The 115,343-nt window shown below is 61.2% G+C and carries 97 protein-coding genes, 1 tRNA gene and 1 pseudogene (2 of these 99 cut by a window edge); 56 read left to right on the top strand and 43 right to left on the bottom strand.

Features of this window, described 5'->3' with window-relative positions; translation table 11 throughout:
* Positions 1 to 263 carry the end of a DUF885 domain-containing protein gene (locus RRF64_RS11235; RefSeq protein ID WP_323845975.1) on the top strand. The gene continues 1,525 nt to the left of window position 1, outside the view, so 263 of the gene's 1,788 nt are visible here — the last part of the coding sequence; its start codon lies beyond the left edge, outside the window; its stop codon occupies positions 261 to 263.
* Positions 264 to 318: 55 nt separating this feature from the next.
* Here RRF64_RS11235 and RRF64_RS11230 read toward each other — a convergent pair whose 3' ends face one another.
* Entirely contained in the window at positions 319 to 1,581 is a 1,263-nt protein-coding gene (locus RRF64_RS11230; RefSeq protein ID WP_323845974.1) for a type II toxin-antitoxin system HipA family toxin, read from the bottom strand.
* Between the two features lie 26 nt (positions 1,582 to 1,607).
* Positions 1,608 to 1,898: a helix-turn-helix domain-containing protein gene (locus RRF64_RS11225; RefSeq protein WP_323845973.1), complete on the bottom strand. Its 291-nt coding sequence runs from the start codon at positions 1,896 to 1,898 to the stop codon at positions 1,608 to 1,610.
* Between the two features lie 291 nt (positions 1,899 to 2,189).
* On the opposite strand from RRF64_RS11225, the pseudogene RRF64_RS11220 reads away from it, so the two are divergent.
* The 5 genes and pseudogenes from RRF64_RS11220 to RRF64_RS18810 all read left to right on the top strand — a co-directional run.
* Positions 2,190 to 2,606: pseudogene (locus tag RRF64_RS11220) on the top strand (DUF885 domain-containing protein); the annotation flags it as partial.
* Between the two features lie 229 nt (positions 2,607 to 2,835).
* Positions 2,836 to 3,087: a helix-turn-helix domain-containing protein gene (locus tag RRF64_RS18815; RefSeq protein WP_422732628.1), complete on the top strand. Its 252-nt coding sequence runs from the start codon at positions 2,836 to 2,838 to the stop codon at positions 3,085 to 3,087.
* Positions 3,088 to 3,413: 326 nt separating this feature from the next.
* Positions 3,414 to 4,592 carry an HNH endonuclease gene (locus tag RRF64_RS11215; protein ID WP_323845972.1) on the top strand — a complete coding sequence of 393 codons (1,179 nt, stop codon included), beginning with the start codon at positions 3,414 to 3,416 and terminating at the stop codon, positions 4,590 to 4,592.
* A gap of 32 nt (positions 4,593 to 4,624) precedes the next feature.
* Complete coding sequence (locus RRF64_RS11210; RefSeq protein WP_323845971.1) at positions 4,625 to 5,830, top strand: DNA cytosine methyltransferase; 1,206 nt, start codon at positions 4,625 to 4,627, stop codon at positions 5,828 to 5,830.
* A gap of 10 nt (positions 5,831 to 5,840) precedes the next feature.
* The gene (locus RRF64_RS18810; RefSeq protein WP_422732627.1) at positions 5,841 to 6,248 is read left to right on the top strand and encodes a very short patch repair endonuclease; all 408 of its coding nucleotides are present in this window, start codon (positions 5,841 to 5,843) and stop codon (positions 6,246 to 6,248) included.
* A 208-nt stretch (positions 6,249 to 6,456) separates the two neighbouring features.
* Here the strand turns inward: RRF64_RS18810 and RRF64_RS11205 are convergent, their stop codons facing one another.
* Positions 6,457 to 6,897 (bottom strand): GNAT family N-acetyltransferase, encoded by a 441-nt coding sequence (locus tag RRF64_RS11205; RefSeq protein ID WP_323845970.1) that lies wholly within the window; start codon positions 6,895 to 6,897, stop codon positions 6,457 to 6,459.
* 2 nt (positions 6,898 to 6,899) lie between these two features.
* On the opposite strand from RRF64_RS11205, the gene RRF64_RS11200 reads away from it, so the two are divergent.
* Positions 6,900 to 7,493: a tRNA-uridine aminocarboxypropyltransferase gene (locus RRF64_RS11200; protein ID WP_323845969.1), complete on the top strand. Its 594-nt coding sequence runs from the start codon at positions 6,900 to 6,902 to the stop codon at positions 7,491 to 7,493.
* Positions 7,494 to 7,751: 258 nt separating this feature from the next.
* Positions 7,752 to 9,953: an OsmC domain/YcaO domain-containing protein gene (locus tag RRF64_RS11195; protein WP_323845968.1), complete on the top strand. Its 2,202-nt coding sequence runs from the start codon at positions 7,752 to 7,754 to the stop codon at positions 9,951 to 9,953.
* 154 nt (positions 9,954 to 10,107) lie between these two features.
* Here RRF64_RS11195 and RRF64_RS11190 read toward each other — a convergent pair whose 3' ends face one another.
* The 3 genes from RRF64_RS11190 to RRF64_RS11180 all read right to left on the bottom strand — a co-directional run bounded on the left by RRF64_RS11190 (position 10,108) and on the right by RRF64_RS11180 (position 12,718).
* Positions 10,108 to 11,214, bottom strand: a complete 1,107-nt coding sequence (locus RRF64_RS11190) for a MipA/OmpV family protein (protein WP_323845967.1) — start codon at positions 11,212 to 11,214, stop codon at positions 10,108 to 10,110.
* Positions 11,215 to 11,669: 455 nt separating this feature from the next.
* Positions 11,670 to 12,251 carry a PDDEXK nuclease domain-containing protein gene (locus RRF64_RS11185; RefSeq protein ID WP_323845966.1) on the bottom strand — a complete coding sequence of 194 codons (582 nt, stop codon included), beginning with the start codon at positions 12,249 to 12,251 and terminating at the stop codon, positions 11,670 to 11,672.
* Positions 12,164 to 12,718: a DUF1016 N-terminal domain-containing protein gene (locus tag RRF64_RS11180; protein WP_323845965.1), complete on the bottom strand. Its 555-nt coding sequence runs from the start codon at positions 12,716 to 12,718 to the stop codon at positions 12,164 to 12,166. Before RRF64_RS11180 ends, RRF64_RS11185 begins: the two co-directional genes overlap by 88 nt.
* A gap of 441 nt (positions 12,719 to 13,159) precedes the next feature.
* On the opposite strand from RRF64_RS11180, the gene RRF64_RS18805 reads away from it, so the two are divergent.
* The 3 genes from RRF64_RS18805 to RRF64_RS11165 all read left to right on the top strand — a co-directional run bounded on the left by RRF64_RS18805 (position 13,160) and on the right by RRF64_RS11165 (position 15,923).
* Positions 13,160 to 13,318: a transposase gene (locus RRF64_RS18805; protein WP_422732626.1), complete on the top strand. Its 159-nt coding sequence runs from the start codon at positions 13,160 to 13,162 to the stop codon at positions 13,316 to 13,318.
* Between the two features lie 217 nt (positions 13,319 to 13,535).
* A complete protein-coding gene (locus RRF64_RS11170; protein WP_323845964.1) occupies positions 13,536 to 14,501 on the top strand; it encodes a metallophosphoesterase in 966 nt (321 codons plus the stop codon).
* 237 nt (positions 14,502 to 14,738) lie between these two features.
* Positions 14,739 to 15,923 (top strand): MFS transporter, encoded by a 1,185-nt coding sequence (locus tag RRF64_RS11165; RefSeq protein ID WP_323845963.1) that lies wholly within the window; start codon positions 14,739 to 14,741, stop codon positions 15,921 to 15,923.
* Here RRF64_RS11165 and RRF64_RS11160 read toward each other — a convergent pair.
* Entirely contained in the window at positions 15,879 to 16,886 is a 1,008-nt protein-coding gene (locus tag RRF64_RS11160; protein ID WP_323845962.1) for a LacI family DNA-binding transcriptional regulator, read from the bottom strand. The genes RRF64_RS11165 and RRF64_RS11160 overlap by 45 nt on opposite strands.
* A gap of 500 nt (positions 16,887 to 17,386) precedes the next feature.
* Here RRF64_RS11160 and RRF64_RS11155 point away from each other — a divergent pair, with 500 nt between their 5' ends.
* From RRF64_RS11155 to RRF64_RS11120, 8 genes are all read left to right on the top strand, one after another.
* Positions 17,387 to 18,877, top strand: coding sequence for a sulfatase family protein (locus tag RRF64_RS11155; RefSeq protein WP_323846693.1), 1,491 nt, complete (start codon positions 17,387 to 17,389; stop codon positions 18,875 to 18,877).
* A gap of 316 nt (positions 18,878 to 19,193) precedes the next feature.
* Positions 19,194 to 22,115 (top strand): TonB-dependent receptor, encoded by a 2,922-nt coding sequence (locus RRF64_RS11150; RefSeq protein ID WP_323845961.1) that lies wholly within the window; start codon positions 19,194 to 19,196, stop codon positions 22,113 to 22,115.
* A gap of 84 nt (positions 22,116 to 22,199) precedes the next feature.
* Entirely contained in the window at positions 22,200 to 23,783 is a 1,584-nt protein-coding gene (locus RRF64_RS11145) for a glucoamylase family protein (RefSeq protein ID WP_323845960.1), read from the top strand.
* A 46-nt stretch (positions 23,784 to 23,829) separates the two neighbouring features.
* Positions 23,830 to 26,169, top strand: a complete 2,340-nt coding sequence (locus tag RRF64_RS11140; RefSeq protein ID WP_323845959.1) for a glycoside hydrolase family 3 N-terminal domain-containing protein — start codon at positions 23,830 to 23,832, stop codon at positions 26,167 to 26,169.
* A 51-nt stretch (positions 26,170 to 26,220) separates the two neighbouring features.
* Positions 26,221 to 27,867: a sulfatase-like hydrolase/transferase gene (locus RRF64_RS11135; RefSeq protein WP_323845958.1), complete on the top strand. Its 1,647-nt coding sequence runs from the start codon at positions 26,221 to 26,223 to the stop codon at positions 27,865 to 27,867.
* Positions 27,868 to 27,914: 47 nt separating this feature from the next.
* Positions 27,915 to 30,482 (top strand): glycoside hydrolase family 2 TIM barrel-domain containing protein, encoded by a 2,568-nt coding sequence (locus tag RRF64_RS11130; RefSeq protein ID WP_323845957.1) that lies wholly within the window; start codon positions 27,915 to 27,917, stop codon positions 30,480 to 30,482.
* 216 nt (positions 30,483 to 30,698) lie between these two features.
* Complete coding sequence (locus tag RRF64_RS11125) at positions 30,699 to 32,750, top strand: glycoside hydrolase family 97 protein (RefSeq protein WP_323845956.1); 2,052 nt, start codon at positions 30,699 to 30,701, stop codon at positions 32,748 to 32,750.
* 164 nt (positions 32,751 to 32,914) lie between these two features.
* Positions 32,915 to 34,186 carry a sugar MFS transporter gene (locus RRF64_RS11120; protein ID WP_323845955.1) on the top strand — a complete coding sequence of 424 codons (1,272 nt, stop codon included), beginning with the start codon at positions 32,915 to 32,917 and terminating at the stop codon, positions 34,184 to 34,186.
* A gap of 73 nt (positions 34,187 to 34,259) precedes the next feature.
* Here RRF64_RS11120 and RRF64_RS11115 read toward each other — a convergent pair whose 3' ends face one another.
* The 3 genes from RRF64_RS11115 to RRF64_RS11105 all read right to left on the bottom strand — a co-directional run bounded on the left by RRF64_RS11115 (position 34,260) and on the right by RRF64_RS11105 (position 36,757).
* Complete coding sequence (locus RRF64_RS11115) at positions 34,260 to 35,735, bottom strand: C13 family peptidase (protein WP_323845954.1); 1,476 nt, start codon at positions 35,733 to 35,735, stop codon at positions 34,260 to 34,262.
* Positions 35,736 to 35,843: 108 nt separating this feature from the next.
* The gene (locus tag RRF64_RS11110) at positions 35,844 to 36,395 is read right to left on the bottom strand and encodes a hypothetical protein (protein WP_323845953.1); all 552 of its coding nucleotides are present in this window, start codon (positions 36,393 to 36,395) and stop codon (positions 35,844 to 35,846) included.
* Positions 36,392 to 36,757 carry a winged helix-turn-helix domain-containing protein gene (locus RRF64_RS11105; protein ID WP_323845952.1) on the bottom strand — a complete coding sequence of 122 codons (366 nt, stop codon included), beginning with the start codon at positions 36,755 to 36,757 and terminating at the stop codon, positions 36,392 to 36,394. The genes RRF64_RS11110 and RRF64_RS11105 overlap by 4 nt, the downstream gene beginning before the upstream one ends.
* Positions 36,758 to 36,939: 182 nt before the next feature.
* Here RRF64_RS11105 and RRF64_RS11100 point away from each other — a divergent pair, with 182 nt between their 5' ends.
* Positions 36,940 to 38,643 (top strand): alkaline phosphatase D family protein, encoded by a 1,704-nt coding sequence (locus RRF64_RS11100; RefSeq protein ID WP_323845951.1) that lies wholly within the window; start codon positions 36,940 to 36,942, stop codon positions 38,641 to 38,643.
* A 644-nt stretch (positions 38,644 to 39,287) separates the two neighbouring features.
* On the opposite strand, the gene mtgA is transcribed toward RRF64_RS11100, so the two are convergent.
* The 3 genes from mtgA to RRF64_RS11085 form a co-directional block, all read right to left on the bottom strand.
* Positions 39,288 to 39,968, bottom strand: coding sequence for a monofunctional biosynthetic peptidoglycan transglycosylase (mtgA, locus tag RRF64_RS11095; protein ID WP_323845950.1), 681 nt, complete (start codon positions 39,966 to 39,968; stop codon positions 39,288 to 39,290).
* Between the two features lie 250 nt (positions 39,969 to 40,218).
* Positions 40,219 to 41,253 (bottom strand): selenide, water dikinase SelD, encoded by a 1,035-nt coding sequence (gene selD / locus RRF64_RS11090; protein WP_323845949.1) that lies wholly within the window; start codon positions 41,251 to 41,253, stop codon positions 40,219 to 40,221.
* A gap of 330 nt (positions 41,254 to 41,583) precedes the next feature.
* Positions 41,584 to 41,660 (bottom strand) — tRNA-Arg (locus tag RRF64_RS11085).
* Between the two features lie 394 nt (positions 41,661 to 42,054).
* Here RRF64_RS11085 and RRF64_RS11080 point away from each other — a divergent pair.
* Positions 42,055 to 42,474: a c-type cytochrome gene (locus RRF64_RS11080; RefSeq protein ID WP_323845948.1), complete on the top strand. Its 420-nt coding sequence runs from the start codon at positions 42,055 to 42,057 to the stop codon at positions 42,472 to 42,474.
* Between the two features lie 188 nt (positions 42,475 to 42,662).
* Here RRF64_RS11080 and rep read toward each other — a convergent pair whose 3' ends face one another.
* Positions 42,663 to 44,696 (bottom strand): DNA helicase Rep, encoded by a 2,034-nt coding sequence (rep, locus tag RRF64_RS11075; RefSeq protein ID WP_323845947.1) that lies wholly within the window; start codon positions 44,694 to 44,696, stop codon positions 42,663 to 42,665.
* A gap of 308 nt (positions 44,697 to 45,004) precedes the next feature.
* Between rep and RRF64_RS11070 the strand changes: the two genes are divergently transcribed.
* The 7 genes from RRF64_RS11070 (at position 45,005) to RRF64_RS11040 (ending at position 50,254) form a co-directional block, all read left to right on the top strand.
* Positions 45,005 to 45,229 (top strand): DUF3565 domain-containing protein, encoded by a 225-nt coding sequence (locus tag RRF64_RS11070; RefSeq protein WP_323845946.1) that lies wholly within the window; start codon positions 45,005 to 45,007, stop codon positions 45,227 to 45,229.
* Positions 45,226 to 45,684 carry a YaiI/YqxD family protein gene (locus RRF64_RS11065; RefSeq protein WP_323845945.1) on the top strand — a complete coding sequence of 153 codons (459 nt, stop codon included), beginning with the start codon at positions 45,226 to 45,228 and terminating at the stop codon, positions 45,682 to 45,684. The genes RRF64_RS11070 and RRF64_RS11065 overlap by 4 nt, the downstream gene beginning before the upstream one ends.
* 10 nt (positions 45,685 to 45,694) lie before the next feature.
* On the top strand, positions 45,695 to 46,192 hold the full coding sequence (locus RRF64_RS11060) for a GNAT family N-acetyltransferase (protein ID WP_323845944.1): 498 nt from the start codon (positions 45,695 to 45,697) through the stop codon (positions 46,190 to 46,192).
* On the top strand, positions 46,189 to 46,752 hold the full coding sequence (locus RRF64_RS11055) for a GNAT family N-acetyltransferase (RefSeq protein WP_323845943.1): 564 nt from the start codon (positions 46,189 to 46,191) through the stop codon (positions 46,750 to 46,752). The genes RRF64_RS11060 and RRF64_RS11055 overlap by 4 nt, the downstream gene beginning before the upstream one ends.
* 30 nt (positions 46,753 to 46,782) lie before the next feature.
* Complete coding sequence (locus RRF64_RS11050) at positions 46,783 to 47,799, top strand: D-cysteine desulfhydrase family protein (RefSeq protein WP_323845942.1); 1,017 nt, start codon at positions 46,783 to 46,785, stop codon at positions 47,797 to 47,799.
* Positions 47,800 to 47,909: 110 nt separating this feature from the next.
* Positions 47,910 to 48,797: a subclass B3 metallo-beta-lactamase gene (gene bla / locus RRF64_RS11045; protein ID WP_323845941.1), complete on the top strand. Its 888-nt coding sequence runs from the start codon at positions 47,910 to 47,912 to the stop codon at positions 48,795 to 48,797.
* 224 nt (positions 48,798 to 49,021) lie between these two features.
* Positions 49,022 to 50,254 (top strand): amidohydrolase family protein, encoded by a 1,233-nt coding sequence (locus tag RRF64_RS11040; protein ID WP_323845940.1) that lies wholly within the window; start codon positions 49,022 to 49,024, stop codon positions 50,252 to 50,254.
* An 89-nt stretch (positions 50,255 to 50,343) separates the two neighbouring features.
* Here RRF64_RS11040 and RRF64_RS11035 read toward each other — a convergent pair whose 3' ends face one another.
* The 10 genes from RRF64_RS11035 to RRF64_RS10990 form a co-directional block, all read right to left on the bottom strand.
* Positions 50,344 to 51,486 carry a DmpA family aminopeptidase gene (locus RRF64_RS11035; RefSeq protein WP_323845939.1) on the bottom strand — a complete coding sequence of 381 codons (1,143 nt, stop codon included), beginning with the start codon at positions 51,484 to 51,486 and terminating at the stop codon, positions 50,344 to 50,346.
* Positions 51,479 to 52,984 (bottom strand): Na+/H+ antiporter NhaC, encoded by a 1,506-nt coding sequence (nhaC, locus tag RRF64_RS11030; RefSeq protein WP_323845938.1) that lies wholly within the window; start codon positions 52,982 to 52,984, stop codon positions 51,479 to 51,481. Before nhaC ends, RRF64_RS11035 begins: the two co-directional genes overlap by 8 nt.
* 13 nt (positions 52,985 to 52,997) lie before the next feature.
* Entirely contained in the window at positions 52,998 to 53,177 is a 180-nt protein-coding gene (locus tag RRF64_RS11025; RefSeq protein ID WP_323845937.1) for a hypothetical protein, read from the bottom strand.
* 57 nt (positions 53,178 to 53,234) lie between these two features.
* Positions 53,235 to 55,253, bottom strand: coding sequence for a S9 family peptidase (locus tag RRF64_RS11020; protein ID WP_323845936.1), 2,019 nt, complete (start codon positions 55,251 to 55,253; stop codon positions 53,235 to 53,237).
* A 2-nt stretch (positions 55,254 to 55,255) separates the two neighbouring features.
* Entirely contained in the window at positions 55,256 to 57,820 is a 2,565-nt protein-coding gene (locus tag RRF64_RS11015; protein WP_323845935.1) for a CehA/McbA family metallohydrolase, read from the bottom strand.
* Between the two features lie 242 nt (positions 57,821 to 58,062).
* Positions 58,063 to 59,385, bottom strand: coding sequence for an acetyl ornithine aminotransferase family protein (locus tag RRF64_RS11010; RefSeq protein ID WP_323845934.1), 1,323 nt, complete (start codon positions 59,383 to 59,385; stop codon positions 58,063 to 58,065).
* Between the two features lie 22 nt (positions 59,386 to 59,407).
* The gene (locus tag RRF64_RS11005) at positions 59,408 to 60,238 is read right to left on the bottom strand and encodes a CoA-transferase subunit beta (RefSeq protein WP_323845933.1); all 831 of its coding nucleotides are present in this window, start codon (positions 60,236 to 60,238) and stop codon (positions 59,408 to 59,410) included.
* Positions 60,235 to 61,086 carry a CoA transferase subunit A gene (locus tag RRF64_RS11000; RefSeq protein ID WP_323845932.1) on the bottom strand — a complete coding sequence of 284 codons (852 nt, stop codon included), beginning with the start codon at positions 61,084 to 61,086 and terminating at the stop codon, positions 60,235 to 60,237. The genes RRF64_RS11005 and RRF64_RS11000 overlap by 4 nt, the downstream gene beginning before the upstream one ends.
* A 13-nt stretch (positions 61,087 to 61,099) precedes the next feature.
* Positions 61,100 to 62,656: an aldehyde dehydrogenase family protein gene (locus RRF64_RS10995; RefSeq protein ID WP_323845931.1), complete on the bottom strand. Its 1,557-nt coding sequence runs from the start codon at positions 62,654 to 62,656 to the stop codon at positions 61,100 to 61,102.
* Positions 62,657 to 62,694: 38 nt separating this feature from the next.
* Entirely contained in the window at positions 62,695 to 64,032 is a 1,338-nt protein-coding gene (locus tag RRF64_RS10990; RefSeq protein ID WP_323845930.1) for an aminotransferase family protein, read from the bottom strand.
* Between the two features lie 121 nt (positions 64,033 to 64,153).
* On the opposite strand from RRF64_RS10990, the gene RRF64_RS10985 reads away from it, so the two are divergent.
* The 5 genes from RRF64_RS10985 to pcaF all read left to right on the top strand — a co-directional run bounded on the left by RRF64_RS10985 (position 64,154) and on the right by pcaF (position 72,192).
* Entirely contained in the window at positions 64,154 to 64,936 is a 783-nt protein-coding gene (locus RRF64_RS10985) for an IclR family transcriptional regulator domain-containing protein (protein ID WP_323845929.1), read from the top strand.
* A gap of 76 nt (positions 64,937 to 65,012) precedes the next feature.
* Positions 65,013 to 66,362 carry a metal-dependent hydrolase family protein gene (locus RRF64_RS10980; RefSeq protein WP_323845928.1) on the top strand — a complete coding sequence of 450 codons (1,350 nt, stop codon included), beginning with the start codon at positions 65,013 to 65,015 and terminating at the stop codon, positions 66,360 to 66,362.
* A gap of 111 nt (positions 66,363 to 66,473) precedes the next feature.
* Positions 66,474 to 68,480, top strand: a complete 2,007-nt coding sequence (locus tag RRF64_RS10975) for a sulfotransferase (RefSeq protein WP_323845927.1) — start codon at positions 66,474 to 66,476, stop codon at positions 68,478 to 68,480.
* A gap of 51 nt (positions 68,481 to 68,531) precedes the next feature.
* Positions 68,532 to 70,835 carry a TonB-dependent receptor gene (locus RRF64_RS10970; protein WP_323845926.1) on the top strand — a complete coding sequence of 768 codons (2,304 nt, stop codon included), beginning with the start codon at positions 68,532 to 68,534 and terminating at the stop codon, positions 70,833 to 70,835.
* Positions 70,836 to 70,971: 136 nt separating this feature from the next.
* Positions 70,972 to 72,192, top strand: a complete 1,221-nt coding sequence (gene pcaF, locus RRF64_RS10965; RefSeq protein WP_479691295.1) for a 3-oxoadipyl-CoA thiolase — start codon at positions 70,972 to 70,974, stop codon at positions 72,190 to 72,192.
* Positions 72,193 to 72,202: 10 nt separating this feature from the next.
* Here pcaF and RRF64_RS10960 read toward each other — a convergent pair whose 3' ends face one another.
* Complete coding sequence (locus tag RRF64_RS10960) at positions 72,203 to 73,693, bottom strand: YifB family Mg chelatase-like AAA ATPase (RefSeq protein WP_323845925.1); 1,491 nt, start codon at positions 73,691 to 73,693, stop codon at positions 72,203 to 72,205.
* A 31-nt stretch (positions 73,694 to 73,724) separates the two neighbouring features.
* Positions 73,725 to 73,973 carry an accessory factor UbiK family protein gene (locus RRF64_RS10955; RefSeq protein WP_323845924.1) on the bottom strand — a complete coding sequence of 83 codons (249 nt, stop codon included), beginning with the start codon at positions 73,971 to 73,973 and terminating at the stop codon, positions 73,725 to 73,727.
* Between the two features lie 466 nt (positions 73,974 to 74,439).
* Here RRF64_RS10955 and RRF64_RS10950 point away from each other — a divergent pair, with 466 nt between their 5' ends.
* The 5 genes from RRF64_RS10950 (at position 74,440) to RRF64_RS10930 (ending at position 77,924) form a co-directional block, all read left to right on the top strand.
* Complete coding sequence (locus tag RRF64_RS10950; RefSeq protein WP_323845923.1) at positions 74,440 to 75,153, top strand: TorF family putative porin; 714 nt, start codon at positions 74,440 to 74,442, stop codon at positions 75,151 to 75,153.
* Positions 75,154 to 75,206: 53 nt separating this feature from the next.
* Positions 75,207 to 75,545: a P-II family nitrogen regulator gene (locus RRF64_RS10945; RefSeq protein WP_323845922.1), complete on the top strand. Its 339-nt coding sequence runs from the start codon at positions 75,207 to 75,209 to the stop codon at positions 75,543 to 75,545.
* Positions 75,546 to 75,616: 71 nt separating this feature from the next.
* Positions 75,617 to 76,876: an ammonium transporter gene (locus RRF64_RS10940; protein ID WP_323845921.1), complete on the top strand. Its 1,260-nt coding sequence runs from the start codon at positions 75,617 to 75,619 to the stop codon at positions 76,874 to 76,876.
* Between the two features lie 95 nt (positions 76,877 to 76,971).
* The gene (locus RRF64_RS10935) at positions 76,972 to 77,310 is read left to right on the top strand and encodes a P-II family nitrogen regulator (protein WP_043319767.1); all 339 of its coding nucleotides are present in this window, start codon (positions 76,972 to 76,974) and stop codon (positions 77,308 to 77,310) included.
* A 389-nt stretch (positions 77,311 to 77,699) separates the two neighbouring features.
* Complete coding sequence (locus RRF64_RS10930; RefSeq protein WP_323845920.1) at positions 77,700 to 77,924, top strand: hypothetical protein; 225 nt, start codon at positions 77,700 to 77,702, stop codon at positions 77,922 to 77,924.
* 79 nt (positions 77,925 to 78,003) lie between these two features.
* Here the strand turns inward: RRF64_RS10930 and xerC are convergent, their stop codons facing one another.
* The 5 genes from xerC to lptM form a co-directional block, all read right to left on the bottom strand.
* Positions 78,004 to 78,903, bottom strand: a complete 900-nt coding sequence (xerC, locus tag RRF64_RS10925; RefSeq protein WP_323845919.1) for a tyrosine recombinase XerC — start codon at positions 78,901 to 78,903, stop codon at positions 78,004 to 78,006.
* Between the two features lie 16 nt (positions 78,904 to 78,919).
* A complete protein-coding gene (locus tag RRF64_RS10920; RefSeq protein WP_323845918.1) occupies positions 78,920 to 79,678 on the bottom strand; it encodes a DUF484 family protein in 759 nt (252 codons plus the stop codon).
* Between the two features lie 20 nt (positions 79,679 to 79,698).
* Positions 79,699 to 80,529, bottom strand: a complete 831-nt coding sequence (dapF, locus tag RRF64_RS10915; protein ID WP_323845917.1) for a diaminopimelate epimerase — start codon at positions 80,527 to 80,529, stop codon at positions 79,699 to 79,701.
* Between the two features lie 61 nt (positions 80,530 to 80,590).
* Positions 80,591 to 81,847, bottom strand: coding sequence for a diaminopimelate decarboxylase (lysA, locus tag RRF64_RS10910; protein WP_323845916.1), 1,257 nt, complete (start codon positions 81,845 to 81,847; stop codon positions 80,591 to 80,593).
* On the bottom strand, positions 81,844 to 82,125 hold the full coding sequence (gene lptM / locus RRF64_RS10905) for an LPS translocon maturation chaperone LptM (protein ID WP_323845915.1): 282 nt from the start codon (positions 82,123 to 82,125) through the stop codon (positions 81,844 to 81,846). Before lptM ends, lysA begins: the two co-directional genes overlap by 4 nt.
* A 104-nt stretch (positions 82,126 to 82,229) precedes the next feature.
* On the opposite strand from lptM, the gene cyaY reads away from it, so the two are divergent.
* Complete coding sequence (gene cyaY / locus RRF64_RS10900) at positions 82,230 to 82,556, top strand: iron donor protein CyaY (protein ID WP_323845914.1); 327 nt, start codon at positions 82,230 to 82,232, stop codon at positions 82,554 to 82,556.
* A 71-nt stretch (positions 82,557 to 82,627) separates the two neighbouring features.
* Here the strand turns inward: cyaY and argH are convergent, their stop codons facing one another.
* Positions 82,628 to 84,037, bottom strand: coding sequence for an argininosuccinate lyase (gene argH / locus RRF64_RS10895; protein WP_323845913.1), 1,410 nt, complete (start codon positions 84,035 to 84,037; stop codon positions 82,628 to 82,630).
* A gap of 266 nt (positions 84,038 to 84,303) precedes the next feature.
* Between argH and RRF64_RS10890 the strand changes: the two genes are divergently transcribed.
* Together RRF64_RS10890 and RRF64_RS10885 are read left to right on the top strand one after the other, a co-directional pair.
* Positions 84,304 to 85,455, top strand: a complete 1,152-nt coding sequence (locus tag RRF64_RS10890) for a sensor histidine kinase (protein WP_323845912.1) — start codon at positions 84,304 to 84,306, stop codon at positions 85,453 to 85,455.
* On the top strand, positions 85,452 to 86,195 hold the full coding sequence (locus RRF64_RS10885) for a LytR/AlgR family response regulator transcription factor (RefSeq protein ID WP_323845911.1): 744 nt from the start codon (positions 85,452 to 85,454) through the stop codon (positions 86,193 to 86,195). Before RRF64_RS10890 ends, RRF64_RS10885 begins: the two co-directional genes overlap by 4 nt.
* 99 nt (positions 86,196 to 86,294) lie before the next feature.
* On the opposite strand, the gene RRF64_RS10880 is transcribed toward RRF64_RS10885, so the two are convergent.
* The gene (locus RRF64_RS10880) at positions 86,295 to 87,446 is read right to left on the bottom strand and encodes a PilT/PilU family type 4a pilus ATPase (protein ID WP_323845910.1); all 1,152 of its coding nucleotides are present in this window, start codon (positions 87,444 to 87,446) and stop codon (positions 86,295 to 86,297) included.
* Positions 87,447 to 87,651: 205 nt separating this feature from the next.
* On the bottom strand, positions 87,652 to 88,686 hold the full coding sequence (locus RRF64_RS10875; RefSeq protein WP_323845909.1) for a type IV pilus twitching motility protein PilT: 1,035 nt from the start codon (positions 88,684 to 88,686) through the stop codon (positions 87,652 to 87,654).
* A gap of 86 nt (positions 88,687 to 88,772) precedes the next feature.
* Between RRF64_RS10875 and RRF64_RS10870 the strand changes: the two genes are divergently transcribed.
* Complete coding sequence (locus RRF64_RS10870) at positions 88,773 to 89,468, top strand: YggS family pyridoxal phosphate-dependent enzyme (protein ID WP_323845908.1); 696 nt, start codon at positions 88,773 to 88,775, stop codon at positions 89,466 to 89,468.
* Positions 89,469 to 89,641: 173 nt separating this feature from the next.
* On the opposite strand, the gene RRF64_RS10865 is transcribed toward RRF64_RS10870, so the two are convergent.
* Positions 89,642 to 91,687, bottom strand: coding sequence for a S9 family peptidase (locus tag RRF64_RS10865; protein ID WP_323845907.1), 2,046 nt, complete (start codon positions 91,685 to 91,687; stop codon positions 89,642 to 89,644).
* Positions 91,688 to 91,864: 177 nt separating this feature from the next.
* On the opposite strand from RRF64_RS10865, the gene proC reads away from it, so the two are divergent.
* The 13 genes from proC to RRF64_RS10800 all read left to right on the top strand — a co-directional run bounded on the left by proC (position 91,865) and on the right by RRF64_RS10800 (position 105,006).
* A complete protein-coding gene (gene proC, locus RRF64_RS10860) occupies positions 91,865 to 92,692 on the top strand; it encodes a pyrroline-5-carboxylate reductase (RefSeq protein ID WP_323845906.1) in 828 nt (275 codons plus the stop codon).
* 66 nt (positions 92,693 to 92,758) lie between these two features.
* Complete coding sequence (locus tag RRF64_RS10855; RefSeq protein WP_323845905.1) at positions 92,759 to 93,367, top strand: YggT family protein; 609 nt, start codon at positions 92,759 to 92,761, stop codon at positions 93,365 to 93,367.
* Positions 93,368 to 93,498: 131 nt separating this feature from the next.
* Positions 93,499 to 95,463 carry a dynamin family protein gene (locus RRF64_RS10850; protein WP_323845904.1) on the top strand — a complete coding sequence of 655 codons (1,965 nt, stop codon included), beginning with the start codon at positions 93,499 to 93,501 and terminating at the stop codon, positions 95,461 to 95,463.
* 169 nt (positions 95,464 to 95,632) lie between these two features.
* Positions 95,633 to 96,829: a homoserine O-succinyltransferase MetX gene (gene metX, locus RRF64_RS10845; protein ID WP_323846691.1), complete on the top strand. Its 1,197-nt coding sequence runs from the start codon at positions 95,633 to 95,635 to the stop codon at positions 96,827 to 96,829.
* On the top strand, positions 96,829 to 97,419 hold the full coding sequence (gene metW, locus RRF64_RS10840; RefSeq protein ID WP_323845903.1) for a methionine biosynthesis protein MetW: 591 nt from the start codon (positions 96,829 to 96,831) through the stop codon (positions 97,417 to 97,419). Before metX ends, metW begins: the two co-directional genes overlap by 1 nt.
* A 190-nt stretch (positions 97,420 to 97,609) precedes the next feature.
* The gene (locus RRF64_RS10835; RefSeq protein ID WP_323845902.1) at positions 97,610 to 98,062 is read left to right on the top strand and encodes a DUF4426 domain-containing protein; all 453 of its coding nucleotides are present in this window, start codon (positions 97,610 to 97,612) and stop codon (positions 98,060 to 98,062) included.
* Positions 98,063 to 98,148: 86 nt separating this feature from the next.
* Positions 98,149 to 98,769 carry an RdgB/HAM1 family non-canonical purine NTP pyrophosphatase gene (gene rdgB, locus RRF64_RS10830; RefSeq protein ID WP_323845901.1) on the top strand — a complete coding sequence of 207 codons (621 nt, stop codon included), beginning with the start codon at positions 98,149 to 98,151 and terminating at the stop codon, positions 98,767 to 98,769.
* Complete coding sequence (gene hemW, locus RRF64_RS10825; RefSeq protein ID WP_323845900.1) at positions 98,762 to 100,078, top strand: radical SAM family heme chaperone HemW; 1,317 nt, start codon at positions 98,762 to 98,764, stop codon at positions 100,076 to 100,078. The genes rdgB and hemW overlap by 8 nt, the downstream gene beginning before the upstream one ends.
* A 241-nt stretch (positions 100,079 to 100,319) precedes the next feature.
* On the top strand, positions 100,320 to 100,649 hold the full coding sequence (trxA, locus tag RRF64_RS10820; protein WP_323845899.1) for a thioredoxin TrxA: 330 nt from the start codon (positions 100,320 to 100,322) through the stop codon (positions 100,647 to 100,649).
* A gap of 384 nt (positions 100,650 to 101,033) precedes the next feature.
* Positions 101,034 to 102,293, top strand: a complete 1,260-nt coding sequence (gene rho, locus RRF64_RS10815; protein WP_323845898.1) for a transcription termination factor Rho — start codon at positions 101,034 to 101,036, stop codon at positions 102,291 to 102,293.
* A 272-nt stretch (positions 102,294 to 102,565) separates the two neighbouring features.
* The gene (locus tag RRF64_RS10810; RefSeq protein WP_323845897.1) at positions 102,566 to 102,844 is read left to right on the top strand and encodes an RNA recognition motif domain-containing protein; all 279 of its coding nucleotides are present in this window, start codon (positions 102,566 to 102,568) and stop codon (positions 102,842 to 102,844) included.
* Positions 102,845 to 103,006: 162 nt separating this feature from the next.
* A complete protein-coding gene (gene ubiD, locus RRF64_RS10805) occupies positions 103,007 to 104,470 on the top strand; it encodes a 4-hydroxy-3-polyprenylbenzoate decarboxylase (protein WP_323845896.1) in 1,464 nt (487 codons plus the stop codon).
* Between the two features lie 206 nt (positions 104,471 to 104,676).
* Positions 104,677 to 105,006, top strand: coding sequence for a hypothetical protein (locus RRF64_RS10800; protein ID WP_323845895.1), 330 nt, complete (start codon positions 104,677 to 104,679; stop codon positions 105,004 to 105,006).
* 22 nt (positions 105,007 to 105,028) lie between these two features.
* On the opposite strand, the gene RRF64_RS10795 is transcribed toward RRF64_RS10800, so the two are convergent.
* Complete coding sequence (locus RRF64_RS10795; protein WP_323845894.1) at positions 105,029 to 107,092, bottom strand: winged helix-turn-helix domain-containing protein; 2,064 nt, start codon at positions 107,090 to 107,092, stop codon at positions 105,029 to 105,031.
* Positions 107,093 to 107,242: 150 nt separating this feature from the next.
* Between RRF64_RS10795 and RRF64_RS10790 the strand changes: the two genes are divergently transcribed.
* Positions 107,243 to 109,129 carry a serine hydrolase domain-containing protein gene (locus RRF64_RS10790; RefSeq protein WP_323845893.1) on the top strand — a complete coding sequence of 629 codons (1,887 nt, stop codon included), beginning with the start codon at positions 107,243 to 107,245 and terminating at the stop codon, positions 109,127 to 109,129.
* Between the two features lie 94 nt (positions 109,130 to 109,223).
* On the opposite strand, the gene RRF64_RS10785 is transcribed toward RRF64_RS10790, so the two are convergent.
* The 7 genes from RRF64_RS10785 to RRF64_RS10755 form a co-directional block, all read right to left on the bottom strand.
* A complete protein-coding gene (locus RRF64_RS10785) occupies positions 109,224 to 110,474 on the bottom strand; it encodes a heme biosynthesis HemY N-terminal domain-containing protein (protein ID WP_323845892.1) in 1,251 nt (416 codons plus the stop codon).
* Positions 110,471 to 111,790 (bottom strand): uroporphyrinogen-III C-methyltransferase, encoded by a 1,320-nt coding sequence (locus RRF64_RS10780; protein WP_323845891.1) that lies wholly within the window; start codon positions 111,788 to 111,790, stop codon positions 110,471 to 110,473. The genes RRF64_RS10785 and RRF64_RS10780 overlap by 4 nt, the downstream gene beginning before the upstream one ends.
* Before the next feature lie 124 nt (positions 111,791 to 111,914).
* Entirely contained in the window at positions 111,915 to 112,694 is a 780-nt protein-coding gene (locus RRF64_RS10775; protein WP_323845890.1) for a uroporphyrinogen-III synthase, read from the bottom strand.
* An 18-nt stretch (positions 112,695 to 112,712) separates the two neighbouring features.
* On the bottom strand, positions 112,713 to 113,642 hold the full coding sequence (gene hemC / locus RRF64_RS10770) for a hydroxymethylbilane synthase (RefSeq protein WP_323845889.1): 930 nt from the start codon (positions 113,640 to 113,642) through the stop codon (positions 112,713 to 112,715).
* An 80-nt stretch (positions 113,643 to 113,722) separates the two neighbouring features.
* Positions 113,723 to 114,157, bottom strand: a complete 435-nt coding sequence (gene ruvX / locus RRF64_RS10765) for a Holliday junction resolvase RuvX (protein ID WP_323845888.1) — start codon at positions 114,155 to 114,157, stop codon at positions 113,723 to 113,725.
* Positions 114,150 to 114,734, bottom strand: a complete 585-nt coding sequence (locus RRF64_RS10760) for a YqgE/AlgH family protein (RefSeq protein WP_323845887.1) — start codon at positions 114,732 to 114,734, stop codon at positions 114,150 to 114,152. Before RRF64_RS10760 ends, ruvX begins: the two co-directional genes overlap by 8 nt.
* A 39-nt stretch (positions 114,735 to 114,773) precedes the next feature.
* Positions 114,774 to 115,343, bottom strand: partial view of an energy transducer TonB gene (locus tag RRF64_RS10755; RefSeq protein WP_323845886.1) — the 3' portion only. 339 nt of this gene lie beyond the right edge of the window; 570 of the gene's 909 nt are visible here — the last part of the coding sequence; its start codon lies off the right edge, out of view; the stop codon is at positions 114,774 to 114,776.

The following is a 115,343-nucleotide window of genomic DNA, read 5'->3' as shown; positions in this document are numbered from 1 at the left end:
ACTTCCTCTCCGACAACACCTCCCTCTCAGACGCCAACGTGCGCGCCGAGGTAGACCGCTATATTTCCTGGCCGGGCCAAGCGCTTTCTTACAAGATGGGGGAGATCAAGATTCGGGAGTTGCGGGAGAGGGCTGAGAAGGCGCTTGGGGATAAGTTTGAATTGCGGGAATTCCACGATGCGGTGTTGGCGAATGGGGCGCTGCCGATGGAAATGTTGGAAGTGCAAATGGACCGCTTTATCGCCGAGCAAAAGAAGTCTTAATGCCTGACAACAAAGCCCGCCGTATTTTGGCGGGCTTTGTTGAAGACCCATCCGTTTAGACGATTCGAAAGTCTCTCTCCAGTCGCCGCCAGTGATCTACCAGCATCACTTTATGCTCGGGGTTCATCGGCGCCTGTTGGAGAAATTCCGGCCACAGGTTTCGCGCTTTTTTCAGCGTATCTTCCAGATGCGGCTCTATTGCCCGCCAGGGTACGCCAACAGATTCTGACCATGTCTCGAAATGGCCCAGCTGCATTCGGTACCAGTCTTTGTTGTCTGCCAGGTTGAGTGATATCTGGCTTTCATCCGGAATATACGCCTGGGTGTAGACAATGTCGTAGGCGGGGGCGAGCTCGGCGGTAATACGGTCGGGGTAGAGCAGGCTCCAGTTCTTCAGGTGTGCGTCGCCGTTGCCCAGCAAAATATTGACCAGCAGGCGCCGCGCCAGCTGTTGCACATTGGCCAGGCGGCGGCCGGTAAATTGATAGAGGACTCTGCCGATCTGCTCGAAATTTGCTGCACCGTATTTTTCGTGGGCGTATTTAAACAAGACCTGCGCTAAGTCTTCCGTGTGGATTCGCTGCCGTTGGGCATCCCGGTCAAAGCGGCGAATGGCGTAAGCGTGTGTTTCACTGGGGAGGTTGATCGGGGGCAGGTCCTGTAACTGATCCAGTGTTATCAGCCTCACCTCGGGAATATCAACGCCGGCAAGTTCTGCCAGTTTCATCGCCGTATATTCGTTGAGCGGCACATCTCTGTGGCGGGTCGAGGGCGTCTTTACGATCCATTCCCCGAGTCGGTCCGGTTGGGACACATTAAAGTGGCCGTCGGCCTCGAACATCGAGAACTTCATCTGCACGCCGGCCAGGGAAAAATGCGGCCGGCCGTCCAGCACCATACGCGGCACCGGCTCTACGCGCGTGCGGTGATTCAATACCCCTGGGGGAATCTGTTCGGGCGCTACCGGTTCCGCCATCAGGGCGCCGGGCAGGTCGGCGGCGAGCTGGGCAAATAGCGGGAACTCATTGTCTCTATGCATCTTGAGCATCTGCGCAAACCAATCCCGCAGCGCCCCTTCCGGCAGTAAGTTGGACAGCACCGGGTGCAGGCGCTGCTGTTTTATCCAGGGCGTTGCGAACAGGTTCTTGCTCGCAGGATGCCCGGCGCTGCCCGCCAGGGTAAGGGTCGGCCGCCCGGGATTGGCGATATAGTCAGGATCAAAAACCAGCACATTTTTGCCGCCCTGATAGCCGGCCAGATGGCCTACCGTGACGCCGTGCAATGAAAGCTTCAGTACCTCAACGGCTTCTGTCTCCAATTCCCTTTCCCCTGCTTCTCTTGCCGTTAATCCAGAATGTCGGACCAGGGGTCCTCATCCGCTTTAGCGCTTTTCTTGCCGGCTTTGTTATCGGGGCTGCCTGCCCGCAGGAGTTCCCTGACCGCGCGCAGCTTTTCCTTTGGCACCAATACCAGCTCCGCATCCAACCCCTCCGCAACCAGCTCCAGCGTGTCCAGACGGGGGTTCCCCTCCGCCTCTATGCGTTGGTACTGCTGCTGCTTCATGCCGATACGCAGCTTCATATCCTTCTGCTGCAGGCCCAGTGCCAGGCGGCGCTGTTTAATTTGTGAGGTCAATTTCACGATACTTGCCCGGAGAACAATATATAAGTTGTTCGAAGTGTATATACAGCTTTTTAGTTGTTCAACTATTAGAATACAACATATAAATTGTAATTTGGCATTTGGAGGTGTTCTGAAAGCAAAAACAACAAAAATGTTGTATTTCGCCCTGGCTGCCAATTCAGCTGCAGAACGTCCCTCAGCCCACCAGTCACCATTTCTAGGGCGCGCTGAACCTGGAACTGCAAAAACGTCCCCGACTTCCGTCGCAACCTCTACCTCAGCGCCTTCGGCGAGGGCTGGGGCCTCTGCTCGGAGCGCCTCGGCAAGGAGATGGACGATATCTACACCACCCCCTACGAACACTTCGACCGCCTCAGCTACGAAATGTGGCGCGCCGCCCGCCCGGTGCGCGACACCGGCATCCACTCCCAGGGCTGGACCCGCCAGCAGGCCCTGGACTTCCTCTCCGATAACACCTCCCTGTCAGACGCCAACGTGCGGGCGGAGGTGGACCGCTATATCTCCTGGCCGGGGCAGGCGCTGTCTTACAAGATGGGGGAGATTAAGATTCGGGAGTTGCGGGAGAAAGCAGAGAAAGAGCTTGGGGATCAGTTTGATCTGCGCGAGTTCCATGATGCGGTGTTGGCCAACGGTGCATTGCCGCTTTCGACGCTCGAGAGAGAGGTGACTCTTCTCGTTGCCAGAGAAAAGAGTCAATAAACTAGTAAACTTAAATAGCCCGTCGAAACCTTGGGAGGACCTTCACAATAGAAGTCTTAATCCTCCTCCCTGGTGCCGGTCAGAGCAGACCAAAAAAAACCCACATCGATCAGGTTGTAGGCTGTTGCGTGTGGGAGCCAAAATATTTCTAACTCAACCGGCGATCCGTTCAAGTATCTTTTGATGTTTTTATGTATCATCTATGGCTTTCGGCTAACAAAGCATCATCATGCTGAGATTCAAAATTAAAGAGCGTATCGCGGATAAGGAGTTCGCCGAGGGGCGAAGGGTGACCATAGGAGAAGTTGCGGAAGCGACGGGAATTCACCGAATGACCATCTCTAAGATGATTAATCAACGGGGATACAATACGGGAACGGAAAATCTTGACAAGTTATGTGCTTATTTCGAGTGTAGAGTCGAAGACCTGATTCAGCACATGCCTATGCTATTGACAAAAGCTGTTCAGAAAAATAAGTAGAAGAGGTATTACGAAGGTTTAGACTAGAATATATAAAATACTTAGCGTAAATTTTTGAAAAATGCAGCAATGTTTCGAGTGTCTATTGGTGTAGCAGTTTGGCGAAAGCGTGTCGTGCAAAGCACTGCGAATTCTAGACGAGAATGCGAGCTTCGATTGAATTAAAGTTGGCATTAAAAGTAATTTTCTGATGGTTTATGCACTTATCCGATTTTTCTAGAGGCCTAAATTTTATATTGAGGCTAATTTTCTGTGATATCCAATGTGTAAGAATTATTCTTAGTGTTTTTAATTATGTTAGTTAAAGGTATGGGGCAAGAATAATAATGTGGAGATGGGATCAAGGGCGCTTAAATTATTTTTCAGTTGAAAATATAAGAAGAATTGCGGCCGCATTATACGAACTGAATGGAGTTGATTTGCGCCAGGATCCTGATCCTCTTCGGCCGATTCTTCAAGCTGCCACCGGTTTGCCGTTTGCGCCAAGCCATTACAGGGTGTGGCGTAATTATGCGAGAGTGTTCAAAGTTCTTGGCTTGGCAAGTCAGCTCGATAATAAATTGATTGTAACTGAGTTGTGTGAAAAGCTTCTAGCTGGCGGAGAGCAGTTTTTTTCTTACGATGAATACCTTCAGCATGTTGCTAGAACTTTCTATTGTCCATCGCCTGCATTTCAAGGTTATGACACAGATGCGATTCAGGTTTTCCCATTCTGTTCAATTTTGAAATTGTTGATGTCAAAGGCTCTATCTGGAGAGGTGCCATATATTGACTTGGAGGAGGTTTTTGGTCGGCTGATCGGCAATGAAGTGACGGGCCTAGAACCTTTAGAGCGATACACGGTGCTTCCTGATTCGGGGCTTCGCCCTGCTGGCGATTTAGCCAGGCAAGTCAGGGAAATGATAGTTTTTATTAGTCAGCTGAGTTATTTGTCTTGGTTGGATGGAAGATTGATTCTAGATCCAACAGTGCTGCAGGGAGTTAGTAGGAATAAATTAGAAGAATTCGCTAGGCCACTCGTTAGACCGAGAAATATAGATTCAGAACTAGAGATCCAGAAGATTTCAACGGTCGATGAGGAGTTGGAGGGTGCGGTGGACCTTCGGGCGCCATTTGGTATTGATGACATGTTATTTACGGAAGGAAGGAAAATACGTATTAGCCACCTCCGTACTGAAAGAAATAGAAAAGTTGTAGATTACTATTTTGAAAATTGCGCAAATAAGTATCTATGCGACGTTTGCGACGCTGAGGTTAAAGATAGGTACCCATGGGTAAGCAATTTGATAGAGGTTCATCATATCTTGCCGCTTTCTTCACCGCTTCATGTGACGGGTGGCGGGACATCTATTGCCGACTTGGTTGGACTATGTCCGAATTGTCATAGGGCTACACATGCATACTATCGATCGTACCTTGCAGCAGAAAATGTAGAGGATTTTTCGAGCAAAGATGAGGCAATGCTTGTGTATAATCAAGTAAAAGAGTCATATGTAGAAATTTAAAGATCGTTATCTTGTAAGAGTTAATTTGATAGATGAACGCTTTGTTAAAAGAAATTGTGCCAAAAAGCAAGCAGAAACGCATTATCGAACGCGCCTTGGCAGAAGGTGTTAATTTGGATAATGTTTTAATTCGTAAAGGACTTACATACGAAGATCTTCGCTATACAACCAGCGATCCCTTTCTGGAGATTAATGGAGGGTACAAGAATCTTTCAGAATTTAGAATGCCATTTCACGGTGTTCCCGTTGTAAGTTTCTTTTCCGGTTGTGGCGGACTTGATCTTGGTTTTGAAGCGGCAGGTTTTGAACATGCGTTACTTATAGAGCACAATGAAATCTTTTGTCGCACCTTGCGTCATAATAGGGATTGGAAAGTGATTGGCCCTCCTGATCAGCAGGGTGACGTATCTAATAGAGGCGCAATAAGTCGAGTATTGAGAAGTAACGGAATTGATGCGGATTTTCCTGGCGTTTTTATAGGGGGGCCACCTTGCCAGCCGTTTTCTATAGCTGCTAATCAGCGTTTTTCAAAAAATGGCGAAAATTTCAAGAGAACTGGGTTTGACCATGAGGTAAATGGAAATTTATTGTTTGATTTTGTTTGGTATATAAAGAAATTTAGGCCAGCAGCATTTTTGATTGAGAATGTTCCTGGAATAATAGAGTTAGATGGCGGGGCTCAGATATCCCGCGCCTATTCAATATTGCAAGAGCAGGGTTATCAAATAAACGAGCCTCTAAAAATTAATGCGGCTCATTATTCCGTGCCTCAGCAACGAGAGAGAGTTTTTATCGTAGGTTCCAGATTCAACTCAAAATTTGATGCTCCACAAAGAGCAAATCAAATCGTTCCGTGTATTTCTGCATTGCAAGGAATAAATCCAGACTGCCCAAATCATCAAACAAGGAAGCATCAAGCTGGATCTGTATTAAGATATATGGAGTTAGATTTTGGAAAAAGAGATCAATTAGGTCGAGTAGACAGGCTTGATCCATCGCTTCCTTCGAAGACTGTAATAGCCGGTGGCACTTCTGGGGGGGGGAGATCTCATCTTCATCCATATATCCCGAGAACACTAAGTGTTCGAGAGTGTGCAAGATTGCAAACATTTCCGGATGACTATGAGTTTCTCGGTTCATCAGCACGGCAATTTACACAGGTAGGAAACTCAGTACCGCCCGTGCTTGCGGCGCAGATGGCGGCTGCAATTAAGAAAAGCTATTTTCCGAACGGCTAATCGAAAAGTGATGACAGACATCCTATCAAGAAAAGAGAGAAGCCATAGGATGTCTCTAATTAAAGGAAAGAACACTAAGCCTGAGCTGGAAGTGCGCCGGCTTATTCATAGAATGGGCTATCGCTATAGGCTGCATAGAGGCGACCTTCCTGGAAGGCCGGACATTGTATTCGGAAGAAAAAGAAAAGTGATTTTTGTCAACGGATGTTTTTGGCACGGTCATAGAGGCTGCAAAAAAGCGCGTTTCCCGAAGTCACGTTGTGCTTATTGGCGGTCTAAGATCGAAGGAAATAAGTCTAGGGATGCTATTAATAAGCGAAAACTTAAGGCTTTAGGGTGGGATTATCTTGTAATTTGGGAGTGCGAATTAAAATACCTTGATCTTGTACAGAAAAGGATAGTCGCGTTCCTAAAATAGTAGATGAACCGATTTGATAGATGTTGAAAAATAGGGGTTAGAGTAAAGTTTAGTCTCTTATAGACACTTAAGGTCGCTGCGATGAAATATTGCTCTGTTCGTAATTTCTCTTAATTTAATTAGTGAATTCAGCAGTACTAAATGTTCATCTCATTTGGGGGCTAAGCCATCGGCTTAAATGTGGTGCCAAATTCTGTATTGTATTCGATTAATATCGCACCTGATGGTGCATCAACACAATATCCCTTCCCTGCTTCTGGTAGGTGTGAAACCGATCGAGAACTGGAGATGGTAGCCCCTCTCTATCAACCTCTACAAAACCCACTGATAGGTAAAACGGCACCAGATGCGAATAGGGGAAAGTGAAGGTCCATTCGTCAAAAGCCTCCCCCATACTGTTCAGCAGTAGCCGGGCGACGCCCTGACCGCGGTAATCCTCTGCCACGGCCACCCCCGTTAGCAACTGGCACTCCGTTAACTGCCTCAGGCAACCGCAAGCAACAATCTGCTTCTGCTCGTCCCTGATCACCATACAGGGATCATGCCGCCGCGCTTTGCCGCGGAATTTATGGGTGCGGTAAAATTTGTTGGCCAGTGGTATCTCCGCTTCAGAGAGCCAGTGCGCCGAAAACTTCTGATTGTCACTCATCTATGCCGCGCCAAATCTGCCCAACCTGCCACCGCCCGCTGAAGGTCTGTTACTGCAGCGCACTGGTCCATATTTCTAATCGAATCAAGGTGCTGATCATACAGCACCCCCTCGAGCAGAAGCACCCGTTCAACACCGGGCGTATGGCGCACCTGTGCCTGGACAACAGTGAGCTGGTGGTGGCGGAGAATCTGTCCGGGGCGGAGTTGGCGCGGTTGCTGGCGCCGCGTTCGGCGCTGCTCTATCCGTCGCTGGAGTGGCTGCCGGTGGTGGAGCGGGTGGAGGCAGGTACACCGCAGGCGCGGGCGCTGGAGCAGCTGGTGGTGATTGATGCTAGCTGGCGGAAGTCGAAGAAGATGTTGCATCTGCAGCCGGTGTTGCAGCGGTTGCCGCGGGTCAGTTTTGAGGGGGAGTTGCGGTCGAATTATCGGGTTCGGCGGTCCTCGCTGCCGAATAGTCTGTCGACGTTGGAGAGTATTGTGGTGGCTATGGAGGGGTTGGAGCCGGAGGGGGATTTTTCGGGGATGTTGGGGCCGTTTGAGCGGATGGTTTCGTTGCAGAAGGGTAGGGCTGGCGGGGTTGGTTTGGGGGAGTAGGGGGGGCCGGCCGGAGGTACGTGGCATGGCAATGGCGTGAGTGGAGTCTTCGGGGTCTGATCGCGGCCATGGGCCGCTCCTACAGGTGGGTTTCGGGCTGGGGGAACCGTTGGGATTGCGTGGGTTTGTCCATACTCTTTGCGTGGCGCAGCTGGCGCCGGGCGGGCAGACGCGGCGCTGCAAAATCTGGATAATGCCGGCCCTCAGTTCAGTGGCTCGCCACAGCCTCCAGCCCCGCACTAGCGAGACAGCCCCGCAATGGAAATCAACGTCAATTTTCTCGACAACCTGCGCCTCGAAGCCAAGTTTGACGACTTCACCGTCATCACCGACCAGCCGATCCGCTACAAGGGCGACGGTTCGGCGCCGAGTCCGTTCGACTACTTCCTGGCGTCCTCTGCGCTCTGTGCGGCCTATTTTGTTCGCGTCTACTGCCTGTCGCGCGATATTCCGACCCACAATATCCGCCTGTCGCAGAACAATATTGTCGATCCGGACAACCGCTACAACCAGATCTTCAAGATCCAGGTGGAGCTGCCGGAGGATATCTCCGACAAGGACCGGCAGGGCATTCTGCGCTCCATCGACCGCTGCACGGTCAAGAAGGTGATCCAGACCGGCCCCGAGTTCCAGATCGAGACGGTGGAGAACCTGGCCGAGGACGCCCAGGCGCTATTGATGGTTCAGCCGGACGCCGAGCACCGCACCTTTATCGAGGGCAAGGACCTGCCGCTGGAGCAGACCATCGCCAATATGACGAAGATCCTGGCGGATCTCGGCATGAAGATCGAGATCGCCTCCTGGCGCAATATCGTGCCGCATGTGTGGTCGTTGCATATCCGCGATGCCGCCTCCCCGATGTGCTTTACCAACGGCAAGGGCGCCACCAAGGAGGCCGCGCTGTGTTCGGCGTTGGGCGAGTTTATCGAGCGCCTGAACTGCAACTTCTTCTACAACGACCAGTTCTTCGGCGAGGAGATCGCCAACAGCGCGTTCGTGCATCGCCCGGACGAAAAATGGTTTGTACCGGGCCCGGACGACGCGCTGCCGGCGGGCCTGCTGGATGACTATACGCTGGCCATCTACAACCCGGACGGCGAGCTGGCCGGCTCCAACCTGATCGATACCAACTCCGGCCGGGCCGACCGCGGTATCTGCTCGCTGCCGTTCGTGCGCCAGTCCGACGGCGCCGTGGTGTATTTCCCGTCGAACCTGATCGAGAACCTGTTCCTCAGCAACGGCATGAGCGCCGGCAATACGCTGTACGAGGCGCAGGTGCAGTGCCTATCGGAAATCTTCGAGCGGGCGGTGAAGAAGGAGATCATCGAGCAGGAAATTGCGCTGCCCGATGTGCCGCGCGCGGTGCTGGAGCAGTACCCGGATATCTGCGAGGCCATCGCCGAGCTGGAGAAGCAGGGCTTCCCGATCCTGGTCAAGGACGCGTCCCTCGGCGGCCAGTTCCCGGTGATGTGCGTGACGCTGATGAACCCGCGCACCGGCGGTGTCTTCGCCTCCTTCGGTGCGCACCCGAGTTTCCACGTGGCGCTGGAGCGCAGCCTGACCGAACTGATGCAGGGCCGCAGCTTCGAGGGCCTGAACGATGTGCCGCCGCCCACGTTCAATAGCCTGGCGGTGACCGAGCCGCAAAACTTTGTCGAACACTTTATCGATTCGACCGGGGTGGTTTCCTGGCGCTTCTTCTGTGCCAGGTCCGACTACGACTTCGTCGAGTGGGATTTCACCGGCGCGCATACGGAGACCAATGCGGAAGAGGCCACCGATCTGTTCAGGATCCTCAGGGAGATGGGCAAGGAGGTGTACATGGCCGTGTACGAAGACCTGGGCGCGCCGGCCTGCCGCATCCTGGTGCCGGGTTACTCCGAGGTCTACCCGGTCGAGGACCTGATCTGGGACAACACCAACAAGGCGCTGGCTTACCGCGAAGACATCCTCAACCTGCATGCCCTGGACGACGACGAGCTGGAAGGCCTGGCGGAGCGCCTGGAGGAAAGCCAGATCGATAACTACGAGACGATCATCAACCTGATCGGCGTCGAGTTTGACGAGAACACCGTCTGGGGGCAGTTGACGGTGCTGGAACTGAAGCTGCTGATCAGCCTCGCGCTGCAGCGGCACGAGGAGGCGCTGGAGCTGGTGGAGGCATTCCTGCAGTACAACGACAACACCGTCGAGCGCGGTTTGTTCTACCAGGCGGTGAATGCCGTGCTGGAAATCGCCCTCGATGACGAGCTGGAACTGGACGATTACATCGCCAACCTGCGCCGCATGTTCGGTGAGGAGACGATGGATGCGGTGGTCGGTTCGGTAAATGGCACCGTCCGCTTCCACGGCCTGACGCCGACCAATATGCAGCTGCAGGGGCTGGATAAGCACCTGCGCCTGATCGAGAGCTATAAAAAACTGCACGCGGCGCGTGCGGCGAAAGCGGGCCTGCGCTGAATTATTTTTGGTTCGTCACTCCGGCGCAGGCCGGAGTCCAGGGAAGGCCGCGTTGCTGGGTTCCCGCCTGCGCGGGAACGGCGATAGGGCACCGCCAAAAATTCGCTTCTTTTCACCCCCGCGGCTCCGGCGAGTCGCGGGCCTGCCCGTCGCATCAGAAGCTGTAAGTAATGGCCGCAAAACCCTTGAAGACGTAATCGTCATCGACGATCGGGCTGTCGGTGATCTCGCTGTCCAGATTCTCCACCGCCACGCTCAGCACCGCGCGCCAGTTCTCGGATAACTCCAGCAGTCCGCCGACGCCGGCCTCGACGGTGTAGCTGCTGCCGACGGAATAGGCGGGCCTGCCGGGAATCGCGTCAGATTGGGGCACGCCGAAGTCGTAATCCGCCAGGTCGCTGCTCAGCCAGTTGACGCCGAGCTCTGGCACCAGGCGCAGGGTGCCGAACTGGAAGCCCCTGGAAACGCTGGCCTTCGCAGTGCCGCCGCCGATGCGGTCCAGCAGATCGTGTTCGTACTGGAGTTCGAATTCCGTGCCGCCCGGCCCCTCGTAAATCAGGCCGAGGCCGCCCATCAGTGTGGCGTCGCGGTCACCGAGCCCTTCGAGAATTTCGCTGTCATCCTCTTCATAGGCACCCAGGCGATAGGATGCGGTCAGTGCCAGGCGCAGCCCGTCGGTGCCGAGGATGCCGTAGCGCAGCGCCGGGCCGACCCACTGCAGGCGCTCGCCGAAATAGGTGATCGCCGGTATGACCTGCGTGACGGTGGTGTCTGAACCCACATAGGGGCTGCTGCGCCCGATGACGCCGAGGCCGACACCCCACTGGCCGTCTTCGCCGAGTACCTCGTAGAGGTGGATGTCGACATTGTTCGGCTTGCCGGGCTCCACGGAGATGGCGGCGCGCTGAAAGCTGGGCGGCCCTTTCGGCTGGTAGTTGTTGGAGAGCCCCAGGGATTCTCTGGGAATGCCGATAAAATTCTTGTCGAGTGCGCGGTTGTCATTCTCGTCGAGATAGGCCAGCACGGCGACCATGCCGGTGGGCACATCGGAAATCACGTAGCTTTCGCCGGGCTGGATCGCATAGCGCACTTCCCGTGCGGGATTGCGGAAATCCCCGAACGTATCCGCGTCGTCATATACCTGTAGTACGAGCGATCCCTCCGGCGGCAGATTGTGCACGCGGACGGTGATTTCCTCGGCCGCGGCGGTTGAAAATCTGCAGAGAAAAATCAGCAACAGGGCTGTGGTTAGCTTGTTCATGGGATGGCGCGCCTTGAAACAACAGTCCATCGTTATACGCATAGCACCGCCATACGGATGACCGCCGCACCGCACTTATCGTCGCGCTGCTTTTCACGTTTTTGTCGTCTGTTGCTACATTGATGCGCAAGCTTCCACAGAAGATTGGGCTGGAAAAATAGCTGCGCCTGCGCTGAATTATTTTTGCTTCGTCACTCCGGCGCAGGCCTGAGTCCAGGGAAGGGCGTGGCTCAGGGCTCTGGCCCGCGCCGGAATGACAGGATGTAGAGCTGTCACAGAGAACGGGTTAACCGTTTAACTCAAGTCTCGACGTCCGGACATTGTCTGCATGCCGGTGTAGGGTGTGCCGTGCGCACCGGAGAGCAACTGTTGTTGGCTTCAGCCTCCTTGGTGCGCACGGCGCACCCTACCTCGTCCTGGCGTGCAACGTACCATGAACTCCGAAACCTGACCGTTTAAGCACCCACCCGATATTCGCGCATCGCTTCCTCGATTTTCCGCTGAACCAGCGCTCTTTCCCGTTCCAGCTCCCGCTGCAGTTCCTCTTCGCTGGGCAAAATGGTCAGGTACTTGGAGGCGAACAGCTGCTGGCTGTCTTTGAGCACTGAATACTGCGCCACTGTGTGGTTGTGCTCACTGCAAAGGATCAGGCCAATGGTGGGGTTGTCGTCTGCGCCGCGTTTATGTTCTTCGTAAAGCCGCACGTACATGTCCATCTGGCCGACATCCTGGTGCGTGAGCTTGTCCATCTTCAGGTCGACCAGCACGAAGCATTTCAGGACGTAGTTGTAGAAGACCAGGTCGATATAGTAATCGCCGTCCTCGGTGCGGATGCGCTGCTGCCGCTCGACGAACGCGAAGCCCTTGCCCGGCTCCAGCAGAAACCGCCGCAGGTTGCTGATGATGCCCTGCTCGAGATCGCTCTCCCGGTAAGGCCGACTGTCCAGATTCAGGAAATCGAGGATATAGGGGTCGCGCAGATAGTCTCTGGGGTCTTCGGCCAGGGGAGCGGTCTTCGCCCGGGCATCGGCCTCCACCGGCGTCCTTCCTTGCTGGAGAGCAGGCGCTCGTAGTAGAGCACGCCAATCTGACGTTCAAGGGCGCGGGCGCTCCAGTTCTGAGCCGCCGCCTCCCTCGCGTACCAGTCACGGGCAGAGGGGTTTTCCACCCGCAGCAGTGTGCGGTAATGGGTCCAGCTCAATTCGGGACGCACTGCGTCTCGAATTGGGAAGGCGTCGTAGAACCGCCGCATATTGCGCAGGTTGGTGATGTCGAACCCCTTCCCGAACCGGTTGGTCAGCCGTTCGGAAAGTTGTTTGAGCTGTCCCTTTCCATAGGCCGCGCGCCGTTCACCGCGCTGTTCGTGTTCCAGTATCAGCCGCCCTATGTGCCAGTAGGTCTGCACCATGGCCGTGTTGACACTGCGCTGGACCTGGTGGCGGGCTTGCTCGACGAGCTGACTGATTTCTTCAAACAGGTCGTCGGACTGGGGCAGGTTGTTCATGGCTCGGTTCCTTCGAGTGGTTGTACATCCTTATATCGTTGCGGGTACGAATCGGGCGATCTTTTGCAGGCCTGAATTAAATGCAAGCTCCGAACAAGTCTTGTTGTCGCTCCGGCGACTCGTTAGAGCAGCGAAGCTCACGCCGGGGTCCGGTAGTCGCGGGGTTTCTGGATTCTCGCCTAAGCGGGAATGACGATACTAAACGTTTCCTTAAGGTTTCCTTAAGGTTTCCACCAGCGCAAGAACTCCCGCCCCACCATTGGTTCGCCCGCAAGCAGGAACCTGGCCCGGGTTCTGCACGGCTGCAGATACAAGAACGGCGGTAAGCTTTATCATCACTGACGCCCAAGACAGTCCGATAAGAAAATCCGCAGTGGCTGAATGCTATCAGCTGGAATTATGCTCTTCTTCCCTGTCCCGCCACAAAACTTCAACCAATTCGTGGCCCGCCACAAAAAGCTGCCCAAGTGGATTATTCTGGACTTCGACGCCAAGGGTATCCCGGTGCATGGCGAGCAGGAAAAGCGCTTCTTCGTCGTTTACTGCGACGGCTATTGCTTCCTGCCCCCTATGTCTTCTGTGGGCGCCGCCTGCTGGTGAGCTACCTGCGCCACTCCCGGCAGGATGCCCTCCAACATAGTTGGGCCATCCCTGCCTTGCAGTTGGAAACGCCACGCCGGCAATGGCCCAAAGTGGAGATCATCTACCGGCTTCTGTCGCCATCGCGTGTAATCATTGATGGTCATTGACTCAGTGAAGAATAAATGGGAATCTCAGTTTCAATAATATATTCAAGCTGTATAGAGGGGATTTGTTTATGAGATTAAAAATGGCGCTGTTGTTATTGTTGAGTTTTCCCGTTAGCGCGCAAGATAGTTTTGAGTTTGTCGTGCTTCCGGATACGCAAACTTATATCGAGGAATTCCCCAGTATTTACATGAAGCAGTTGGAATGGATTGCCAGTAAGGGAGATCGGTTTTCTTTTGTATTGCATGTGGGTGATATTACCCAGAACAACTCGGAAGAAGAGTGGAAGATTGCCAAAAATGGTCTGATATTGCTGGATGGAAAAGTTCCCTATCATTTGGCCTTGGGGAATCATGACATGGGAAGTCGACCGGGTAAGTTTTCCGATACCAGAAATACCCGATTGGCGAACCTGTTTTTCCCCGTCAGCGAATACGCAAATAATAACAATATTATCGCTTCATTTCCTGAGAACAGCATTGACAATACCTGTGCAGAATATCATTTGGCCGGTGAAAAATGGCTGATATTTTCTTTGGAATTTGGCCCTCGAAACAAGACGATAGATTGGGCAAAAAATATCATAAAAAAATATCCGGAACACAAGGTTATCATCAATACCCATTCATATTTGTATGAAGACAATACCTTGCAAGATGGTGACGATTGGTATTTGCCACAAAAGTACGGGGTTGGCAAGGCAGAAGGCGATGAAGCGGTAAACGATGGTGGTCAGATTTGGGATAAATTAGTTCGGACTACTGAAAATAGTATCTTGGTATTTTCCGGACACATTTTAGGTTATGGCGTCGGACAGTTGGTGCTGGAAAATGACTATGGAAACAAGGTTTATCAAATGCTGGCGAACTATCAGAAAAATGTTAAAGGAGTTGAAAATGGAGATTCAGGGTATTTGAGATTGATTGAGGTCGATACAGGTGCAAAAAGGATATCGGTAAAGACCTATTCCCCTTGGTTGGATGCTTATAAATCAGATCCAGAGCACGAATTTACATTCAGTGATGTTGGTTTTTAAGTTGACATTTGAGTGTAAAGTGAGAGCATTCGCCTGACTGACAGTCGCCTCCTGGGATCTGTGGGTAACTTTGACTGCCGCCGGTGCACTTTTTCTCTCTCTTCCCGACGTAGATAAGCCAGATTTAAATACAGTATATGGTACTCGGCCATTCATCTTGCGAACCGATTAAAAAGTTACCATGTGTCGAGTAAATGCCATCACACCACAAGCCGGTAAACATTTGGTAAACTGGATATGAGTTATATCCCATATTGGCGACTTTCCGGATTCTATTTTTTTAACTGCTTGGTGCTAGGATTTTTGTTGCCATTTTGGGGTCTTTACATGACGTCCCTGAATTACTCGCCGGAAAATGTGGCGGCATTTGGCGCGCTTTTGATGTCCACAAATATTGTTGCTCCCTATTTCTGGGGCTGGTTGTCGGACCATGTCGGGCACCGAATGCGATTGATTCAGGGAGGGGCATTGCTGAGCGTACTGAGCTTTGCCATCCTGTATCAGGATCGCGGTATCGACTTGATGCTTATGGCCGTGGGCCTGTGCAGTTTTTGTTGGCAGGGAATCAATTCCCAGTTCGAGGTGGTCACGCTTGGACATCTAAGAGAGGAAACGCAGAAGTACAGCCGTATTCGCTTATGGGGATCGGTTGGGTTTGCCGTGGCAGTTGTCGGTGGTGGCAGTATATTTGATTTTCTGGATATCGGTTATTTGCCCTACTTTGTCATCGCGTCATTTGCATTGATGTGTGCCTGCACCTTTTCCATAAGGGATGTGGCTGCAGTGCATTCGCGCGATGCCAACGATATACGCAGCATCTGGCCTGTTTTGCGTAAACCATCCATCTGGGGGCCGCTGCTGGTGGCCGCCATGGCCTATTTCAGTCATGGTACCTACTACGGTTTTTACAGTATTTACCTGGAGGGTCGGGGATTCAGTACCGGTTTAATCGGCTGGTTGTGGGGGGTTGCCGTGCTTGCAGAGCTGGCCGTGTTCGCCTTGATCCCACCCATGATTAGGTACCTTTCATTGCGGCGACTGGTTCTGCTCAGCCTGCTGTTTACTAGCATAAGGTGGGCGGGCATTGGTCTGTTTGTGGATAATCTTGCGGTATTGATCATTCTCCAGTTATTGCATGGGTTTTCTTTTGGTGCACTGCATGCCTGTTTGATTGAATTCATCCATAGAAATTTCAGTACGCGCCTCCAGGGGCGCGGGCAGGCAATCTACTATGCGCTATGCGTTGGTTTTGGGCAGGCAGCGGGCACGCTATCCAGCGGCTGGTTATGGGAGTGGAGTGAAATTGGCAGCTTCATGTTCTCATCAGCTGTTGCTGCTCTCGCATTGATGCTGGCGATTTACTTCAATGTGTTCTGGTCAGGTGAAACCAGGTATCGGGGCGGTGCTCGCTCTTGTCAATAATTGATGGGGGAGAATGTTGATGAGCTTTTCCGGTTTTCTGCCTTCAATCAAATCGATTAAAGTCGTTGCGCATTGTTCGCCTATCAGAGTAAGTGGCTGGGCTACTGTTGTCAGAGGAGGGGCGCAATATTGTGACAGTGCAATACCATCGACACTGATAATGGAAATGTCATCGGGAATACGATAGCCCAGTTCCCTCAGCGCATGCATCGCGCCCATTGCCACCAGGTCCCCGAAGCAGAATATGGCAGTGGGCCTGTTTTTAAGCTGCATCAACTTTTGTACGCCGTCACAGCCCGACTCGCTCGAGTAGTCGCCTTCAAATTTCAGGCGCTCATCAAACGCAACACCAGCTTCGTTCAAGGCCGCAAGAAACCCCTGCTCACGCTGTTTGCTACTTAAAATTGATGATGGGCCGGTAATGGTGGCAATCCGTGTATGTCCTAACTGCAACAGGTGTTCGGTGGCGTCGCGACCTATGGCCACGTTGTCGACTCCCACCTTGTGAATACCGTCCAGATCGCAGAATTCTGAGGCATTGACGATCGGCGGAATCTGATCGGCGACGGGTCTGTCGGCCGAAATGTCGAAAGGAATGCGCTGCGAGTTGGTGATAATGCCATCTACCTGGCGAGTGTTTACCATTGCGGTAAAAGAGCGCTCCAGCTCCGGATCATCCTGGGTATCTTTCAGGATGACAGAATATCCACGAAGCTGTGCCACCCGCTCGACGCTTCTTACGATAGGCGATATATACGGGTTGGAGATGTCCGGTAGCAGCACCGCAATATTGTATGAACGCCCCTGGCGAAGACTTGCGGCGAGGCGGTTTGGTGTATATCCAATTTCCTCCACCACTTTCATGACCCGTGCCCGAGTACTTTCGGAGACTCGATCAGGATCATTCAGTGTACGTGAGACCGTCGCCTTGCAAACGCCAGCGCGCCTCGCAATATCATCCATTGCAACAGGTTTAAACCGATTCGATGACATTTCCGCGGGATACCTTCGTGTTTGGTCTTGAGCTTTCGGCTGAGGCGATAGGTTCCATCAATGCTAAATACCTTCAGCGTGAGAGCGCAACAGTTTGACTTTGAAAATTCAATCGTTTTAGTATTTTGGAAATCGATTTCATGTGCCGCGAACTATAACACGGCCAGTGGACCCGGTGTTGTAGCTCAGAGTGTACATTTATTGATCAGTATTTGCGAGCGGAATCGGTGACAGGCCGGCTCTGTCTGCTGGCACCGGGTTGGAAGATGCCAGACCACTAGTTGGTTTTCGCTTCTCGCCTGTTCTTAAAGCGCGCTTGCGGCGCTGAGTCGCCACTAGTCGCATTCGCCTACCTGAAACGGGTGGGGGGATCCGCGGATTTTTGCAGGGCTAATGGGTGAAACTGGCACTGTGGGGTGTGCTGAATGTGATTGATGTGCCAGAGCAACGCTAACCTCCCTGTGAGCGGCATGGTTGGGCTAATTGCCAGTGCAAACAATAAGGAGTCTTCTGTGATCTTGTCGCCGCGCCCGCGCTGGGCTGTGAAATTCGCTTTTTTAATAGCAATCAATTCGATGGTCGGTACCGCCGTGGCGGCTCCGAAGAATGTTGTCTTCATATTGAGTGATGATCATCGCTACGATTTTATGGGGTTTATGCCTGAATCCCCGGACTTTTTGCAGACGCCATCGCTCGACAAGATGGCGCGAGAGGGGATGCATTTAAAGAATGCGTTTGTGACTACCTCACTGTGCTCTCCCAGCAGGGCGTCGATCCTGACTGGCCGCTATGCCCATCACCATGGCATTGTCGACAATACGAGCCCTATTCCGGAAGGAACGACGTTTTTCCCGGCTGATTTACAGCGGGCAGGCTACCAGACCGCCTTCATCGGTAAGTGGCATATGGGGGAGGTGGATGATCTGCCTCAACCGGGCTTCGATCGCTGGGTCAGTTTCCGGGGGCAGGGTCGCTATCGTGACCCCCTGCTCAATGTGGACGGCAAAAAGATACAGCACGAAGGCTATACCACAGATTTGCTCACGGATTATGCGATTGATTGGCTGAAAGAGCGGGAATCGGACCAGCCGTTCTTCCTCTATCTCTCCCACAAGGCGGTGCACGCCGAATTCCAGCCGGCTGAACGTCATGACGGGCAATATGAGCAGGTGAAGATCCCTTACCCCGACAGCATGGACAACAACGAGCGCAACTATGTGGGCAAGCCGGCCTGGGTTCGCGCACAGCGAGACAGTTGGCATGGCGTCGATTATGCCTACCATGGTGATCTGCAGTTTGACGAGTTTTACCGCGACTATGCCGAAACGTTGCTCGGAGTGGACGAAAGTGTCGGGCGCGTCATGACGTACCTGGAAGAGCATGACCTTGCGGAAGACACGCTGGTCATCTACATGGGGGACAACGGTTTCCTGCTGGGGGAGCACGGTCTGATTGATAAGAGAAATGCCTACGAGGAGTCCATTCGCGTTCCCATGCTTGCATGGGCTCCGGGGACGATAGCGGCGAACCACGCCAGTGAAAAGCTGGTGCGCAATATAGATGTGGCGCCGACGATCCTGGCCCTGGCAGGGGCGGAAACGGATGTTGCAATGGATGGTGAATCCTTCTTGCCGTTGCTGGAAGGTAGTGAAACGCTCGGGGATCGGGAGTTTCTGTACGAGTACTACTGGGAGCATGCCTTCCCGCATACGCCGACGACCTTTGCATTGCGCGGCGGTCGCTATAAATATATCTACTATCACGGCATCTGGGATAAAAATGAGCTGTACGATCTCAAGACAGACCCCAGAGAGCAGCACAATCTGATTGATTTACCGGCGTTCAAACAGATCAAGGACCGCATGCACCAAGCCCTGTTTGATCGCTTACAGAAGGATGATGCGATGCGGGTTCCCATACGCCGCGGCACCTGGCAGGCGGCGGAGCGGTTGCTCGACTAACAGCGGTGGCCCGACAGCCTGGTTCGGGTCAAACTCCAACATTGTATAGTTTATGTACGGAAATGGGCCGACTATGGCCACTAGGGCAGGCTACTAGCCGGTGCGCGGGGAGACATAGGGTGTCTTTCGTTGACATTGAAATTGTATTTCGCTACTTTCGGCCCTTGATGGCCTGCTTTTTTTGGCCGTGATTGTGAAATCGGTCTCATCAAAGCGGCTTTTTTTTGCCGTCGAATGGAAATCGATTTCCAAATGCGTGGTAAGGAATCCGCATCCCCCGGGTGCGACAACAACAATAAATCGATAGGAGAGAAGCATGGGGAAGCGTCAAGCTCAATTTAAAAACAATCTGCTTGCCGTTGCCGTCGCTGCGGTAATAGGTGTTGGCGGTGTGCCAGCAATGGCGCAAGTAGAGAGTGCGACCGTGCAGGGTCAACTGCAGAGGCAGGTGGGGGAGCTACCTGCAGGTGTGGCGATTACGGCCGTAGACATTGATCGAGGCTACACAAAAACCGTAAAGACCGGAGAGGATGGCTCTTTTATATTTGCTGGCCTGAAACCGGGCAGCTACGACCTTAAAATAGGCGACCAGGTAGTTGGCCGTGTTGAGTTGCGGGTGGGCCAAAAGGCCATCGTCGATCTGAACCTGCAGTCACAAGATGATGGCACCTTAGAGCAGGTGACAGTTACCGGTGCCCGTGTGGAGCAGTTCTCCGGCGGTGAGGTGGGCACCAATATCACTCCGGAAATGATGGAGCGCCTGCCGCAGAACAATCGCAATTTCCTCGCGTTTGCGGACTTGGCGCCTGGTGTCCAGGTGGAAACCGCGAGTAATGGCAATGTCAGCCTCCGTGGTGGCGCCCAGCACCAGCGAAATATTAATGTTTTCCTGGATGGGGTCAGCCAAAAAGACTACGTCCTTAAAGGGGGTGTTACCGGCCAGGACTCAAGTCAGGGTAACCCCTTCCCGCAAAACGCTATCGGCGAATACAAGGTTATCACACAGAACTACAAGGCCGAGTTTGATCAGGTCGGTAGTACCGCGATTACCGCCGTAACGCGCTCGGGCACCAATGAATTCCAGGGGGACGTGTTCTTTGACTACACCGACGAGGGCCTTCGCGAGGCGGAGCCTAATGAGCGCGACGGTAAAACGGAATCACTGACCGAGCATTCGGGCTTCCTGTTCTCCGGCCCGATCATCGAAGACAAACTGCACTTTCTCCTCTCCTATGAGGGCAAAGATATTGCAACCCCGATTGATATTCCCGGTGGCAGCGGTGTTGATCTGGTGGAGCTCCCGTCAGAATATCAGGGCCTCCTGGGTCGCGAATCCTCCACATTCGAGGAAGACCTGATCTTCGGCAAGATCGACTGGCACGTAAACGAAAACCAGGAGGTTCAGGCATCACTCAAGCTACGTGATGAAAGTGATGTCACTGGCTTCGGTGGTGCCAATACGATCAGCTATGGCGTCAATCGCGAAGTCAAGGATCACCGCCTGAATGTCAAACATACCTATTATGCTGATGACTGGCAGAATGAATTCCGTCTGACCTATGAAGAGGCCAGCTGGAATCCACGCCCGTACAATGATGACCTGGGTACACGATTGGAGACCGGTTCCCGCCAGAGTATTTTGAATCTCGGTGGAGGCCAGAATTTCCAGGACAAGGGCCAGAAAGGCTGGGGTCTTAAAAATGACTTTACCTGGCTTGCCCTGGCGTGGAATGGTAGTCACGTCATCAAGGGGGGCATCAAGTTCAAAAAGGTTGAGCTGAATACCATTCAACAGCTTCCGTACAACCCGCAATACTTCTACAACGTCGAGTTTAACGGTGCGGGCGAGTTCGATCTGGTCCAGCCCTATAAGGTCGAATGGGGGGTGCAAATTCCCGGAACCGCGGGCGGCGCTGTGAACACAGACAATACCCAGCTGGGCTTCTATATACAGGATGACTGGGATGTAACCGACAGTCTGACGCTGAATATCGGCGTTCGCTGGGACTACGAGGAAACGCCTGCCTATAAAGACTTCGTGACGCCGGAAGAGTATGCAGACGCACTGCGTGGCTGGGCCAACCTGGATAACGCCAATTATGATATCGAAGATTATATCAGCACGGGTAAGGAGCGCGAATACTTCACCGGCGCTTGGCAGCCACGTTTAGGCTTCACCTATATCATGGACGAGGAGCAAAACCACACCCTGTTTGGCGGCTATGGACGTTCATATGACCGCAACCAGTTTGATTTCGTCCAGCTAGAGAGCATGAAAGGGAGTTTCGAGCGTGCGAGCTATCTGTTCGCGGGCGATCCCGACAACCCCTGTGATACTTCAGCGGCTAATTGTGTCGACTGGGATCCTGCCTACCTTACCCGCGAGGGGCTAGGCGGGCTGACCACCAATACCGAGGTGCGCGGAGAACGCTTCCTACTGAACAACGAACTGAAGATGCCGTACTCCGACCAGATGAGTGTCGGTCTGCGCAGTAGCCTTGGCGAGTGGAGCACCGAAATCAGTGCGTCCTATATTGAAAGTAACGACGGGTTCCAGTGGCTGCTAGGGAACCGCCGTGAAAATGGCGAATTTCTGGCCGATGGCACCAAGTGGGGACAGCCCTGGGCATACGGTGTTCCCGGGTGGGGTAATTTGTTGATCTCCTCCAATGATGGCCAGACGCGAAGCAAAAACGTCTACATGAAGCTCAGTCGCCCGCATATCGATAACTGGGGCGTAAACGTCGCCTATACCTTTAGCGACGCTGAAGAGAATCGTACGTACAGTGAAGTCTTTGCGCTGGACTACGAAACAGTGGATGACTACGGCTGGAACAAATCTGTGGGTGTGCCCGATCACCGCATCGTCTTTACCGGAACCTATGATCTGCCGTGGGATATTTTCCTCTCCGGTAAATACACCTGGGCTTCCGAAAAGGTGGTGCAATACCTTGACTGCACCGGCGGCAATACAGAGTGTTTCTTCGGACGTCTGGAGCCCGATACCAGTGACTACCAGCGCTTTGATCTGTCTTTGATGAAAGAGTTTGCTAGTGAATACTTCACTGAAGGTTCCAGGTTCCGCATCCGTCTGGATGTTCAGAATCTATTCAATCACAGCAACTTCCAGAATTTTGTGCTGAATCCAGCCGCCGAAGATTTTGGCGATCCGCAGGATAACACTGCAACCAGTGGCGGTAGACGGCAGCTTAAACTTTCTGCGGGCTACAGTTTCTAAGTTTATCGTAGGTAATGGCCGCCACTGCTCTACAGCAGCGGCGGCCAATTTTTTCTGTGCGGTCATCTCTTTAATGTGTGTCATATGTTTCAAGCTATTTTTCTTAGAAGTCTGCTTCTTGTAGCAGCAGTAGTTAGTGTTCAAAGCTGGTCTGCAGCCCTGGATGCAGAGGGTTACGACCGTCACGTGGAGTTAAGCTGGGAGGACATTTACCAGGCGGGAAAACAGTATCAGCTGTATGCCTCGGTAAGTGGTGGTAAATGGCTGCCGCGTGCTGTCGTTACCAGTGACTCTGCCATTGATTTCACCGGTGATCTCGGTAGAAATCTGCAGTTGAAGTACAGGCTCACGGAAAAAGACAGCAGTAAGGTTCTGGCTACGGCGTCTGCGAGTACGCGGGACTTTAGCGATGAAGAGCTTCTGGAAATGGTTCAGAAGTACACCTTTCGCTACTTCTGGGACTATGCCGATCAGAACAGCGGGTGGGCGCGGGAGCGCACCCCAAATATGAAGAACGGCGACATCATTACCTCCGGAGGCACTGGTTTCGGCATTGCGTCTGTGATAGCCGGTGCGGAGCGCGGCTGGATTTCACGTGATCAGGCAGTTGATCGCATGTTGAAACTCACGAAGTCCCTGACGGAGTTCGAGCGCTTTCACGGTATGTGGGCACACTGGTATGACGCCGACTCCCAGGAGGTTTTCCATTTCAGCGAATTCGATGACGGTGGTGACACGGTAGAGTCCGCCTTTATGGCACAGGGCCTGCTTACGGCGCGCCAGTACTTTGACGGCAACACCGCCAAAGAAAAACAGCTGCGCAAAGAAATTACCCAGTTGTGGGAGTCCATGGAATGGGACTGGTATACCAAGGGAGAGAATGTGATCTATTGGCACTGGTCAAAGAATCACGGCTGGAAAATGAATCATCCGATCAAAGGCTACAACGAGGCGCTAATCGTCTATGTTCTGGCGGCCTCTTCGCCCACACACGCCATCAGTGACACGGCTTATCACAAGGGCTGGGCCGGATGGGATGTGCCCACATTCCGCAATTATGAAGATTACTACGGCATGGTATTGCCGCTCGGCAACAGAGAGCACAAAGGCGGACCGCTTTTCTTTGCGCACTACTCGTTTATGGGTCTGGATCCGCGCGGGCTCCGGGACCGGTATGCCAACTACTGGCAGCAGAACAAGCGCCACACACTCATCAATCGCGCCTATTGCCTGGATAACCCCTATGGCTGGGAAGGCTATGGCGAAGACTTTTGGGGCCTGACTGCGGGCGACAATGTGCCCAGTGGCTATACCGCCCACGCACCGGGATTCCAGCGTGACCACGGGACCATTACCCCCACAGCGGCACTTTCCTCTATGCCCTATACACCGAAAGAATCCATACAGGTTTTGAAGAACCTCTACTACAACCATGGTAAGGAGCTATTCGGGGAAATGGGCTTCTACGATGGCATCAATCTGAGTGTCAGCGATAAGCCCGAAGAGCAGGTTAGAAAAACCTATCTGGCAATCGACCAGGGCCCCATTGTGGGCATGATCGAAAACTATCGCAGCGGCCTGCTGTGGGATCACTTTATGCGTGACCCGGATGTTCGCCGGGGGCTGAATAAGCTGGGCTTTACTGTCGGCGGAAGAGAAATCGAATAATCATCAGGCAACTTGTTTGTCGCGCTTGTACTACGGAATTAATATCATGATCAAATATAAACGCTCGCTGATAGCGCTCAGTGTGGGTGCTGCACTGACCGTCTCTGGCTGGAAATACCTCGATTCCGATAGCTCGAAACCAGAATTCAAAAAAGAATCTGTGTCGGAGAAAATTTGGAAGGATGACAAGGCGGTCATGGCCAAGTTCATCGACGAATTGATGGCAAAGATGACGCTGGAAGAAAAAATAGGCCAGCTGAATCTTCTCACCAGCGGCTGGGACAAGACCGGCCCGACCATGAGCGATGACTATCAGGAGCAGATCAAGGAAGGCAAGGTTGGGGCTATTTTCAACGCCTTTACAGCTGACTATACGCGCGATCTGCAGAAGCTCGCCGTAGAAGAAACCAGGCTGGGTATTCCGCTTCTGTTCGGCTACGACGTGATTCATGGTCACCGCACCATTTTCCCGATTTCATTGGGTGAGGCGGCATCCTGGGACCTGGACGCCATCCAGGACGCCTCTCGTATAGCCGCGACCGAGGCGGCCGCAGAGGGTATTCACTGGACCTTTGCACCGATGGTCGATATCGCTCGCGATCCCCGCTGGGGGCGTGTCTCAGAAGGTTCCGGCGAAGATGTATTCCTGAGCACTGAAATAGCACGCGCGCGGGTTAATGGCTTCCAGGGAGACGACCTGGGTGCACTGGACACAGTGCTGGCATGTGCAAAACACTACGCTGCTTACGGCCAAGCACAGGCTGGTCGTGACTACCACACCACCAATATGTCGACCCGGGAGTTGTGGGATACCTACCTGCCGCCATTTGAAGCTGCCGTAGAGGAAGGTGCTGCCAGCTTTATGACATCCTTCAATGAGCTTAATGGGGTTCCGGCGACCGGAAGCAAGTACCTGCTTGATGACATTCTCAAGCAGCGTTGGGGCTTTGAAGGCTTTGTCGTGACGGACTACACTGCTATCAATGAAATGGTCCCGCACGGTTTTGCAGCCGATTTGAAACATGCCGGTGAGCTGGCCATCAATGCCGGCGTAGATATGGATATGCAGGGTTCGGTGTACAGCGATAACCTGCTTGAATTGGTCGAAGAGGAGAAGGTGCGAATCTCCCAGATCGACAATGCAGTACGCCGCATCCTGGAGATGAAGTACCGCCTGGGCCTGTTTGAAGATCCATACCGTTACTCAGACACGGATCGCCAGGAGCGCGAGATTTACAAACACGCGCACATGGAAGCCGCGCGCGACGTGGCGCGCAAATCCTTCGTCCTGCTAAAAAACCAGAATAGCATCCTGCCGCTGTCCGAAGGGCAGTCTGTTGCGCTCATCGGGCCCCTGGCGGATTCCAAGCAGGACATGATCGGCTCATGGTCGGCCGCGGGCGACCGTTGGGAGAAGCCCGTCACCCTGTTGGAAGGGCTGAAAGCGCGATTCGGCGACAGTGTCGATATCAACTACGCCAAGGGCGCCAGCTATGAGTTCGATGCCACGGATACCGCCGGTTTTGCCGAAGCGATTGAGGCAGCGAAAAAGTCTGACGTGATCGTGATGGCGATGGGTGAAAAGTGGAATATGACGGGTGAGGCGGCAAGCCGTGTAGACCTCAACTTCCCCGGCACTCAATCCGCGCTGATGAAGGAACTCAAGAAACTGGGTAAACCCATGGTCCTGGTTCTGATGAGCGGACGCCCGATGACCATTACCTGGGCGGATGAGAACGTGGATGCAATCTTGCATACGTGGTACGCGGGCACCCAGGGCGGGCACGCCATCGCCGATGTGCTGTACGGTGATTACAATCCGTCCGGCAAGCTGCCTGTCACCTTCCCGCGTCATGTGGGCCAGGTTCCGATCTACTACAACATGAAAAACACCGGTCGTCCGTTTGATCCGAATGGGGAAGAGCAAAAGTACCGTTCGCGCTACTTGAATGAGTCCAATGCGCCTCTCTATCCGTTTGGCTATGGCCTGAGCTATACCGAATTCTCCTATTCTGACCTGGCGCTGAACAGCCAGATACTGAATCCCGGTAGCAGCGTGACCGCTTCCATCAACGTCACCAACAACGGCGAGCATGCGGGCGAAGAAGTAGTTCAGCTCTATATTCAGGACAAGGTCGGTTCGGTAACGCGTCCCGTGCGCGAGCTGAAAGGATTCCAGAAAATCCACCTGGAACAGGGTGAAAGGAAAACCGTAGAGTTCACCATCTCCGCAGAAGATCTCGCCTTCCATGATATCGACATGAACCTTGCTGCCGAGGCAGGCGAATTCAATGTCTTCATCGGTGGAAGCTCCGAGGCGAACAATACTGGCACATTCCAGTTGTCTGAGAATGTGCAATTCCGCCGAGCAAATCCGAACGACTAATTGACGGCATAGTGATGGCGGACGCGGTCCACCATATTTTGGATAGTAATAATGAAGAAAAGAAAACTGTTTCTTGCTTTGCCGGCCATGGTTTCAATGGTGGTGGTCCATTCCGCAATGGCGGAGAGCAAAACAGAAAATCGCGATCAGCTGCCAAATGTCGTATTTATCCTGGCCGATGACGTTGGTTTTGGCGATCTGGGAATTTACGGGGGCAAGATGCCCACCCCAAATCTCGACCAGCTCGCGACAGATGGTATGCGTTTTACCGATGCCCATGCACCCGCGGCATTGTGCGCGCCGTCTCGATTCAGCTATATGACCGGCAGCTATCCCTACCGGAATGGCCGTCCAGGCGGAAGCTGGGATGTCAATTTCAGCTCCGGCTTCAGCTTCAATGGCGACCGCACTAAGGCCGGTAAACACCTCACGGTCGGGGATATCATGCAAAAAGCTGGCTATAAAACAGCTTTCTTCGGCAAGATGCACCTGGGTGGCACAGTCTACGATTCTGAAGGCAATGTCATTCGCGAGAAAACCAAGTTGAATACGATGGATTTCTCCAGAGGTGTTGACGATACCGTGAATGACCACGGCTTCGACTACTCCTTCGGATTGCAGTCGGGAATTCAGCATGAACCCTACGCCTTCTTCGAAAATGGGAAGTTTGTTCCCTTTGTACCAGGAAAGCCGGCGAACAACAGTTCCACTCATATAGTTACCGACGGTTTCTACAAGGTCAGCGACAATGGGTTTTCCGAAATCGTTGAAGCCCCCACGGGTAATCCCGCACGGGCTGACGTGGACTATGACTCCAGCCAGGCTGGAATCATGATGACGAACAAGGCGGTCGAGTTCATTGATCGTCACCTGGAAACCAACGAGGCCGAAGGCAAGAAGCAGCCGTTTCTGCTCTACTTTGCTTCTCAAGCTATCCACGTCCCCCATACCGCGCCGTTCGATTTCGATGGCGATGCGACCACCATCGACGAGCAGGTGAAAGACAAGACCGGAGCCATCACTTCCGATGTGCTCTACGAGCTGGATCTCCAAGTCGGGAAAATTATCGAAAAGCTCGAGGCGGCTGGTATTGCGGATGAAACGCTGATTGTGTTTACCAGTGACAACGGTGCCCTTTGGCCATCAGTCACGCGCTATGGCAACCCGGAACACGATAACAATGGTCCGCTTCGGGATTACAAGGCCAGCGTTTACGAAGGCGGACACAGGGTTCCCTTCATCGCAAAATGGGGCGATGGTACCGATGCGGGCTCGGTGATTCAGCCTGGCGCTGTATCGGACCAAATGATCGTGGGTCATGACTGGGTGGCAACCATGTATGAGTTGACTGGCCAGGACATGCAGGAAGATCAGGCGATGGACTCCATCTCGTTGATGGCAGTGCTTAAGGGCGAACAGTCGGAAAGCGAACCCTTGCGTGAGTTTATGCTCTACCAGGCGGGATCCGCCTATGAGGGTGCTATTCGTGAGGGCAATCTGGTACTTGTTGTCGACAAGCACAACAAGGCCACCGAGCTATACAACCTGAATGTGGACCTTGGTCAAGAAAACAATCTGATCAACCATCCAGAATTCAAGCAAACGGTAGTCAGGCTGCGGGAAAAATTCCTGCATTATAACGACCATGACAACGACACCGCTGAGCCGCGTACTACCACTGCATTCCTGACTCAGTAAGTTAACCCGCGGTAGCTTACCTGCCGCCGAATTTAGGTCTCGTAGTGATGAAATCTCCCCTCCGGATTCTCTTCGGGTTGTTCCTCTGCCTGGTTGGTGGCTTTTCCCAGGCGAACACGTTTGGCGCCGAGTCCTTGAACGACGGCTGGCTGTTCGCTTTAAGTGATGAGCCCTATCAGAAGTTGATCGATCAGCCGCCTCAATGGCGACACGTTTCCATACCGCATACCTGGAACGCGGAAGATACCGTTGACGAAGAGCCAGGATATCATCGCGGTAGCGGCTGGTACCGGCGCCAGCTGAACCTGGAAATGCGGGCGGGGGAAAAATTCTTTCTCAAATTTGAAGCGGTAAACCAGCGGGCAGACGTATTCGTCAATGGACAACATGTGGGCAGCCACAGTGGCGGTTACACGGCCTTTGTCATCGACATTACCGATGCATTGCGCAGAGATGGGCGAAACCTGCTGTGGGTAAAGGCAGATAATCGTCACAACCCCGCCATTGCGCCACTAAAAGGCGATTTCAACTTCTATGGCGGCATATATCGCGATGTGTGGCTGTTGCGTAAGCAAAACAGCCATTTCGATTTCGGTGATTATGCAACTACAGGAGTCTACCTGCACTATCCCGAAGTCTCCGCGAAGCGAGCCAGACTCAAGGTCAGCAGCCACCTCAAAGTCGCAGAGCCGGGTCTGGTGATCCGGCAAAGGCTCTATGCCCCGGACGGCGAGCTGGTAAGTGAACAAAATGATTCAGTGGGCCAGCGCGCAGCCATTGATCAACTGCTCCCCAGTGTTAAGTCTCCCAGACTGTGGAGCCCGAGCTCTCCCGATTTGTACCGCCTTCAGAGCGATTTGCTCAACTCAGCTGGAGATCTCGTCGACAGCGTTACAACCGCTGTGGGATTCCGTTTTTTTGAGTTCGACGCTAAGGCCGGCTTTTCGATCAATGGCAAACCTCTGAAGCTGATGGGCGTCAATCGCCATCAGGACTATGCTGGAGTCGGCAATGGGTTGTCCAATGAGCGGCATCGTGCCGACATGGCATTGGTGAAAAGAAGTGGCAGCAATTTTTTTCGCACAGCACATTACCCTCAGGATCAGGCGGTATTGAACGCAGCCGATCAACTCGGCCTGCTCGTGACCATGGAGATTCCGCTGGATCATGAAATAACTGATTCGGATGATTTCTATAGCAACACGATACATATGCATAAAGAAATGCTGTATCAGTATTTCAATCACCCCAGCATCATTATCTGGGCCTACATGAATGAAATGCTGCTGGGGCGCAACTTTGAACGCGAAAAAGAACATATAGAGAAGATTACAGCTTTCGCACGGGTATTGGAGGAGATCACCAGGGAAATTGACCCAATCCGGTATACGATGATTCCAAATCACGGAAGCCTAGAGCTATACAAAAAAGCGGGCCTGATTGATATTCCGATGTTGGTCGGATGGAATCTATATTACGGCTGGTACGAGAATGATATCGATGGCCTCGGCCAGTTTATGGACAGGTTCCACCAGGAATATCCGGACAAGCCCACGCTGATTACAGAATATGGGGCGGGATCTGATCCGCGTATTCGCTCCGTCGAACCCCGCCGATTCGATTTCTCCCTGGAGTGGCAGAATGCATTCATGCAGCACAATCTGAGTCAGATCATGGCTCGGGAATTTATTGCTGGTGCGGCGGTTTGGAACCTGTTTGATTTCGGCTCTGCCGGCCGACGGGATGCAGTTCCCATGATAAACAGCAAGGGCCTGATGACCTTTGATAGAAAGCCGAAAGACGCTTTTTATCTACTGCAGAGCTGGTTGTCGGAGGAGGCGGTGTTACGCCTGGCGCCACTTGAACATCTGGCCGGTCGTGTCAACAATCAGGGAAGGGCGCTGGTACCCATAAGCGTTTACGGAAACCTGGAAACGGCCACCTTGTATGTAAATGGTGAGGCCAAAGAGCCAAAAGAGCTGTCTGGAAATGTCGCAACCTGGGAGGTGGACCTTCAGGACGGCGAAAATCTGTTGGCGGTAAAGGGCTGGCACCACGAACAGTTGCTGGAGGATACATCCGTAGTTGAATACAGGCGTTACGAGAGCGTAGACGGGTATTCAAGGTTTAGGGATGTATTTATTAACGCCGGAGCCAATTTCCAGTTTTATGATGCCGGGACCGATACGGTCTGGCTTCCAGACAGTGAATATCAGCCGGGTACCTTCGGCTACCAAGACGGTGAAATGTACTTCAGCCGTTCTCATGGGGTTGGCACTGACGAAGACATTGTGGGCACGGACCTGGATCCGTTGCTACAAACACAACGGCAGGGTAACAGCCGCTATGTGTTTGATGTTTTGCCAGGGACCTATGAACTGGTACTGATGTTTGCGGATTTGGCCAAAAACCAACAGGAACCGAGGGTGTTGAGCATTCAGGTGAATGGTGAACCCGTGTGGCAACTGGATACTGCCGTGGATGATGTGACCAGGCTAATGATGCTTGAAAAGCGCTTTACGGTGAATGCCTCCGGTAGTCAGGTAGAGGTCAAGGTAACCGCCTCTGAGAATACCGGTGTCAATGGGATCGGTTTGTCCAGAGTAGCGCCGTGAGAGCATCTGTAGTGCTGCTACTAGTGATAGCATTTGCGACTGTTTCCAGGGCCGATCCGGTGGAGTTGTTCGAGGCTAAGCGCTCTAGCCGCTTCGGTGATGAAACAATGGGCTTACCAAAGCCATTGTAGATCTAGTGAACAAAAATGAATCGCTGATTGAACGCCGATATTTTCAGCCTTCAACGGTAACGATTCGTAATACAAGGAACCTTACATGCGGGTTTTTGAGAGAGTGATCTTCATATGCAGTATTGCCCTGCCTATGTCGTGGTGTGCCCCTTTGTTGGCAAAGGCAGTAGAGGTAGCTTCGCCCGACGGTGCTATCAGGGTCATAGTAAAGGACAACCATGGCCAGCCCCAATATGAAGTGCTCTATCGAGATGAGTCCGTCATCACTGACTCGCGGCTGGGAATGGTATTCAAAAAAGCGCACGCTTTTGACGAGGATTTCTCAATCGTCAACAGCAAAGCCGGCGCAAAGGATGAAACATGGACGCAACCCTGGGGCGAGCGCAAATATGTTCGCGACCACCACAATGAACTCCGGGTCGACTTCGGCCGCAGCGGCGAGTCTGCCGGCAAGTTTAGTGTCCGCTTCAGGGTGTATAATGACGGCATCGGTTTCCGCTATGAAGTGCCCAAGCAGCGCGGTTTAAGTAGGGTTGAGATTACGGATGAACTGACCGAGTTCAGCGTTGCCGACAGTGATTCGGCGACGGGTTGGTGGATTCCCGGCCGAGGCTGGAATCGCTATGAGTATATGTACAACACCACCGCACTGAGTGAAGTCGACCGTGCCCATACTCCGCTCACCTTCAAGCTGGCTTCCGGCACCCATGTAAGTATCCACGAGGCGGCCCTGGTGGATTATTCGGCGATGACGCTTGATCAGCGACGCCCGGGCAAATTTAAGGCGGATCTCACTCCTTGGTCCGATGGTGTGAGGGTCAAAACGCAGACAGACTTCAAATCCCCCTGGCGCACCATCCAGATAGCGGAAAACGCGGTGGGGCTATTGAACTCCGATCTTATCCTCAATCTGAATGAACCCAACAAGCTGGGCGACGTATCCTGGGTGAAGCCCGGAAAATACATTGGCATCTGGTGGGGGATGCATATACAGAAAAACAGCTGGAGTTCCGGTGAAAAGCACGGTGCGACCACTGCTGAAACCAAGCGTTATATGGATTTTGCGGCCAAGTACGGATTTGATGGCGTATTGGTAGAGGGCTGGAATCTCGGCTGGGATGGAGAGTGGTTTTACAACGGCGATGTATTCAGCTTCACCGAAGCCTACCCGGATTTCGATATCGAAGAGGTAGCTGCCTATGGAAGTAAGAAAGGGGTGCACCTGATTGGCCACCATGAGACTTCCGGTAGTGTAACAAATTACAAGAACCAGATGGGAGCGGCTTATGACCTGTACGCCAAGCTCGGTGTAGCGCAGGTGAAAACCGGTTACGTCGCGGACGGGGGGCAGATCAAGCATATCGATGAAAACGGTATTGCCCGCCGTGAATGGCACGACGGGCAGTACATGGTTGGAGAGTACCTGCGCAGCGTCACTGAAGCTGCGGAGCGCAAAATCAGTATCAATACCCACGAACCGGTGAAAGACACCGGTCTGCGCCGCACCTATCCCAACTGGATCACTCGTGAGGGCGCGCGCGGACAGGAGTTCAACGCCTGGGGTTCACCGCCCAACCCGCCAGAACACACGGCTATTCTGCCCTTCACGCGCATGCTCTCGGGTCCGATGGACTTTACCCCGGGTATTTTTGACCTGAGTTTCAATGGCCTGGACGGTGAAAATCGCCCCCGCACTACCTTGGCAAAACAGCTGGCGCTCTACGTAGTGCTTTACAGTCCTATTCAGATGGCGGCGGATCTGCCGGAAAACTATGAAGCCAGACTAGATGCCTTCCAGTTTATTCGCGATGTGCCGACGGATTGGGAAGAGAGTAAAGCGATTTCCGGGGAAGTCGGAGACTACGTAGCTTTTGCGCGCAAGGAACGGGGTGGACAAGATTGGTACCTGGGGGCGCTAACAGACGAGAAAGCCCGTGAGCTGACGCTGTCGCTCGACTTCCTGGATCCGAAGCAAAAGTATGTTGCGCAAATTTACCGCGATGGCGATCGCGCCGCGTGGGATACCAATCCCTATGACATAGTGATAGAGGAGAAAACGCTTGAAAGTGGTGATCAACTGAAATTATCACTTGCCACCAGTGGTGGCGCAGCGATTCGCTTTAAAGCGGTCAAATAGCGAATTCAGGTGCTGGGCGTGCGAGGTCGACAGCAGGCAGTTCAGGCTCGTTTCATGCCAGATTGACTTTGCCTAAGGTTATATCGTTTGTCGCTAACTGCCCCAAGCCTAGTAAGCAGACAGGAAAGATCAGTTAACTGAAAGAATAATGAGAGAGGTAGCTAATGGCTGGATTTCAAGGTACGACAACTTACAAACCTGGCGGCACCAGCGACAGTGCGGCAAAAAACTACGGGTTTGCACTCACTGCGCTGACGTCGCTTTTCTTTATGTGGGGATTCATCACCTGTTTAAATGACATCCTGATCCCCCACTTGAAAAGCGTCTTCGATCTGAACTACACGCAGGCCATGCTGATTCAGTTTTGCTTTTTTGGCGCTTATTTTGCTGTCTCGCTGCCGGCTGGCGCATTGGTAAAACGCATCGGCTACAGAAATGGCATCGTCACCGGCCTACTCGTTGCTAGTGTTGGGTGCCTGATGTTTTACCCCGCGGCAGGCACTGTATCTTATCCGCTGTTTCTGGGGGCACTCTTTGTGCTTGCTTCCGGGATCACGGTGCTGCAGGTCTCGGCCAATCCCTACGTTACCGCGCTGGGTGATTCTGCAACCGCGTCGAGCCGCCTGAACCTCACCCAGGCGTTTAATTCCCTGGGTACGACTGTGGCGCCATTTTTTGGTGCAATGCTCATACTCTCGTCGGCAACCATCGGGATGGAGACAATGGCAGACGCCCAGAGTGAAGCCGATGCGGTCAAGCTTCCATATCTGTTACTGGCCTCGATGCTTGCAGTACTGGCGATTGTCTTTAGCCAGCTGAAACTGCCGCAAATTGATTCGCATGCGCCGATCAGGCGGGATGTCGCCAGCTCTACCTCGGCTTGGTCATATCCTCATCTAGTGCTCGGTGCGCTGGGAATCTTCCTTTATGTGGGTGCCGAAGTCTCTATTGGCAGTTTTCTGGTGAACTTTTTAGGCCAGGAAAATATCGCGGGGATCGAGGAGGCCGAAGCCGCGCACTATATCGCCTATTACTGGGGCGGTGCGATGGTGGGGCGGTTTATCGGTGCGGCGTTGATGCGCCATATTCACCCGGGCCTGTTGTTGGCTTGTAACTCCGTCGGCTCGGTTGTATTGATCAGTATCGCGATCCTTGGCAGTGGTAGCCTGGCCATGTGGGCGATCCTGCTGGTGGGGCTGTGCAACTCCATTATGTTCCCAACGATCTTCAGTCTTGCCCTAAACCGGCTCGGTGAACACACCAGTCAGGGCTCAGGTATCCTGTGCCTGGCGATTGTCGGCGGTGCACTGATTCCCCTGTTGCAGGGCATGCTGGCGGACAATATCGGTATTCAGCTTTCGTTTGTTTTGCCGGTCGTTTGCTATATCTATATATGCTATTACGGCATTAAAGGGACGGAGGTTCGCGCAGACTGAAGGCAACTTCAGTAGAGGCATAGGGAAGACCTTTTGCGTGCTTCAGTTGAAGTAAGGGGGCAGATTGCCGGTGCTACTGTCTCCACCACCGCAAAAACGCCTTCCCAACCGCCTGCTGCGGCAGCGAGTGGGCGTCTTCCTCGATCCCCTGTTCCCTTTCCATCTCGGTAACCCGCCGGTTGGCGGCGTTGAACCAGGCGGCCGGATCGCCGACACCCGCATTTAGCGCATCACCATACAGCGCCGCGCTGAACCAGGTGCGCTCCGAGTCGTCGCTGCAGCCGAAGGAGGTGCGGTCCGGGGCAGCGGAGGTGAATATGGCGCGCTCTGGGTTGGCCAGTGCGTCTTTCCATAGGCCGGAATAGCAGGCGGACACGATGATCCACTGGTGGCGAGCGTTCAGGCCGTCCAGCCACTGTTTGCCATCCGCCACCGACAGGTCGTTCAACGGCAGCTTGTGCTCGGCCAGTTTGAAATCGCCATTGTCGTCGCCGTGGCTGACCAGATGCACCAGCAGCAGGTCCTCGTCCGGATCCATCACGGCATCCAGCGCCTTGAGGCTCTCGCGTACGCTGGTGCGGGTGGCGAGCGGGAATTTGTCGCCGCTGCCGTTGCTGAGGCGGAGCTGCCGCTGCGCTATATCGAATACGGTGCCCAGTCTTTGCGACACCCAGTCCACTTCTTTGGCAAACACGGGTGAGGTGCCGTCGCCGCCGACGATCAGCAGGTACACATCGCGCACACCCGGCCGCTGTGGCGCAAGGGTGGAGAACATGGATTGCAGGCGGTCGGCTTCCGAATAGAGGCGCGCTTCCACCGCTGCCTTTAGCTGTCTGTCGCTGCCGCGCCAGGCCTGCTTGCTCGCGTAATACTGGCCGGCGACGAAATAGCCCGGTTCCTCCACTGGTTCGCCGTCGCCATCCTGGCGAATGCGCACGCCCTCGCCATTCGCCTCGCCGTATTCGAAGGTGGCCCGGATGACGGTGCCGTCCGGCTGGGTCAGCTCGCCCTCGCCGTTGTAGTAGGAGTACTCGAAGCCGCCCTGGTAGCGATAGCCCTGTTCGTCCCGGTAGCTGCCCTGCACCAGGTAGCCGTTTGCGAAGGTGCCTTCGTAGTGGGCGCCCTCGACCGTTGTGCGGTGCCCCTGGCCGCTGGGCTCCCAACCCTGGAACTCGCCCTGATAGGCTTCGCCGTTGTCCCAGGCCACAGAGCCCGTCAGCAGTTCGCCCTGCTGGAACTCCCCCTCCCACACGGTCTCTCCGCACGCGTAGCGGCCGTTGCCATCGAAGTCGCCGTCGAGCATCTCGCCGTCGTAACTGCAGCCGTCACCGAAAACGTACCGCCCCTGTCCGGTCATCCGCCCCTGTCGGAATTCCCCCTCGTAGCGGCGGCCATCGGGCCAGCTGAGTTCGCCCTGGCCGTGGAACAGGCCATTTTCCAGATCGCCGGCATAGACAGAGCCGTCCGGCAGCGCGGTGCCGCCGGCAAACTGTGCCGGCTCGCAGCCGGTGAGGAGTAGCAACAGCGCAGGCAGACAGGTGTGTTTCATGATCGCTTTCATATTCCGGGAGGTGCTCCTCTGGCTATTGAAGGCAGACTAACAAATTGGTGTCTGTCCCGCTCTATCATCAGATAGCAGGCCAGTTTGAGTTGCAGGCTACTTGCCCTGGAGTAAGCGCAAAAATTGCTTGAAGCCTTGTTCCTGCCCTTCGTTCTTATGCCAGGTTTCGAGCGAATTGAGGTCGATGGGGTGGGCCTTGGCGACCAGGACAGCCTGTTCCAGGCACTGGTTGTCCCGGAAATAGTAATAGTTTGCCAGCCGGTCCTTTACGCAGTCCGTAGGGGTGAGCAGGCGCAGCGTCCCCAAGTCGGTAGAGAGCGTATTAACCGCTGAGGATGGAATATATTCTTCGCCAACAGTGAGTGGCGCGGAAGGAAATTCCACGCTCAGGTTGGAGTCGGGATGGGTGAAGTGTCGGCTGTTCCTGGGGCGGTTCTCAAAGCCCAGTGACTGAATCGCTTGGGCTATCTGCCGGTTGGACTTCAAACTGATATCAATAAAGTCCAGGTCTTTCGAAACGTACCGCTCCGATGAGTAAATGGAAACGCAGGAACCGCCGGATAGCACCACGTCGATGCCGTGATTCTTCAGCGTTTCACACAGCAGGGCCGCCAATTCCAGGCGCGATAGCTCGCCGATCGGTTTCATAGCGGTTTGCTCTTTTTGCGCGGGCGGCGCCGATCGAGGAGCAGGCTTTCTTTGATCTGTTCCGGGTACAGGTCGAGTGCCTTTCGTAGGAGCGACTTCAACTCCGGCACAAATGGATTGCGCGGGTTGAACTCATAGACCCTCGTGCGGCCGATGGTGCGACTGATCAGCAGGCCATCGCGCTCCATCCTTTCCAACTGTTTCTGGATAGGACTGAGGTCGGTTGCGAATGCCCTGGCTATTTCGGCGGCGTAGCCGCCTTCTCTGGCACAAAGGAATACCAGTACCCGCTCAGCGCTGGTTGAGCCCAATATGGCTTCAAGCACGGCGATCACCAAAACCTTAAAAATAGGTTTATACACCTACATTTAAGGTATGTAAACGGGCCGGGACCCGCGGGTGGCCTGACCGTTCGGAAAAGACCGCTAGGCAGGGGCGATCGAGTGCCGCCAGGTGCTTCGCGCTCCTTTCGTCGAGCTGTCATACTCCGGCCCTAGGCTGTGAAGTCACATTCGATAACCACAACAAGACAGGCGTGACCACCGTGAACAGATTCACCCGACGCAATTTCATCAAGGCCGCCCTGGCCGCTACCGGCGGCGTGGTGGTATCCACGCCGCTGCAGGCGATGACCCGGCCCGAACTGCCCTCCGCGGTCACTTTCCGGCACGGCGTCGCCAGCGGCGATCCGCTGCAGGATGCGGTCATCCTCTGGACCCGGGCCACACCGGCCGAGGGCAGCGCGCCGGCGGGGCCGGCAGAGCCAGTAAAAGTCACCTGGGAACTGGCTCGGGACCGGCAGTTCACCGACGTTTTGCGCCGCGGCAGCGCCGACACGGATCTGGCCCGCGACTACACCATCAAGATCGATGTGCAGGGCCTGCAGCCGGGCACCAGTTACTTCTACCGCTTTGTCGGTGCCGGCGAGCAGAGCACGGTGGGCCACACCAGGACCCTGCCCGCGGCCGGCGTGGACCAGGTGAAGCTGGCCGTTTTCTCCTGCTCCAACTATCCCGCCGGTCACTTCAATGCCTACCAGCTGGCGGCGCAGAGCGACGACTGGGACGCGGTGCTGCACCTGGGTGATTACATCTATGAATATCCCGCAGACGGCTACGCCACCGAGCGCTCGGCGGAGATAGGGCGCGCGCTGCCGGAGGACAACGGCGGCGAGATTCTGACGCTGACCGACTACCGCAAGCGCTACGCTCTCTACCGCACCGATGCCGGTCTGCAGGCGCTGCACGCGGCCGCGCCCTTCATCGCCGTGTGGGACGATCACGAAGTTGCCAACGACACCTGGAAGGCCGGTGCGGAAAACCACAGCCCCGACGAGGGCGACTTCTTCGCGCGCCGGGCGGCGGCGGTGCAGGCCTATTACGAGTGGCTGCCGATCCGCCCGCCGATGGGCGAGCGGCACCCGCAGATCTACCGCAGCTTCAGTTTCGGCGACCTGCTGGACCTGCATATGCTGGACACCCGCGTGATCGGCCGCGACGCGCAGATAGATTTCGCCGGCTATATCGGCGAGGACGGCAGCTTCGACGGCCGCGCCTTCGCCGCCGCGCTGGCGGACCCGGCGCGCTCCCTGCTCGGCCAGAAGCAGCGCGCCTGGCTGGAGCGCACGCTGGAAAAATCCAGCGGCCACTGGCAGCTGCTGGGCCAGCAGGTGCTGATGGGCAGGATGCACCTGCCGGCGGAAATCATGATGAATTACGCTTCGGGCGGTAAGAGACCCGATACCACTGCCGAGCTGGTCGGATTCAAAGCGGCCAGTCTCAAGGGCGAGCCGCTGAGCGAAAGCCAGCGTGCGCGCCTGCAGCAGGTGGTGCCCTACAACCTCGACGCCTGGGACGGCTATTCAGTCGAGCGCGAGGCGCTGTATCGGCGCGCGCGCGAACTGCAGAAGAACCTGGTGGTGGTGGCCGGGGATACCCACAACGCCTGGTTCAATCACCTGAAAGACGCGCGCGGAAACATGGTGGGCCTGGAGTTCGCCGCACCCAGCGTCACGTCACCGGGCATGGAGACCTATCTGACGCTGGACGAGAAATCCGCGCAGGAACTGGCCCGGGGCATGCCGGTGCTGATCGACGAGCTGCAATACTGCAACCTGCACCAGCGCGGCTATATGGCACTGACCTTCCGCCGGGAGCAGGTACAGGCGGAGTGGAAGTTCGTCGACAACATCGACAGCACCGAGTTCGCCGAGGCCGGCAGCCACAGCGTGGTGCACAGCCTGGTCTGATTCTTTTTCTCTGCATCCCATCTGATTCGTCATCCCGGCGCAGGCCGGGCATCCAGCGATGCGAAGCCGGAAAGGCCCGCGAGCGAAAGGCCGTGAATTCCGGATGGGTGCTCGGGCATACCCGACGATCAGCGACTAGATGAACGACTAACTGGAGAGCCAGGATGCAGCGCGATTTGATCCGGAAAGCCTTTGACCAGCAGGCCGCCGGCTACGACCGGCAGTGGAGCAGACTGGCCCCGCTGAACGAGGCGCTGCACCTACTAATGAGCGCGTTGTTTTCCGGTCTTCCCACGGATGCCCGCTTTCTCTGCGTGGGGGCCGGGACCGGTGGGGGAGATGCATCGCAGAACAAAAATGCCAGCGCCCAGGGCCGCTGGCATTTTTGTTTGTGGGCAGTACTGTCGGCGATCGGAGAGCGCCGGTCTCCTTGCCGAACCCCAGGCTCAGGGGCGAGTGGCGCTCAGTCAGGGAAAATCGCCCTGTGGGAGCCAGCCCTGCTGGCGAAACGGGTACTGCCAGTAGCACCGTCTCAATCGCCTGCAGGGCTGGCTCCCACAGCGCAGCTTCCTACAAATGCACCGCGGAACGCCTTAACTTAATGCCATTCAGGCCGGAATCGAATAAAGCATTTACTCTCGATTTCAGAGCTTCTGCAAGTAACCGGTTCCACCGAGTTGCCGAACCTGCCCGTTGATATCCGCTGCGCGGCTGCGCACGTAGCGGGAAGGGGTCATAGCGGACATGCGTTTCGGACTTGGGAGCACCGCTGCCATCAGCCCCGCCTGCCAGCGGCTGAGGTGCCGCGCGGAGGTGCCGTAGAAGTTGCGCGCGGCGGCCTGGGCGCCGTAAATCCCGTCGCCGAACTCGGCGATATTCAGATAGACCTCCAGAATCCGCTCCTTGGGCCACAGCAGTTCCAACAGCAGCGTATACCAGGCTTCAAATCCCTTGCGCAGGTAGCTGCGGCCGCTCCACAGGAACAGGTTCTTGGCGGTCTGCTGGGTGATGGTACTGGCACCGCGGGTGCGCTTGCGCTTCTCATTCATGGCTTTCTGCAGGGAGGCGAAATCGAAGCCGTGGTGCAGGGGAAATTTCTGGTCCTCCGCGGCGATGACGGCCACCTGCAGGTTGGGGGAAATCCTCTCCAGCGGGCGCCATTCCAGCTGTGCGTTGCGGCCACTCTGCTGCTGCCAGTGCTGGATCACCATGGAGGAGGGCGGATTCACCCAGCGCAGTACCAGTACCTGTAGGGTGGTGACTGTCACGAAGATGATGCAGAGCCAGAGGGCGACTTTGGAAGCGCGTTTAAGGAGTCGGGGCATGGTCGGGTACAGCGGTTACTTATGCGGGCTTGCCTTATGAGATACCTGTTGGGGATCGGGGTTCCCTTTGGCTTCGCCAGCCGCGTCTTTTGGTTGGGCCATGTGCAGGGCCATGTGCAGGGCCATGTGCAGCGCGACTTCGCGCATCCTGTGGCTGATTCGTCATTCCGGCCTGCGCCGGAATGACGAATAGGCGTTGAAAGCGCCAATCCTGCGAGACGAATTCACGTCACCCTGCGCTTCTGCGGCCTCAGCTTACCTCGACCGCGTGGCGCTGCCGCGCGTACAGCTCGCCGATCGGCGCCAGCTCCAGGCCCAGTTCCCGGGCCGTGGCGAGGAATTCGGCCTCGCCCTCGGGGGCCACCGCCATCAGCAGCCCACCGCTGGTCTGCGGGTCACACAGCAGCAGTTTGTGCGCGTCACTCAGGGGCGCTATGCGCTCGCCGTAGCTGTCGAAGTTGCGGTGCGTGCCGCCGGGTACGCAGCCCTGTTCCAGATAGTGTTCAACCGAGGCCAGGCGCGGCACCGCGGCGTAATCGATGCGGGCGCTGAGCCCGCTGCCATCGGCCATCTCCACCAGGTGGCCGAGCAGGCCGAAGCCGGTGACGTCGGTCATGGCCCTCACGCCTTCCAGCCGGCCGAAGCGGCTGCCCGCCTTGTTCAGCGTGCACATCCAGTCGCGGGCGAGGCCCACGTCTTCCGCGCGCAGTTTGCCCTGCTTTTCCGCGGTGGTGAGGACGCCGATGCCCAGCGGCTTGGTCAGGTACAGGCGGCAGCCGGCGCTGGCGCTGTCGTTGCGCTTTACGAAACGCTTCTCCACCACGCCGGTGACGGCGAGGCCGAAGATGGGCTCGGGCGCATCGATGGAGTGGCCGCCGGCCAGCGGGATGCCGGCCTCGTCGCAGATGGCGCGACCACCGCGGATAACCTCGCGCGCCACTTCGGCGGGCAGCAGGTTGACCGGCCAACCCAGAATGGCAATGGCCATCAGCGGATCGCCGCCCATGGCGTAGACGTCGCTGATGGCGTTGGTGGCGGCGATGCGCCCGAAGTCGTAGGGGTCGTCGACAATGGGCATAAAGAAGTCGGTGGTCGAGATGACCCCGCGCTCGTCGTCGATGGCGTAGACCGCCGCGTCGTCGCGCGAGGCGTTGCCGACCCACAGGCGCGGATCCAGATTCTGGGCACCGCTGCCGGCCAGGATCACCTCCAGCACCTTGGGGGAAATCTTGCAACCGCAGCCGGCGCCGTGGCTGAACTGGGTGAGGCGGATCTGCTCGGTCATGGGGGCTCCTGGGGGAATGCGAAGTGGCGGGATGATAGCAAAGCCGGCGGGTGTTCGGCTTGGGTGCGGTTTGTCGGAGTTTGTTGAGTTGCGTGGAGGTTTTTGTCTGGGGTGAGGGACATGAGGTCCGCGGTGCGGGCCTGCCGCCGAGGATTAGCTTCGCCCGTTGGGCTTTGATAGTGCAGTGGCTCGAGGATGAGCTTCGCCCTTCGGGCTCGCTGCTCTCCGGCAGCTTCGCTGCCTCCGAGTCGAACCGGGAGGTTCTAATCTGGGGCCCTGGGGCCCACCATATACAAGAAAGGCCACCCGTTGGGTGGCCTTTCTTGTATATGGCGCGCCCCAGAGGATTCGAACCTCTGACCTTTGCCTCCGGAGGGCAACGCTCTATCCAGCTGAGCTAGGGGCGCGGAACGCGGTTTTTTCCAATCTTACACTGTGCCGGCAGCGGGGCGGGAAGCCTGCGGCTTCCGGCAACGCTCCCCTCGCTTTGCTCGGGTCCGGCCGCCAACCAAAGGTTGACGGCGTTCGGCTGCGCGCGAAGCGATGCTTCGCCAACGCTTGCCTCACCCAGCTGAGCTAGGGGCGCGGATCGCGGTCTGGCGTAGGCCAGTGCGGACGCGGATTATACAGAAGGGGTGGGGTGGGGCAAAGTGGAATGAGGCGTTTCTCGGCTGGCGCCCTTCGCAGCGGGCGGCACAATGCTTATAATGCGCGGCTGGTAGAGGTATGCGGCAGTGTGCCGGCAGTCTAGCGGCCGCCCGAGTCGGCCATTAGGGGCAAGAAGGCCCTCAGGGGGATAGGATGAAGAAGATTTTGGGTATTGTGGCGGCACTGGCCGTGGTTGCGGGTGCGGCCGCTGCAGTGGCGCAGTCGGTGGATCAGGAGATCGCCGAGCGTATCGCGCCGGCCGGCACCAGCTGCATGAAGGGTGAACCCTGTGCGGCGGCAGTCGCGGCGGCGCCCGCAGCGGGCGGTGCGGCCCGCAGTGGCGAGGACATCTACAAGGCGAGCTGCTCCACCTGTCACGCCACCGGTGCCGCGGGTGCGCCCAAGTTCGGCGACGCCGGCGCCTGGGGCCCGCGTATCGGCAAGGGCATGGACACGCTCTACACCCACGCGATCAACGGCTTCAATGCGATGCCGGCCAAGGGCCTGTGCATGGACTGCAGTGAAGACGAAGTGAAAGCCGCCGTGGATTACATGGTGGAAGGCAGCAAGTAAGCGATCGCTTACTTCGCTTGCGAGAAGGCCGCTCAGTGAGCGGCCTTTTTTTGTGTCTGAATGCCGGCTTTTTTCCCTTGTAGGAGCTGCGGGGCGGCCATTCGCCGGTGGCCGCGATCGGCGGTGGGAGATTCCCCGGCATCGATCGCGGCCAAGGGCCGCCCCGCAGCTCCTACAAGGGCACTGCGTCAGTCGAACATACTCAGCAGCGAGCCCAGCGTCTCCTCACCCCTGGCCTGGTTCTGCTCCGGCGTGGCCTTGCCGAAGCCCTCGAATACGCAGTCCTCCGGCGGCAGTTCGTCGAGGAAGCGACTCGGCGTCGTGTCCTGGGTCTCGCCGAACTGCTTGCGCTTGCCCGCCAGGGTCATGGTCAGGGTCTTCTGCGCGCGGGTGATGCCGACATAGGTGAGGCGGCGCTCCTCCTCGATATTGTCGTCCTCGATGCTGTTGCGGTGCGGCAGCAGGTTTTCCTCCATGCCGATCATGAACACATGGGGATATTCCAGGCCCTTGGACGCGTGCAGGGTCATCAGGCTGACCTTGTCGGTGGCCTCCTCCTCTTCCTGGCGGTCGAGCATGTCCCTGAGGATCAGCTTGGAGATCGCCTGTTCCAGGCGGATATCCTGCTCCAGCTCGTCGTCGGTGCCCTCCATGGTCTTGTTCAGGCTTTCCAGCAGCCAGTAGACGTTCTCCATGCGCTTCTCGGCCACCTTGTCGCTGCTGGCGTTCTGCGCCAGCCAGCCGGCATAGTCGATATCGTCGAGCATTTCCCGCAATGCGGCATCGGCACTCTTCTCGCGGCAATTGCGCTGCACCCCCTCGAGCCACAGGGCGAAACGGTTCAGGCGCTCGTAGCCCTGCTCGTTGATATGCTCCCGGAAGCCGATCTCCGAACAGGCGTTGAACATCGAGATCTCGCGGCCCTTGGCGTAGTTGCCCAGCGCCTCCAGCGTGCTGGTGCCGATCTGCCGGCGCGGGGTGTTGATGATGCGCAGGAAGGCGTTGTCGTCGTCCGGGTTAACTAACAAGCGCAGGTAGGCCATCACGTCCTTGATCTCCGCGCGGGCGAAGAAGCTGGTGCCGCCGGACATCTGGTAGGGAATCTGGTTTTCCTGCAGTTTCATTTCTATGAGGCGCGCCTGGTGGTTGCCGCGGTAGAGCACGGCGAAGTCCATGAACCTGGCCCCGCGGCGCGCCTTCTGCAGGAATATCTCGTTGGCGACCCGCTCCGCCTCCTCGTTCTCGTTGGACACCTTGAGCACGCGGATCTCCTCGCCGAGGCCGCGGTCGGACCACAGCGCCTTGTCGAACTCGTGCGGGTTGTGCGCAATCAGGTGGTTGGCCACCTTGAGGATGCGGCTGGTGGAGCGGTAGTTCTGCTCCAGCTTGATCAGGCGCAGGTTGGGGAAGTCGGTCTTCAGCGCGCTCATGTTCTCCGGGCGCGCGCCGCGCCAGGCGTAGATCGACTGGTCGTCGTCGCCCACCACGGTGAGGCCGCCGCGGCCGCCCACCAGCATCTTTACCAGCAGGTACTGGGAGTTGTTGGTGTCCTGGTACTCGTCCACCAGCAGGTAGCGGATCTTCTTGCGCCAACGCTGCAGCAGTTCCGGGTCGGAATCGAACAGCTGCACCGGCAGCAGGATCAGGTCGTCGAAGTCGACCGCGTTGTAGGCCTTGAGCGCCTCGCAGTAGCGCCCGTAGGCCACGGCGATGGCCTGTTCGCCCGGGCTCTGCGCCGTCTCCAGCGCCTTGCGCGGGGTCAGCATGTCGTTCTTCCAGTTGGAGATCTGGTTCTGCACCCGGTCGAGCAGGTCGGTGTCCAGATCGCCGTCGCGCAGCATCAGCTCCTTGATCAGGCCGCGGGCGTCCTCGGCGTCGAAGATGGAGAAGCCCGGCTTGAAGCCCGCCGCGCGGTGTTCCTTGCGCAGGATGTTCAGGCCCAGGTTGTGGAAGGTGGACACCGTCAGGCCGTGGCTGGCCTTGGAGCGCTTGCCGTCCGCGCCTGACAGTAGCTTGCCGACCCGCTCCTTCATCTCACGGGCGGCCTTGTTGGTGAAGGTCAGCGCGGCGATATTGCGCGCGGCGTAGCCGCACTCCTCGATCAGGTAGGCGATCTTGCGCGTGATCACGCTGGTCTTGCCGGAGCCGGCGCCGGCCAGCACCAGGCAGGGGCCGTCGACATATTTCACCGCCTCCGCCTGGCGGGGGTTCAGCTTGGTCATTCTGGGGCTTACATCTTGGTTGCGCTCGAGGCGGGGATTCTACCAGTCTTGGGCAGATTGCTCGCTTTAGAAGATCTATCGGAAACTGCCGGCTCATAGACTCGACATAACGACGTCCACCGGCATGACCGGGGTGCCCTGTAGGAGCGGCCGGTGGCCGCGATAGGGCTATCCGGCTCCACCCAACCCCTGATCGCGGCCACCGGCCGCTCCTACATGTTGACTCCCTTCAATCCCGAGCTGCAGATATACATCCCCACGGCAATTGGCTATAAAGCCCACAAATCGACCCGCCGGGCAGAATCCCCATGCAACAACCCATCGCCGGCTACCACCGCGACGAGGAAGACCACTGGGTCGCCGAACTCGCCTGCGGCCACAACCAGCACGTGCGCCACGATCCGCCCTGGCAGAATCGCCCCTGGGTCACCACTGAATCCGGCCGCGAGTCGATGCTCGGTCATCTGCTGAACTGTGTGAAATGCGATGAGGGCGCGCCGCCGGACAACCTAGCCGAGGTACGAGATAAATGACAAAGATCTGGGTCGACGCCGACGCCTGCCCGGTGGCCATCAAGGAAATCCTGTTCCGCGCCGCCGAGCGCACCCACACGGAAATGACGCTGGTGGCCAACCAGCCGGTGCGGGTGCCGCCGTCGCGCTTTATCAAATCCCTGCAGGTGACCTCGGGCTTCGATGTGGCCGACAACGAAATCGTCAGGCGCTGTTCCGCCGGCGATCTGGTGATCACCAGCGATATCCCGCTGGCGGCGGAGGTGATCGACAAGGGCGGCGACGCGCTGAACCCGCGCGGCGAGCGCTACTCCAAGGCGAATATCCGCGCGCGCCTGAATATGCGCGACTTTATGGACACCATGCGCGCGAGCGGCATGCACACCGGCGGGCCGCCGCCGCTCGGGCAGCAGGAGCGCAAGGCCTTCGCCGATCAGCTGGACCGCTGGCTGGCGGCGAGCCGCAGGAAAATCTGAGGAGCCTCCGGTGGAATCTATTCGCCTGGAAGCCGCGCGCGATTCACAGCTGCCGACACTGATGTCGTGGCTGGCGGATCTGTGCCAGTGCCGGCAGTGGGGCGGCCCGCAGTTTCGCTATCCGTTTGATGCACAGACCTTTGTCGAGGACTGCCGCTGGCGCGAGCTGCCGAGCCATGCGCTGGTGCGCGGACGGGGCGAGCTGCTCGCCTTCGGTCAGTACTACCAGCGTCTCGGCCGCTGCCACCTGGGGCGCCTGATCGTATCGCCGCAACACCGGGGAATCGGCCTCGGCAAAGCGCTGGTCACCGGGCTGGCGCGACGCGGCTGCTCCGAACTGGGCGCCTCCGAGTGCTCGCTGTTTGTATTGCAGGACAATGCCACCGCCCACGGCCTGTACCGGGCACTCGGCTTCGCCGTGGCTGAATATCCGGAGCCGAGCGATATGCTCGCCGGCTGCGACTATATGATCGCGCCGGCCGAAAACTTTATTTCTATTTCGATATGAGCAAATTAATCGAACCGCAAACCGAGCGCCTGTTGCTGCGTCAGTGGCGCGACTGCGACCGCGAGCCCTTCGCGGCAATGAATGCCGACCCGCGCGTGATGGAATTTTTCCCGGCAATACTGGACCGGGCCGCCAGCGACGCCGCCGTCGACCGCGGCAGCGCGCATATCGCCGAGTACGGCTGGGGCTTTTGGGCCGCGGAGCGCAGGGAGGACGGCAAATTTATCGGCTTCGTCGGCCTCAAGCACGCGCCGGCAGAACTGCCGTTTTCCCCCTGTGTGGAAATCGGCTGGCGCCTTGCGGTTCCCTACTGGGGATGCGGTTATGCCGGCGAAGCGGCAACAGCCACATTGCGAGTCGCCTTCGAACAATTGCAGCTCGCAGAAGTGGTCTCGTTTACTGCGCTGCAGAATATCCGCTCGCAGCGGGTTATGCAGCGGCTGGGAATGCGCGAAGACCCGTTGACCTTTGAACACCCACTGGTTCCGCTCGGCAGCCCGTTGCGGCGCCACTGCCTATACCGGTTGAGCGCCTCCGAGTGGCGCCAGCAAAATGTATAAGTGATGAGCGACCTGCGAGGAAGCGTGCCGATGGATCACCTATCGATAGATCATTTGCGGAGAGAGCGCCTGGGATTCTTTCCGACGCCGCTGACGCGGCTGCGCAACTTCACCGAGCGCTTCGGCGGTCCGGAAGTCTATATCAAGCGTGACGACCAGACTGGGCTAGCGCTCGGTGGCAACAAGACCCGCAAGCTGGAATTCATTCTTGGCGATGCGCTCGCTCGCGGCGCCGACACCATAATCACGGCCGGCGCCGCCCAGTCGAACCACTGCCGCCAGACGGCGGCGGCAGCGGCGGCGCTGGGGCTCGAGTGCCACCTGGTGCTCGGCGGCCATCCGCCGGAAAGGGCCAGCGGTAATCTGTTGCTGGACCAACTCTTCGGTTGCCATATTCACTGGAACAACGTGCACCGCAAGGGCGAAGATCTTCCGCAGGTAGCCGAATACCTGAAACAAGCCGGCAAAAAGGTTTACCAGGTACCCTATGGCGGCTCCAGCGAACTCGGCGCGCTGGCCTTTGTGGCGGCATTGATGGAACTGGAGAGCCAGTGTCGGGAAACGGCTCTTTCGTTCACGCATATCCTATTCGCGTCTAGCTCCGGCGGCACCCACGCCGGCCTGATGCTCGGCAAAAAACTGCTCGACGCGGACTTTGACATAGTCGGCATCAGTATCGATAAATTCGAAAACCGGGAGATCCCGTTTGACCGGCACATCATCGAACTGGCCAATCGCAGTGCCGCATTGATCGGCAGCGACCAAAGATTCGACAGCAGCGACCTCCACTTGAACCGGGATTACCTGGGCGAGGGCTATGGGGTGGTAGGTGACCAGGAGCGAGAGGCGATCGAACTGCTGGCGCGCACCGAGGGCATACTGCTGGATCCCGTCTATACCGGGCGCGCCATGGCGGCACTGATCGACCTGCTGCGCAACAATGCGTTTAGCAAAGATGACCGGGTGCTCTTCTGGCATACCGGCGGCGCCCCGGCGCTGTTTGCCTATGCGGATACACTCAATATCTCCGCTCCGCAGCCGATCTGAAAGCACCGCGGCCGGAATCTAGGGTGCAAATCGAAAATTTTCTAAGAACTGTTTCATCCGCACCTGCTCAAACCACGGGTGAACGAAAAGGGAAAAACCACTCAGTGAGCATGAAAGGAATATTTCTGGCGACAACGATGGCAGGAGCGCTGGCCGTAACCGCGGCCGCTACTGCGCTGGCAACGGAATACGCCCCCCTCCCGCAACTGCAGGCCTACGAAGTGCCGGAAGCCTGGCGCCGTCCGGTGGCGCCGCTGCGCATTGCCGAGCGCACGTGGCAGATTGGCACCGAGGAGTTGACCTCGCTGCTGCTGAAGGGCAGCGACGGTGCCATCCTGATCGATGGCGGCATGCCCCAGTCTGCCGACCATCTGCTGGCAAATATGAAGGCACTTGGTGTGGAGCCGACCGACCTGAAGCTGATCCTGCACAGCCACGCGCATGGCGATCACGCCGGCCCGCTGGCGGCGCTACAGCGCGCTACCGGTGCGCGCGTGGTCAGCAATGCGGAATCCGCGGTATTGCTGGCACGCGGCGGTGCCGACGACATTCACTTCGGCGACGGTATCCTATTCCCGCCGGTGAAAGCCGACCGGCTGCTGCAGGACGGCGAGCGAGTCGAGCTCGGTGACCTGCACCTGCAGGTACACTTTATCCCCGGTCACACGCCGGGCAGCATGGCCTGGACCTGGCGCGACCGCGGCGACGGCCGGGATGTGAACATCGCCTACGTCGACAGCCTCAGTGCCCCCGGTTATCAACTAATTGATAATCCCCGCTACCCAAAAATTGTCGAGGATTACCGCTCCACATTTGCCAGGGTTCGGGAACTGCCCTGCGATTTGCTACTGACTCCGCATCCCCCCGCCAGCAGCTGGGCATTCAAGACCGAGGCAAAACAGGTCGAACCACTCGGCTGTCGCACCTATGCCGATCGGGCTGAGGTAAAACTGGATGCGCAACTCGCTGACCAGCGTAAAAAAATTCAGAGCAAATGACTGCCGGCACTGCGTGCCAGACTCGGCCCGATCGAAACGCACGCGAAGTTCGTCGTATAAAATAGGGCGCCTGTCTTTTATGACTTCTCTGCGCCGCCATTCATCTGGCATCGTGCGCCGCTTGGAGAGCTGCCTGATTCTTGAGGCAGCGAGGTAACAAGGAGCGGTGAATTTTGAAGCACAATAAGTCTTTAACGGGCAGGTCTTTTTACCTGCATCTCTTCTTGGGGCTGTTGACTCTGGCCCTGTCCCAGGCGCCGGCGCTGGCCGGCACCTTCGCCATCACCGGCGGCCAGTGGTTTGACGGCCAGGACTTTCGCGCTGACCACTGGTATATCGACAGCCGCGGCACCTTTACCAAAAGGAAGCCGGAAAATATCGATCACGTGATCGATGCCAGCGGCAAATATTTGCTTCCACCCTTTGCTGACGCGCACAATCACAATCTGCAGAATGCCTGGGGCGTGAACAACTTCGGCCCCCTGCAGCAGAAATCAGGCATTTATTACCTGGCGCAAATGTGCGATTTCGGCGAGGGCTTGCGCGCACAGTTTGCCGGTGCGGAAACACTGGACGTGCGCTACTCCTCCGACTGTATCTCCGCATCCGACGGCCATCCGCTGGGGCTGATCCTGGCGGGAGAATCCGGCGAGGCAACCGAAGCGGTACTGGTGAAAGCGCGCGAGCAGTTCCTGCCGGTAGACGACCCTGAGCAACTGGATAGGGCCTGGCAGAAGGTGCTGGCGCACAAACCCGACTTTATCAAGGTGGTGCTGATTGCCAGCGAAAAATTCGACGAGCGCCACGGCGCGGCGGATTACCGCGGTATCAACGGTATCGATCCGGACCTAGTGCCGGAAATCGTTGCGCGGGCGCGCAGGCTGGGCGTGCCAGTGGTCGCACACGTGGACACGGCTCGGGATGCGGCCGTGGCGATTGAGGCGGGCGTGGAGGTCCTGGCGCACCTGCCCGGTTACCGCATCGCGAAGAATGAAGGCTTCGCAAAGGGCGACTATCTCATCGACAATGAAACTATCGTCCGCGCCGCAAAGCAGGGCACCAAACTGATCGCTACGGCGAGCGTGCCCGGCGAGCACGGGCGCTATTCGGCCGACGAGCTGGCCGAAATTCAGGAAATCCAGAAGCTCAATCTTTCCCGCCTGCAGGCCGCCGGTGTGCCGCTGTTGATGGGCAGCGACAATGTGTTCGGCACTGTGTTGAGCGAGATCAATTATCTCGATGCCCTTGGAATTGCAGACCGCTCTGCATTGCTGCGCTCCCTGACTATGGACACGCCGCAGTGGCTCTTCCCGCAGCGGCGGCTGGGCCGGTTCAGCGAGGGTGCGGAGGGCAGCTTTCTAATGCTGGCCGGCAATCCGCTGGAAAACTTGGACTTCCTCGGAAAAATCGAGATCGGTGTCAAGCAGGGTCATGTGATGACGACTGCTGGCAACTAGAAACTCCGTCATGGATAGTGCCCGACTGCGGGAGTGGCCGAAGCGCTATCCATATGCCGTGGCGGTCCGCGGTGATCGAAGCTTATCGATCACCAGTCATGGGCGCCGCTATGCCGTGCCATCATCTGCCGTAGTACGCGGTGATCGATGGCCTTCGCATAGCGCCCCTCGTCCCCCTGCATATCCGTCGCCGCCACCAGCGCGTTGACGATCGCCTCCTCGGTGGCCTCGACGGTGCCGCGGAACAGCGGGTCCAGGTGTTCGTTGCCGAGCATGCGCAGCTGCTGCAGGCCCGTCTGGCTGGCGGTATTGCCGGTGGAGAAGGCGATAAAGATATCGCCGGAGCCGTTGCCGGCGTAGGAGCCGACGCGGGCGAGACCCATGCTCGCGCGCTTGGCGAGCCGCTTCAGCTGGTGCGGCAGCAGCGGCGCGTCCGTGGCGACGACGATGATGATAGAGCCGGTGTCGCCGGCATTCGGATCCGCTTCGGTGTAGATGCGGTGCTCGCGCAGCTGCCGGCCCACCGGCACACCGGCGATGCGCAGTGTGTCGCGGATGCCGTAGTTGGCCTGTACCAGCACGCCCACCGTGTAGTTTTCGTTTTCCGCTTTCACCAGCCGCGAAGCAGTGCCTATGCCGCACTTGTATTCGTGACAGATCATGCCGGTACCGCCGCCGACGCTGCCCTCGGCCACCGGCCCCGATTTGGCATTCTCCAGCGCCGCCACCGCGTGCTCCGGTTTTACGTGAAAGCCGTTGATATGGTTCAGGTGGCCGTCCCAGGTCTCGGCGACCAGCGGCAGCGACCAGGTGTAGCCGCTGGCATCCGGTTCGGCCGCCTGCACGCGCCAGGCAATGGTGGCGTCGCGCACGGTGCCGACGCTGTGGGTGTTGGTCAGCATCACCGGGCCTTCCAATAAACCCGATTCCTCGACCCAGTGGCTGCCGGTCATCTCGCCGTTGCCATTCAGCGCGAAGACCGCGGCCATCACCGGGTCCATCAGGCTGTCGCGGCCGCGCGGCAGTACCGCGCTGACGCCGGTGCGCACCGCGCGGCCGCCGTCGGTATCGGCGATCAGTGTCGTGTGGCCGACGGTCACGCCGGCGACATCGGTGATTGCGTTCAGCGGTCCGGGGGTGCCGTCGAACGGAATTCCCAGGTCGCGGGCGCGCTCGGCGTGACAGACGGTGGCCATCATCAGCAGTCCTGCAGTCAGCAATTTGTTAGGCATTTTTTACTTCCAGTTGCGCAAGCGGCTCGACTTCGGCGTCGTCATTCTCTGTGAGCGCCTTGTCATCGATGCGCACAATCTTGAAATTGGCAAAGCCGTAAATGATCGCCATCAATGGGTTGATCAGGTTCAGGAACGCGTAGGGCGCGTAGGCCAGGGTGGCCACGCCCAGCGTGCCGGCCATGAAGGCACCGCAGGTGTTCCAGGGCACCAGCGCCGAGGTCATGGTGCCGGCGTCTTCCAGCGTGCGCGACAGGTTCTCCGGCGCGAGGCCGCGGCGCTTGAATTCGAGGCGGAACATGCGCCCGGGCAGCACTATCGCCATGTACTGGTCCGAGCCGATGATGTTCATACCGAAGGCGGTGACCGCGGTGGTGGCGATCAGCGAGCCGGTGCCGCGCACCTGTTTCAGCAATACCTGCACCAGCCGCTGCAGCAGGCCGGTGTGTTCCATCACCGCGCCGAAGCTCATGGCTGCGACGATCAGCCACACGGTGTTGAGCATGCTGGCCATGCCGCCGCGGGACAGCAGGCTGTCGAGCACTTCATCGCCGGTGTTGGACACATAGCCGGTGGTCATCGCCTGCCAGATCGCGGTCAGGGTCGCGCGCCAGCCGGGCTCGGCTGCGGCGGCGAAGCGGTTCAGCGCCTCGGGCTGGTACAGCAGCGCCACCAGCGCGCCGGTCAAACCGCCGAGCAGTATCGCCGGGTAGGCGGGCATCTTGCGCAGTGCCAGCCCCAGTACCACCAGCAGCGGAATAAATGTGGGCCAGCCGACATTGAACTGGCTCGCGAGCAGTTCGCGACTCTGCGCTATGGCGTCGGCGGTGTCGCTCGATTCGGTGCCGGCGGCCAGCCAGCAGAACAGCAGCAGCGCGATGACAAACGACGGCACCGTGGTCCACAGCATATGGCGGATATGGGTGAACAGCTCGCTGCCGGCCATGGCCGGGGCCAGGTTGGTGGTGTCGGACAGCGGCGACATCTTGTCGCCGAAGTAGGCGCCGGACACCACCGCGCCGGCGGTGATCGGCAGCGACAATCCCATCACATGGGCCACACCCAAGAGCGCTATGCCGATGGTGCCGGCGGTGGTCCAGGCGCTGCCGATCGACACCGACACCATGGCGCAGATGACCAGCGCCACCGGGTAGAGCCACTGCGGATCCAGCAGACCCAGCCCGTAGTAGATCAGTGCCGGCGCCGTGCCGCTGACGATCCAGCTGCCGATCATGGTGCCCACCATCAGCAGGATCAGGCAGGCGTTCATCGATAGGCCGATGCCCTTGATCATGGCCTTTTCCAGTTCCGCCCAGCTCTGCCCGCGATACAGGCCGACCAGTGCCGCGGCGGCGGCGGCCAGCATCAGTGCCAGCTGGTTGGGGCCGGACGAGGAGCTGTCGCCGAACAGGTACACGGACAGGGCCAGCAGGCCGATCAGCACCAGCGGCGGCGTCAGCGCCAGCCACAGCGGGATTTGGGATTCGGGCTTGTTCATAGCAATGCCTTTGTTATTCGTTCAGAAAGGGATCGGTTTCGGGTGGCACCTGATCAGAAAGATTCCCCTGTGGGAGCCAGCCCTGCTGGCGAAGCAGAGGTGACAATAGCGTCGCTTTGTTCGCCTGACAGATTTTTGCTCCTGTAAAATCTGCATTTCTGCTGGGCGGCACCCCGCCATCCATGGCGGTCACAACAGGCTCCCACAAACAGATGTGCAACTGTCGCGAGCCTGGTTAGCTCCCACAGGATTACTCCGCGCTGGCCAGCTTGGTGTCCGCCTGCAGATAGCGCCCGTACCAGTCCATATTGCGCCGCATGCGGTCGGCGAGATAACTGGGCACGGTCAGGCCGTGGTTCTCGCCCGGATAGATCACCAGCCGCGTGTCCACCTGCAGCGACTTGAGCGCCTGGTACATCTGCTCGGCGCCGAGGCAGGGCACGTTGCGGTCCTTCTCCGCGCACTGGTAAAGGGTCGGGGTGGTGATCCTGTTCGCGCGCAGGAAGGGGTAGCTGACCCGCGCGTAGTTGTCGAAGTTGTCCCAGGGGGTGCCCAGCTCCAGTTCGTACTCGCGGCTGTATTGATCGTGGCCGTAGCTGCCGAGCACGTTGGCCACGCCGGCGCCGCTGATCGCGGCCTTGAAGCGGGTGTCGCTGGCGATCAGGAAGTTGGTCAGTATGCCGCCGTAACTCCAGCCACCGACGCCGAGGCGCTCGGGATCGGCGATGCCGGCTTTCACCAGGTGGTCGACGCCGGCCAGCACGTCCTGCACATCCACCTCGCCCCAGCTGGCATAGATAGCGCGCGCGAAGTCGAAGCCGCGCCCGGAGGAGCCGCGCGGGTTCACCGCCAGCACCGCGTAGCCGGCCGCCGCGTACAGCTGCCAGTCAACCATGAACTCGTGCGAGAACTGGTACACTGGGCCGCCGTGCACGCGCACTATGGTCGGGTACTTCTTGCCGGGCTCATAGCCGACTGGCTTCACCAGCAGCGCCTCGATGGTGTGCCCGCCGCTCTGGAAGCGCAACTCCTCGCTCGGCTGCAGCTGCACATCTTCCAGGAACTCGTTGTGGTTGGCGAGGGTGCGCGGCTGCACTTCCACCGTCTCGATAAACAGCGGCCGGGTGTCGGTGGAGGCGAGTTCCACCAGGCGGCCGTTTTGCGCCAGCGCGTAGTCGTAGCCGATGCGCTGGCCGCGGGTCAGGTAGTCGATCTTCTCGCTGGCGACATCGATGCGCGCGAGCCAGGTGTTCAGGTTCTGCTCCACCAGCGCGTAGATGGACTTGCCGTCCGCCGACCAGCGCGGCTTGTAGAAGCTGCGGTCGATATGCGCCACTTTGCGCTCGCTGCCTTGCTCCAGATCGGCGACCACCAGCTGCCAGGGGGCGTAGTAGATCCACTGGTCCTCGCCGCTCTGCAGCCACGCCAGCTGTTTCGAGTCCGGCGACCACACCGGGCGCGATTCCCAGTAGGGATCCACGTCGGTGCCGGCGAACCGGCTGATGCGCTTCGGCACCGCGCCGGCTTCGGGCGCCACCGTGTAGACGTCGTAGTTCAGGTGGCGGTCCGGGTTTGGGCCGGTGCGGGTCACATAGGCGATGGCCGAGCCGTCCGGCGCCCAGGACGGCAGCCACACGTCCATGGGCGCGCGCGTCAGCTGGGTCAGCTGTTCGCCGTCCAGGCTCAGGCTCCACAGCCGCTGGTAGCGGTTGGTCAGGTAGTCGCGGCCGTCCTCCATAAACTGGAAGCGGTCGATCACCAGCGGCGGCTGCGGCTTGTCCTCGCCGCGGCTGTCCTTCTGCGCCTTGGGCGGTGCGTCCTCGGCGATCAGCGCGAAGTTGCGGCTGTCCGGCGCCCACACGAAGTCGTTAACGCCCGCTTCCAGGCTGCTCACCTGGCGCGCCTCGCCGCCGGCCGCCGGCATCACGAACAATTGGGTGGAGCCGTCCTCGCTCGCATCGCTCAGATAGGCCAGCCAGCGGCCGTCCGGGCTGTAAGCGGGCGCCCACTCGCTGGCGAACTGGGTGTTGGTCAGCTGCACCGGCGCGCCGCCACTCCAGTTCACCCGCCACAGGTCGGACACCGAGGCATCGCTGTCCAGGTTGTGCGTGCTGACGCTGTAGGCGATGCGCTCGCCGTCCGGGGAGAAACTCGGCCCGGACAGGTCGTTCAGCCGGTGCATGTCCGCCAGCTCGAACGGGCGCAGCGTCTGCGCCGCCAGCGGCGCCGCGGCCAGGAGCGAGAGAGAGAAGACAGCCAGTCGTTTCATGCTTATTCCTCGGTGGACTCTGCTTCGGTAACAGCGCGGGCCGCGTAGAAGGCGCGCGCGCGCTGCAGATAGTCGAGTGTCAGTTGGCGTTCTTTCGGGTTCAGGTATTCGTCGCGCGCGCTCGCATCGGCGATGGCGCGGTCGAGCCAGGCAGTGAAGTAGGCCGCGTCCGCGGGAGATTTTTGCGGCTGCCCGTCCACGTCCAGCCACACCGGGTTGGTGGTCGCGTAGGGGTACAGGTCCTGCACCCAGGGGTGCGGTGCGCCGGCGGCGCGCAGCAGCAGCCAGCCGGAGCCGGGAATCTCGATGTCGCCGTCCCAGTCCGCGCGCTGGCCGGCGGGCAGGCGCTTGATCACCTTGCCGTTGAACACCAGCTCCAGATCGGCAATCGGCACCAGCGAGCGCAGTGCGGTTGCCACTTTCACCTTGCCCGGCTTATTGAGTTGCACGCCGTGCCCCGGCAGCTGGCCGTTTACTTTCAGGCCGAGCAGCGGGCCGTTGCTGACGAAGCTGTGGCCGTTTTTGATTGCGCGCTTCAGCGATTCGGGATCGCGCGCACCGCCCTGCAGGAAGATCCGGTTCAGGCCCACGGGCCCGCGCAGGCTGGCGTAGTTGGTCATCGCATCGGTGCCGGCGCCGGCGGGAATACGCAGGCCGAGGTTCAGCAGCCGGTACCAGACTTCCGCCGTGGCCCTGTGATCGGCGAAGGACACCACCTCGAGGTAGTCGGCGAGCCCCAGTGCCGCGTCCGCGGGCAGGCTGTGGCTGAGCTTCTTCTCTTTCGCCGGATCTATCGACCAGTCGAACGGGTGCACATAACCCACCAGCGCGTTTTGCCTGTGCGCCAGCTCGCTGATGGCACCGTTGTGCGGGTAGGGCGAGGCCAGCGCGGTATGCCGGTAGCTGGCGAAGTCCGGGGTCAGGTAGTGGTCGTCCAGGTGCAACAGCCCCAGGTGGCCCCAGTAGCTGGTGTGGTACTCCTGGCCCTGGAAGATGGTGCGGCCATTCCGCTCGAACGCCCCGGTGGAGAAGGCTGCGATATCCGGAATCCGCTGCTCCTTGTTGACGATCAGGTTGTAGCCGATGTCCAGGTCCTCGGCACTCATCTGGTCGGCGAGGCCCGCGAGCTGCTGGCGGTAGTGGCCGCCGTAGTTCATGTGCAGGTGCAGGTCGGCGCTCTGGTGCTGGCCGAATTTCTTCGGCAGCGACAGGTCTTCGAGGCGCAGGCTCAGTGTCTGTTCGTCGCCGGCGACGGTGACGGTGCGCTCCGCCGGCGCTGTCTCGAAGCCGTGCAGCGCGGTGACTTTGATCTCGCCTTGCGGCACCCAGAGTTCGCAGCTGCGCTGGCAGTGGAAATAGTGGTTCTCGTGGCTCTGCAGGCCCGGCTGGAAATAGTCGTCTGCGTGCAGCCAGCCGCTGTTGTTCTGATCCGCCTCGGCGCCGTAGTGGCGGCCGTCCGCGCCCTGTACCAGCACGCGGCCGGCGATCGGCTTGCCGTCCGGGCCCGCGAGCCTGAGCGTCAGCCGCGTCATCGGCTCGAGGTAGTGGCGCCGTTTCGCTTCGATCTGCGTGCGCTCGCCGCCGATCACCGTGTGCAGCCACAGGCCGGTGTTGCCGTTTTCGTTACTGACGTACAGGATTTTTTCGCCGTCCGGCGACCAGCGCTGCTGGCGCAGGTCGAAGTCGCCGAAGGTCAGCGGCAGCGGCGACTGGCCGCTGGGGGTGGTCAGCCACAGCTGGTGCCACTGGCGGCCCTGGTAGCTCGCGTACAGCAGCCGCTTGCCGTCCGGCGCCAGCTCCGGTTTCGCGGCCCAGGTGGTCTCTTCGACCAGTACCTTCTTGCGGTCCGTTGGCTTGTCCACCGCCACCGACCACAGGTCGCCGCTACCCCACGCCACCTCGGGATTGCCGAGGTAATAGATGCGCTCGCCGTCCGGGCTCCAGCTCGGGTTGATCGCGTGGTCGGTGGGGCCATAGTAGTAGCGGTCGATGTCGCTCTTGCGCGGGGCCAGTAACGGCCGCACATCGGACAGGCCCGCCTCGCTCAGCTCGGCGATAAACAAATTGAAGTGGCCGCCGTCGCGGCTGGAGGTGAACACCAGGCGTTTGCCATCCGGCGAGATGCGCGGCTCCAGGTTGGCCGCGCCGGTGCGCGTCAGTTGCCGGCTCTCGAGGCTGTCGAGATCCAGTCGCCACAGCTCCAGCGCATTGCCGTCCGCGCGCGTGTAGATCGCGTAACGGCCGTCCGGGGAAATTTCCGGTTGGTAGTCGTAACCGGGGCCGGCGGTCAGCTGCCAGGCCTCGTCGCTGTTTACCGATTGCCGCCACAGGCTGCCGGCCATGCTGTAGACCAGCGTGTCGCCGTCCGGCATAAACGCCGCCTGGCCGGGGCCGCTGGTCAGCTGCGGCAGGTACATCTCGCGCCAGTAGTAGCTGTGGGGGTGGTCGATGTGTTTCAGCACCGGCGCGCGCGCCGGCGCCTCCGTTTGCGTAGTGACATCCGCTTGTGCGCTGGCGATGGCTGCCGGCAGCAGTGCCGCCAGTAGAGTCAGGGAGCGGGCTTTCATTATTGTTCTCCCGAAAAAATAAAAATCTTCTCGTCGAAGTGATAACCGTGATGCGAAGGCCCGGATGCCGGTGGAACCTTGCGGGACTGTCGGCGGGAGGGATCCCGCCGACAAGCCTCCAGGGATGGATTCACGGCGTGTCCCGCAAGGTTCCACCGGTAGCCGGGCCGCCCCTGTACCCCGCTCTAGGGTTCCGTTCGCCCGCAAACGGGCTGCCACAGGAGCAGCTTTCGCAACTCAGATTAATCCGCCAGTGCCTCCGCCAGACTGGTCTCGATCATCGCCAGCGCCTCGTCCACTTCCTCGCGGGTCACGCACAGCGGCGGCATAAAGCGCACGGTGCTCTGGCCGCAGGACAGCAGCAGCAGGCCGTTGTGGTAGGCACGGGTGATCAGGCGGTCGCACAGCGCTTTGGCCGGCTCCTTGCTGTTGCGATCCCTGACCAGTTCCATACCGATCATCAGGCCCTTGCCGCGCACCTGGCCGATGCAGTCGAGGCGGCCCTGCAGCTCGCGCAACCGTTCCATAAAGTAAGTGCCCACTTCTGCGGCATTGTCCGCATATTCCTTTTCCACCAGGTCCAGGGTCGCCAGCGCCGCGGCGCAGCACAGCGGGTTGCCGCCGTAGGTGTTGCCGTGGGCGCCGCGCGGCCACTTGGCCATGTGTTCCTTCTTGGACACGACCAGGCCGATCGGCATGCCGGAGCCCAGGCCCTTGGCCAGGCACATGATGTCCGGCGCCACGTTCCAGTGCTGGGCGGCGAACATCTTGCCGGTGCGGCCGATACCGGACTGCACCTCGTCGAAGATCAGCATGATGCCGTGGCGGTCGCACAGTTCGCGCAGTCCCTGCAGGAAGCCGTCCGGCGGCACTATGTAGCCGCCCTCGCCCTGGATCGGTTCCACCAAAATACCGGCCACTTCATTGGCGGGGATGTTGGACTGGAACAGCACCTGCTCCAGGTAATCGAGCACCGCCTGGCCCTGGTCATCGCCGGCCAGCAGCGGGCGGTAGTCGTTGGGGAAGGGGATATGGGTGACCCCGGCCATGGTCGGGAAGAAACCCTTCTGCTGGGTGTACTTGCTCGACGTGAACGCCAGCGAACCCATGGTGCGGCCGTGGAAGCCGCCGAGGAAACCGATAAAGCGCGAGCGCCCGGTGACGTAGCGCGCGAGTTTCAGCGCGCCCTCCACCGCCTCGGTGCCGCTCTGGCACATGAACGACAGCACCTCGCCCATATGCGACAGCTCGTTGATGCGCTCGCCCAGGCGCACCTGGTGCTCGTGCCAGTAGTCGCTGGAAATGTGCAGGAACTGGTCGGCGGCGCCCTTGATCGCCTCGACCACCGCCGGGTGGCGGTGGCCGGTGGAGCAGACCGCGATGCCGGCGGCGAAATCGAGGAAGCGGTTGCCGTCCACGTCCCAGACGTCGCAGCCCTCGCCGTGGGACATCACGAACGGGTAATCGCGCGGGTAGGAGGGCGACACCACCTTGCTGTCGCGCTCGATCATCGCCAGGGACTTCGGGCCGGGCAGGGAAGTAACGATGCGTTTATTGTTTTTCATACAGCTGTTCATATCCGATTCCTTATACTGCATTGAATGATTTTGGCACCAGCGGAATTTTCACCGGCATGGCGTGAGCGACGCGGGTGCGCTCGTTGAGGGCGCGCAGTTGCGCGAGTTCGGTGGCCGTCGGCGGTGCCAGCAATTGCAGCTCGTCCGCGACCTGCAGCGGCCAGCCACAGGCGGCGATCGCATCGGCCGCATCCACGCCGGGGTAGATATCGGTGAGCACCAGTTCATCGGTTTCGGGGTGCGGGCGCAGTACCCCGAAGTCGGTGATCACCGCCTGGGGCCCGCGACCCGGATAGCCCCTGGCGGCGCGCTCGCCATTGCCGCCCAGGAATCCGCTGCTGGTGCGAAACGCCAGCTCGGACACGAAGCTCTTCGGCGACATGCGCATGATCACCAGCACGCTCTTCGCGTGGGTGGCGATCTCCGGCGCGCCGCCGGCGCCGGGCAGGCGCACCTTGGGATTGTCGTAGGGGCCAATGGCGGTGCTGTTCAGGTTGCCGAAGCGGTCGATCTGCGCGGCGCCGAGAAAGCCGATATCTACGCGCCCGGCCTGCAGGTAATGCGTGAAGATCTCCGGTAGCGGTATCACCACCTCGGCGGTCTCCGCCAGCTCGCCGTCGCCGATCGACAGCGGCAGCACCCGGGGTTTGGTGCCCACGGTGCCCGACTCGTAGATCAGCACCAGGTTGGGGGCGTGCAGTTCGCGCGCCAGGTTGCAGGCCGCGCTCGGCAGGCCGATACCGACGAAACACACGGCGCCGTCGGCGAGCTGGCGCGCCGCGGTCACCGTCATCATCTCGTCCTGGGTGTATTGGCTGTTATTTTCGATGGGCTGGCTCATGCGGCGACCCCCAGCTTGTGCAGCAGCGCCGAGTGGTCGGGGCTGTCGATCACGTGGCGGTTCATCCAGGAGAGGAAGCTCTCGCGCTCCCGCGCGATACTGTCCCAGGCCTGGTAGAAACTGTTGTCGCGCGGGTAGTAGCCCTGCGTGTAGGACGGGTAGGCGCCGCCGGGCACTATGGCGATGGCGTCGACCAGGAAACTGGGCAGCACTATCGCGTTCATGTCCGCGTCCAGGCTGTCCACCTGCTCCTCCACCGTCACCAGCAGCGCGAGCGCCGCCAGCGCCGCCTCGCGCGCGGCGCCGGTGATGCCGCGCAGCAGCACATTGCCGTCGCGGTCGGCGCGCTGCGCGTGCAGTATCGTCACGTCCGGGCGCATCGCCGGCACCGCGGTCAGCGGCGCGCCGCTGAACGGGCAGGCGATTTCGCGGGTCGCGTCCGGGTTGGCCGCGTACAGGTCAGTGTCGCGAAAACCCTGCAACAGGCCGCTGGACAGGCCGGCGGCGCCGGCGCTGTAGGCCGCCGCCAGTTCCGCGTGGCTGTATTCGCACAGCGCCAGCGGCCGCGGCCAGGCGTTTTCCACCGCGTCGCGCAGCCGGTGCAGCGAACCGACGCCCGGGTTGCCGCCCCAGGAGAAGGTCAGCTTGCCGGCGCAGCCCATGCCGATCAGCTGGTCATAGACCAGGTCCGGGGTCATGCGCACCAGGTGCAGGTCGCGCCGGCCCTGGCGGATGATCTCGTGGCCGGCGGCAAACGGGATCAGGTGGGTGAAACCCTCCAGCGCCAGGGTCTGGCCGTCGCGCACCAGTTCGGCGATGGCGCTAGTGAGACTGACAAAAGTTGCCATAACTGCGCTCCGCTCACAGGACTATGGTGTGCGACTGCTCGCGCATATAGCGCGCGAGATAGTAGAAGGAGCCGATGGCCACGCCGGTGGTGCCCGAGCCCTTCCAGCCGCCGAAGCACTGGTAGCCGGGCCAGGCGCCGGTGGTGGCGCCCTGCGGCCGGTTGACATAGGTGACACCCGCCTCGATCCGGTCGAGGAACTCGTCTACCTCGCGCTCGCTGCCGTAAACGCCGGCGGTGAGGCCCAGGTCGGTGTCGTTGGCCAGTTCCAGCGCCTGCTCGAGGCTGTCGACCCGCGCGAGCAGCAGGATCGGCAGAAACATCTCCTCCCGCCACAGCGGGTGGTCCAGGCTCGCCTCGGCCAGCAGCGGTTCGACATAGAAGCCGTTGCCGCACTCGCCCAGCTGGCGGCCGCCGTGCAGTATCTCGGCGCTTTCGCTGAGCTGCTGCGCACAGCGCGCGTAGTTGGCATAGGCCTGGGGTGTGGTCACCGGGCCCAGCCAGTTCTCCAGCTGGCGCGGGTCGCCGATCTTGAGCTTGCCCAGCTCTTGCTTAATGCGCGCGATCAGTTCGTCCGCCACCGAGTCCTGTACATAGAGTCTTGAGAGCGCCGAGCACTTCTGCCCGCCCATGCCGAAGGCGGAGCGCACTATGCCGATGGCCGCGCGCTCCAGGTCCGCGTGCTCGGTGACGATGCAGGGGTTCTTGCCGCCCATCTCGGCGATACAGGGGCGCGGGTAGCGGCCGCCGACCATCTTGCGCGCGATGCGCATGCCGACCTCGTAGGAGCCGGTAAAGGTCACGCCGGCCGCGGCCGGGTGGTCCACCAGCGCGTCACCGATGCGACTGCCGGGCCCGCTCAGGTAGTTGAATACGCCGGCGGGCAGCCCGGCCCGATGCAGGCAGTCGGCCAGCAGGCGGCCGGCCAGCGGCGTGTGGCTCGCGCCCTTCAACACCACCGTGTTGCCGGTGACCAGCGCCGCGGCCACCGGGCCGCCGGCCAGCGCCAGCGGGAAGTTGAACGGCACTATCACCACCCAGGCGCCGTAGGGTTTCATCACGCTGCGGTTGGTGGAATTCCAGTCCGGCAGCGGGTCGTTCGGCAGCCGGTGGTCGAAGCCCTGCTGCTCGAAGCTGTCGGCGTAGACGCGGAAGAAGTCCCCGGTCTCCTGCGCCTCGCCCAGCGCCTCGAAGCGGTTCTTGCCGGTCTCCAGGGTCAGGGCGGCGGCGAGCCTGTAGACGTTCTCGTCGAGCAGATCGGCGATGCGGCGCATGATGGCGATGCGCTCGGCCGCCGGCGTGCGCCGCCAGCCGGCCCAGGCGGCCTGCGCCGCGTACAGGGCCGCGTTCGCGTCGTCGCTGCTGGCGGCGGCGAACTCGCCGATCACCAGGCTGGTGTCGATGGGGCTGACGCGCGTCTCGTAGTCCTCCGCCGGGCGGTCCTCGCCGTCGATATACAGGTGGTGGCGGCCGCCGAGTTCCGCGGTCAGCTCCGCCAGCGCCTGTTCGTAGCGCCGGTGCATTTCCGCCGGCGGGTTGAACATGGTCGCGTAGGTGAGTTTGAAGCTCATGTTTTCCCTCTCTTATCGTTGTTCTGGGCCCGGTCTCTTCAAGCCGTCAGTTCTGTTGCCATGGCCGTCAGCAGCTCGTCGAGCAGCGCCACGGCGTCGCTCAGCTGCTGCTCGGTGATCACCAGCGGCGGCGCCAGGATCAGCAGGTTGCCGCGGCTGGCGAAGGACACGCCCGCGTCCATGGCGCGGTTCAACAGGGTGATCAGCGCCGGGTGTGCCTGTGGCCAGGGTGCCAGCGGCGCGCGGCTGTTCCGGTCGGCCACCAGCTCCAGTACCGCGAACAGACCGTGGCCGCCGCGCACGTCGCCGATCAGCTGGTGGCGTTGCTGTAATTTCTTCAGTTGCGCAAACAGCTCGGCGCCGAGCGCGCGCGAGCGCGCGACCAGGTTCTCCTCGTCGTAGGCGGCGATGGCGGCGACGCCGGCGGCGCAGGACAGCGGGTGGCCGCAGTAGGTGAGGCCGGTGTAGAGCATCTCGTGTTCGAGCTGTTGCGAGATTTCCCGCGACAGCACCACGGCGCCGAGCGGCAGGTGCGCGCCGGTGAGGCCCTTGGCGATCGTCATCAGGTCCGGGCGCGCGTCGGCACCATGGCGCTGCCAGGCGAACCACTCGCCGCAGCGGCCGAAACCGCTCATCACCTCGTCGGCGATCAGGTAAACGCCGCGGTCGCGGGTCAGCGCGCGCAGTTGCGGCCAGTAGTTGTCCGGCGCCACTATGCCGTTGGTGCCGGCGTTGGGTTCCATCAGCACCGCGGCCACATGCTCGCGGCCGGCGCCGTCGATCAGCGCGGCCACCTCGGCGGCGGCCAGTTCGCCACACTCGGCTTCGGACTGGCTGTTGAACGGGCAGCGGTAGGGATAGGGCGGGCGCGCGTGCAGCACGCCGAAGGCCTCCGGCTCCACCTGCGCGCGGGTGCGCGCGTCGCCGGACAGGGCCATGGCGGCGTAGCTGGCGCCGTGATAGGAGCGGTCGCGGGTGATGACCTTGCCGCGGGGTTTGTTCGACGCCTGGCGCGCGAACTTGATTGCGTTCTCGTTGGCGTCGGCGCCGCCGAGGGTGAAGAAGACGCGTCCGCCGTCGAAGCCGGACTTCTCCAACAGTGCCTGGGCCAGGGCCGCGCGCGGCTCGGCGCCCCAGGCGGCGGTGACGAAGCACAGCTTCTCGGCCTGCTCGCGAATTGCCTGAATGAGTTTCGGGTGCTGGTGGCCGAGGTTGCTGCATTCGGCGAGGCTGCTCATATCGAGGATGCGGCGGCCGTCCTCGGCGAACAGCAGCGCGGCCTCGCCGCCGACGATAGTCGGCGCCCGCCAGTCTGCCTGCCTGCACCAGCTGTGCAGTACCGTCTCCCGCTCCGGTCTGATACCTGCCGAATTCATGCTTACCTCCGGTAGACGTTCGCAATACGAACATTTATTCTTATTGCGAACGAGTTTAGGGGGCAGCCGATCCGGCTGTCAACGCCCCTGGTAAAGGGACCCCAACGGAGGAGAGCGCACCATGAGCAGCCCAGATGATTTCAACCAGGGCGCGGACTACGTCCAGTCGCTGCACCGCGGCCTGGAGGTGATCCGCGCCTTCAATTCCGAGCGCCCGGCGATGACCCTGTCGGAGCTGGCCGAGTGCACCGGGCTGTCGCGCGCGGTGGTGCGCCGGCTGCTGCTGACGCTGCAGTACCTGGGCTATGTCACCAGCCGCGGGCGGTTGTTCTCGCTGTCGCCGCGCATCCTCGAACTGGGCTTCGCCTACCTCGGCTCGCTGCCGGTGACCGAACTGGCGCAGCCGCTGATGCAGGCGCTGTCGGACCAGGTCGGCGAGTCCTGTTCGCTGTCGGTGCTCGACGGTTTCGACATCGTCTATGTGCAGCGGGTCGCGGTGCGCAAAGTGATGACCGTCAGTCTCGGCACCGGCGCGCGCCTGCCGGCCTACTGCGCCTCCATGGGGCGGGTGCTGCTGTCCGATCTCGGCGATGCCGAGCTGGACGAGTGGCTGGCGGCGGCGCCGATCGAGGCGCGCACCCCCTTTACCATCACCGAGCGCGAGCGCCTGCGCGAGATCATCACCGCTGTGCGCACCCAGGAGTACTGCTACGTCGAGCAGGAGCTGGAGCTGGGGCTCTGCTCGCTGTCTGTGCCGGTGCGCGACGGCAGTGGGCGCGTGGCCTACGCGCTGAACATCGGCCTGCCCTACGGCGAGGGCGTGCGCCAGCGCGCGCTGGCGGAACTGCTGCCGGAGCTCACCGCCACCGCCGCGGCCATCGGCCGCAACCTGCGTGGCCATTAGTGAGCGCCTGTTAATATTGAGACGTTCGTACCATGGACAACCGTACAAATAACAATAACCAGGTGAGATGCTTCCCATGTCCCGAGCCGCTTGCTTCTCCCGCCCGCTGCTGCTGGCGGCAATCCTCTCTGCCACTTCTTTCGGCCCTGCGCTCGCCAGCGCAATAAAAATCGCCCAGCCACCCTACCAGCCGGATTCCGGCGACCTGGCGCTGCGTTGCGGCGCGCTGATCGACGGCATCGCCGATCGGCCGCTGCGCGACCGGCTGGTGATTATCCGCGGTGGAAAAATCCACTCCGTGGCACCCTCGGGCGATGCGCCCACCGACCTGCCCCTGTTGGAACTGCCGCATCACACCTGTCTGCCGGGGCTGATAGACACCCACACCCATCTGGCCGACAGCGGCATCGACTCTCGCGATGTGCTCGACACCCTCACCCCCGAACAGCAGTTGCCGCTCAGCCGCGCCAACGCGCGCACGACGCTGATGGCCGGCTTTACCGGTGCGCGCGACCTGGGCAGCTACCTGGCGTTCGGCGTCAACGGCATCCGCGACCGCGTCGACCGGGGCCTGGAAGTCGGCCCGCGCATCCAGACCGCGGGTTTCTACCTGACGATCCCCGGCGGTGGCGGCGACACCATAGTGCCCGGCCGCGCGCCCGAGACGATTCCCGCGGTGCTGCGCGCCGGCGTCGCCCGCGGCCCGGAAGCGTTCGCACAGAGAACTCGCGACGCCATCGCCGGCGGCGCCGACGTGATCAAGCTGATCGCCTCGGGCGCGGTGCTGGCCTACGGCGGCGTGCCCGGCGCGCCGGAGATGACCCGCGCGGAAATCGCCGCGGTGGTCGAGGTGGCCCACGCCGCTGGCATAAAAGTTGCTGCCCATGCGCATGGCGCCGAATCCATCAAGGATGCCATCCTCGCCGGCGCCGACACCATCGAGCACGCCTCCCTCGCCGACGCCGAGGCGATTCGCCTCGCGGCCGGGCGCGGCGTGGCTTTCTCGATGGATATCTACAACGGCGACTATATCGCCGACGTCGGGCGCAAGGAGGGCTGGCCGGAGGAGTTTGTGCGCAAGGGCGACGAGACCACCGAGGCCCAGCGCCGCGTGTTCAGTGCCGCCGTCACCGCCGGTGTGCCGCTGATCTACGGCACCGATTCCGCCGTCTACCCGCACGGCTGGAACGCGCGCCAGTTCCGCTACGCGGTCGCGCGCGGCCAGGCGCCGATGGATGCGATCAAGTCCGCGACTTCCGTGGCCGCGCGCTATATGGGCTGGCAGGACAAGACCGGTGCCATCAGGCCCGGACTGCTCGGCGACCTGATCGCGGTCGAGGGCGATCCGCTGGCGGACATCCGCCGCCTGGAGCGCGTGGATCTGGTCGTGAAGGGCGGTCTGGTATTCAAATGGCAGGAGCGCTGACAATCTATTTTTGTTCGCAATGCGAACATAAATTCTAATTGTGAACAGTGTTTGATGGGAGTAGTCTTGGGCGCAGATAACCAGAATCAGAACAATAACCAGAGCCCGGCCATGTCATTCGCCGCTGCCCGATCACAGGATGCCGACGACGCGCTGCAGCACGTTGCGCGGGGTCTCGCGCGCGACCCCGCGGCGGCGCTGGCGCAGCTGGGTGCGCTGCTCGCCGACAATCCGCACTCCGTATACGGGCGACAGCTCAAGGCGGTCGCCCTGCGCCTGCTGGCGCGCGCGCCAGAGGCGCTGGCGGTGCTCGAACCGCTGGTCGCCGAACACCCGGGCTTCGCCGAGGCCCAGTATGAGCTGGGCCTGTGCCTGCGCGCGCTGGGCCGCCTGGCAGAGTCGGCCGAGGCGCTGCGCCGCGCGGTCACCCTGAAGGGCGACTTCGCCCCGGCGTGGAAATCCCTCGGCGATGCGCTGCTGGCGCAGGACAACAAGACCGAGGGCGAGGCGGCGCTCGGCCAGTTCGCCGCACTCAGCGCGCGCGACCCGCAGCTGCGCCGCGCGCTGCAGGCGCTGCAGCAGGGCCAGCTGGCGCTCGCCGAGCAGCTGTGCCGCGACTATCTCAAGCGCCGGCCGGCCGATGTCACCGCGATTCGCCTGCTCGCCGAGCTGGGCCTGAAACTCGGCCGCTATGCGGACGCGGAAAAGCTGCTGAGCCGCTGCCTGGAGCTGGCGCCGGACTTCCTGCTGGCGCGCTACAACTATACGTTCGCGCTGATACGCCTCGGCCGCCACCAGCAGGCGCTGGCCGAGCTCGACACACTGCTCGCCGCCGAGGCCGACAATCCCAACTACCTGATCCTGAAGGGCGCCACGCTGGTGCGCCTGGCGCGCTACGACGAGGCGCTGGCCATCTACGAGCGGTTGCTGGCGCAGAGCGACAGCCAGCCACAGGTGCAGCTGAGCTACGGCCACACGCTGAAGACGGTCGGTCGCCAGGCGCAGGCCATCGCCGCCTACCGGCGCGCGGCCGCGCTGGACCCGGAACTGGGCGAGGCCTGGTGGAGCCTGGCCAACCTGAAAACGGTGCAGTTCGACAGCGCCGATCTCGCCGCCATGCGCGACTGCCTGAACATGCCGGCCAAGTCCGTCGAGCAGCGCGCGCAGCTGCTGTTCGCGCTGGGCAAGGCCTGCGAGGACGCGGCGCTGCACGAGGAGTCCTTCGCGCACTACGCCGAGGGCAACCGCCTGCGCCGCACGACCCTGCATTACTCGACAGCGGAGAATGCCGAGCGCACCGACGCGACCATCGAGCTGTTCACGCCGGAGTTTCTCGCCGCGCGCGCGGATTTCGGCTGCGAAAAATCCGACCCGATTTTTATCGTCGGCCTGCCGCGCTCCGGCTCCACGCTGATCGAACAGATACTGGCGAGCCACTCGCAGATCGAGGGCACCATGGAACTGCCGGACGTGATCGCGATGTCCCGCCGCCTGGGCGGGCGCAGGGACATGCGCGAAAAATCGCGCTACCCGGGTGTACTGGCGGAGCTGTCGCCGGCGCAGTGGGCCGCGCTGGGGGAGGAATATCTCGAACGCACGCGCGTGCAGCGCCGCGGCAAACCGTTCTTTATCGACAAGATGCCGAACAACTTCGCGCACATCGGTTTTATCCACCTGATGCTGCCGAACGCGAAGATTATCGACGCGCGCCGCCATCCCATCGCCTGCTGCTTCTCCAACTTCAAGCAGCACTTCGCCCGCGGCCAGCGTTTCAGTTACGAGCTCGGCGAACTCGGCGCCTACTACCGCGACTACCTGCGCCTGATGGACCACTTCGATGCGGTGCTGCCGGGCCGCGTGCTGCGCGTGCAGTACGAGGACACGGTGGCCGATCTGGAGGGCCAGGTGCGGCGACTGCTCGACTACTGCGGCCTGCCGTTCGAGCAGGCGTGCCTGGATTTCCACAACAACAAGCGCGCGGTGCACACCGCCAGTTCCGAGCAGGTGCGCCGACCGGTATACCGCGACGCGCTGTCCCAGTTCCGGCCGTTCCTGCCGCAGCTGCAGCCGCTGATCGACGCGCTGGGTCCCGAGGTGATGGCCCGCTACCCGCTGTAACGGAAAGACCGAATAACAACAAGAGATACTGCAATACCAACGGAGAGTGCTATGACAATCGATAAAAAAACCCATGCACCGACTCCCGGCGGCTTCATCAAGAAGCGGCTGCCGGCGGTCATCGCAACCTCACTGTTGGCCCCCGCGCTGGTCTGGGCGGATGCCTCACTGGAAGAAGTGGTGGTGACGGCCACCAAGCGCGAGTCGAATCTGCAGGACGTGCCCATCGCGGTGCAGGCGCTGACCAACGAGACGCTCGAACAGCAGAACATCAACAACTTCAACGACTACGTCAACTTCATGCCGGCGGTGTCCTTCCAGAGCACGCGCCCGGGCATAGCGCAGGTTTACATGCGCGGCATCTCCTCCGGCGGCGACGGCAACCACTCGGGCTCCCAGCCGAGCGTGGCCGTCTATCTGGACGAGCAGCCGGTGACCACGATCAACCAGGTGCTCGACGTGCACGTCTACGACGTCGCGCGCATCGAGACACTGTCCGGCCCGCAGGGCACGCTATTCGGTTCCAGCGCCCAGGCCGGCACGCTGCGCATCATCACCAACCAGCCGAGTACCGAGGGCTTTGATGCCGGCTTCGATGTGGGCCTCGACACCACCAAAGACGGCGGTATGGGCAACACCACCGAGGGCTTCGTCAACCTGCCGATTAACGAGCGCGCGGCCGTGCGCGTCGTCGGCTGGCGCCAGGAGCAGGCCGGCTATATCGACAACGTCGCCGGCAGCCGCACTTACGCCGCTTCCGGCATCACCGTCGACAACGACGAGTATGTCGAGGAGGACTTCAACGACAGCCTGACCGAGGGCCTGCGCGCACAGCTGAAGGTCGACCTGAACGACAACTGGAGCGCGAACCTCGGCGTCAATACCCAGCAGCAGGAGACCAGCGGGGTCTACGACCACGACCCCGAAGAGGTAGGCGACCTGGAAGTGGTGCGCTTTGGGCCCGACGACTACGAGGAGCGCTGGACACAGAGCTCACTGACCGTGCAGGGCAGCGTCGGCGGCTTGGAAGTGGTGTACGCCGGCGCTCACCTGGATCGCGACAGTGATTGGAGCTCCGACTATTCGGCCTACGCCGAGTACCTGGAAAACCTCTACGCCGACTACGGCTACAGCTGTCTCTACTACAACGACATGGGCGGCTGTGCCGACCCGACCCAGTCCATCGACGAGCGCAATAAATTCCGTCGCATCAGCCACGAACTGCGCGTGCAATCCGACCAGGAGAGCCGCCTGCGCTGGATTGCCGGCGCCTTCTACCAGGAGCAGGAGCACGATTTCGACCTGCGCTGGCAGGTACCGGACCTGAATCCGGCCGACTCGGTGATCGAGAACGACCGCGTGGTCTGGCAGACGGCGCAGCTGCGCAAGGATACGGATCGTGCCCTGTTCGGCGAAGTCAGCTACGACCTGACCGAGCAGCTGACCGCGATGGTCGGTATCCGCCATTTCGAACTGGAAAACTCGCTGGTGGGCTTTGCCGGTTCGCTGGGCTACTGCACCGATTTCCCGTGCTCCGCTTACCCGAATGTCGACGGTGTCACCGAGGACGAGGGCGAAACCTACAAGCTGAACCTGAGCTACGCGCTGAACGACGACATAATGCTCTACACCACCTACTCGGAGGGCTACCGCGCGGGCGGTGTCAACCGCGCGCAGGTGGGCGAAGTGGCGCCGGCCTACTCGCCGGACTGGGTCTACAACTACGAGTTCGGCTGGAAGGCGACGCTGCTCGACAACCGCATGCGCTTCAACGGCAGCATCTACCGCGTAGACTGGGAAAACTTCCAGTACGCCTACCTGGACTACCAGGTATCACCGCTGACGCTGATCACCAACGTCGGCCAGTCGCGCACCAACGGCATGGAGTTTGACCTGACCTACGCCGCCAGCGAGCAGCTGCTGCTGTCGCTGTCCGGTTCCTTCAACCGCGCGGAACTGCAGGACGACTACTACCAGACCGACGACGACCGCGCGGCCGGCTTGATCAGCGCACCCACCGGCACCGCTATGCCGTTCGTGCCCGAGACCCAGCTGACCGCGAGCGCGCGTTACGAGATGAACCTGGGCGCGCTGCCGGCCTATATGCAGCTCGCCTGGTCGCACACCGACGATTCCTGGAACAGCCTGGATATCGGCCTGCGCCAGAACCAGGCCGCCTATGACCTGCTGAACCTGTCTGCTGGTTTGAGCGGCGAGCAGTGGTCGGCGGATCTGTTCGTCAACAACCTCACCGATGAGCGCGCGGAGATCTACCGCAACGAAAACGACTACGATGCGCGCATCACCACCAACCGGCCGCGCAATATCGGCGTGCGCGTCGGTTACCGTTTCTAAGGTTTAAGCGCCATTAAAAAGCCGCGCCCGGAGCGCGGCTTTTTTGTGAAGCACATCCCTGCGCTTCACCCTTTGGGTCAGCCAAAGCTGACCCAAAGCGCTCCCGGCGCTTTTGTGAATAACAAGAAAAACTGAGGTGGAAAGAAAAAAAATGCAACAGGCGCTGATCTGCGATGCGATACGCACACCCATAGGCCGCTACGCCGGCGCACTGGCGTCGGTGCGCGCCGACGAGCTGGGCGCGATTCCGCTGCGCGCGCTGATCGCGCGCAATCCGGATGTCGACTGGGAGGCCCTGGACGAAGTCTTCTACGGCTGTGCCAACCAGGCCGGCGAGGACAACCGCAATGTCGCGCGCATGGCCGCACTGCTCGCCGGGCTGCCGGTGTCCGCGCCCGGCGTTACCGTGAACCGGTTGTGCGGTTCGGGCATGGAGGCCGTGGGCCAGGCGGCGCGGGCGATTTTCTGCGGCGCGGCCCAGCTCGCGATTGCCGGCGGTGTCGAGTCCATGAGCCGCGCGCCGCTGGTGATGCCGAAGGCGGACAGCGCCTTCTCCCGGCAGGCGGAAATTTTCGATACCACCATCGGCTGGCGCTTCATCAACCCGGAGATGCAGCGCCTCTACGGTACCGAATCCATGCCCGAGACCGCGGAGAATGTGGCCGAGCGCTTTAATATCTCCCGCGAGGACCAGGACCTGTTCGCGCTGCGCAGCCAGCAGAAGTGCGCGATCGCACAGGCGGAGAAACTGTTCGACGAAGAGCTGGTGCCGGTAGCGGTCGCGCGCGGCAGAGGCGAACCCGTCCTGGTGACGCGCGACGAACATCCGCGCGCGGACACTAGCCTGGCATCGCTGGCCGCACTGCGCGCGCCTTTCCGCACCGGCGGCAGCGTCACTGCGGGCAACGCCTCCGGCGTCAACGACGGCGCCTGCGCGCTGCTGCTGGCGAGCGAGGACGCGGCGCTGGAATACGGGCTGACAGCGCGCGCGCGGGTGCTGGGTATGGCGTCTGCGGGCGTGGAACCGCGGCTGATGGGGGTGGGACCGGTGCCGGCCGTGCGCAAGCTGCTGGCGCGGCTGCGCCTGAGCCTCGAGCAGATGGATGTGATCGAGCTGAACGAGGCCTTCGCCGCCCAGGCGCTGGCGGTAGTGCGCCAGCTGGGCCTGCGCGACGACGACCCGCGGGTAAATCCGAACGGCGGCGCCATCGCGCTCGGCCACCCGCTCGGCATGAGCGGCGCGCGCCTGGTGACCACGGCCGTGGCCGAACTGCACCGGCGCGGCGGGCGCTACGCGCTCTGCACCATGTGTGTCGGCGTCGGGCAGGGCATTGCGATGGTGGTGGAGCGCCTTTAGGTATAAGGGGTCAGGCCGGTGCCGTCTGGCGCCGGTCCAGATTGCGGTAGGCCAGCGCCTCGGCGATCTGCGCGGGACCTATGCGCTCTTCGCCGGCCAGGTCCGCCAGGGTGCGCGCGACCTTGAGCACGCGGTGATAACTGCGCGCGGACAGGTTGAGCTTTTCCACCGAGTGGCGCAGCAGTGCCTGTTCGCTCTGAGCGAGGTGGCAGAACTTATCCAGTTCTGCCCCTTGCAGCTGCGCATTGATTTTTCCCTGCCTTTCGAGCTGACACTCGCGCGCGGCGCTCACCCGCGCGCGCACGGCCTCTGAAGATTCACCGCGCGGAGCCTCCTGCAACTGGCTCGCAGAGAGACTCGCCACTTCCACCTGCATATCGATACGGTCCAGTAGCGGACCGGAAAGCTTGTTGCGATAGCGGTCTATCTGGTCCGGTGTGCAGCGGCAGCGCGCTTCGCCGAGATAGCCGCAGGGACAGGGATTCATCGCCCCGACCAACTGGAAATCCGCGGGGTAGGTGACCTGGGCGCGGGCGCGGGAGATGCGCACCTCGCCGCTCTCCAGCGGTTCCCTGAGAATTTCCAGTGCGTGGCGCGGGAACTCGGGCATCTCATCGAGAAACAGCACGCCGCGGTGGGCGAGGGAGATCTCGCCCGGTTTCGGATTGCTGCCGCCGCCGACCAGCGCGGTGGGCGAGGCGCTGTGGTGCGGCGCGCGAAAGGGTCGCTGCTGCAGACGCGGCAGGCCGGCGCTGGAATAGACGGCGGCAACCTCGATCAACTCGCGCGCGCCGAGCGGCGGCAGTATGCCGGGCAGGCGGCTGGCCAGCATCGTCTTGCCGGTGCCCGGCGGGCCGTAAAATAACAGGTTGTGTCCGCCGGCGGCGGCCACTTCCAGCGCCCGCCGCGCCCTGAGCTGGCCGCGCACATCCGCCAGGTCAGCGCAGGGGGGCGGCGCTGTCGCGGTTTCCGTCACGGCGCGCGGCAACTGTTCGCGGCCGTGCAATTCCGCGCACACCTGCAACAGGGAGGCCGCAGTCTTGATCTCACCGCCGGCCAGCGCCGCCTCGCCGCCGGAGCCCTGCGGTACTACCAGCCTGCGTGCGGCCGCCGCGCTGGCGATCGCGGCGGGCAGGCTGCCGGACACTTCGCGCAGCGCGCCGGTCAGGGCCAGCTCGCCGATAAACTCGTAATTCTCCAGCGCCTCGCCGGGAACCTGTCCCGAGGCGGCGAGTATGCCGATGGCGATCGCCAGATCGTAGCGGCCGCCCTCCTTGGGCAGGTCCGCCGGCGCCAGGTTGACGGTGATGCGCCGCTGTGGAAATTCGAAGTGGCTGTTGATCAGCGCACTGCGCACGCGATCGCGGCTCTCGCGCACCGCCGCCTCGGGCAGGCCGACGATATGGAAGGCGGGCAGGCCGTTGGCGAGGTGGGTTTCGACAGTGACCAGCGGCGCCGAGACGCCCAGCTGGGCGCGGGCATAGGTAACGGAGAGGCTCAAAATTTCATCCTTGAAATTTGTGTGTGGAGATTCAGTCGGCGGGGGGCGTGTCTTTGTCCTGCTGCGCCAGGGCTTGCTCCAGCACTTCCACCTGTGCCTCCAGCCGCGCGAGCTTTTCCCGCGTGCGCCGCAGGATTTCCACCTGGGTGTCGAATTCGTGCTGGGAGACCAGCGGCAGCTTCCCCAGCGCGACTGCCAGGGCATCGCGCAGGTCGCCGGTGACCACCGCTCCCTGCTGTTGCAGCTCTTTCAGCAACTGTTGCAATTTATCCGCGGCCACGGCCCTCTCCCAAAGTCTGCATCGCTAAAAACACGCCGGTAAACAGCGGCGGATTGTAACCCACCCCCTCGGGCCGCAAAAGCGACGCGCCCCTGCGCCACCTTGGTTCACCGGCATCTATTGGCTCCCTACTTCTGTGCGCGCCGGCGACGGCGGTGCCATTTTGGTGCGCCCGTGAATTGTGCGGAGCGCCTTTGCAGTGCCGTTACAACGCGCAAACTGCCGCTAAGTCGTTGATTTCCGGTCGGAATGCGAAATTGGCATCAAGCCTGCACTGACAAGAGTGCAGATGTTCCACTGCAGATCATTGAGAGCCGCAGGGACCAAACAGCCCACAAGGCACCACAAGAAACAGCCGCGACAAACCACAGCGGTGCACCCCGGAGGCCGATCGCAGGTTGCAACGCAAAAGATTCCAACGACGAGAAATACACAGAGATCAAGGAGAATCAAGGTGGAAAATAAATTGAATAAGCTCGCTGCCGTTATCACTGCCGGGGCCCTGGCCCTCGGTGTTGCCACTGCCGCGCAGGCACAGGAGGCCGGTCCGAGCTTCAGCGCCAATGTCGGCGTCGTCAGTGATTACAAATTCCGCGGCGTTTCCCAGAGCGACGGCAGTCCCGCCGTGCAGGGCGGCCTGGACCTGGACTTCGGCAACGGCTTTTACCTGGGTACCTGGGCCTCCCAGGTGGACTTCGCCTACGGTGACGATGAAACCAAGTTCGAACAGGATTTCTACGGCGGCTACAGCGGCACGCTCAGCGAAACCGTCAGCTACGACGTCGGCTACATCTATTACGCCTACCACGGCAGTGACCGGGACGAGGACTATCAGGAAGTCTACGGCAGCGTCAGCATTTCCGACCTGACCCTGGGCCTGGCCTACTCCGATGACTACTGGGCGGCCACCGGCGCCTTCTACTATCCCTACGCCGAATACAGCTTCGCGCTGCCCGCAGACGTCAGCCTGGATCTGCACGTCGGCGCGAACATGTTCGACGAGGAGGCCTTCCTGTTCGAATCGGATTCCTACATCGATTACTCGATTTCCGTCGGCAAGGAGTTCGGCGGTCTGAGCCTGAGCGCGTCTCTGGTCGGCACCGACATCAGCGACGAGGAATGTTTCGGGCTGGACTGGTGTGAGCCTTCGGTGATCGCCGGAGCCACTTACAGCTGGTAAAGGGGCTTGCCCCGCTGATCGCAGCGGGGTCGCAACACTACGGGGGAGAACAGATGAAACTGGTCACCGCAATCATAAAACCCTTCAAGCTCGACGCGGTGCGCGACGCGCTGGCCGAAGCCGGCGTCAACGGCATCACCGTCAGTGAGGTGAAGGGTTTTGGTCGACAGAAGGGGCACACGGAGCTGTACCGTGGCGCCGAGTATGTGGTGGATTTTCTGCCGAAAACCATGCTGCAGATCGCCGTCGAAGACAGCCAGCTGGACGCCGTGCTGGAGGCCATCGGCTCCGGTGCACACAGCGGCAAGATCGGCGACGGCAAGATCTTCGTGTCCGAGCTGGAGCAGGTGGTGCGCATTCGCACCGGCGAGACGGGCGCGGACGCGATTTAACGCGGCAGACAATAATTAATTAAATTTTCAAAAAGCTTTTCCAAAATTATCGGAATTGAACGGAGCGAAAGATGGAAAATCAAATTTTTCAATTGCAGTACGCAATTGATACATTTTATTTCCTCGTGTGTGGCGCACTCGTCATGTGGATGGCGGCCGGCTTTGCAATGCTGGAAGCCGGCCTGGTGCGCTCGAAGAACACCACGGAAATTCTCACCAAAAACGTCGCGCTGTTTGCGATCGCGTCGATCATGTATCTGCTGACCGGCTACGCGATCATGTACGACGGCGGCTTCCTGCTGTCCGGTATCGAAGCCTTCGACCTGGAAGGCGTGCTGGCGAGCTCGGCGGAAAACGGTTTCGAAGGTGATTCCGTCTACTCCGGTGCATCCGACTTCTTCTTCCAGGTGGTGTTCGTGGCGACCGCCATGTCCATCGTTTCCGGTGCGGTGGCGGAGCGCATGAAGCTGTGGAGCTTCCTGGTATTCGCCGTGGTGATGACCGGCTTCATCTACCCGCTGGAAGGCGCCTGGACCTGGGGCGGCAAGGAAGTCTTCGGCTTCTACAACCTGGGCGACCTGGGCTTCTCCGACTTCGCCGGTTCCGGCATCGTGCACATGGCGGGTGCCGCCGCGGCTCTGGCCGGCGTGGTGCTGCTGGGCGCGCGCAAGGGCAAGTACGGCCCGAACGGCGAGGTCTACGCGATCCCGGGTGCAAACCTGCCGCTGGCGACCCTGGGTACCTTTATCCTGTGGATGGGCTGGTTCGGCTTCAACGGCGGTTCCGTGCTGAAACTGGGTGACGCCGCCAACGCGCACTCCGTGGCCATGGTGTTCCTGAACACAAATACCGCCGCTGCCGGTGGCGCCGTGGCGGCGCTGATCACCGCGCGCATCCTGTTCGGCAAGGCCGACCTGACCATGCTGCTGAACGGCGCGCTGGCCGGCCTGGTGGCCATCACCGCGGAGCCGTCCACGCCGACTGCGCTGCAGGCGACCCTGTTCGGTGCCATCGGCGGTGTGCTGGTGGTCTTCTCCATCGTGACCTTGGACAAGCTGAAGATCGACGATCCGGTTGGCGCGATCTCCGTGCACGGTGTTGTCGGCCTGCTCGGTCTGCTGCTGGTGCCGGTCACCAACGCTGACTCCACTTTCAGCGGCCAGCTGATCGGCGCGGCGACAATCTTCGCCTGGGTATTCGGCGCATCCTTCGCCGTCTGGTTCCTGCTCAAGGCCATCACCGGCATTCGCGTCAGCGAAGAGGAGGAGCAAGAAGGTGTTGACTTGGTGGAATGCGGAATGGAAGCTTACCCGGAATTCATGAGCAAGTAAGATTGCCCATTGCTGTGGGAGCCTCCCTGCAGGCGATCAGATCGCGAGCAGGGCTCGCTCCCTCAAGACCGCGGATAAACAAGGGATAACAGAAGATGAAATTAATTACGGCTGTGGTTAAGCCCTTCAAACTGGACGACGTGCGCACGGCGCTTTCCGAAGTGGGCGTACAGGGCATGACAGTGACCGAGGTCAAGGGCTTCGGGCGCCAGAAGGGCCACACAGAACTCTACCGCGGCGCCGAATACGTGGTGGACTTCCTGCCCAAGGTAAAACTGGAGCTGGCAGTGGACGACAGCATGGTGGACAGCGCCGTCGAGGCCATCACCAAAGCGGCCCAGACCGGCAAGATCGGCGATGGCAAGATTTTCATCACCGCACTGGAAGAAGTGATCCGCATTCGCACCGGCGAGACCGGCAGCGAAGCGGTGTAACCCGCACCGATTGCCGTCTCACAGGCCGGCGGAGGAAAACTCCGCCATTCTTCGAAAAAGCCCCTTTTGGGGCTTTTTTAATGCCCATTCCACGCAAAAGAGCCGGGAAGCCTACTTCTCCGCCAAACATTGGCACAAATTGTCAGTACTCATCTGGCGCGCCAATTGCCATAACAAACGGCAATATCCCTTGCACAAAATTGCAACAAAATACTCTACGCGCGAGCGCGCCTGCGGCTGGCGGCGTTTGCACAAAGTGCCTATATATTATTCGCCGCTGCCTGCCGAGGCGCTGCCGGGACTTGTATTGATTCTCGCCAGCGCCCTGAACGGGAGCGGCACAGGGGTACTTCCTCTGTAACAGGAGTAGCAGTTACAGGGTTTCAGTTATGAAAGACGGTTACGAAGAGCAGAGCAGTAGCGCTCGCGGCAAGGACAGTGAAGAATTTGCCGAGGAACGCAGTATCACCTCCCGACAGCGGGCCAGGAGTCAACTGAGCGCCGATGTGGACGCCTTTCTCGCCCGCGGCGGAGCCATCAGCGAAATCGATCCGGAAGTCACCGCCGACCCGCCACGCAAACCGCAGCCCAAGTACGGCAGCCGACCTATTTAAGATTTTTCCGCCGTGTGACCTTTAGGGGCGAACACGAGGTTCGCCCTCCCACAGCACCATCTGTGATTCCCGCGCGGGGCTACTTCTTGCCCTTGGCCCGCGGGTGGGCGCTGTCGTAAACGCGCGCCAGGTGCTGGAAATCCAGGTGGGTATAAATCTGCGTCGTGCTGATGTCCGCGTGGCCGAGCAGTTCCTGCACCGCGCGCAGGTCACCACTGGACTCCAGCATATGGCTGGCGAAAGAGTGGCGCAGCATATGCGGGTGCACCCGCTGTTCGGCGCCGCTGGCGCGCGCCCAGTGTGCGAGACGGGCCTGCACGGCGCGATTGCCCAGGCGGCGGCCCTTGAGGGTGGTGAATACCGCATCGTCTGCGCCGGGCGGCGCGGTTCGGCGCCAGGCCTGCAGGGCCTCTATCGCCTTGCGGCCCACCGGCAGCTGCCGGCTCTTGCCGCCTTTACCGGTCACGCGCACATCGCCGGCGCGCAGATCCAGATCGCGCCAGTTCAGCGATGTCAGTTCCGACAGGCGCAGGCCGCTGCTGTAGAAGAGCTCCAGTATTGCGCGATCGCGCAGCGCCAGGGTGTCATCGCCGCCGCCATCTTCAGGGCAGGATACAAAGTCGGCGGCGGCATCGACATCCAGCAGCTTCGGCAGCCGCTTCTCTCCCTTGGGTGTGCGCAGGCCTTCGGCCGGGTTGGCCTTGAGCCAGCGCTCCTGCAGGCCGCAGTTGCACAGACCGCGCACCGCCGACAGCCAGCGCTGCAGGCTCTTGGCGCCCAGTCCACCGCGATGCAGCTGCGCCAGCCAGCCGCGCAGCGGCATTTCCCGCAGTTCATCGATACGCGCAACGCCCTCCGACTCGGCTAGCTGCTGCAGCTTGGCCAGGTCGCGGCGGTAGGCATCGAGGGTGTGGCGGGACAGTTGCTTTTCGCTCTGCAGCTGTTGCAGGTAAAAGGCGATGGCGGCGGCCAGTTCCATTGCTTGCGGCTGCGCCTCAGGGCTCGAGCAGGCGGGGCAGCAGGCGCTCGAGCACCTCGCCGATATAGGACAGGAACAGGGTGCCGAGGCTGGAGCGGTAGTACTGGGGGTCGGCGGCGCCGACGGCGAGCACGCCCAGCTGGTTGGCCAGCGGCACCACGGCGGCGGAACCGATCTTGTCCCCATCAGCGCCGAACAGGTATTCCTTCTCCGCCGGGCGCAGTACGCCGCAGACGGTGCGGCCGTTGCGCAGTATTGAGCCGATCGCGGTCTCCGCGGCGGTGCGCGAGCTGGTGCGCAGCTCGCCGGCAGCGCCGCGGCCATTGATACCCGCGCGGCCCTGGGGCAGCGGCCCAAACAGGGTCAGGCTGGTGAATTCGACATGGAAGTCGTCGGCGAAGCTCTGGTAGAGCGCTTGCGCGGCCTCGCCGACACTCTGGGCCTCCAGCAGCGCCAGTATCAGGCGGCGGCTGTGCAGGAACAGCTGGTCGTTATCGCGGGCGTTGTGCAACAGCTGATCGAGTCGCTGGCGCATCTCGATATTGCGCTCGCGCAGCAGGTGGGTCTGATGGTGCATCAGCGACACCGTCTTGCCGTTTTCGCGCGGGACTTTGATCGTCTCCAGCAGTTCCAGGTGATCGGCGAAGAAGTCCGGGTTCTGGATCAGGTAGCGGGCCACCTGGCGCGCCAGCAGCTTCCTGTTGCGCTGTTCTTCCCTGTCGTCGCCGGCGGTGATGTCTTCGGGCGCCCGAGAGGCGTCGCTTTGTTCCGTCATTATTCTGGTCTGGTCGCTGGTTAGAGGACTATCTGCCCCTGGTACACGGTGGTCGCGGGCCCGGTCATGGTAACCGGCTGTCCCGGTCCGCTCCAGTGGATTGTCAGGGTGCCGCCGGGCAGCGCGATTTCGACGTGATCGTCCACCAGGTCGCGCAGCCGCGCCGACACCATCGCGGCGCAGGCGCCGGTGCCACAGGCGCGCGTCTCGCCGACGCCGCGCTCGAACACCCGCAGGCGCGCGCGCTCGCGGGACTCTATCTGCAGGAAGCCCACATTGACCCGCTGCGGGAAGCGCGTGTGGTTTTCGATTTTGGGGCCCAGGGTAGCTACCGGCGCGCTGTCGACATCGTCCACCAGCAGCACCGCGTGGGGGTTGCCCATGGACACGGCGCCGATGGTGTAGACCTCGCCGTCCACCTCCAGCGGATAGGTCTCGGCGCGGATATCGGCGGCGAACGGAATCTGTTCCGGCTCCAGGATCGGCGCTCCCATGTCGACGCTGACCCGGTCGTTGTCGATCACGTTCAGCTGCAGCATGCCGGCGGCGGTCTCCACCAGCAGCTGCTTCTTGGCGGTCAGCCGCCGCTCGCGCACGAACTTGGCGAAACAGCGGGCGCCGTTGCCGCAGTTCTCCACCTCGCCGCCGTCGGCGTTGTAGATACGGTAGCGGAAGTCGGCATCGGGATTGCGCGGGGACTCCACCACCAGCACCTGATCGCAGCCGATACCCAGGTGGCGGTCCGCGAGGCGGCGGATCTTTTCCGGCGACAGCTTGATCCGCTGGCTGATGCCGTCGAGCATCACAAAATCGTTGCCAAGGCCGTGCATTTTGCTGAATTTAACGCGCATTCCGTCTCTCAATGGCTAGTCCCGTGGCCGGCCGCCCGCGGCCCGGCTGTCGATGTCCTTATTATTTGCGCTTTTCCGGTACCGGGCTCTCGCCGCGCACCAGATCCGCCAGGGTTTCCCGCGCGCGCACCAGGTAAGTCTTGTCGCCGTCCACCAGCACTTCGGCGGCGCGGGGGCGACTATTGTAGTTTGAGCTCATGGTAAAGCCGTAGGCGCCGGCGGACAGCATGGCCAGCAGCTGGCCCGGTTGCAGGGCCAGGGAGCGGTGTTTGCCGAGGAAGTCGCCGGTTTCACACACCGGCCCCACTATATCCCAGATCTCGCTGTCGCCGCTGCCCGGCGCGACCGGCACTATGTCCTGCCAGGCCTGGTAGAGGGCCGGGCGCAGGTTGTCGTTCATGGCCGCATCGACGATGGCGAAGTTGTGCTCCTCGGCGCGCTTCAGGTATTCGACCCGGGTCAGCAGCAGGCCGCCGTTGGCGGCAATGGAGCGGCCGGGCTCCAGTACCAGGCCCAGCTGGCGGTCGCCGAGACGCTCCTTGACGGCTTGCAGGTAGTCGCCCACCGGCGGCGGATCTTCTTCCCGGTAGCGCACGCCGAGGCCACCGCCCAGGTCCAGGTGTTCCAGCTGGATGCCCTCGGCGGCCAGCTGGTCGATCAGGATCAGCAGCCGGTCCAGTGCGTCCAGGAAGGGCGCAATCTCGGTGAGCTGCGAGCCGATATGGCAGTCCACGCCGATCACCCGCAGATGCGGCGAAGCCGCCGCGCGGCGGTAGACATCGACCGCGCCGTCGATGGCGATGCCGAATTTGTTTTCTTTCAGCCCGGTGGAGATATAGGGGTGGGTCTTGGCGTCCACGTCCGGGTTGACGCGCAGGGATACCGGAGCGGTGATTCCACACTCGGCGGCCACCAGTTCCAGCCGCGCCATCTCGGCCTCGGATTCCAGGTTGAAGCAGTGTACGCCCAGCTCCAGCGCGCGGCGCATTTCGTCGGCAGTCTTGCCCACGCCGGAAAACACGATGCGCGACGGATCGCCTCCGGCCAACAGTACCCGCTCGAGCTCGCCACCGGAGACGATATCGAAGCCGGCGCCCAGCTGTGCCAGCAGCGACAGTATGCCCAGGTTGCTGTTCGCCTTGACCGCGTAACAGATCAACCCCGGGTAGTCACCCAGCGCATCCGCATAGGCCAGGTACTGGTTCTCGAAGTGCGCGCGGCTGTAGACATAGGTGGGGGTGCCGAACTGTTCGGCGATTTTCTCCAGGGAAACTTGCTCGGCCCACAGGCTACCGTCCCGATAGTTGAAGTCGCTCATTTCTCCGCTTCCGGCTCCCTTTCGGCATCTGCGGCATCCGCGGCATCCGCGGCTTCGCCGGTCGGCACCGGCGCCTGCTCTTCCTCGTCATCGGTGGCAGCCGGCGCTATGGCGCCGGGTGCGGCGATTGGGGTGGCGGCGGGCTGCGCCGGGGCGGCCGGATCCTGCGGCAGATACAGCGGCCCCTTTTGTCCGCATCCGCTCAGCAGCGCGCCCGCGGCAAACACAAACGTTAGTGTGAATACAGTGGCGCGGGCGGGGAAAAATTTTTTCGGCATCGGCGGTATCCTGCGGCTCGGCATTCTCGAGCGGTAATTCGGAAAAGCCTGCTAGTATAGCGAGCCAAATCTCCCAGCAACACAGTAACAGAAGTAACCGATTTATGAGCCAGGCGGCCTACAACGCAGCGATTGAAGAGACCCTGATCGCGATCGAGGATGCCCTCGACAACTGCGACTGGGATATGGATTACGAGCGTGCCGACGCGGTGCTCACCATCACGCTGGAGGACAATGGCACCCAGGTGATTCTGTCGCGCCAGAGTGCGGTGCAGGAGTTGTGGGTGGCGGCGCGCTCCGGGGGCTATCACCTCGGCTTCGAGAACCCTGGCTGGAAGTGCACCACCACCGGCGAGGATCTGCCGACACTGCTCGACCGCGTGCTGAGCGAACAGCAGGGCGAGCCGGTCTCCCTCAATCTGGAGCAGTGAGCTCTCTGTAGGAGCGGCGGGGCGGCCACCGGCGGATGGCCGCCCCGCCGCTCCTACAAAAACAAAAACACTCAGCGTTTGCCGAGCAGTTCCCTCGCCCGCACGCAGGCGGCGCGCACCTGGTTCGGCGCCGTACCGCCGATATGGTCGCGGGCGGCGACGGAGCCTTCCAGCGTCAGCACCTCGAAAACATCCTCGCCGATCTGATCGGAAAACTGCCGCAGCTGCGCCAGGGTCAGCTCCGCCAGGTCCTTCTGCTGCTCGATGGCGAAGGATACCGACTGGCCGACGATCTCGTGGGCATCGCGGAAGGCCACACCCCTGCGCACCAGGTAGTCGGCCAGATCGGTGGCCGTGGAAAAGCCTTTGCCGGCGGCGGCCAGCATGTTTTCCCGCTTGGCTTTCAGGGCCGGCACCATATCGGCGAAGGCGCGCAGACAGTCGAGCGCGGTGTCGGCGGCGTCGAACAGCGGTTCCTTGTCCTCCTGATTGTCTTTGTTGTAGGCGAGCGGCTGGCTCTTCATCAGGGTGAGCAGCGCGACAAGGTGGCCATTGACGCGGCCGGTCTTGCCGCGCACCAGTTCCGGCACGTCCGGATTTTTCTTCTGCGGCATGATCGAGGAGCCGGTGCAGAAACGGTCGGGCAGATCGATAAAATCGAACTGACTCGAGGCCCAGAGCACCAACTCTTCGCTTGCGCGGGACAAATGCGTGAGAAGCAACGCGGCAAAAGCGCAGAATTCGATCGCGAAGTCGCGATCGCTGACCGAGTCGAGAGAGTTCTCGGTCGGCGCGTCAAAGCCGAGCAGTTCGGCGGTGCGCGCGCGGTCGATCGGGTAGCTGGTGCCGGCCAGGGCCGCGGCACCCAGCGGCGAGCGGTTGACCCGCACACGGCAGTCTCTCAAACGCTCGAAATCACGCTGTAACATTTCGTTCCAGGCCAGCAGGTGATGGCCGAACGTCACCGGCTGCGCCGATTGCAGGTGGGTGAAGCCGGGCATGATGGTGTCCGCCTCGCGCTCGGCCAGCTCCACCAGACCGCTCTGCAGGCGGGTCAGCTCGGCGGCAATCCGGTCGATGCGGCCGCGCAGCCACAGGCGGATGTCGGTGGCCACCTGGTCGTTGCGCGAGCGGCCGGTGTGCAGCTTCTTGCCGGTGGCGCCGATGCGGTCGGTCAGGCGCGCCTCGATATTCATATGCACATCTTCGAGCTGCACCGACCAGGGAAACTCGCCGGCCTCGATTTCCGCGGCGATGCCCTTGAGGCCGCCGGCGATCTGCCGGAATTCGTCTTCGGTGAGTACTCCCACTTCCGACAGCATCTGCGCGTGGGCCAGGGAACCCTGGATATCCTCCAGCGCCATACGCTGGTCGAAGGTCACCGAGGCGGTGAATCGCTCCACAAAGGCATCGGTGGCTTCCGAGAAGCGGCCGCCCCACAGCTTGGCGGCGGGGTTGGAAGAGGTATTGTCTTTGCTCATGGTGTCCCTGACAGCTGAATGGAAGGATGAAAGGCCCGGGCGGATGGTGGTATCTTCCCGGTCTGACTTCGGGAAAAGCAAGAATAACAAGTGGTATGACTTCCAGGTCCGACGATTCCTCCAAAATTCGTAGCGAGGCAGCCTCAGGGAGTGCCATGGGTGGTTTTCCCGACCGAGGAGCGCGCAAGCGTATTGACCAATACGCTGAGCACTCCGACCGAGGGAAAGCCGGTCATGGTGCATCCTGGGGCCGCCGCAGTAGAAATTTGGAGGATTCGTCGGACCATTCGCCCGCGCGGCCGGCGGGCATTATAGCGCAGCAGATTCGCGAAATTGCCGCAGAAAGCAAGGATTCTGCGCGCCCGGCCAAAACGCCCTTCCTGCCGGACCTGTGCGGCGTCTCGGCGCTGGCGGCGCTGGTGCTGATGGGCGAATTGCTGGCGCTGGTGCTGGTGCTGGCCGTGGACGGGCTGCGGGAGTTCAGCTGGGAGCGCCTGGGCCTGGTGTCCCTGACGGTGCAGTGGGTGATACTGCCCTCGGCGGCACTGCTGTGCCGCCTGCGCCCGCGCCTGGCGCAGCTGCCGCACAAACTGGCCGGCGGTCTCAGTTTTGCCGCGGTGCTGGCCGTGCTGCTGCTGGTGATGGGCGCCCAGCAGTGGTGGCAGGCGGCGCTGTCCCATTCGCCCTTCGATTACTGGCGCTTTCTGCGCGACTGCCTGCTCGGTGCTATCTGTGCCGGCGTGGTGTTGCGCTACGCCTATGTGCAGCAGCAGCTGCACAACCAGCAGCAGGCGGAGCTGGGCGCGCGCATCGACGCGCTGCAGTCGCGCATTCGCCCGCATTTCCTGTTTAACAGCATGAACAGCCTCGCCAGCCTGATCGCGATAGACCCGGAGCGGGCCGAGCGGCTGGTGGAGGACCTGTCCGCGCTGTTCCGCGCCAGTCTCGCCGACTCCCGCCTGGTACCGCTGCAGCAGGAAGTGGCGCTGGCGAAGCGCTATCTGGCAATCGAAAGTCTGCGCCTGGGCGAGCGGCTGCGGCAGTGCTGGGATGTCGACGGCGGGCTGGAGCAGGCGGAGGTGCCGAGCATGCTGCTGCAGCCGCTGCTGGAAAACGCGGTGCTGCACGGCGTGGCGCGGCTGCGTGAGGGCGGCGAGATAGCCGTGCGGATCAAATACGAAGGTGGTCGCCTGCGGCTCGCCATCGACAACCCGGTACCTGCCGAGATGGGTGCTGAAGGGCGGCAGCCGGGCAATGGCATCGCGATGGAGAACATCCGCCAGCGCCTCGCGGCCCACTACGGCAACCGCTTTGCCTTTACGGCCGACCGCGACGGCGATCGCTACCGGGTGCAGTTACAGCTACCGGTAACAGAGGGAGCAGTGCGCAAACAGCTTGGCGAGGAGACGGCGGTATGACTGCGCTCAGAGTCCTTATCGTCGACGACGAACCCTTGGCCCGCGCGCGCCTGGCGCGCCAGCTGCAGTCGCTGGACAACTGCGAACTGGTCGGCGAGGCCGGCGATGCCGAGGCGGCGCTGGCGCAGGTGGCGCAGCGGGATCCGGACCTGGTGCTGCTGGATATCGAGATGCCCGGCGATCACGGCCTGAATCTGGCGCGCCGGCTTGCCGCAAGGGAGTATCCACCGGCCATGATCTTCTGCACCGCCCACGACGAATTCGCGCTCGCGGCCTTTTCCACCGATGCGGTGGGCTATCTGCTGAAACCGGTGAGCGCCGAACAGCTCGGTGAGGCCATTGCCAAGGTACAGCGTCTCGGCGGGGTGCAGCGCAGGTTACTGGAGCGTGAAGAAAAGGCGCAGACAGGCCGCAGCCGCATCAAGGCCATCAGCCGGCGCGGGGTCGAGCTGCTGGACATCGGCGCCATTCGCTGTTTTGTCGCCGACAGCAAATACGTGGTCGCCCACCACGACGGCGGCGAGACGATCCTGGACGAGTCGCTGAAGGAGCTCGAGAGCGAATTCGGCGAGCGCTTCGTGCGCGTGCATCGCAACGCGCTGGTGGCGGTGGAATACATCAGCGGGCTGAGCCGGGACTGCGGCAACTACCGGGTGGAACTGGACGGTGTGGCCGAGCGACCGCTGGTCAGTCGGCGCCTGTTGCCGAGCGTCAGGGCGCTGCTCGAAGAGCTGGTCTGACTCTGTCGGCCGCCGGCCAGTGTAGTCTCACGCAAAGAAGGATTGGCGGCAGCCCGGGATGCCGAACCCGGAAGGTTGCGGCGTCCCGGGTGGAGTGCATCAGTACAGCTGCGGTCCGCCGTCCCCGTACTCGGAGTCGTTCTGCAGACTCAGCTCGCCGGCGGCGTTGTTCAGGTACTCGGCGTCCGACTCCGACTTGAGCTTGATCATCAGGCGCAGGTCGTTGGCGGAGTCGGCGTGGGCGAGGGCGTCCTCGTAGGTGATCTCGCCGCGGTCGTAGAGTTCGTACAGGGCCTGGTCGAAGGTCTGCATGCCCTGCTCGTTGGAGCGCGCCATCAGCTCCTTCATCTTGTGCACCTCGCCCTTGCGGATCAGGTCCGACATCAGCGGGGTGTTGATCATGATCTCCAGGCAGGCGCGGCGGCCATCGCCGTCCGGGGTCGGCACCAGCTGCTGGGCGACCATCGCCTTCAGGTTCAGCGACAGGTCCATCCACAGCTGCTCGTGGCGGTCCGCCGGGAAGAAGTGGATGATGCGGTCCAGTGCCTGGTTGGCGTTGTTGGCGTGCAGCGTGCAGAGGCACAGGTGGCCGGTTTCCGCAAAGGCAATCGCGTGATCCATGGTCTCGCGCGAGCGCACCTCACCGATCAGTATCACGTCCGGCGCCTGGCGCAGGGTGTTCTTCAGGGCCACCTCGAAGGATTCGGTGTCCAGCCCCACCTCGCGCTGGGTCACGATGCAGTTGCGGTGCTGGTGCACGAATTCGATCGGGTCCTCGATGGTGATGATGTGACCCTTGGAGTTCTCGTTGCGGTGGCCGATGATCGACGCCAGCGACGTGGACTTACCGGTACCGGTGGCGCCGACGAAAATGATCAGCCCGCGCTTGGTCATCGCCAGATCCTTGAGCACGTCCGGCAGGCCGAGGCCGTCGACGGTGGGGATCTTGGTCTCGATGCGGCGCAGCACCATGCCCACCAGGTTGCGCTGGAAGAACGCCGAGACCCGGAAGCGGCCGGTATTGCGCACGGCAATGGCGAAGTTCAGCTCCTTCTTCTCCGCGAATTCGCGCCGCTGCTTCTCGCTCATGATGCCGACCACCAGCTCGCGCGCCTTTTCCGGCGTCAGCGAGGTGCTGCTGGCGGGTACCACCCGGCCGTGTACCTTGATCGACGGCGGCACGCCGGCGGTGATAAAGAGGTCGGACGCGCCTTTCTCGACGACCAGTTGCAACAGTCTTTCGATTTCCATTGTTGTTACCGCGTTTTGCTGTTCGCCTTTTGCGAATTGTTTTTGTCGTTATCCCGGACTTGATCCGGGATCGGTGGCGCGCCTTCGGTGCGCTGGCCGAGCTGGGGCTGGTGGGCCTGCGGCCCGTTGCCGAGCTCGAGCTCGGCGTTCTCTGGGCGGGCTGGAGCCTTCAGTGCTCCGAGTAAAAAGCTCCGCGTGCCCGGTGTTAGAAATTCTCCGGCATCTTGGCCTTCTCGCGTGCCGTCTCGCGCGCGATGATGCGCCTCTCCACCATGTCCTGCAGGCACTGGTCCATGGTCTGCATGCCGACGCTGGCGCCGGTCTGGATGGCGGAGTACATCTGCGCGATCTTGTCCTCGCGGATCAGGTTGCGGATCGCCGGCGTGCCGCGCATGATCTCGTGGGCCGCGACGCGGCCGCCGCCGTTCTTCTTCAGCAGTGTCTGCGAGATGACCGCCTGCAGCGATTCCGACAGCATGGAGCGCACCATCGCCTTCTCCTGGGCCGGGAATACGTCCACCACCCGGTCGATGGTCTTGGCGGCGGAGGTGGTGTGCAGTGTGCCGAATACCAGGTGGCCGGTTTCGGCGGCCGTCAGGGCCAGGCGGATGGTCTCCAGGTCCCGCATCTCGCCGACCAGGATGATGTCCGGGTCCTCACGCAGGGCCGATCGCAGGGCCTCGGCGAAGCCGTGGGTGTCGCGGTGCACTTCCCGCTGGTTCACCAGGCACTTCTTGGATTCGTGTACGAATTCGATCGGATCCTCGATGGTGAGGATATGTTCGTACTTGTTGTCGTTGATGTAGTCGATCATCGCCGCGAGCGTGGTGGACTTACCGGAACCGGTGGGGCCGGTCACCAGCACCAGGCCCCTTGGCGTATCGGAGATCTGCTTGAACACCTGGCCCATGCCCAGGTCTTCCATGGTCAGCACCTTGGAGGGAATGGTCCGGAACACGGCGCCGGCGCCGCGGTTGTGGTTGAACGCGTTGACGCGGAAGCGGGCCACGCCGGGCACCTCGAAGGAGAAGTCGGTCTCCAGAAACTCCTCGTAGTCCTTGCGCTGTTTGTCGTTCATGATCTCGTAGATCAGCCCGTGCACCTGCTTGTGCTCCATCGGCGGCAGGTTGATGCGGCGCACGTCGCCGTCGACGCGGATCATCGGCGGCAGGCCGGCAGAGAGGTGCAGGTCCGAGGCGTTCTGTTTGGCGCTGAAGGCGAGGAGTTCTGTGATATCCATACTGCTACCTTATTGTTCTCGCTACCTTTTATGGTTCTTGTGGGGGCTCGGGTAGAATCGCCCGCAAATCGGTAAGAGTCCAGTATATGCGCAAAGGGACCATCGTCGAAAACCTGAATGCGGTGCGTGAGCGGATTGTCGCATGTTGCAATGCCTGCGGTCGCGATCCCGCCGCGGTGACGCTGCTGGCGGTCTCCAAGACGCGCCCGGCGGAGGACCTGCGCGCCGCCTACGGGGCTGGCCAGCGCCACTTCGGCGAGAACTACCTGCAGGAGGCGCTGGAGAAGCGGGAGCAGCTGGCCGATCTGGACATCTGCTGGCATTTCATCGGCCCGCTGCAGTCGAACAAGACCCGCGCTGCGGCCGAGGGCTTTCACTGGGTGCACGGTGTCGACCGGCTGAAAATTGCCCAGCGGCTGTCGGCACAGCGGCCGCGGCAGATGCCGCCGCTGAATATCTGCCTGCAGGTCAATATCGACCGCGAGCAGAGCAAGTCCGGCGTTGCCCCCGAGGAGGTAGAGTCCCTGGCCACCGCGGTGGCCCGTTTGCCCAACATCGCGCTGCGCGGCCTGATGGCGATACCCGCACCGGGCGAGACCGCGGAGGCGCAGCGCTGGCCATTCGTACAGATGGCCGAGCTGCTGCAAAGGCTGCGCCGGTGCCTGCCGGACCAGCCGCTGGACACGCTGTCCATGGGTATGTCCGGCGACATGGAGGCGGCCATCGAGAGCGGCGCGACCATAGTGCGCATCGGCACCGATATCTTCGGCGCGCGCGGCTAGTGGTCCAAGCGGTAAATTCAGTAACCGATCTCTTCGCCACAGGCCCCGGTGCGGCGTTGAAAAAGCTTGAATTAGCCCTGCTAGTCCTGCGCTTTTTCGCCTTGCACCGGAGCCTGTGGCTGCGAGCTTTAGTTACCGAATTTACCGCTTGAACCACTAGGGTTCCAGTCCGACTACTGCTTCAGTCCGGCCGCCCGCGCGGTGTCGTTCGCGGGCAGTTTCCAGCTGGCGACCGGCTCGGCCAGTAAGTGCTCGGAGAGAAAGAGTGCGGTGGCCTGGGAAAACAGGTCGCGATTTTCCTTCTTGCGGTAACCGTGCCCCTCGTTGAGCGCATTCATATACCAGACCGGCTGCGCGCCGCTGCGCAGGCCGGCGACTATCTGCTCGGCCTCGCTGACCGGTACGCGCGGGTCGTTCTCCCCCTGGGCGACGAAAATGGGCACGCGGATCCTGTCCACATTGTTGCTCGGACTGATCTTCTCCAGGAAGGCGCGCATGTCCGGATCGCGCTCGTCGCCGTACTCGACCCGGCGCAGGTCGCGGCGGTAGTCGCGGGTATTGGTCAGAAAGGTGACGAAATTGGAGATGCCGACGATGTCCACCGCCGCGCGCAAGCGCTCGCTGTAGTGCATGGCGCTGGCCAGTACCATATAGCCGCCGTAGCTGCCGCCGAATACCGCCACGCGCTCGCCGTCGAGATCCGGCTGGCTATCGATCCAGTCGAGCAGGGCGCCGATATCGCGCACCGAATCCTCGCGCTTATAACCGTTGTCCAGCGCTACGTAGGTTTTGCCGTAACCGGCGGAGCCGCGCACGTTGGGTGCGATCACCGCAACGCCCAGTTTTTCCAGCCACAGCTGGTAAGTGCTGCTGAAATAGGGGCGGTACTGGGCCTCGGGGCCGCCGTGAATGGAGATCACTACCGGTACAGGGCCCCTGGCATTGCGCGGGCGGTAGACGAAGGCGGGAATCTCGCGCCGCTCGCCGTTTACACTGTCGAAGGTCGGGTAGTGGACCAGCTGCGGTTCGACAAACTTGTCGGTGTCCAGTCCGCCCACTTCACTCTCGGTCCAGCGCTCCAGATTCCGGGCACTCAGGGGATTGCGGCGCAGGTTCAGCACGAAAGTGTCGGTGGGGGTCTTGGGGGTGTTGATCGACAGGGCCAGCCGCTCGCCGGCGGCATCGAACTCCAGCCTGCCGATCACCCCGATCGGCAGGTCGTCGACCTTGCGGAAGCGGAAGTTGCGCGGATCGAGCAGATACAACTGGCTCACGCCGTTCTCGTTGACGGTGAAGGCGGCGCGGCGCTTGTCCGCGCTCAGTGTCAGATCGGTGACATCCCAGGGAATGTCGGCGGTTATCGTCCGCTCGCTGCCGGATTCCAGATCGCGGTAGATCAGCTGCGCGAACTCGCCGCTGCGGTCGCTGACATAGAAGACGCCTTTGTCGCCGGCGCTGAAGCCGAGGGCGTAGTTGCGCGACTCGCGGTCGATATCGCCGGCGATGGGCTGCAGTTCACCGGTCTGCAGGTCGAGCAGGTGCACCAGTGAGCTGGTCGAGGAAATATACTGCTGCACCAGCAGCCGGCGGTTGTCGCCGCTGAAGGCAGCGGGGCCCCACCAGCTGCCATCCGGCGATTCCAGGGCCAGGCTGGCGGCGTGTCCGCTGTCAGAGAAATGTGTGATCCACAGATCGTTGGCTTTGCCGTTGCGGCGCGTGCTCTGGTAGGCGAGAAAGCGGCCGTCCTCACTCCAGCGCAGGGCGCCGTTGCGCGACTCGCCGTCGGTGATCATGCGGCTGCTGCCGCTGGCGGGATCAAACAGGAAGATCTGTGTGTCCTCGCTGCCGCCCGCGTCCATGGTGAAGGCCACTTCGGCGAAATTCGGCCGCGGACTGATCTGGCCGATGGGTTCCCGAAAGAATGTCAGCTGGTGCCGCGCGCCGCCGGGGCGGTCGACCCGGTGCAACTGGTCCACTTCGCCGAAGCGGGTGGAGACGTAGAGTCCTTGCCGCCCCTCGACCCAGCCCTGGAATGCCGCCGAGCGCACGCTCTGATAGCGGTTGAGGTCCTCGGCCAGTGACGCCGGAATCGCCGGGATATCCTCCAGGATCAGGTTGCCGTTGTTGAGTGTGCGGTTCTCCACCGCGGCGAGCGACAGGCTGGCGGCGCCTAACCCCAGGGTTAGCGCCAGCCAGCGGAGCGGACTGGATCTGAGCATCTTCATTCCTTGTTATTGTCAGTGGCGGCCTCATAGTAGAAGCCGGTAATGGCGGTGCCAACGCTTCGCAGGGATTTATGCGCCAGCGCAGGTAAAAAGCCGCCAGATTTTTAATTGTGCGGCCCGGCATCCATAATTTGCGACGGATCCATCGAGGCAAACGCGCTAGAGGTGCAAGTGGCAGCAGAAAAAATGGTGTTTATCGGCGGCGCCGGCAATATGGCCGGCGCGGTGATCGGCGGTCTGGTGGCCAGTGGCTATCCGGCTGAGCGGATAGTCGCGACGGGCCGCGACGAGCAGAAGCTCGCGGACTTTGCCGCGCGCACCGGCGTGCGGGTGACTACTGACAACGCCGGCGCGGTGGCGGAGGCCGATGTGCTGGTGCTGTCGGTCAAGCCGCAGGTGATGAAGGCGCTGTGCGAGTCGCTCACCGCGCTGGTGAGCGATCGCAAACCCCTGGTGATCACGCTGGCCGCGGGTATCCCGCTGTCCGCCTACCAGCGCTGGCTGGGCGCCGGGGTGCCGATAGTGCGCGCCATGCCGAACACCCCGGCGCTAGTCGGCACCGGCGTGACCGGCCTGTTCGCCGGCGAGGGTGTCAGCGAAGCGCAGAAACGGCTTGCCACGCAGATGGCAGAGGCGGTGGGCATCGCCCACTGGGTCGGGGAGGAATCCGGTATCGATCGGGTGATCGCGGTGTCCGGTTCGGGCCCCGCCTACTACTTCCAGTTCATGGAGTCGATGATCGATGCCGCGGAGAAGGCGGGTATGCCGCGCGCCGATGCCGAGCGGCTCACCTTGCAAACCGCGCTGGGGGCGGCGAAACTGGCCGCAGCCAGCGACATGGACGTGGCGCAGCTGAAACGCAATGTCATGTCCCCGAACGGCACCACCGAGCGCGCGATACGGCGCTTCCAGAGCGGCGGTCTGCCGGAGCTGGTCGAGCAGGCCATGCGTGACTGTGCCGAGCGCGCCGCGGAGATGGCGCGCGAGCTGGATCAGTAAGCGAACCTGATAAAATGAGCGCGGCGCCGACGGCGCCGCATGCATGCCACCCCAAAGGGATTTTCAATGGTAAACACCTTCAGCAATATCGGCGTCTTCCTGTTGGCCACCCTGGGCATCCTGTTCCTGTTTGCCGTGCTGATGCGCTTCCTGCTGCAGCTGGCGCGCGCGGATTTCTACAACCCGATCTCCCAGGGCATCGTCAAGATCACCAACCCCCTGCTGCTGCCGCTGCGCAAGGTGATTCCGGGGCTGTTCGGCATCGATATGGCATCGCTGGTGCTGGCACTGCTGGTCGGTGTGGTGATGATCATCGGCTGCGGCCTGCTCGCCGGTATCGGCCTGTTCAACCCGCTCAGCGCGCTGCTGTGGTCGCTGATCGGCTGCATCACGACAGTGATTGCGATCGTCTTCGTCGGCATGCTGATCTCGATCATCTTCAGCTGGATCGCCCCCCACAGCGGCCACCCGGCGCTGATGCTGCTGCGCCAGCTGCTGGAGCCCTTCTGCGCGCCGGTGCGCAAGCTGATACCGCCGCTGGGCATGATCGATATCAGCCCGATCTTCGTCTTCATCCTGCTGACAGTGGCCGACAAGCTGCTGTTGGGCTTCGCCCAGATGGCCAATATGCCCGCCTTTGTCTACAACCTGTTCTGGCATATACCCGGCTTCTAGATCGTGGGGCTGGCCATCTTGCGCGCACCGGGTCGCAACAATTGCGCCCCGGCGCTTCTATAATGGCCGCTCTTGGCCGACAATAGTCGGTCCAAATTTCGCTGTGCAGTAAATAAGAAGAACATCGCTACATGGAAGACGCCATCTTGCGCCAGCATATCGCCGACTACGACCGCTGGAAAAAGGCCCTGGACCGCCAGTTCGCCACGTTCAACCACTGGCTTCAGGAGCATTTCCCCAATTCCGCCGGCGCGCGCCAGGTAGTCCAGCAGGCGCGCGCGCTGCTCGCCGAGGACCAGTTCACCCTGGCCTTGGTCGGCGAGTTCTCCCGCGGCAAGACCGAGCTGATCAACGCGCTGCTGTCACACACCTACGGCAAGCGCCTGCTGCCGTCCAAGCCCGGGCGCACCACCATGTGCCCGACCGAGATCTTCAGTGACGGCAGCGCGCAGGCCAGTCTGCGCCTGCTGCCGATCGAAACCCTGGCCACCAACACCAGCCTCGAGAGTTTCCGCCGCATCCCGCAGAAATGGGTCACGCACGAGTTCGAAGCCAGTGACGCCGATGCCACCCGCGAGGCGCTGATGAAGGTTGCGGCCAGCAAGTCGGTGACGCCGGAAGAGGCGGCCCGCTACGGTTTTGACCGCCGTCACCTGGACGGCAAGGGCAAGCTGGTGGAGATACCGGCCTGGCGCTACGCGCTGATCTGCCTGCCGCACCCGCTGTTGTCCCAGGGGCTGCGCATCATCGATACCCCGGGGCTCAACGCGCTCGGCAACGAGCCGGAGCTGACCCTGAGCACGCTGCCCAGTGCCCAGGCGGTGGCTTTCCTGCTGGCGGCCGACGCCGGCGTCAGCGGCACCGACCTGAATATGTGGGAGACCCACCTGGTGCCGCTGCGGGAACACCGCGGCACTGCGGTGATGGCGCTGCTGAACAAGATAGACGCCATGTGGGACGATCCGGACGAGGACGCCGAGCTGCTGCTGCGGCAGATGCGCGCGCAGGTGAGCAAGTTGCTGGGACTGCCGCTCGACAGCGTCGTGGGGGTGTCGGCGAAAAAGGCGCTGCTGGCACGCCAGCAGCAGGACGCGGAACTGCTGCAACAGAGCCGTTTTGCCGAATTCGAGAAGCTGCTGGTACAGCGACTGATGGAGCATCGCCAGAAGGTGGCGGAGCACCGTTCGCTGCACCAGGCCCTGACCCTGATGGCGGATACCCGCGACCTGCTCAAGCGCCGCCTGAACAGCGGTCGCGCCGCGCTCACGCATCTGCAGCGCAACAGCAGCACAAATGCCGAGCAGCTGGCCGAACTGGCCCAGCTGCAGCAGACGGTGCGCGGCCAACACAAGCTCTGCCACCAGGAACTGTTGACCCTGAAATCGAGCCATCGCATGCTGGCCCGCCAGCGCGCCTCGCTGCTGGCACCGATATCCAGCCAGCAGCTGCAGATGCTGATCGAGGACACCAGTCGCGCCCTGCACGAGCGCTGGACGCCACTGGGCCTCGCCAAGGCTATCGACGGCTTTATGGAGGGGGTGGATCACCAGCTGTCCAATATGGAGCGCGAGGTGGACCAGGCCAACCGCCTGGTGGACGCCATCTTCGAGCGCTCTACGCTGAAGAATCTGGATTCCAGCGAACAGCACTTCAGTGTGCGCAGTTTCCGTCTCGCGCTGCGCGGCCTGCACCGCCAGGCGGCGCAGTTGCGGCGCTCGCCGCAACTGCTGCTGGCGCGGCGCGACCGCCTGACCGAGCGCTTCCTCGCCACCCTCGCCAGCGAAGTCGGGCGGCTCTACAGCCAGATGATCTGCGCCGCTGACGGCTGGCTGGACCAGGCACTGGAACCGCTCAAGCAGCATGTGCAGTACCAGAAGCACCTGCTGAACCGCCACCTGATCAAGCTCACCGAGCTGAAGCAGAAGACGAAGAGCAAGCGCACCGATCTCCGCGCGCTGGAGGAGGAGATACTGCGCAACGACAACGCCCTGGCGTCCCTCGAAGACCTGTTGCGCCAGAGCAGCTCGGCGCCGCAGCCGGTGGCGCCGGCACCGCAGGCGGACAATGTGATGCCGCTCAAGGCGACCGCCAGCTGAGCGCTGTGCCCGCCGCCAAACAAAGAGCCCGCAACTCCGGCGGGCTTTTTGTCTCGAGGTAAATCCCAGCATTTGTGTTCCGCGGCGGCGCTCCCGTACACTTGACGGGCTGCCATCCGCCAATTCCCGCTGAACTCAATAAGACATTACTGCCTTGTCCACGGAAAAAATCTCTACGCCTGCCGCCGCGCTCGCCGCCACCGAGACGGTCTCCGTCGACCCGGATTCCGTCGGTATTGTGGTGCCCCGGAGCCACACCTTTGTTGAACCCCTGGAGCTGGCCTGTGGTCGCACGCTGCAGGATTACCGCCTGGTATACGAGACCTACGGCGAATTGAATGCGGCGCGAAGCAATGCGGTGCTGATCTGCCATGCGCTGTCCGGTCACCATCACGCCGCCGGCCGCCACAGGCCCGAGGACAAGCGCCCCGGCTGGTGGGATCACTACATAGGCCCCGGCAAGCCGATAGATACCGACAAGTTCTTCGTGGTGTCGCTGAACAACCTGGGCGGCTGCCACGGTTCGACGGGCCCGGCATCGATAAATCCGGCAACCGGCAGGCCCTGGGGACCGGATTTCCCGCCCCTGCGCGCGCGCGACTGGGTGCACAGCCAGGCGCGCCTCGCGGACCTGCTTGGCATCGAACAGTGGGCCGCGGTGGTCGGCGGCAGTCTCGGCGGCATGCAGGCGATGCGCTGGGCGCTGGAATATCCGCAGCGGCTGCGCCACTGCGTGGTGATCGCCTCGGCGATGAAGCTGTCCGCGCAGAATATCGCCTTCAACGAGACGGCCCGCCAGGCGATCACCTCGGATCCGGATTTCTGCGGCGGCCGCTACCTGGAAGAAAACAAGCTGCCGCGCCGCGGCCTGGCGGTGGCGCGCATGATCGGCCATATCACCTATCTTTCGGATGACGGCCTGGGCAAGAAATTCGGTCGCGAGCTGCGCTCCGGGACCTTTGACCGCGGCGTCGAGGAACAGGTGGAATTCCAGGTGCAGAGTTACCTGCGCCACCAGGGCGACAGCTTCTCCAGCAGCTTCGATCCGAACACCTATATCCTGATGACCCGCGCGCTGGATTATTTTGATTTGGCGCGGGAGTACGGTGACGATCCGGTGGCGGCCTTCTCTCACGCGCAGTGTAAATTCCTGCTGATCTCCTTCACCTCCGACTGGCGCTTTGCGCCGGAGCGCTCGCGCGAGATCGCCGACGCGCTGATACACGCGAACGTACCGGTCAGCTACGCGGAAATCGACTCCGCCATGGGGCACGACGCCTTCCTGTTGCCGAACGAGCGCTACCAGCGGGTGTTCGGCGCCTACATGAACGGCGTGGCGGCGGAAGCCGTGCGGGAGGTGAACTGATGCGTATCGATCTGGACGTCATTCAGAACTGGATAGCGCCCCGCACCCGCGTGCTCGACCTCGGCTGCGGTGACGGCGCCCTGCTCGAGCAGCTGGGCAATAACAAGCAGGTCAGCGGCTACGGGCTGGAAATTGATCCACAGCAGATAGAGCGCTGCCTGCAGCGCGGCGTCAACGTGGTCGAGCAGAACCTGGACGCAGGCCTCGGCAACTTCGCCGACGGCAGCTTCGATACCGTGGTGATGACCCAGGCACTGCAGACGCTGCGCCAGCCGCACCTGGTCGTGCGGGAGATGCTGCGGGTGGGGCGGGAGTGCATTATCACCTTCCCGAACTTCGGCCAGTGGAAAGCGCGCTGGCACCTGGCGTTCTCGGGGCGCATGCCGGTTTCGGATCTATTGCCGTATGAATGGTACGACACGCCCAATATTCACTTTTGTACTTTCCGCGACTTCGAAGTGCTCTGCCGTGAGAACAACTGGACAATTCTGCATCGCCAAGTAGTATCCGAGACCAAGGTTGGCGCGGCCTTCAAGGATTTTCTGCCCAATCTGTTTGGCGAGACGGCGATCTACCACCTGACTCGCTAAACTTTATTTACCTAGGGCATGCACTTTTCATCCATGAAAAATGCATGCGCCGCCCGCCAAATGCGGGCGCAGACGCGCGAGTCTGCTGGCATTTCGGGGGCTCGCGCTGGCCTTCGGCCAGCGGGCGGCACATCCGTGTGCCGCCTCGGTGCCATTTGTGGGCCTCTTCGAAAACGACAGGAGGTGAAGTGTGAAACGCATCCTAGCCGCAGCCGCCGCACTGGCGCTGCTCTTCTGGGCCGCCAGTACCGCCGCGCAGGAGGCCAAAATCATCAAGAGCCACGAGGATTTTGGTGACTACCGCGTGATCTACTCGGTGTTCAACAGCGAGTTCATCAAGCCGGAAATTGCGCAGAACTACCAGCTGGTGCGCGCGAAAGACCGGGCGTTTGTCAACGTGTCGGTGGTGGAGAAAGAGGGCGGCCAGCGCGGGCTCAGTTCGGAGATGTCCGGTACGGCTACCAATCTGATCCAGCAGTCCCGCCCGTTGGAGTTTATGGAGATTCGCGAGGGCGACGCAGTTTACTATCTCGCGCCGCTGCGTTTTGAGCACGAGGAAACGCTCACCTTCAATATCGAGGTGAAGCTGCCGAATGGCAATACCGAGACGATCAACTTCCGGCGCAAGCTGGAAAAAGAGTGAACGACGCGGAGGTCCGCGCGCTTGCGGGTTCCCGCTAATCCCAATTTACCCGCGGGCCCTGTGCCCGCGTTTTTCATCCAAATCCGATGCTAGACAAGATTGTGTTGGCCAGCGGCAACGCCGGCAAACTGAAAGAGTTTTCCCACCTGTTCGCCAACTGGGATATCCAGGTGGTGCCCCAGTCGGATTTCGACGTCCCCGAGGCCGAGGAATCCGGTCTCAGCTTTATCGAGAATGCCCTGATCAAGGCGCGCCACGCCAGCAGGATCAGCGGCCTGCCCGCGCTGGCGGACGACTCCGGACTGGCGGTGGACGCGCTGGATGGCGCGCCGGGAATCTACTCCGCGCGCTACGCCGGCCCCGGCGCCACGGATAGGGAGAATAACCGCAAGCTGCTCGAAGCCCTGCGCGACGTCCCGGACGAGCAGCGCGGCGCCAGTTTTCACTGCGCGCTGGCCTTTGTGCGCCGGCACGACGACCCGGTGCCGCTGGTGTGCAGTGCGCAGTGGCCGGGGCGCATACTGCGCGAGCCCGCCGGGGAACAGGGCTTCGGCTACGATCCGCTGTTTTTTGTCGAGTCCCAGGGTGTGACGTCCGCCCAACTGGCGTGCGAAGTGAAAAACCAGCTCAGCCACCGGGCGCAGGCGGTCCAGCAGTTCGAGGCGCTGTGGCGCGAGCGCATGCGGGGCGGTGCTGCCGTTGTCTGAAAATCACTCCCCGTTGCAGCTGCCGCCGCTGAGTCTCTACGTGCATATCCCCTGGTGTGTGCGCAAATGCCCGTACTGCGACTTCAATTCTCATCAGGTAGCCGCGGGCGCCAACTCTCATCAAGTAGCCGCGGGCGCCAACTCTCATTCAGTGGCCGCAGGCGCTCACCAGGCTTCCGCCGGCGCGAATTCCCACGAGGCGGCTGGACCGCACTCCTCCGAATACGGCCTGCCGGAAGTGGCGTATGTGGCGCAGCTGCGGCGCGACCTGGCGAGCCAATTACCCTGGGTGCAGGGGCGCAAGCTGCAGTCGATTTTCTTTGGCGGCGGCACCCCGAGCCTGTTCTCGCCGGCGGCCATCGGCCAGATTCTCGAGGTGGCGGAAGGAGCCGTGGGCTTTGCGCCGGATATCGAGATCACCCTGGAGGCCAACCCCGGCACTTTCGAGCAGGAAAAGTTTTCCGGTTACCGCGCCGCCGGTGTCAATCGCCTGTCCATCGGCGTGCAGAGTTTCGATCCGCGCCAGCTGGCCAATCTCGGTCGCATTCACAGCGGCCACGAGGCCGCCGCCGCCCTGGGCATGGCGCGCCGCGCCGGTTTCGACAATATCAACCTGGACCTGATGCACGGCCTGCCGGAGCAGACCGAGGAGGAGGCGCTGGCGGATCTGCGGCGCGCCGTGTCCCTGGAGCCGGAGCATATTTCCTGGTACCAGCTCACCATCGAACCCAATACCGCCTTCTACAGCGCGCCGCCGGTCACGCCCGGATCAAAGCTGATCGCCAGCATGCAGGGCAGCGGGCGCGATTACCTCGCCGCCAGGGGCTACGCCCGCTACGAGGTATCCGCCTACAGCGGCGCCGGACTGGAGTCCCGCCACAACCTGAATTACTGGGCCTTCGGCGACTACCTGGGCATAGGTGCGGGCGCCCACGGCAAGGTGACGCTGCCGGACGAGGGCAGGATTCTGCGCAGCCGCCGCACGCGCGCGCCGCGGCACTACCTCCCGACTGCTGCGGGCGCCGGGGAAAACCTGATACACAGTGAGCTGGCGCCGCCCCATTGCGACGAGATCGAGCGCGAGGACCTGCCGCTGGAATTCCTGATGAACGCGCTGCGCCTGGTGGAGGGCGTGCCACTGGACACCTTCAGCCGTTACACCGGCCTGCCGCTGTCGGCGCTCGAGCGCCAGTGGCCGGCTCTGCAGGCGATGGAGCTGGTGCGGCCGCTGGAGCGGCGCATTGCCGCCAGCGCCTTCGGCTTCGACTATCTTGATGAGATCCTGCAGCGTTTTCTCGAGCAGCCCTGAGCGGCAGCGCGATTCCAGGGGCGGGGCATGCCGGCGGAGGCTGCGGGCGCTCTTGATGAGATCCTGCAGCGTTTTCCGGAGCAGCCGTGATGGGGGGCTTGAAAGCCGGTGGCGCCATCCCCATCTACCGGGTAATGCCGCCTTGCGGCTGCGACCCCGCAGTCCTTATCATGTCGCGCTGCGCCCGCGGTCGAGGCCGCACCGGCTAACCCAAGACGAGACTAGAGAACAGGAAAGCAATATGAGCGAGCATTCAATCGTCAACGTAACTGACGCCGAATTCGAAGCCCAGGTACTCAAGGCCGAGGGTCCGGTGCTGGTGGATTTCTGGGCGCAATGGTGCGGCCCCTGCAAGATGATCGCTCCGGTACTGGACGACCTGGCGGGTCACTACGGCGACAAGCTGAAGATCGTCAAAGTCGACGTGGATGCGAACAAGGAAACTCCGGCCAAGTACAACGTGCGCGGCATCCCGACCCTGCTGCTGTTCAAGGGCGGCAACGTGGAGGGCACCAAGGTCGGCGCCCTGTCCCGCGCCCAGCTGACCGAGTTTATCGACAGCCAGCTGTAACGCCGGCTAATCCGTTCTGCAAAGGGTAAATTCCCTTTGCAGGATGGAAAACAGCCGTTATACTGGCTGGTAATCTTGAATGTAGTCAGACGAGCCAGGTATCAAAGAGCTGGCGACGAGCTGGCAAAGACGCCCCCCCGCACGGTCTCTGACCTTCCCCGGCGCGCAAACTCCTCGAGTTGAACTTATCCGTAACAAATGCTGCTCGAACTGTTATCGATAGTGAGCAGATTGTGAGTTCCCCAGAGCTTCGCGTGGCTGAAAGGAAATGGCACTGCAGTGTTTGGGGCAGATACGAGCAAATTCCCAAACTCCAAACCCCTCCTCAACTTTCCCGGCGCGTCCGCGCCAACTGACAACAGAAACCTTAATAAAGCAATTGGTATGAATCTTTCCGAATTAAAAACCAAACCCATTGAAGAACTGATTGAAATAGCCAAGGGCATGGGCCTCGAGAACCTGGCCCGCTCGCGCAAGCAGGACATCATTTTCAATATCCTGAAGCGCCACGCCAAAAGCGGTGAAGACATTTACGGCGACGGCGTACTGGAGATCCTTCAGGACGGTTTTGGTTTTTTGCGCTCCGCCGACTCCTCCTACCTGGCGGGCCCGGACGATATCTACGTATCGCCCAGCCAGATACGGCGCTTTAACCTGCGCACCGGCGACTCCATTTCCGGCAAGATCCGCCCGCCGAAAGAGGGCGAGCGCTACTTCGCGCTGCTGAAGGTCAACGAAATCAATTTCGACAAGCCGGAAAACGCGCGCAACAAGATTCTGTTCGAAAACCTCACCCCGCTCTTCCCCAACGAACGCCTGACACTCGAATGCGGCAACGGCTCCTCCGAGGACCTGATCGGCCGCATCATCGACCTGGTCGCGCCGATCGGCAAGGGCCAGCGCGGCCTGATCGTGGCACCGCCGAAGGCCGGTAAGACCATCATGTTGCAGAACATGGCGCAGGCCATCACCCGCAACAGCCCGGAGTGCCACCTGATCGTGCTGCTGATCGACGAGCGCCCGGAAGAGGTCACCGAGATGCAGCGCTCCGTGCGCGGCGAAGTGGTGGCCTCCACCTTCGACGAGCCGCCGGCGCGCCACGTGCAGGTGGCCGAGATGGTGATCGAGAAGGCCAAGCGCCTGGTGGAGCACAAGAAAGACGTGGTGATCCTGCTCGACTCCATCACCCGCCTGGCGCGCGCCTACAACACCACCGTACCCAGCTCCGGCAAGGTGCTGACCGGTGGTGTGGACGCCCACGCGCTGGAGCGCCCGAAGCGCTTCTTCGGCGCCGCGCGCAACATCGAGGAGGGTGGCAGCCTGTCCATCATCGCCACCGCGCTGGTAGATACCGGTTCCAAGATGGACGAGGTGATCTTCGAAGAGTTTAAGGGTACCGGCAATATGGAGCTGCAGCTGGACCGCAAGATCGCCGAGAAGCGCGTCTATCCGGCCATCAACGTGCGCCGCTCCGGTACCCGCCGCGAGGAGCTGCTGATGCCCGAGGGCGAGCTGCAGCGTGTCTGGATCCTGCGCAAGCTGCTGCACGATATGGAAGACCTGGCGGCGACCGAATTCCTGATCGACAAGCTGAAGGACTTCAAGACCAACGATGAGTTCTTCCTGTCCATGAAACGGAAATAATCATCGTTTATAACCGATGCCGAAAAGTGGCGTCGATTTTATATATGAAACTGAATAAGGCGATTATTTGCGCCGAATTCTGTTGAAAAGGCGTGCCGTTAGGCATATAAAGGGCCACATTGTGGCGCTAGGTATGTACTGTACGAATCGACGCCCGACCGAATTGGCCCCGGGGATTACCCGACAAAAGCCAATCTCAGATGGATGATCTGGTGGAGCTGGTTATCCATTTGTGACTGCACGACAGCCCACATATCTAGTGAGAACTTTTTGTGAATATCTATATTGGAAATCTGGCCTACGGCGTAACCTCTGACGACCTGAATGAAGCATTCGGTGCATTCGGAGAAATCTCTCGGGCTACCGTAATTACTGACCGTGAGACTGGCCGTTCTAAGGGCTTCGGTTTCGTAGAAATGCCGAACGACGACGAAGCGCGCAAAGCGATCGAAGAAATGAACGACAAGCCGCTGTCTGGCCGTAACATCCGTGTTAACGAAGCCAAGCCGCGCGAAGATCGTCAAGATCGTCCGCGTCGTCCCCGCTTCTAAGCTGTACTCAGCTTAAAGATTTTAACGGTCCGCGGCGCCTGCCGCGGGCCGTTTCTACAAAACACCCCCTCTCCCAGCACCCTTCCCGCGAGGGCGCCGTTCCCCTTTTTGTCTTCGCTGCTTTACACTGCGCACTGATTCAAGTTCTCTGCCCGGTATTGCATGAAATACAAAGACCTGCGCGACTTTATCAAGCTGCTGGAAAAGCGCGGCCTGCTCAAACGCATTCAGCACCCCGTCGATCCGCACCTGGAAATGACAGAAATCGCCGATCGCGTGCTGCGCGCGGGCGGTCCGGCGCTGCTGTTTGAGAATCCGGTCGGTTTCGACACGCCGGTACTGGCCAATCTGTTCGGCACCCCGGAAAGGGTCGCCCTGGGCATGGGCCGCGAGCGCGTCAGTGAGCTGCGCGAAGTCGGCGAGCTGCTGGCCTTCCTGAAAGAGCCGCAGCCGCCGGAGAATCTGCGCGACGCCTGGGAAAAGCTGCCGGTGTTCAAGCAGGTGCTGAACATGGGCCCGAAGGTGGTGAAGAGCGCACCCTGCCAGCAGCTGCAGCTGAGCGGCGACGACGTGGACCTCAGCAGACTGCCGATCCAGACCTGCTGGCCCGGCGACGTCGCGCCCCTGGTCACCTGGCCGCTGGTCATCACCCGCGGGCCGGAGAAGAAGCGCCAGAACCTCGGCATCTACCGTATGCAGCTGATCGGCAAGAACCGCCTGATCATGCGCTGGCTGTCCCACCGCGGCGGTGCGCTCGATTTCCGCGACTGGTGCAAGAAAAACCCCGGCCAACCCTATCCGGTCGCCGTCGCCCTGGGCGCGGATCCCGCCACCATTCTCGGCGCGGTCACGCCGGTGCCCGACACCCTATCCGAGTACGCCTTTGCCGGCCTGCTGCGCGGCGACAAGACCGAAGTGGTCAATGCCACACTCAGTGACCTGCAGGTGCCGGCCAGTGCCGAATATGTGCTGGAAGGCTTTATCTATCCCGACGATATGGCCGACGAGGGTCCCTACGGGGATCACACTGGCTACTACAACGAAGTGGATCGCTTCCCGGTGTTTACCGTGGAAAAGATCACCCACCGCAAGGATCCCATCTATCACAGCACCTACACCGGCCGCCCGCCGGACGAGCCGGCGGTCTTAGGCGAAGCCCTGAACGAGGTGTTTGTGCCGATTCTGCAGAAGCAGTTTCCGGAGATCGTCGACTTCTACCTGCCGCCGGAGGGCTGTTCCTATCGGCTGGCGGTCGTCACGATGAAAAAACAGTACGCCGGTCACGCCAAGCGCGTGATGATGGGTGTCTGGTCCTTCCTGCGCCAGTTCATGTACACCAAGTTCGTCATTGTCACCGACGACGACGTCAACGCACGCGACTGGAAAGACGTGATCTGGGCCATGACCACGCGTATGGACCCGGCGCGGGACACGGTGATGGTGGAGAACACCCCGATAGACTATCTCGACTTCGCCTCGCCGGTGTCCGGCCTCGGCTCCAAGATCGGCTTCGACGCCACCAACAAATGGCCGGGGGAAACGAGCCGTGAATGGGGCAGGGCGATAGAGCGGGACGAAAAAGTGGTGCAGAGAATCGACGAGATCTGGCCCAAACTGGGCCTCTGAGCGCCGACACTGCCAAGGTGCGAACTCCCAGGGAGGGAGCACCATGCAAGTCATCCGGACGCCGCAACCGGGCCAGCTATCGCGCTGTACACATTGCGCAGGTGCGAAGAGGGATCGCACATCAATATCCCGGTAACGAGAGGCGGGCCCGATGACGCTCTTTGACCGGCCGGGCAATGGAAATTCAATAACAGGGAGCCACAGAAATGGAATTGATCATCTTCGTCATCATCATCGTAGCGGTCCTGGTGCTGCCGTTGAAGATGGCCGCCGCCATGATGGGCGCCAGGAACACCGGTGTGTTTCACTGCCTGTTCGCGCTGCTGCTCGCGGTGATCGTGCAGCGGATCGTCGGCGGCATGATTCCGGGCGTCAGCGAGAATCTCGGCATACTGCTGACCATTCCACTGGCCGCCATCGCCTACATGCTGGTGCTGGGCACCGGTTTTATGAAGGCCATCATCATCGCGCTGTTGCAGGGCCTGATCATGATCGCCGCGATGATGCTGTTCGCCGGCGCCTTCGCCTCCCTGTAGCGCTGTGCCCGCTCTATGGCGTTCAGTCGCCGGCCAGCGCGAGTCTGATCAGGTCACTTTCCGCCAGCATTGATTTGACGGTAACAATGCGCGCGGCGTGCGGATGCATGTCGAAATTCAGCCTGAAGCGATTTCTTGCCAGCAGGCGCTGCTCCTCTGTGCCGGTTTCCAGATCGACCCTGGTCATATAAGCATTGTTGCCGACGTGCCCGGTGTAGTAGAGCCACTTGCCGCGGATCTGCCAGCGATTCGGCATGATCGAGGGCAGAGCCGCCACTTGCCGGACCACTTCGCCACCGTCGATAAGCCAGGCCCGCTGTCTGCCGTCGACGGCCAGCAGCCGCGTTTCGTCTATCTGCCGCGCAGCGCTGTAGCCGGAGATGACGGCGGAGCGCCGGTCGCCGCTGACGGCGTGCCGGTAGAGCGTCGCCACGCCCTTTTCGCGCTCGGCAAAGAGTATCGCCTGGCCGTCTGTGGTCCAGGTCGGCGGGCCCGCCGAATCGATATCCCGCGTCAGGAAACGCAGTGCTCCGGAGGCGATATCCAAGACAAAGATGCGTTTGTCGACGAGGCCTGCGATATGCGAGCCGCCGGCATTGATCGCGAGCGACCTGATCTGCGCCGCGCCCGCAAAGCGGGCAATGGTGGCGGTGCCGGATTTTCTGCTCCGCCGCTGCAGCAGGAGTTCGCCGTCCCCGCGGGAGGCAAAGTAGAGAATTTCACCCGTTGGGTCATAGAGCGGGAAATCCTCGGCACCGGGCAGATCGAAATGATCGCTGGACATCAGCGGGCGGGTATCGAACGGATCGGGCTGTTCCTGCAGATCGAGAAAATTGCCGTTGTGGCGGCGCAGGAAGTAACAGTCATCACCGCACTGGAAGAACACATCGTTGATATGGCTGCTGGGGTTGTCCCGCGCGGCGAAGCGGTCTTCGGCCAGGTGGTATTGCAGCAGTTCGCCGGCGAAGCTCGACAGCGCCAGGCTGCGGCCGTCGGCGCTCCACGCCAGTCGATCCGGATGTCCTGAGAGTACGCGGGTGTGGAGCAGGCTGCCGGTGGGGATATCGACGACCAGCAGCTCCCGCTTGCCGTCGTCAACACCGCGCAGCAGTGCCAGCATGCGGCCGTCCGCGGACTCGCGGGCAAAGAAGTCGCCGATACCCCGCACGCTGGGCGCGGTAACCTGTGCGAGATTTCCGCTCGCGAGCTCGAGCCTCCAGATGCCCTGGGGCCGCTCCGGCGCGAAGGCATCTTTCAGATAGACGGAGCGGCTGTCTGCCGACCAGCCCAGTAAAAACTTGCCTTGCACCGCTACCGCCGGCAGCGGCTGCGGATCGACTATGCCCTGCTCAGGATCGAATCCGGCGCGGAAGTGCCGCGTGTCGGCGTCGGTGCTGCGCGTATAGATAAGCTGGGTTCCCGTTGGCGACCAGAAGGCGTTGGCGTAGTTGGCGTCGTCCCAGGTCAGCCGCTGCACCCGCTGCGTGCTGAGGCGCTTTGCGTAGAGCTGCAGATAGTCATCCTTGTTGGCGCGGTGGGAGAACAGCAGGCGGTCGGTCGCCGCGCTGTAATCCGGGCTCAGTTCGGAGCCGGGCATACTGGTCAGGGCTTCGATGCGGGCGATGGGCGGGTCGCGGCTCAATGACACGGATCCCAACAAGACGCCGATGGTCGCCAGCAGTGCGGCCAGGGTGCCGCCGGCGAGGGCGGGAGAGATGGAACGGCACCGGCGCGGCGACGGCAAAGGGCGCACCGCGGCGATCAATACATAGCCCTTCATGGGCAGGGTTTTGATATAGGTCGGATTGCGCGCGTTGTCGCCGAGCGCCTCGCGCAATTTCTTCACCATGACGCGCAGGGCATCGTCGCCGACGACCCTGTCGGGCCAGATTTCCTCGCTAATGGACTCGCGGCTGACCGTCGAACCAGCGCGGCGCACCAGCAGGTGCAGGAATTCACCCACCTGGGGCTCGAGGCGCACCTCTGCATCCGCGCCGGTCAATTTTCCGGTGCGGCTGTCGAAGACGAAGTCACCCACCCGGAAGCGGCTGTCCTGTCGCGTCTGGCTGCTGTTTTTTTCTTTCAAATCAATCTTTTAGCCCTTGTGACCGAATATGAAGGAGACTTCGGCGCGCCCTTCACAACCGTTCACAAACCTTTCTTTGCCGCCCGCCGATCGGCGCCTTATTCCTTTGGCATTAAACCACAACGAAAGAATGGAAAAAGGAACTGAAGTATGTGTCGGATGATCTCGCTAATAAGTCTTCTGCTGCTGTTGGCGGCGACTGCACATGGGGAGCCGCGCCCGCAGTCAGCGCCGATTGAGAATCTGCAGCAACTCGAAACTGCCATAGATCGGGTAATGGCCAAGTCGCCCGCACCCGGCGTGGCCGTGGCCCTGGTCGAAGCGGACGGGGAGGTCTGGTGGTACACCAGTGGCGAAGCCGATGTCGCCAGGAATAAACCGGTGGGCGCCGAGACCCGCTTCCGCGTGGGCTCCATCTCCAAACTGCTGGTCGGCCTGGCGGTGATGAAACTGCGGGAGGAGGGTAGGCTGAGCCTGGATGACAGGCTGGCCGATCTGGCACCGGAGATTCAATTCGACAATCCCTGGGAGGGGCAGTATCCACTGCGGCTGGTGCACCTGTTGAACCACAGTACCGGCTGGGACGCGCCGCATTTTGCCGAGCAGGTGGCGAGGGAGGGCAAGCCGATCGCCATTCGCGAGGCCCTGGCGTTGCATCCGCACTCGCGCAGATCGCGCTGGGCCCCGGGTTCCCGCACTGCCTACAACAATACCGGCCCGCTGGTGGCAGCCTATATCGTCGAGAAGGTTTCCGGCATTCCGTATGAGGAATACATCCGGCAAAATTTCTTCGATCCGCTGGCCATGCGCGACAGCGGTTACTTCTATTCCGATGAATATCGCAGCAACGCGGCGACGCTCTACCGGGCGGGACAGCCGTTGCCCTACTGGCACCTGAACAATCGCGCCGCCGGGGGTATGCACAGCAGCCTGCGGGATATGGTCAGGCTGGCGCGGCTGCTGCTGCAGCGCGGCAGCTCCGCCGGCGGGCGCGTGCTGTCGGCGGCCTCCGTGGAGCAGACGGAGCTGCCGCAGCAGACGCTGGCAGCCCGAGCCGGCCTGCAGTTGTCCTGGGGGCTCGGCAACAGTGTGTTTCACCACAATGGCGTGGTGTTCTATGGCCACGAGGGCAGCCTGCCCGGCGCCAGTGCAGTCCTGGCCTACCAGCCGGCGCTGGGTGTGGCTCACGTGGTCATGGCCAACAGCAATGGGCCCGCGGTGACGCAGATCCACCGGCTGATCGCCGACTATGTCACCCGGAATACGGTGGTGCCGAGCGTTGACGCGGAGCGCGCACTGAATGACGAGGACCTGGCGCTGGACGGCTTCTACCGTGTCGACAGCCCGGTCATGCAATCGGCCGAGTTCCTCACCGACCTGGTGCCCTGGCGGCTGGCGGTCAAAAAAGACGGCGCGACCATAGGGCCTCTCATAGGCGCGCCGCCGCGCCGGCTGCTCGCCGGGGCCGGGCCGACCTTCAAGCAGGAGACCTCCGGCAAGATCGCGCTGGTAAGAGTTGCAGACCCGCTGGCGGGCGAGGTGCTGCACTATGGTCCGCAAACACTGAAGCGGGTAAGTGCAATCGGCGCCTATGCGCCGCTGCTGATCGCCGCGCTCTGGGCCCTCAGCGCAGCGACCGCGCTGCTGCTCGCGTTGATCTGGCTGCCGCGCTGGCTGTTCGGGCGGCTTGCGAAAGGTGCAAAGGATGCGCCGGCAGCGCGGCTGTCGCTGCGCGCCTGGCCGCTGTTGACCCTGGTGGCAATGCTGATCGCACTGCTCGGTGCGAAACTGGCCGCCGCCAGTCGCATCCCCTATGTATTGGCCGGCCAGATCAGCGCGGCCTCGCTGATGGTATTTGCCGGTACCATCGCCTTCTTCCTCTGCGCGCTCTGGAGCCTGCGCATCTGGTTCCGCTATCGCGGCGCTGACATAAACCGCTTCGTGCGCGGTCACGCGACGCTGCTGATCGCGCTCAACCTGGTGGTGGGTATTTACCTGCTCGCCTACGGGGTGATCGGGATCCGGCTCTGGGCTTAGTCCTGCCGTCCAACTCCGCCAGGCGCGGGCGCTGGCTGCCAGTTGCGGCGCGACACAGCTCCGCGGCAAAACGATCGGCTGCGGGAGCCGCGCGTCAGGCGCTGGCGCCCAGCAGCGGTGCCTCCTGGTCCGGCATCGGCAGTTGCGGCAGGTCGGCGACCGCCTGCATCAGGCCCTCCTTGTACAGCTTTGCCGCCTCCTCGGTTTCCCCCAGCGCGTGCAGCAGCCGCGCCAGCTCGGCGGAGGTGGCCGGGTCGGAGCGCAGCAACAGGCTCTTGTCGAAATACTGTCGGGCCTTGCCCCAGAGTTCGTTGCGCATGCACAGGCGGCCGAGACAGGTGAGCAAGTCGGCGTTCTCGCCGTACTCCTTGAGCCAGCCCTCGGCAATGGTCAGCTGGGCGGTGGCGTCGGCCCCGGTCAGGCAGCCATACAGCCGGGCCAGATCGGCGCGCCACTCGCGATTGAGCAGCCAGCGCAGCTGTTTCTCCGCCTCTACGTCATCGCCGATCTGGTGCAGTTGCTGCGCATAGAGGCCGCGCAGTTCCATATTGCGCTGCCAGCGACCGCTGAGGCCCTGCCAGATCTCGCGCAGCTTGTCTCTGTCACGGCGACTGGTGGCGTCCACCAGCTGGTGCTGATAGACCTCCAGCTCCAGTTGCTGCAGTTCCTCCTCGCGCATATTGGCGTGCTTCTCCAGCTCGGGCAGCAGCTCGCGCAGTCCGTTCCAGTCGCCCAGGCGGTAATAGGCCTGCTTCAGCAGCTGCAGCAGAGCCGGGTGTTTGGGCTCGACCTGCTTGGCGCGCTCCAGGCTGGCGATGCACTGCTCGTAGTGCTTGTCCAGCAGTTGCATGCGCGCCTGGCTGAGCGCGACGGCGAGGCGGGTATCCTCGCCGCAGGCCTCCGCCTTGGCCAGCAGCTCATTGGCCTCGTCGCGAAAGCCGAGTTCGAAGGCGCTGCGGGCGGCGGCGAGGTAGTTGATCAGCGGCGCTTCCGAGCGCGGCGCACTTTTCAGCAGCTGGCGCCGCGCGCGGGCCCAGTTGCCCTCCATAAATTCTACCAGGCCGTTGGTCAGCCGCCGGCGCGCGACCCGCTGGCGGCCGAAGCGGATGCGGCTGACACTGCCGCCGATACCGCGCAGCAGGCTGCGCAACAGCCACAGGGCGAAAAACAGAGCGAGTACGCCCAGCAGCAGCGCGATGACCGCCACCCACAGGTTCAGCTCGATGCGCTTGTCGACGTCGCCGCCGATCATCACCAGCAGGTAGCCGGGGTAGCTGCGGATCGCCTCCACCAGGAAGGCGCCGAACAACAGCAGGGCCAGACCGGCAAACAGGAAACGTTTCACTGGCTGTCGCCTCCCGGCGCGGCGGCGCCCGACGCAGACATTTTGTGCAGTTGCTCGATGTAGTCGTGCAGTGCGCTCTGCGAGGCCGTCAGGCTCGGCAGGTCGGCCTCTATGGGCTCCGCGGCCAGTTCCTCCAGCTCGCGCAGCAATACATCGCGCTGGTGGCCGGCGATACCGTACTCCAACAGCAGCTGGCGCGCGCTGTTCAGCGCGTCCTTGTACACGCTGCTGTCGCCGCGCAACAGGGCCAGCTGTGCCTGTTCGATATTCAAGCGCAGGTTCTGGCGGAAGCGCGCCTCACTCTGCGGCGACAGCAGCACCGGATCGATATCGCCGTCGCGGATGCGCACCGAGTCGCGCATAAACTGCGTGAAATTTTCCCAGCTGCGTTTCCACACCGGTGCATCGGCAGTCTGCGCCGCCGGCTCGGCCTGCGCCGGGTCGCGGGTCGCGAGATCGAACTGCGGCTGGATATTCACCCGCAGCAATTGCTCTTCGAGTGCGGCGAGGCGCAAGTAGAGCCCCTCCCGGTCGATGTTTTCCACCAGTTTCAGCGCGGTGATATCGCGGGCCAGCTGCTGGCGGACGCCGTAGAGATCCGGCAGGTCAACCCGGCGCAAGATGCTGTCGACCTCCTCCAGCAGACCGAGGGCCGCGCGGCTGTCGCTTTCCAGCATCAGGCGCTGGTTGGCGAGTCGCAGCAGGTAATCGGCCTCGGCCAGTTGCCAGTCGTCGCGACTGACGTTGCCGAGCTCGCTCAGGCGGCTGCCCTGGGCGGTGACACTGCGCTGCAGGGTGGCGAGCTGCTGCTGCAGCTGGGCGATGGCGTTGTCCTGGAGTTGCAGCTGGTTGCGCAGGGCGGCGTTGGCCTGTTGCAGGGCCGCCGCGCTGTCGGCCGCTTCCGTATCCGGCAGACCCGGCTGGCCGGGCTGCGGAGCAGCCTCAGGTCGATCCGGAGCGGCCTCCACCACAACCGCTTCCGGCGCGGGCACGGATTCCACCGGCGCCGGCTGTGATTCGGCGTCGCGCCCAGTGGGCAAAAAGTCCAGCTTGCCGCCCAGCGTCTGCTGCAACTGCGGCCAGTTGTACCAGGCCCAGCTGCCGAGACCGCCCAATACGGCGACGAGCAGTAGCAGCCACAGCCAGCCTTTGCCACCTCTGCGCTGGCTGACGGCCCTGTCGCCGCCCTTTTTCGCGGGTTTGGCCTGCGCCGCCTTGGCGAAGTTGCTGGGCGCTTCGGCGTCGGCGGTGACCGTCGCTGCTTTGGGGCTCTCTTTCGGGGAGGGCGCGGCGTCTTTGGAATTATCGTCAGTCATGGGTTAGGCGGCGCAGGAGTAAAAAATGTCGTCAAATTATAGCGAGAGACGGCACGCTTTATACGACGCATGGCGCCCTTTTAAAATTTTTTACTAGAAGCAGGCGGGGATTTCGATCGCCGGATCAGGCCAGCGCTGCCAGCAGCGCCTCCAGCATCGCGCTGTCGCCGGCGTTTCTGGCGGCGCCGCAGCGGCTGAAACCGAGGCGCCGGGCCTGGTCGGCGACGCGTGGGCTCGGGCAAACGATCGGCACGCCGAACAGCGCGTCGCGGGCGGACTGCTCAATACATTTGGCCAGGTTCGCCAGCGTCTCGCCACTGTGCACGGTGATCGCATCCGGTTGGGTTCCATAGCGCGCCAATTGGGCGGGCGCCTCCGCCGGCAGGATGCGGCGGTAGACTTCGCAGTAATCGACCCGGCCGCCCCGCGCGCGCAGCGTGTCGCCGATCAGGGTCCGGCCACCGCAGCCGCGGAAAATCAGGATGCGCTGTCCCGCGACCTGCTGCAGCGCGGGCAGCGACAGCAGGGCCTCGGAGTCCATGCTGTCGCCGTCGCTGGCACAGGCGACGCCGTGATTGCGCAGCGCGCGGGCGGTGGCGGCACCTATCGCGTAGTAGCGCGGGCCCTGCGGCAACTGCGGCCAGTAGTCCTCCAGCCACTCGAAGCCGAGCCGCACCGCGTTCTGCGATACGAAGAGCGCATGCTCTATCTGGTCGAAGTCGAGAATCCGCTGCTTGATCGCCTGCATTGGCGGGCCGCTGTCGATCGGCTCTATGGCCAGCATCGGCACACTGTCGACCTGGGCGCCTGCCGCCTGCAGCAGTTCGCACCAGTCGCGCGACTGGTGCGCGGGTCTGGTGATTAGTATGCGCTTGCCGCGCAGGCTGCCCTGCCTGTCTTCCATAGAGTGGCGCGTCCGGGGTCAGATAGCGGCGAGTATCTTGTCGGCGCCTGCGGACAACAGCTCCTCCGCCAGCGCGGTGCCCAGGGCTTCGCCGTCATCCGCGGCGCCGCGGCACTCGGCCCGCACCAGGGTCCGGCCGTCGGGGCTGCCCACCAGGCCGCGCAGCCACAGCTGGCCGGCAGTGCTGTCGTCGAGGAGTTGCGCGTAGCAGCCGATCGGCACCTGGCAGCCGCCGTTGAGGCGCTTCACCAGCGCGCGCTCCGCGCGCAGGCGCGCCGCGGTATTGGCGCAGTGCAGCGGCTGCAGCAGCGCCTCAAGCTCGCCGTCGCGGCGGCACTCGATACCCACCGCGCCCTGGCCGCCGGCGGGCAGCAGGATTTCCGGGGCGAGGAAATCGCGGATACGCTCGGGCATCTCCAGGCGCAGCAGGCCGGCCGCCGCGAGGATAATGGCGTCGAATTCGCCGGCGTCCAGTTTGGCGAGGCGCGTGTTGACGTTGCCGCGCAGGAACTTCACTTCCAGGTCCGGCCGGCGCGCGAGAAGCTGGCACTGGCGCCTGAGACTGGAGGTGCCGACCACGGCGCCCGCCGGCAGCGCGTCGAGACTCGCGTAGTGATTGCTCACAAAGGCGTCACGGGGGTCTTCGCGTTCGCAGATCACCGACAGGTGCAGGCCGTCCGGAAACTCCATCGGCACATCCTTCATCGAGTGCACGGCGATATCCGCGCGCTCCTCGAGCATGGCCACTTCCAGCTCCTTGACGAACAGCCCCTTGCCGCCGACCTTGGCCAGCGGGATGTCCAGCATCTGGTCGCCGCGACTGGTGAGCGGCAGCAGCTCTATCTGCAGTTCCGGGTGTTGCTGTTGCAGGCGGTCTTTGACGTAATTGGCCTGCCACAGGGCCAGCGCGCTCTCGCGGGTGGCGATGCGGATACGGGTGATGGACATACTGCTCGTTCGGTTGGGAAATGTGGGAGCGATTCTACCAGAGCGGCGCCTGCCCGTGGCCGCCCACGGGCTCGGGCGCTTCAGTGCGAACGCAGCCAGTCCTCGAGAAAGATGCGCGCGGCGATGGAATCCACCGGATCGCGGGCGTAGTTGCCCCGGTGGCCGCGCTCGAAGGCCTCTTCCTTGGCGGCGCGGGTGCTGAGGCGCTCGTCGACGAATTCGACTGGCAGGCCGGTGCGACCGTGCAGGCGCTGGCCGAACTTGCGCGCGCGGGCGCCGAACTCGCTCTCGCTGCCGTCCATATTGAGCGGCAGGCCCACCAGCAGGTAGTGCGGCTGCCACTCGTCGATCACCCGCTGCACCTGGGTCCAGTCGGGCTGGCCGTCTTTCGCCGGCAGCGGCGCCAGCTCGCGCGCGCTGCCGGTGAGGCTCTGGCCGAAGGCGACGCCGATGGAGCGGGTGCCGAAGTCGAAGGCGAGGGCGGTGACCGGCTTGTTCATCGCTGGCTCAGGCATGGCCCGCCTGGGAGCCAATTCCCGTCAGGTCGATACCGTGGCGCGCGGCGGCCATGTGCCAGCGCTTGTGCCAGGGCGTGGCGAAGAGGATCTCGGGTTCCGCGGGCAGGGTCAGCCAGGCGTTATCCACCAGCTCCTCTTCCAGCTGTCCGGGACCCCAGCCGGCGTAGCCCAGCGCCAGCAACACGTCGTCCGGACCGCGTCCGGCGGCGAGCGATTCGAGGATGTCCTTCGAGGCGGTGAGGCTGATGTCGGTGTTGATTTCCAGGGTAGAGTCAAACTTCATCCCGGTGCCGTGCAGCACAAAGCCCTGCTCCGGTGACATGGGCCCGCCCAGCAGCACCGTTTCATCGCCCCGCAGGCTGGCGTCTGCCAGCGACAGCTGTTCGAACACCTCTTTCCAGCGCACCTTGCTCGGCGTATTGATGACGATGCCCATGGCGCCATCATCCGTGTGCTCGATCATAAAGGCGATAGTCTGCTTGAAGCGCGGGTCCTCCATGCCGGGCATGGCCAGCAGGAACTGGCCGCGCAGGCCCCCGTGGGTCAGGTCGCTGTCAATATTGGTGTTGTGCATAGAGCCACTTTAATCGGATTGCGGGCGCAGAGAGGAAGTTTAGTCGCGCTGGGAGATTTCTCCGGTGGTGGTGGAAAAGCCGGTCATCTCGAAGCGCCAGGTGCGGATGATTTCCAGGCGGTCGGCCTCCTTGCGGATCTCCGCGGGAAAGGGGGCAAAGGGCGCGGACAGGCGCACGATCTGCTGTGCAGCGTCGTCCAGGACCCGTTCACCGGAGGAGTCCAGAATCACCACCTCTTCCACCGCGCCGGTGGGCAGCAGCCGCACCATCATGCGCAGACTGCCGGTAATCTGCCGCTGCAGGGCCTCTGCCGGGAAATTGTCGTTGCCCACCGCTTCCACTTTCTGTCGCCAGTCGTGCAGGTAGGCGGCGTCGGCAGACGCCCTGGTGGCAACCGAGGTGAGGCGGCGCACGCGCGGGCGCTGGGCGATGGTCTGGCGAATCTTGTCCAGCCGTGCCTGCAGGCTGGCGATCTCGGGGTTGGTCAGCGGCAGGTCGCTGGGCGCATCGCCGCGTTTCTCCTTCGATGGCTTGTCCTCGGCCGGCAGTTCGGGGGCCCAGTGCGGGCTGTTGCCGATGGTGGTCACCAGCTGACGGCGCTGCTCGGC

It is taken from the genome of Microbulbifer magnicolonia (assembly GCF_035117725.1).
Lineage (GTDB): Bacteria > Pseudomonadota > Gammaproteobacteria > Pseudomonadales > Cellvibrionaceae > Microbulbifer > Microbulbifer magnicolonia.
The sequence above is the reverse complement of the archived record's forward strand: the minus strand, read 5'-3'. Positions and strand labels throughout refer to the sequence as shown.

Coding starts and splice junctions, on each gene's coding strand:
- RRF64_RS10880 (WP_323845910.1), bottom strand. CDS start 87,446: ATGGAAATCGAAAGACTGTTGCAACTGGTCGTCGAGAAAGGCGCGTCC.
- RRF64_RS11135 (WP_323845958.1), top strand. CDS start 26,221: ATGAAGAAAAGAAAACTGTTTCTTGCTTTGCCGGCCATGGTTTCAATG.
- RRF64_RS10970 (WP_323845926.1), top strand. CDS start 68,532: ATGACAATCGATAAAAAAACCCATGCACCGACTCCCGGCGGCTTCATC.
- RRF64_RS11200 (WP_323845969.1), top strand. CDS start 6,900: ATGCCGCGCCAAATCTGCCCAACCTGCCACCGCCCGCTGAAGGTCTGT.
- RRF64_RS11125 (WP_323845956.1), top strand. CDS start 30,699: ATGCGGGTTTTTGAGAGAGTGATCTTCATATGCAGTATTGCCCTGCCT.
- RRF64_RS10935 (WP_043319767.1), top strand. CDS start 76,972: ATGAAATTAATTACGGCTGTGGTTAAGCCCTTCAAACTGGACGACGTG.
- RRF64_RS11170 (WP_323845964.1), top strand. CDS start 13,536: ATGAGATTAAAAATGGCGCTGTTGTTATTGTTGAGTTTTCCCGTTAGC.
- RRF64_RS10775 (WP_323845890.1), bottom strand. CDS start 112,694: ATGGAAGACAGGCAGGGCAGCCTGCGCGGCAAGCGCATACTAATCACC.
- trxA (WP_323845899.1), top strand. CDS start 100,320: ATGAGCGAGCATTCAATCGTCAACGTAACTGACGCCGAATTCGAAGCC.
- RRF64_RS11140 (WP_323845959.1), top strand. CDS start 23,830: ATGATCAAATATAAACGCTCGCTGATAGCGCTCAGTGTGGGTGCTGCA.
- RRF64_RS11130 (WP_323845957.1), top strand. CDS start 27,915: ATGAAATCTCCCCTCCGGATTCTCTTCGGGTTGTTCCTCTGCCTGGTT.
- RRF64_RS10855 (WP_323845905.1), top strand. CDS start 92,759: ATGGTAAACACCTTCAGCAATATCGGCGTCTTCCTGTTGGCCACCCTG.
- RRF64_RS11155 (WP_323846693.1), top strand. CDS start 17,387: ATGGTTGGGCTAATTGCCAGTGCAAACAATAAGGAGTCTTCTGTGATC.
- RRF64_RS11015 (WP_323845935.1), bottom strand. CDS start 57,820: ATGAAAGCCCGCTCCCTGACTCTACTGGCGGCACTGCTGCCGGCAGCC.
- RRF64_RS11190 (WP_323845967.1), bottom strand. CDS start 11,214: ATGAACAAGCTAACCACAGCCCTGTTGCTGATTTTTCTCTGCAGATTT.
- rho (WP_323845898.1), top strand. CDS start 101,034: ATGAATCTTTCCGAATTAAAAACCAAACCCATTGAAGAACTGATTGAA.
- RRF64_RS18810 (WP_422732627.1), top strand. CDS start 5,841: ATGACAGACATCCTATCAAGAAAAGAGAGAAGCCATAGGATGTCTCTA.
- RRF64_RS10885 (WP_323845911.1), top strand. CDS start 85,452: ATGACTGCGCTCAGAGTCCTTATCGTCGACGACGAACCCTTGGCCCGC.
- RRF64_RS10850 (WP_323845904.1), top strand. CDS start 93,499: ATGGAAGACGCCATCTTGCGCCAGCATATCGCCGACTACGACCGCTGG.
- rdgB (WP_323845901.1), top strand. CDS start 98,149: ATGCTAGACAAGATTGTGTTGGCCAGCGGCAACGCCGGCAAACTGAAA.
- RRF64_RS10875 (WP_323845909.1), bottom strand. CDS start 88,686: ATGGATATCACAGAACTCCTCGCCTTCAGCGCCAAACAGAACGCCTCG.
- RRF64_RS10975 (WP_323845927.1), top strand. CDS start 66,474: ATGTCATTCGCCGCTGCCCGATCACAGGATGCCGACGACGCGCTGCAG.
- RRF64_RS11005 (WP_323845933.1), bottom strand. CDS start 60,238: ATGAGCCAGCCCATCGAAAATAACAGCCAATACACCCAGGACGAGATG.
- RRF64_RS10780 (WP_323845891.1), bottom strand. CDS start 111,790: ATGACTGACGATAATTCCAAAGACGCCGCGCCCTCCCCGAAAGAGAGC.
- RRF64_RS11145 (WP_323845960.1), top strand. CDS start 22,200: ATGTTTCAAGCTATTTTTCTTAGAAGTCTGCTTCTTGTAGCAGCAGTA.
- RRF64_RS11020 (WP_323845936.1), bottom strand. CDS start 55,253: ATGAAACGACTGGCTGTCTTCTCTCTCTCGCTCCTGGCCGCGGCGCCG.
- mtgA (WP_323845950.1), bottom strand. CDS start 39,968: ATGCCCCGACTCCTTAAACGCGCTTCCAAAGTCGCCCTCTGGCTCTGC.
- RRF64_RS11205 (WP_323845970.1), bottom strand. CDS start 6,897: ATGAGTGACAATCAGAAGTTTTCGGCGCACTGGCTCTCTGAAGCGGAG.
- RRF64_RS11080 (WP_323845948.1), top strand. CDS start 42,055: ATGAAGAAGATTTTGGGTATTGTGGCGGCACTGGCCGTGGTTGCGGGT.
- RRF64_RS10920 (WP_323845918.1), bottom strand. CDS start 79,678: ATGACGGAACAAAGCGACGCCTCTCGGGCGCCCGAAGACATCACCGCC.
- RRF64_RS10865 (WP_323845907.1), bottom strand. CDS start 91,687: ATGCTCAGATCCAGTCCGCTCCGCTGGCTGGCGCTAACCCTGGGGTTA.
- lysA (WP_323845916.1), bottom strand. CDS start 81,847: ATGAGCGACTTCAACTATCGGGACGGTAGCCTGTGGGCCGAGCAAGTT.
- metW (WP_323845903.1), top strand. CDS start 96,829: ATGCGTATCGATCTGGACGTCATTCAGAACTGGATAGCGCCCCGCACC.
- RRF64_RS11000 (WP_323845932.1), bottom strand. CDS start 61,086: ATGGCAACTTTTGTCAGTCTCACTAGCGCCATCGCCGAACTGGTGCGC.
- RRF64_RS11210 (WP_323845971.1), top strand. CDS start 4,625: ATGAACGCTTTGTTAAAAGAAATTGTGCCAAAAAGCAAGCAGAAACGC.
- RRF64_RS18815 (WP_422732628.1), top strand. CDS start 2,836: ATGCTGAGATTCAAAATTAAAGAGCGTATCGCGGATAAGGAGTTCGCC.
- ubiD (WP_323845896.1), top strand. CDS start 103,007: ATGAAATACAAAGACCTGCGCGACTTTATCAAGCTGCTGGAAAAGCGC.
- RRF64_RS10870 (WP_323845908.1), top strand. CDS start 88,773: ATGCGCAAAGGGACCATCGTCGAAAACCTGAATGCGGTGCGTGAGCGG.
- argH (WP_323845913.1), bottom strand. CDS start 84,037: ATGAGCAAAGACAATACCTCTTCCAACCCCGCCGCCAAGCTGTGGGGC.
- RRF64_RS10980 (WP_323845928.1), top strand. CDS start 65,013: ATGTCCCGAGCCGCTTGCTTCTCCCGCCCGCTGCTGCTGGCGGCAATC.
- rep (WP_323845947.1), bottom strand. CDS start 44,696: ATGACCAAGCTGAACCCCCGCCAGGCGGAGGCGGTGAAATATGTCGAC.
- lptM (WP_323845915.1), bottom strand. CDS start 82,125: ATGCCGAAAAAATTTTTCCCCGCCCGCGCCACTGTATTCACACTAACG.
- RRF64_RS11115 (WP_323845954.1), bottom strand. CDS start 35,735: ATGAAACACACCTGTCTGCCTGCGCTGTTGCTACTCCTCACCGGCTGC.
- RRF64_RS11065 (WP_323845945.1), top strand. CDS start 45,226: ATGACAAAGATCTGGGTCGACGCCGACGCCTGCCCGGTGGCCATCAAG.
- xerC (WP_323845919.1), bottom strand. CDS start 78,903: ATGGAACTGGCCGCCGCCATCGCCTTTTACCTGCAACAGCTGCAGAGC.
- RRF64_RS11150 (WP_323845961.1), top strand. CDS start 19,194: ATGGGGAAGCGTCAAGCTCAATTTAAAAACAATCTGCTTGCCGTTGCC.
- RRF64_RS11055 (WP_323845943.1), top strand. CDS start 46,189: ATGAGCAAATTAATCGAACCGCAAACCGAGCGCCTGTTGCTGCGTCAG.
- selD (WP_323845949.1), bottom strand. CDS start 41,253: ATGACCGAGCAGATCCGCCTCACCCAGTTCAGCCACGGCGCCGGCTGC.
- RRF64_RS11120 (WP_323845955.1), top strand. CDS start 32,915: ATGGCTGGATTTCAAGGTACGACAACTTACAAACCTGGCGGCACCAGC.
- RRF64_RS10985 (WP_323845929.1), top strand. CDS start 64,154: ATGAGCAGCCCAGATGATTTCAACCAGGGCGCGGACTACGTCCAGTCG.
- cyaY (WP_323845914.1), top strand. CDS start 82,230: ATGAGCCAGGCGGCCTACAACGCAGCGATTGAAGAGACCCTGATCGCG.
- RRF64_RS11110 (WP_323845953.1), bottom strand. CDS start 36,395: ATGAAACCGATCGGCGAGCTATCGCGCCTGGAATTGGCGGCCCTGCTG.
- RRF64_RS11215 (WP_323845972.1), top strand. CDS start 3,414: ATGTGGAGATGGGATCAAGGGCGCTTAAATTATTTTTCAGTTGAAAAT.
- RRF64_RS11160 (WP_323845962.1), bottom strand. CDS start 16,886: ATGGATGATATTGCGAGGCGCGCTGGCGTTTGCAAGGCGACGGTCTCA.
- RRF64_RS11070 (WP_323845946.1), top strand. CDS start 45,005: ATGCAACAACCCATCGCCGGCTACCACCGCGACGAGGAAGACCACTGG.
- ruvX (WP_323845888.1), bottom strand. CDS start 114,157: ATGCCTGAGCCAGCGATGAACAAGCCGGTCACCGCCCTCGCCTTCGAC.
- RRF64_RS10790 (WP_323845893.1), top strand. CDS start 107,243: ATGTGTCGGATGATCTCGCTAATAAGTCTTCTGCTGCTGTTGGCGGCG.
- RRF64_RS10940 (WP_323845921.1), top strand. CDS start 75,617: ATGGAAAATCAAATTTTTCAATTGCAGTACGCAATTGATACATTTTAT.
- RRF64_RS11050 (WP_323845942.1), top strand. CDS start 46,783: ATGGATCACCTATCGATAGATCATTTGCGGAGAGAGCGCCTGGGATTC.
- RRF64_RS11180 (WP_323845965.1), bottom strand. CDS start 12,718: ATGAACAACCTGCCCCAGTCCGACGACCTGTTTGAAGAAATCAGTCAG.
- dapF (WP_323845917.1), bottom strand. CDS start 80,529: ATGCGCGTTAAATTCAGCAAAATGCACGGCCTTGGCAACGATTTTGTG.
- RRF64_RS10945 (WP_323845922.1), top strand. CDS start 75,207: ATGAAACTGGTCACCGCAATCATAAAACCCTTCAAGCTCGACGCGGTG.
- RRF64_RS11195 (WP_323845968.1), top strand. CDS start 7,752: ATGGAAATCAACGTCAATTTTCTCGACAACCTGCGCCTCGAAGCCAAG.
- nhaC (WP_323845938.1), bottom strand. CDS start 52,984: ATGAACAAGCCCGAATCCCAAATCCCGCTGTGGCTGGCGCTGACGCCG.
- hemC (WP_323845889.1), bottom strand. CDS start 113,642: ATGTCCATCACCCGTATCCGCATCGCCACCCGCGAGAGCGCGCTGGCC.
- RRF64_RS11035 (WP_323845939.1), bottom strand. CDS start 51,486: ATGCCTAACAAATTGCTGACTGCAGGACTGCTGATGATGGCCACCGTC.
- RRF64_RS11010 (WP_323845934.1), bottom strand. CDS start 59,385: ATGAAAAACAATAAACGCATCGTTACTTCCCTGCCCGGCCCGAAGTCC.
- RRF64_RS10760 (WP_323845887.1), bottom strand. CDS start 114,734: ATGCACAACACCAATATTGACAGCGACCTGACCCACGGGGGCCTGCGC.
- bla (WP_323845941.1), top strand. CDS start 47,910: ATGAAAGGAATATTTCTGGCGACAACGATGGCAGGAGCGCTGGCCGTA.
- RRF64_RS10995 (WP_323845931.1), bottom strand. CDS start 62,656: ATGAGCTTCAAACTCACCTACGCGACCATGTTCAACCCGCCGGCGGAA.
- RRF64_RS10930 (WP_323845920.1), top strand. CDS start 77,700: ATGAAAGACGGTTACGAAGAGCAGAGCAGTAGCGCTCGCGGCAAGGAC.
- RRF64_RS10990 (WP_323845930.1), bottom strand. CDS start 64,032: ATGAATTCGGCAGGTATCAGACCGGAGCGGGAGACGGTACTGCACAGC.
- RRF64_RS11165 (WP_323845963.1), top strand. CDS start 14,739: ATGAGTTATATCCCATATTGGCGACTTTCCGGATTCTATTTTTTTAAC.
- RRF64_RS10800 (WP_323845895.1), top strand. CDS start 104,677: ATGGAATTGATCATCTTCGTCATCATCATCGTAGCGGTCCTGGTGCTG.